The sequence below is a fragment of the Methanothermobacter sp. genome (genome assembly GCF_030055435.1).
Taxonomy (GTDB): domain Archaea; phylum Methanobacteriota; class Methanobacteria; order Methanobacteriales; family Methanothermobacteraceae; genus Methanothermobacter.
In genome coordinates this window covers 217,671-310,183 of sequence record NZ_JASFYG010000003.1, presented here as the reverse complement: position 1 = coordinate 310,183, position 92,513 = coordinate 217,671, and the positions used below count along the sequence as shown (strand labels likewise).

Genomic DNA, 92,513 nt, shown 5'->3' with positions numbered 1-92,513 from the left:
GTGACAGCGGCCATCCCCTTCACCGTTGCAGCCGCTCTCCTTATGGGTAAAATCACAAGGAAAACAGATATAAGTGAGGATACCGCGATAGGTATGCTCTGGTCAGCCGGTATGGCCCTGGGTATACTGTTCGTGAACCTCAGCCCTGGTTATGCCCCGGATCTCTTCAGTTACCTCTTCGGTAACATCCTCATGGTAAGCAGTACCGACCTCTGGACCATGCTCATCCTTGACCTCATCATAATAGCAAGTGCCCTCCTCTTCAACAGGGAATTTGTGGCCCTCTGCTTCGACGAGGAGTACGCAGAGGTTCTTGGTGTGCCCGCTGACACCTTTTACCTTTACCTGCTTTCACTGGTGGCCATAAGTGTAGTTGTGCTCATAAAGGCAGCGGGCATAATACTTGTGATGGCACTGCTCACGGTTCCAGCGGCTGTTGCAAGGGACTTCAGTACGGACATGGGGGACATCATGATTAAGGCCTCAATCACGGGTATATTTACAGCTATGGTGGGCCTATGGGTTTCCTACTGGTTCAATATCTCATCAGGAGCCGTCATAGTACTTATACTCACACTTCTATTTGGCGCGGCCCAGATCCTGAAGTTAATGAGGAGTTCATAAGAACCAGAATCTATGATCCTTTCAAAAAAATACAAATTAGATAAAACCAGGGATTCAAAGCAAGCATATCAAAAAATACATTAAAGAATAGATGAAACCCTAGATTATGAAGTGCGGATCAGACCTCAGGGATACACTGAAATCAGCAATCGGTGACTACCTCAGCATCACACTCATAACCGGGAAGACGTACTACGGTGAGGTCAAGAGGGTTGAAACCGATTATCTGAGCCTTGAACTGAAATTAAGAGGTGGTAAAACAACCACCACTGTCATAATACCCCTTGCACATATTGTGACGATCACCCTTTAGGTCTGAGGATCTCAACACCACCCGCAGTCCCCACGATAACCATATCTGCAAGGCCTGCGAAGATACCATTCTCCACCACACCGGGTATACTGTTGAGCTCCACCTCAAGGCCTGCCGGGTCATCAATGGCACCGAATGAGGCGTCAAGGACAAAGTTGCCGTTATCTGTCACGACGGGGCCGTCCTTCCCCTCAGATGACCTGAGAGATACAGTGGCCCCCATGGACTCGAGCCTCATCATAACTGGTCTGCAGGCTGCAGGGATGACCTCAACAGGGAGGGGAAATGCGCCCAATCTATCAACAAGTTTTGATTCATCCACTATAACTATGAAGCGCCCTGCAGAGGAGTCAACTATCTTCTCAAGTGTGTGGGCAGCCCCACCCCCTTTTATAAGGTTAAGTTGAGGATCCACCTCATCTGCGCCGTCAACAGCAACATCAACGTCGTGTTCTGCAAGACTTGTAACTCCTATACCTGACTCTGCTGCAAGGAACATCGACTGGTAGGATGTGGGTACACCCATAATCTCCAGTTCTTCCTCCCTGATGCGCCTTCCAAGTTCCACTATGAAGTGGCGGGTTGTTGAACCGGTGCCGAGTCCAACGATATCACCATCCCTTATCTCCTCAACCGCCCTGAGGGCGGCCATCCTCTTGAGATCCATTGTAGACTCCCATTCATTTTTTATTCAGGGGTTTCAAAAGAACCCTTCTCAGTTCATGGCCAGCAGGGCACTTTTTTCCAGGTTTTCCAAGATTTTTTACAATCCTGCACCTGTCACCCTCCAGGATACCCTCCGGGAAACATAGATCATGCATGCTGCACTTCAGGTCACATTCAGGGAACTCAAATGAGATCACCGATCCCTCAAATGCTCCTTTTGCGTCTATTAGTGTTTCAACGTTGGATTTTTCAACTTCAATCACCTTCACCTTCTCCCCAAGATGAACCGGGCACTTCTGGTACCTGTCCTTAACGTCAGTTATCCTGTAGAGCCTTCCCTTCTCGAGGGGTCCTATGCATGTTGACCTGAACCTGCAATCCTCACATTCCTCTGCAGGTCCGCAGAAGAGGAACCGTGACCCCTTCCTTGCAAGTTTTTCACCGATAAGAGTTATCAATCATATCACTTCCGTTATCTTTGCAAGCCTTTCAGCGGCCTCGCGGGTTAAACCCCTGTCTCCAAGGATGGTGTACCTTTCCTTTCTGATGGTGTGGGCCACTGTAAGTGCCTCTATGATGTATTCAGGGTCGATACCGAGTTCAGCTGCTGTTGTCGGGGCGTTTATCCTTGCCAGGGCATCCCTTATGAATCTCCAGTCCCCACCGTGGAGGTGCATCATCATTATGGTTCCCACTCCACACTGTTCACCGTGGAGTGCCGGTTCAGGTGCCACCATGTCAAGGGCATGGCTGAACTTGTGCTCCGAGCCACTTGCAGGCCTGCTGCTCCCTGCTATGCTTATTGCTATGCCGCTGCTTATGAGTGACTTCACAGCCAGCCTTGCGCTCTCCTCAAGGCCCTCCTTTATGGCGTCAGCGGAGTTTATAATCATCTTGGCTGTCATGAGTGAAAGTGCTGCTGCTGATTCACTGTACCTCTCATTAAGAAGCCTGTGGGCAAGTTTCCAGTCCATTATGGCTGTGTAATTGGATATTATATCTGCACAGCCTGATGCAAGGAGCCTGAAGGGGGCCTTACTTATTACCTCGGTATCTGCTATCACACCGATGGGGGAGGAGGCCTCAAGGGATGCCGTGCCCTCACCGTTCCTTATGGATGCCCTGGGGGAGGCTATCCCATCATGGGATGCCGCTGTGGGCACACTTATGAAGTGCACGCCCTCAAGCGTGGCGGCCATCTTCGCAACATCGATAACCTTACCCCCACCAACACCAAGCACAAGGGAGGTACCGTTGAGGCCATCCTGGACCTGGGACACCGAGGCCATGGTGGCATCCCCAACCGTGACCTGGTCAACCTCGAATCCAGCATCCTGCAGACTCTCAATAACCGTTTCACCGGCAATTTTAAGGGTTCTGGGGCCTGTCACCACCATAACCCTTCCCTCGAATCTGAGGTCACTGCATATCCTCCCGGTATCCTCTATAACACCGGGCCCTGTGTGTATCTCCCTTGGTAGCTGAATTTTCCTTGGATCCATGTTAACCCTCTGATGGAGTATATTATTTAAGTAGGAGTAATAAAATAATTTTTGATTGGTGTTTATCTCCAGAGGAAAATATACTTTTGCGGAAATCTATCAGAAAAGACCCTAACTGTTATCATGGTGAAAAAATGACAGAGTTCAGTGAATGGTTCCACAATATTTTAGAGGAAGCTGAGATTATAGATCAGAGGTATCCAGTCAAGGGTATGCATGTATGGATGCCCCATGGATTCAGAATAAGGAAAAACACCCTTAAAATCCTGAAGAGGATACTTGACAGGGACCATGAGGAGGTTCTCTTCCCGCTTCTTGTACCTGAGGATGAACTGGCAAAGGAGGCCATACACGTAAAGGGCTTCGAGGATGAGGTCTACTGGGTTACACATGGGGGCCTCAGCAAGCTACAGAGGAAACTGGCCCTCAGACCCACAAGTGAAACCGTCATGTACCCCATGTTCGCACTCTGGGTGAGGTCACACACGGATCTACCCATGAGGTTCTACCAGATAGTTAACACCTTCAGGTATGAGACAAAACATACAAGGCCTCTGATAAGGGTACGTGAGATAACAACCTTCAAGGAGGCCCACACAATACATGCAACCGCCGAGGAGGCAGAGGAACAGGTGGAAAGGGCCATAGATATCTACAGGGAATTCTTCGACTCCCTGGGAATCCCATACCTCATAACAAAGAGGCCCCCCTGGGACAAATTCCCCGGCTCAGACTACACAATGGCCTTTGACACCCTCATGCCAGACGGCAAAACCCTCCAGATAGGAACCGTCCACAACCTCGGGCAGACCTTCGCAAGGACCTTCGAGATAAAATTTGAAAACCCCGAGGGTGAGCATGAGTACGTCCACCAGACCTGCTACGGCTTATCAGACAGGGTCATAGCCTCGGTTATAGCTGTCCACGGGGATGAATCAGGCCTATGTCTACCCCCCGAGGTTGCAGCCCACCAGGTGGTTATAGTGCCTGTTATCTTCAAGAAGGCTGCTGATGAGGTCATGGAGGCCTGCAGGGATCTCAGGGATAGGCTTGAGGATGCAGGTTTCAGGGTGCACCTTGATGACCGTGACCTCCGGGCTGGAAGGAAATACTATGAATGGGAGATGCGCGGCGTCCCCCTGAGGGTTGAGATAGGGCCAAGGGACCTTGAAAATAATTCGGCGGTCATCTCCAGGAGGGACACCGGTGAGAAGATAACAGCAGACCTTGAGAGTATCGAGGACACCCTCAGGGATCTCATGGATGACATCCTCGAAAACCTGAGAAGCAGGGCCTGGGAGAGGATGGAATCAGAGATCCGTGAGGCAGGGACCATAGAGGAGGCCAGGAGTATAATAGAGGAGAAGAGGGGTATAATATCCTTCATGTGGTGCGGTGATGAGGAGTGCGGCATGGATGTTGAGGAGAAGGTCAGGGTTGATATCCTTGGGATACAGGAGGGTGGAAGCGGTAAATGCATGAACTGTGGTAGAGACGCCCCCTACAGGGCATACCTTGCCAGAACCTACTAGATGGGAGATTGGATGAACGCAAGAATCCTTCTTGTCATCAGCCTAATATTCATCTTCGCATTTCTTAGCGGAGGGATAGGCTACATCACACTGGGAGGCCCAGACCTTGCATCGGCCGTCAGGGATGGCAGTGCAGAGGTTATACAGAAAGGTGGTGCCGGTGACGTTCCGAATACTGTGGAAATAAGGAACACAGGAAATAAACCTGTACGGGTTGACAGCGGCACCCTCCTGGCCTCAAATACCTCAGGTGACCTTGTAATTGCCACAGACACCCATGTGAGTCCCGGCTCTGCAGAGGATGTTCCCGCATACTCGGTGGAACCTGAGGAGAGGACCGTGCCGGGGGTTAAACTGGAACCCGCCGGTAAAGCCCCGGCGCTCATGGTGGATGTCCTCTCATCAAACCCTGCAGATCCATCTGAGGCGTTCAACACACAGCTCAAAGTCTGGGTTCTTGCAAGGGGCGATGAACTCAACATATACCGTGGAGAGGTTTACGCCATGGTTAAAAAGAGGGATATGCGGTTCTACCAGCTCAGGGAGAACATCACAGCGGTGAGGTCAGAGCTCATGGATGAGTACGGGCTCACCGAGGAACAGCTCTCAGAGCTTAACATCACCAGCCCGATCCTAAACCAGACAGAAAGTCCATTTAAACTGTTCTCGGTACTTGATGCCCTGAAGAACCAGATCGGAGCAAGACAATGAAGACCTGCGCCATAATACCGGTTTCAAGGTTTGCACATGCAAAGACACGACTATCCCCAACACTTTCACCATCAGAAAGGGAGGGGCTGCTCAGGGCCATGCTGATGGATGTTTCAGAGGCCCTCAGGAGACACGTTGACCGTGTGCTGGTGATCAGTGCAGATGAAGATGTCCTTGAATACGCCTACAGCCTCGGAGTCGATATACTTGAGGAGAGGGGCCGGAAGGATCTTAACGGTGCCCTGGAACAGGCTGCCGAGTTCTGCATACCAGAATTTGAGAGGGTCATGATAACACCCTCAGACATACCCCTCATAGGGAAAACCGATATCACTGAACTCCTCCACAGGGCATCCCACTTCGATGTTGTGATAGCCCCCGCCAAGGGTGGCGGGACCAACACCCTGATATTCAGGCCGGGGTCCATGAGGCTGAGGTTCGGTGATTGCAGCTTCTTCGAGCATGTGAGTGAAGCTGAGAGGAGGGGTCTCAGCGTCTCAGTGTATGACTCATTCTATCTTTCACTGGACGTTAACACAGCAGAGGACCTCGGGGAGATAATACTCCATGGAGAAGGGACCCATGCAAGGGAGTACCTCAAAAAGCTGAGTTTCACTGTGAGGCCCTCAAGGGGCTCTGACAGGCTTGAGGTTTCAAGATCATTCTAGGTGAGACCATGATGGCGCTTTCAATCGCTGGTTTTGATCCATCAGGCGGGGCGGGGATCCTAGCCGATATCAAGACATTCTCCGCCATTGGAGTTTACGGTGCAGGGGTTATAACCGCACTCACTGCCCAGAACGTGAGGAGGGTTTCGGGTGTAATGGCCGTGCCCCCTGAATTTGTTGCCCAGCAGATCGACCTGGTGATGGAGGACCTGGATATGGTGTATGCCAAGACGGGCATGCTCTACAGTGAGGAGATAGTGCTGACCGTTGCAGAGAAGATCAGGGAGTACGACCTGCAGGTTGTGGTGGACCCTGTGATGGTGGCGGCCTCAGGTGGCAGCCTATCTGCAGGTGGTTTTTCTAACGCGCTTAAAGATCATCTGCTCCCTGAGGCACTCATAGCAACACCAAATGTTGCAGAGGCAGAGAGACTCTCCGGGGTCTCCATAAGGACCCTGGATGACGCTGTGAGGGCCGCGAGGGTCCTGGGTGAAATCTGCGACGTGATAATAACAGGTGGTCACCTGGATGGTAATAATGTGCTCTGCATTGACGGTGACGTATCTGTAATTGAGGGTGAACTGGTAGAGAGCAGGAACACCCATGGAAGCGGGTGTTCATTTTCAGCTGCAACCGCTGCATACCTTGAGATGGGCCTTGAACTGGTTGATGCCCTTAAAAAGGCAGGGGACTTTGTAAGGGAGGCTATAAGGTACGGGCACCATGGTACCCTCAACCAGTTCTGGATGTACGGTGAAAAGGTTAGTGCTGAAGACCTGAAAGACTGATGCAGAAGTCATTCCCTACATAAAGCTGTAAAAGTTGCCTATCTTCAGGAAGGCAGAACCCAGCATATTCCAGATACTCGTTACATGCACTTTTTATGGGAAAAGTAAAATTACATCTTCTTCTTCATCAAAGCATTTAATTCGTCCTTCAAAAATTATTACTCTCCAGTAATTACTTAAAGTAATATTATTCTCGTTCCATAAACCAGAAAATTAAGATGCCATGATGGAACCGAATGAGAAGGGTGGGGTGAGAATCAGGAGAGCCTAGATTTAAGCAGCAGATTAATTAAAGCAGCTCATCCCTGAGGTCAATTGTATCCTCAAGGGATGGACCCGTGGATATTATGGTGACCGGAACACCTGTTTCGGATTCTATCTCCTCTATGAAACGTTTCACTTCGGCTGAGAGGTCAGAGTACTCCCTGACACGTTCACATTGAGGGTAAAGTCTGTCGACACAGGTAACAGCTATCTGTGTGGCCCCATTGATCATACAGGATTCCCTGGCCATCTCCATATCAAACAGGCCAATCCTACGTCTTCTCCCTGTGACTGTACCATACTCTTCAAGGCCGAGCTCCTCTGCCTCCTCCTGGCTGATCTCAGTCGGGAAGGGGCCCTCACCGACCCTCGTAATGTATGATTTGAAGACCGCTATGACCTCATCAACCCTTGTGGGTCCAATACCCACATCCGCCGCGGCTGTGCTTGCGGTGGTGTCCTTGCTTGTAACATAGGGGTATGTGCCGTAGTAGAGTGAAAGGCCGAATCCCTGGGATCCCTCCACAAAGACGTCCTCCCCCTCATCAAGGGCCTCGTTGACCTCCAGGGGTACGTCTGTAAGGAAATCCTCCAGTTCCTTGATTTCACGTGCAAGTTTCGCTGTCCTCATGACGCGGTCTGCATTTGCGGGTCCGCATCCTGTCCCAGTGCTCCCTATCTTCTTGGAGAGGTAACTGGATGACTGGTCCTGCTCCTTGTGCTTCTTCTCTATTATGGCGCACCTGTAGTCGACACCTGTCCTCTCTGCCACATTGTACTTTGAAAGGTACTCCATTTCATGGAGGAAGACCTCAGGGTCAACAAGGACCCCGGCACCTATGAGGAGCCTTGCATCCTCATGGAAGAAACCTGAGGGTGTGAGGCGAAGTCCATACTTCTCACCTCTGAATTCAACTGAGTGGCCCGCGTTGGGTCCCACCCCGGCCCTTGCTATTATTGATGGCTTGTCATTGTAACATAGATAGGTTATGCATTTACCTTTACCTTCGTCACCCCATCCTCCTCCAACTAAAACGGTGCACGTCATACTGATTCTCCTTAAAATTTCTGCCTCTCATATATTAAGGGGTATGCAATAAAAGTTTTTCCCAAACTGCCACTGGGTTACTCATGCCTTCTTTCTTATTATTCTCTCAAAGAGCATGGGGGTGAATCTCCTCTGGAGTGCTATTAGTACGTGCTGCTGGAGGGCCTCCTCCATGGTTTCAAGGGTTAATCTGTCCTCACCCTTCCTTATCCTCACGGCCTGGGCTATCTGGGCTATATCCCTTGCATGGGCAAAGGTTGGCTGGAGGCCCTCGCCTCCCTCGGTCATCGGCTTGTAGACCCTTGCAAACCTTTCAAGGACCTCGGGGTCGTATTCCTCCCCCATTGATTCAAGGTTGCGCCTGAAGACTTCCACTATCTCATCCACACTGGGTTTTTCAAGGTGTACATGCAGCGGCGCCCTCCTGAGGTGGGCCTCGTCCATTATTGTTATGTCAAGGTTGGTTGAGAAGGCAGGTATGAAGTGTGTGTGGACGACTATTGGGGACCCCTTAACGTAGATCATGTCCTTCTTGTTCTCCAGTGGGACGATGAGGCGGTTCAGGAGGGCGTTGTGGTCTTCCTTCTGTCTTCCAAGGTCGTCGATGAGAAGAACTCCGCCATTGGCCTTTATTATGGGGGATGTCTCATAGACGCCCTTGTTGGGGTCGAATCTGGTTTCAAGTTTTTCAGTTGTAAGTTCGGACCCTGTGAAGACAAATGGGGCGTATATCTTAACCCACCTTGGGTCCTCTGGTTGTTCAGGGCATGCACGGTGGAAGTCAGGGTCATAGAACTGTATGACCTGTTCACTGAACTCCACATACCTTGGTATGACCAGTGGGGGGAGAAGGTCTGACATCTTGCTTGTTATGAAGGTTTTACCTGTACCCGGCGGCCCGTAGATGAATAATCCCTTACCACCTATCGCGCCCTCGATGAGTGTCTTCTTTGCGCTTTCATTCCCCACGACGTCACTGAAGGCCTTATCTATTACCTCCTGGGGGATCTTTATCGGGAATCTTCCCTCAAGCTGCCTTCCCATTATTTCAAAGTAGCGGTCATAGCTTACAGGTGCCATCCCCATGTAGGGGTTCTCCTTGAGGAGTTTATCTGCCTGTTTCCTTCCCTTTTTCTTGATGGTGTAGGTTACACTGGGGAAGAGAAAGCCCCCACCTGTTGGTGCGCAGAGCTCATCCTTCTCCATCTCCTTGAGGCACTCCTCAAGTATGTCCACATGGAGACCTGTTATCTCATGTATTCTGTTAACCTGTATGCTCCCATAGGTTGCTATGATCTTCAGAAGGAGGTTTTTTATGAAGTTAACTGAGAGGTCTATTTCATCCAGTGTCTTTGGCTGTTTGAGCAACTCAAAGAGTTCCTGCATCTTTTCATCATGGTAGTAATCCATTCAACCACTCCTCACCTAAGAATCTGTCTCTCTCATAATATAATAGGTTGGATAACTTAAGCTTTGGCCATCAGTGAATCTGCTGTGGTACATTATGAGGAGCAGTTATGATTGTACCCTGAAGTTATGTACCGTAGAAGAGGAATGCCTCAAAGGTATTTTTTCTGAAGTTCTCTCACATGTAAATTTCAGTTCATCATATTTCGAAGCCATTGATAACTAGAACTTCCTATCTGGCTCACACACATATGAATTTCAGTTCATCGTCCAGTTCAATGTTTATCATATCCTTGTTGAGGTAGATCTCCTGGAGGATACCGTCTTCCATGTGGAGGACGTATATGTCGGGCTCGATCTTTTCCATGAAATCCTCAAATGTTTTATCTGCGAATTCTGTGAGTTTATCAACCACCGACCCCATCACATTCACCGTGAACTCATATTCGGCTTCAAGGGGATCCACGAATTCAAATACCATGTCCACGTCCAGCCAGCCAGGTTCCTGGAATGCCCTGGAGATGATGATGAAGTAGTCTTTATCAACGGAGATCGAGTCCCTGAGGTAGTCCTTTTTCTTTTCATAGATCCACCACATGAATGATCGGTGTGGTTCATGGTACCTCTCCTTTATGGCCTCCCTTACGAAACGGTCCATTAGTTCAGGGAGTTTTTCCAGGAATACTGCCTCATAGAGTGTATTGAAGACTGTTATGTACTCATCACGGAACCATATCTCCTCTATATGCCGGAGGTACCTCTCCATGATTTCCTGCTTTTTCTCATTATCCAGTTCAGCCAGTCTCAGAAACATCCCAAGCCTCCTTTAATTTTTATGGGACCTCCCCGCCCACTTGTGTGCTGCATAACCCCCATACTAAAGGCGAAAAAGTAAATAATTCCCATATATAAGTTTTTTGGTGGTTCGGGTTACTCATGGAAGCTGAGATGAGGGAAACAGATTAACTGCGTTAAACTTACCTATTACGAAGATGATGGTTCTGTAAAAATTTTTACCCCAAAGTTATATAGTAGGGATAGAAGGTGCCAAGTGATTAAGATGCCAGAAAGAAAACACCGACCCCATATCAGAAAGGAGAAACTGGATAACATCAGAGGGAATATGAAAATTGTATGTGTAAACTGCGGGGCAGAGAACCCTAAAGACAGTAACTTCTGTTCAGGGTGCGGAAGACACCTCAAGAGGAAAATCTGCGTCCGATGCGGTACCGAAAATGCCGATGATGCGGTATACTGCAGAAGATGCGGCATGAAACTTGAGGGTGACGTCCCGGAAGGTTACAGCACACTCCCCTACAGGAACATGGAGGGACTCACAGCACCTGAATTCATATTTATACTCCTATTCTCACCCCTAGCAGGTTTGATAGGATTCCTCATATGGTACGGTGAAAAGCCAAGAAAGGCGCGGCAGTCCCTCTCCATAGCCCTGGTGATGTTCCTCTTTGCCATGATCATATTCCTTTTCTAGGGGCAATCCAAATCATTTTTTTATCCTAAAGGACACCCTCCATTTCAAGGAGCCTCCTCTTAAGATCACTGCCCCCCTGGTAGCCCCCAGGGCTCCCATCGCTTCTTATAACCCTGTGACATGGGATGATAAGTGGAAAGGGGTTGCCTGCCAGTGCCCCTGCCACGCTCCTTGGACCTCCACCTGCAGACTCTGCGACCTCGGCGTAAGAGAGTGTGTAGCCCCTGGGAATATCAGATACAACAAGGAGGACCCTCCTCTGGTATTCTGTGCATACCCCCCAGTCAAGTATCGAGAGGTCAAAGCGGACGTCCTCACCATCAAGGAATCTCCATATGGAAGCTGTGAGTTCCGCCATGAACTCAGATTCCTGGCCGCTGGCGGTACCCTCAAGATTATCCCCCTCAGAGGGAAAGAAGATCCTCTGAACCCTACCATCCTCACATAAAACAGCAACACATGCCAGTGGATGCCTCAGAATATACATACACTTAAATGTTCTGCTGTTAGTAATGTATTAATATGGGGGTGTTCTATGGACAGAAACCTCAAGATATTCATAGCAGCCATTATCGTTCTTTCGGTTATATCACAGTTTTCAGCCTTCAAAAATGACATTGTATCCCTGATAACAGTAATAACAAACCTTGCAGCGTTTCTGGGGCTTATATACGCCAGCATCTACGCCAGAAAGGTCCACCCACACCTCTACCTGACCCTGGTACTTTTATCCACTGCCCAGTTCTTCTCATTCCTGGGTGACCTTACATGGTTCATACTTGAGAGCATACTCCTCCAGAGCCCATTCCCCTCAGCTGCAGACGTATTTTACCTGATATACTATCCCCTATTCGCAGCCGGAATCTTCAGCGTCCCTGTAAGGAGGTATTCCGACCTAAGATCAATCACAGATCTCATGATAATCCTTATAGCATCCCTATCGGCGGCCTGGGTCTTCCTTGTTAAGCCAACAGTTCCTGCAGGAGGGAATCTCCTGGAGGTCGCTGTCTCAACACTCTACACCATCGGTGACCTCATCATAATTTTCATGCTCATGGATCTGATCATAAACAAGCTTGGCAAATTCCGCTCAAAAACACTTCATATATTCCTCATGAGCGTCATCGTTCTTATCATTGCGGATATATCATTTGTCCACCAGAATATAATCGGAGATTTATCTGGAGGTCTTCAGGACCTCCTCTGGCCCCTGAGCTACCTGTTACTCCTGGTTGCGGTGGACGAGTTCTTCAGGGAGGACTGGTCAAAACCAGTCTATGTTGAGAGAAAGCTCTCAATTATCACATACCTCCCCCACATATTCATAGTGCTTTTCTACCTTTTAACAGTATACAGCATCCTTGAAATTGGTGTTTATCACTCTAATGAACTCATCCTATCCCTTGGGGTGATCATAGTACTCTTTGTCTTAAGACAGCACCTCTCCATGAAGGAAAACCTCACCCTTCTAAATGAGGTTGAGAATGAAAGAAAACAGACTGAGAATTACCTTGAAGTTGCAGGCTCCCTCATAATGGTGCTGGATGCCAGGAACCGGGTGAAACTCATAAACAGAAGGGGTCTTGAAATCCTTGAATGTGAACGTGGGGAAGTTGAGGGTAAAAACTGGTTCATGGTCTTCGTACCCCCTGAGGACCGTGAGTGGCGCGAGGAACTCTACAACAGCAAGATCAATTCAGGTGAGTATGGTTACCACCTGACAGGAAATATAATAACCTGTAATGGTAAAAGAAAGATCGTGGCATGGCATGTCAGGTTCCTGAGGGAAAATGGTGAGTTCACCGGGAGCATAATCTCAGGTGAGGATATAACAGAGATTCAGAAGGCCAGAAAAGCCCTTGAGATGAGTGAGAAGAGATACCGGGAGATATTCGAACTGGCACCAAGCCCAATAATCTCACTGGAAGAGGACCTCACCATAAAGGACTGCAACAACAGGGCGGAATCCGTTCTTGGCTACCGGAAGGATGATCTTGAGGGGAGAAACCTCAAGGAAATCATACACCCGGAGGATTCAGAGGAAGATGTTGAGGGAAGCCGGCGCCTCCTCAAAGCCGATGGTGAAATCATATATGCGAACCTCAAGCTTACACATGTTGGAGATGAACTCATCCTCATAGTGGAGGACCAGACCGATATAATCAGGTCCCTCAGGGAGAAGGAGCTACTGCTCCGGGAGATACACCACCGTGTCAAGAACAACCTCCAGATAATCTCAAGCCTCCTCAGCATACAGGAGCGCAAGGTGGAATCAGAGGAACTCTCAAGGGTCCTCAGGGAGAGCCGTGACCGTATAAGGTCCATTGCCCTTGTCCACGAGCACCTCTACCGCTCAACAGACCTCACAAACATAAGGATAAGGGACTACCTCATGAACCTTATCTCAAAGATAAGCCAGGGGCAGGTGGAGAAGGGTTCCATCATGATCGAGACAGATATAGAGGACCTTGAATTCAACCTTGAGACAAGCCTCCCTCTTGGACTCATAGTAAATGAACTCGTCACCAATTCACTGGAACACTCCGGTGCAGAGAACATCAAAGTGGAGTTAAAGGACCTCAATGGATGCTTTGAACTCGTGGTCTCAGATGATGGGAGGGGAGTTAAGTCCCCAGAGGTGCTTGAGGGATCAGGTAATATGGGATGGTACCTTGTAAGGGCCCTTTCAGACCAGCTTGACGCCTACATGAACATTGAAACAGGAGATGGTTTAACCGTCACCCTCAGGTTCAGGGAACTGGGATACACAGAAAGATACTGATACAGTAAAGAAACGATTAAAACTCCACACAGAAAAGAGGTATCATGAAGTTCCGAATAACAGACAGGATCCCATCAGCCACCCCCGACATGTCCACGGCTGATGTCCTCAGAAATGTAGGGGAAAGGTTGGGGAATATGACAGCATAGACTACGTCTACATCCTTGAGGATGGTAAACTTCTGGGTGTCGCATCCATGAGGGAACTCCTCTCCGCCGATGGAAAACTCGGTGACATCATGAAGAGGGATATTATATCCTTACCCCCTGAAGATGACCTGTTTGATATACCCTACCTGGCACTTTCACATGGAATTAAGGCCATACCCGTGGTTGACCATGAGGGTAGATTCATGGGTGTGGTGACCCATGATGAGATCATAAGGATACTGAAGATGGAGGCCGACCGGGACATCCTGCACTTCGGGGGAGTATTCCACAGGGTCATCGACGAGGACCTGGGGGCGCTGAACATGGTGAGGTCAAGGGTACCCTGGCTGGTGGTGGGAGTCATAGGCGGTACCATAACAGCAGCCCTCATAGGTAGCTTTGAGGGCCTCCTATCAGAGTTCATAGCACTGGCATCATTCATACCCATAATGGTTTACATGAGTGACGCCGTCGGAACCCAGTCAGAGGCCCTTATAATACGTAAGATCGCTGTGGACCCCTCAATGAGGCCCCTCCTCTATATCAGAAGGGAGGTTATGGTGGCGGCAGGGATAGGGGCCCTTTCATCTGCCTTCGCTGGTTTGATGGCTGGTCTTACAAGGATGAACCCTTCACTGGGGTTGATCGTCTTCATATCCATGTTTTTCAGTGTTCTTGCAGCTGTCTTCATATCCACCGCATCCCCCCTGGTATTCCGGAGGCTCGGCTTTGACCCGGCGGTTGCAGCCGGACCCCTTGCAACCATCCTCAGTGACTTTACAACAACGCTGATATACCTGAGTGTTGCATCGCCAATACTCTAATAGGAGGACTTTCATGGATCATGAAGAGAGAATTGAAGAACTGGAGTTTGAGATAAAGGAGAAGGATAAAAGGATAAGGGAACTTGAACTGAAGCTCGCTGAGTGCAGGGGACGTGTTGATGAGCTGAGGTCCGAGAAGTCGGAACTGCAGGAGGAGGTCAACAGGCTCCAAGTCATGAAGCTTGATCTTAAGCTCAGGAACATCCAGGAACTCGAGGATGAGAACAACCGCCTCAAGCACAGGATAGAGATAACCAAGGGCCTCCTTGACGATGCCCGGGAAAGGCTCGAGGTTCTTGAGGGCGTTGTGGATGAGTTTCTGAATCAGGGTTTAACCGGGAGGTTGATGGGGAGGGAACCTGAAGGTCTCATCTACTACAGAAAGAGGTTCGGGGACTGAAAAAACTGCATGAGGATTGAAAATCATCCATCCATTAGCCGTATCTCCATTAATTTTTTCATAATTTCAATGAAAAGATGTATATCCACCATTCAACATAATCTAATACACCAGATGTTAGGAGTGATCAATAATGGAACCATATGGTGGAGGAGATGGCCGCGTAAGGTGGGTGACACCGGCGTGGCTCATGGAGAACCTGGAGGATGTTGAAGTAATCGACTGCCAGCCCAACATCCACGACTACATACTTGAGCACATACCAGGAGCAGTGTACCTCAATGAGGGCCTCTTCAGGGAGCCCCGTGGTATTGCACCCGCAATGTACATCCCTAAGGACGCCGCAGAATCGATATTCAGACAGGCAGGTGTTGAAAACAAGCCAACCGTTGTATACACCGCCACCGGCGGAGTCAAGGGATGGGGTGACGGACTTGAGCAGACAATGGTTGCCTACAGCCTTGCAAGGTTCGGACACGAAGAGGTCCTTGTACTGAACGGGGGACTTGCAGAGTGGAAGAAAGCCGGGGGAGAGGTGACAAAGGTCTTCCCTGAGGTAGAGGAATCAGATTTTACTGTTAAAGAGCAGGAGGACTTCTACATAGAGTACCCTGAGTTCAAGAGTATAAAGGACGATGATGACGTCCTGGTACTTGATGCAAGACCCCCTGAGGTCTATGAGGGTCAGGGGCCCTGGATAAAACCCGGGCACATCCCCGGTGCGGTTAACCTCCCATGGGCCAGCCTCATGGACGATGAAAATAAGACACTCCTGAAACCAGAGGAGGAGATAAGGGAACTCGTGGAGTCTGTGGAGGCAACACCCGATAAGAAAATCATCTGCAGCTGTGGAACCGGAAGGGAGGCCACCAACGAGTTTCTGCTTTTCAAGTGGTACCTTGGATACCCTGATGTGAGGATATATGAGGGCTCATTCACCGAGTGGACCCAGATAGAGGACAACCCAACGGTAACGGGCCCCAACCCATACTGAAACCCTCAAATTCCTTTTTTTGTTTTAAGTGAAGTCTGTTTTAAGCTCTGATCCTGCAAAGAGTAGCACCGCCAGGGCAGCGGATACATTGAGTATCATTAGGAACACTCCCCCTGCGATGGTTGACTGGACAGGGAAGAGGAGGTAGGATAGGTTACCGGTTGTGTGGATTATCATGGCAGCCAGTATGCTCCCTGTTGAATTGTAAACCCAGGTGTATATCACCGAGGCAGATATTATAAGGATCATGAAGCTCCAGAAGGGTACCTGTGACTGTATACTGCCCTGTATAAAGAACAGGGGTATGTGCCAGAGTCCCCAGATAATCCCAATTATTATTGCCGCGTAGATGGGGGAGTGCCTCTCCTGGAGCCTTGGAAGTGCATACCCCCTCCACCCGAATTCCTCCTGTAGGGGACCTCCAAGGAAGAATATGTAGAGGAACACCATGGGGACAAGCAGAGGGTTGGAGGTCCAGTAGAGGAAGGGCTGTGGGTCACCCCAGAGGACACCCAGATAAAGTGAAAGAGCCGTGATAGCCGGGAAGAGGAGGAGGATTATGGCCCACCAGATCCTCGGGAAATCACGTTTAATTCCCTTCTTCAGAAATGCGACAAGCTCATCCCGCCCCCCGTACCTGTAGGTCAGGATAACTGCAGCAAGGGTCGGCCCAAAGGCCGCAGGGTTATAGGGGCTTCTGAGAAAGGACTGAATGGGTTCAGGGAATGTGAAGCCATTTGAGATCATTGCAACCGGTATCCAGAGTATCCATGAAAACAGAAAGGTAACCATTAAAAAGTCTGATATACGCTCACTCTTCAATGCAATCTCCTCCTGGACTTAAAATGTCATCCATTAACAGAACAGGGTATCTCAGATCATCCTCAATAACGATACACATTATAGGTTCCACTGATACGGCATTTATAGTTTTTCCGGTTAAAGCAAAGGTTAACCTGAATACAGGTACAATAACCCTTCCACCCACGTTCAGGGCCTCAGCCGAATACGTGAAATCAACAATCTTCATTGACCACCACCACATGAAATTTCTGGAAACCAACAAAGCAATCAATAAATCCGCATAAATCTCACAAGTTCATTATAATTCCCTGAATCCCATAAAAAGGTCCCTGAGTGGCTTCCTAAGGAGAAGCATGGTAAAAACCAGGACAGGTTTCAGTGGCCTGATGCTCATTTCAAGTTCGATTTTTCCGTTTATATCCCCTCTGAGAAAATCCGGGATCGCATTTATTTCAATGTTCCTTAAGGAGGATGTCAGTGCTGAAATGGTCCATAGGTAACCTGTGATGATTGCGGTGTCAGATGCATCACCGGTTCCCACCGAAACTCTTATCTCGAGCCTCCTTATGGTTATGGAGGATATCATGGCCATTAACAGGTCCATTAGGTACCTCCTTGCCCTCCAGGTCCTTCTGAAAATCCTTTTCATGGCTGCAGGCTCCACTGCCTCCCCATCCCCCCTCTTACTTCCCCCATTAAAGCTTCTGGTTAAAATTCTAACCCTCCAGAGAGTGACCCATATTCTGAAGTCGGTTCTCCCCCCATCCCTGACAACCCTCAGGATAACAGTATACTTTGATATGAGGACCAGTAAAAAGGCTGCAAGTGAAAATGAGATGATTATGAGGAGGATCTTCATGGGCTATCTCATTCTTCGCTCTCAGTTTCAGGTTCCCTCTTATCTGAAATCTCCCGTATTATATCTGTAACGGTGGATCCAAGTTCCTGTATGATCCTCCCGGTGCTCCCTGATCTGAGGTCAATCACCCTAACACCCTCCGGGCCCTCAACCCCCTTAAGGAGGACTATCATGGCCACTGGTTCAGCTCCAGCAGCAGCACCTGCACCGCTTCCAGAGCCCCCCTCAGACTCAGAGGATGTTCCCTCACCCATACCGGCACCGAACCCGACACCCATCTTCATGAGTGGTATCAGAACCTTATCCTCTGTCTCGATGGACTCACCCACAAGGTTCTTCACATCCAGGAGCTTGCGGAGCTCCTCAACTGTTGTTTTAATTGGTTCTTCAATTTTCATTTTAAATCACATTACACTGTATGTATGTTCAACCATATCAGCCTTACCTAGATCAAAAAAACTTATATGTGCCCCTTTTAAAAATTATTAATATTGGAGACTGTAAGATGGATACGAAAATCGTTGCTTTAATTGCTGTGCTTCTCATTGAAGGTGTCTCAGCAGGTGTTTACCTCTTCACCCCAACAGGGAGCACATATAACATGGAACTTAAAGAAAATGAAAATTTGAGTGAGAAAAAAACAATACACCCGGTGCGGCCAAAATCATTGCAACCCAGATCGGTCTCAAGTCTGCAAAGCCAGGAATAAATGTCACCATTAAATGCAGGATAAAAAATAAAGGTACAGGACCAGCGAAGAACGTTACGATCGCATCACAGGACTTTGAAAGGTTCTTTGATGTTATAGGCGCAGGAAAAGAGGTGGAGTTCGAGGCAGAGATCTATACCCACCGAGGAAGAGATTAAAATTGAATTCGGAGAAGAAGCCAGACTAACCAGCCCATACTTCATAGGTGGTTTCGGCGTAACCTACACTGATTTAAGGGGAAAACACAGTTTAACTTCCAATCCAGTGGGGATACCCCTCCAGCTCTAATTATTTTGCAAATTCCAGTTCTCTGGAGATATCCCTCCAGATCTATTTATTTGTATACATTCTAAAATCAGGACCAAAATTTATTTTATAAAAAAGAAAGAACCCGTCAATTATATTAAAAGGAAATAATCAATCAGGTTTCTTGACAGGGAGCTGAACCTCTGTTAGAAGCTCCGATTCATCCACCTCCAGTGGACTGTTGAGGTAGACCTCAGTTACTGGGCCTGCAATTTCATAGCCATTTTCAGTGGCATAATCCATTAAAGCATGGATGGCAGGACCCACCTCACTGTATGGCCCCTCATGAAGTGTTGCAAGGACCCTGTGGGCAGGTAAGTTCTTTATCTTAATTTTTTCAGACGGCTCCGATTCACCTGCAATGGAGACCCCTATCTCATAGACTAGTTCATCCTCACTCACATCTTCTGGACTGTTATAGTAGGTCCCGTATACACGTCCCGTCATCTGCAGTCCATTCTCTATGACCCACTCTGCAACCTCAGCTATGTACTGGGGTATACGGTCATAGCTACCAGAACACTCCATGTAGGCAACCCGAACCCCTTCAACCATCTTCTCAGTTATCTTCATAAAAGACCTCCCCTTGAGTTATAGTTATGCATCAAATGATAAAAATTTATCTAAAATGTGTTACCAGTTCACATCCGGACAAGCACCACACCCCCAACAACCATTAACAACCCGATGGCCTTCGCCGCCGTTACCCTCTCACCCAGCAGGAAAGCCGCAACTATGAGGGTGAATATGGGGAAGGCCGCAACCACGGGTACAACTATTGATGCCTCCCCTGATTTGAGTGCATAGTAATAAAAGAGCTGTCCCAGGAGAGCTGCTGATATACCATCCAGTGCCAGGAAGAACCATCCCCTTGGACCCACATCTGAGAGAGCATCCATGCCCCCGCTGAACATCACCCATGAGAGCATGACCACTGTTATGACGGAACTTCTTATTGTAAGTGCTATTCCAGGGTTAACGCCCTCAAGCCCTATCTTGCTGAAAATTGGGGCCAGACCAAACATCAATGCTGCAAAGAGCGCGAATACCAGGTAGTTCAATACATCACCTCTGAGGATATGTAACTCAAAGATATGTTGAATTTTTCCAATAAAATAATTTTAAGGAAAAGTCTTGATGGGTAAAAACAGTACAGAATTACGGAAAAAATCAAAAGGGGATCATGACTTCATTAGAAGTCCATCATCAATATTTATCTGCTCCCCCAACAATATGTTGATGTGTGGTGTGAAAATGATACTTATAGTCGGCGGAGCAGGTTATATCGGTTCACATGTCAATAAGTTCCTCTCAGAGAGGGGATATGAAACCTTCATCCTGGATAACCTTACAAAGGGGCACAGGGAAGCTGTAAGGTGGGGCAAATTCATTGAGGGTGACCTGGGCAACAGAAAACTCCTTGGGAGGATCTTCACTGAATACGATGTTGAGGCAGTGATGCACTTTGCTGCTTTCACAGATGTGGGTGAATCTGTGCAGAAACCAGGAGACTACTACAGAAACAATGTGATGAACACCCTGAACCTCCTTGATTCCATGCTGGAGAATGGTGTCAGCCGGTTCATATTCTCATCAACATGTGCAGTCTACGGCAACCCATCTGAAATCCCGATAACCGAAAAACACCCCCTCAACCCCATAAGCCCCTACGGAAGGTCCAAGCTCATGGTTGAGGAGATACTGAGGGACTACAACGATGCATATGGCCTCAGCTATGTATCACTCCGTTACTTCAACGCAGCAGGCGCCGACCCTGAAGGAGAGATTGGTGAGCTCCACGAGCCTGAAACACACCTCATACCCATAGTACTGGACGCCGCGATGGGTCTGAGGGACTCTGTGAGGATCTTCGGGACAGACTACCCCACACCCGACGGGACATGCATAAGGGACTACATACACGTTATGGACCTTGCAGACGCCCACTGGAGGGCCCTTGAATACCTTGAAGGTGAAAGGAGTGGAGTGTTCAACCTTGGAAACGGGAACGGGTTCTCTGTGAGAGAGGTCATAGAAACCTGTGGAGAGGTTACAGGTGCAAGTATAAATGTTGTGGAGGATGAAAGAAGACCTGGAGACCCACCAGAACTTGTTGGAAGTTCAGAAAGGGCACGTAAAATCCTTGGTTGGAGACCCATTTTCACTGAACTTGAGGAAATCATCAAAACCGCATGGAAGTGGCATAGAACCGCAAAAAAATGATTTTGGTATGTCCATATATACTCAGGTGATGGAGATGAAAATTACTGTAACAGGGGATATAACAGTTGACTGGATCCAGTGGCCTGTCAAGCAGGACGCTGGGGGTTCCATGTTCAACTGGAAAACCCATCTGGGTTTCAAGAGACGGGCACTCGAGGGAGGCGCCCTACTCACTGCCAGGATGCTCAGCAGCCTTACAGATGTCAACCACCCCTCACTATCGTGCAGCCCTGAAAAAACAGATCCTTCAGAGTTCATACACTCGTTTGCAGAGTTAAAACCCACAGGTAACGGTTACCACGTGAAGAGGTTTATGGGCTACACCGGACCCGATGATGGTCTCCCCTCGATGCCATTCAGATTCAGGGACAAGGATACAGATATTGTCGTCATCGATGATGCGGGAAATGGTTTCAGGGAAATGAAGGAAAAATGGCCCTCATCCATAATTGATGGTGACCCAACCACAGTACTCAAAATGTCATCACCCCTATTCAGCGGAAGCCTCTGGGAGCATCTCATTGAAAGGCAGCGTAAAAACATTATCCTCCTAATAAACATGGAGGACCTCAGGGAGTACGGTGCCAATATAAGCAGGAGACTCTCCTGGGAGAGGACAGCAGAGGACTTCATGTGGCAGATGAGGAACAACCCCACACTTAAGGACATACAGGACCTCAGGATTATCGTTCGTGTGGGCTTGGAAGGCGCCATATACTATAACAGGGGTGACGCCAGGTTATTCTACCACCCCCAGATATTTGAGGGTAACCTCGTCGAAAGGGCCCCTGGTAAAATGCAGGGATGTGGATGTGCATTCACAGCAGGATTCACAGCCTCACTGAGCAGAGGACTTGAAATTGATGAATCCGTGAGAAAAGGCATGGCTGCTGCCGCTGAACTCCTTTCTATCGGGTTTTCTGAGGAACCAGACTACCCCGTAGGTGATATATTCCGTTCAGAAGGGGATGATATCGGTGCCGTTGACATACCCCACCACTCAAGGGGCCTCTGGACAATCGCTGACTCACCACCACTATTTGATATAGAGGCTGTGTCAAGGTACATCGTGATAAACGGTTACAGAAGAAGAAAGTGCCCTCTTCCTGTTGCACACTTTGGTAAACTCATAACGGCCGATCGAAGGGAAATTGAGGGTTATCAGAGTATAAGGAATATTCTGATGGAATACATGAAAAATGAGAAGCCTGAAAGACCCCTCTGTATTGGGGTTTTTGGTCCTCCAGGGGCCGGTAAGTCATTTGCTGTGAGCCAGCTGGCTGCAAGTGTGGATCCTGAGAAAATAAAACCCCTGAACTTCAACATATCCCAGTTCAGGGACGAAGATGACCTCATAGACGCTTTCCATCAGATAAGGGATGTGGTTCTTGAGGGTATGGTTCCCCAAGCATTTTTTGATGAATTCGACTCACCCATGGGTGGTAAAAGGCTTGGATGGATCAGGTACTTCCTGGCACCCATGCAGGACGGGGAGTTCAGGGAAGGGGACAGCATGCACCCCCTGGGTAAATCCATACTTGTATTTGCAGGTGGTACAAGCAGCACATTCCAGGAGTTCGAGTCACAGGACCCTGAAATTCTCAGGGAAGCCAAGGTGAGGGACTTCATAAGCAGACTCCGTGGCTATGTGAATATCATCGGTCCCGATCCACAGCACAGGCGAGACAAATTTTTTATGCTGAGGAGGGCAATACTCTTAAGATCCATGTTTGAGAGGAAGACCCCACACCTCTTTGATGGGGACGGCCGCCTCAGGATCGATGATGGGGTGCTGAACGCATTCCTCAGGATCCCAGAGTACAGGCATGGGGTGAGGTCAATGGAGGCCATACTCGAGATGAGCATACTGCAGGACGTTAAGAAGTTCGAGAAGGCTTCCCTTCCATCAGCTGGACAGCTCGACCTTCATGTTGATGGGGAACTCTTTCAGAGGATGGCCATGAAGAACTAGGTGGTAACTTGGAGAGGCGAAGGATTCTCAGACCAGAGGATTACATTGACAAAATCAGGTACCTGAATCTAAGGGCCGAAGAGTACGCAGAGGCAGGAGACGTCAAGAAAACTGCCGATACACTTTTCAAAATGGGAAGGGAATACCATAAACTTCAGAAAACTGATCTTGCCCTTGAGAGTTACAAGAATGCCCTTGAACTCTACAGGGAGGAAGACGACCCACGTGAGGCCGATGTATCATTCTGCATGGGTAAGATTTATGAGAGGAAGGGTAAGCTGAAGAAGGCAGGGTGGTTCTACAACCTTGCAGCGTCAGGCTTCAGAAAGGCTAAGGATCTCAAAAATGAATCAGAGGCCGTTCTACACAGCGCAAGGATTCTTGAAAGGCTCGGCAAGCATGATGAGGCCATTGATGCATATAAACGCTATAATGAGATCTGCCTCAGGAACCAGGAGAAGGTCAAGGTGCTTGTTGCATATGCAAAGATGAAGGAGCTGGAGGAAGAGCTCAAAGATGAGTTCCTCAGGTACAACACCTCGGTGCTCCTCCTCTACCTCTCCATCCTTGTTATTGCAGAGTACACAACAACCTTTATAAGCATGAAGCTGGGCCTTGTGATTCACACAGCGCTTCTCTTCGCCCTCTTTATCCACTCATCACTCTCAAAGAAAAAGATGAAGGTTCTCCTTGCCGCCATGATGATGCTTCCCCTCATAAGGATCGTGGGACTCTCAATGCCCCTCACAGTTGTAAAGCACCTCTACTGGTACATCATAATAGCAGTTCCACTTTTTGCAGCATCAGCAGCCCTCATGAGAACCCAGAACCTCACAAGGTACGACGCCGGATTGAACTTAAGAAAGTTGCGGTGGCAGGTTGCAGTTGCATTCACAGGTTTTCCAATGGGATACATTGAATACCAGATACTCAGACCAGATGCCCTCATCCCTCATCTCTCAGTTCAGAATTTTATTCTGGGCTTTTCTGTTATTCTCATAGGGACTGGGCTTGCTGAGGAACTCCTTTTCAGGGGTATTGTTCAGAGGAACGCCGAAGATGTTATGGGGAAGCTTCCGGGACTCCTGTATGCATCACTCCTATTTACAGCACTTCACGTGGGCTGGAAATCCGTTTACGACCTTATATTTGTGTTCAGCGTTGCAGTGGTCTATGGTCTTGCATTCCAGAGAACAAGGAGTATCGCAGGTATAACGGTATCACACGGGATATCAAATTCCATACTCTTCCTTGTAATGCCATTTCTATGAGTAAAAAAGACCAAAAAATTATATTTTTTAGTATCTGGAAATGAGGTCCCTCAGATAATCAACCAGTTCAGGCCTTATCTCATCATCCCTCATGGCAAATTCAAGGGATGTTTTAAGCCAGTCCACCCTGTTACCTATATCATAGGTTCTGCCCCTGAAGAGACAGCCATAAACTGTTTTAAGTTCCCTCATGGCATCCGTTAGCTGGATTTCACCCCCAAATCCTGGGGGAACATTCTCTATGTGATCAAATATTTCACTCTCAAGGACGTACCTTCCCATTATGGCAAGATTCGATGGAGCCTCACTGATAGGGGGTTTTTCGACCATATCATCTATCCTGTAGATTCCAGCACTGATCTCCTTTCCATCAATGATACCATACCTTTCAACCTTATCTCTTGGAACCTCCTCAACGGCAATGGCAGAGGCACCGTAACTTTCATATATATCCATGAGCTGACGGGTGCATGGGACATCAGACGATGAGGTTATTGTATCACCAAGGAGGACCGCAAAGGCGTCCTCACCATCTATGTGTTTTCTTGCACAGTATATTGCATCCCCTAGACCCTTCTGCTCCTTCTGCCTCACAAAGTATATGTCTGCAAGGTCTGAGATGGCCTCAACCTCGTCAAGGTACTCCTTTTTGTTGTTCTTCCTGAGGAAGTATTCAAGTTCAAAGGACCTGTCAAAGTGGTCCTCGATTGACCTCTTACCTTTACCTGTTATTATGAGGATATCGTCTATGCCTGAAGCCACAGCTTCCTCCACAACGTACTGGATTGTTGGTTTATCAAATACCGGTAACATCTCCTTGGGCTGTGCCTTGGTTGCAGGAAGAAAACGGGTCCCAAGACCAGCTGCTGGTATAACTGCCTTCATGAAAAAACCTCCATTAATTAAAAAAAAGAAAAAAGTTTTTTTAACCACCCGCTGCAAGTGTGCATAGAACCGGAGGTGCTAGCTGTGTTATTGTAACGGTTCCGTCTGCGTTTACTGTGATAAGAAGTTCAACATACACTGACCTTATACCCTTGAGGAACTCAGCACCTTTTGTAGGATCCTGTGTCACGTTAACCTGGTTTGATGTTATGCTGGATAATGGATAGAATACGTGTGAAGCTGTGAGGAGATAAGCATTTGTCTCATCAGATATTTTGTCCTCTGTACCTGCATTGACTGTCATGTTGAGTGTTGCGTTTCCTGTTTTGTTTCCGTGCGGATCAAGCCACATTTTCATGGTGAATGTTGTTCCGGCAGGTAATGATCCATTGTAGCCAAGTTCCTTTGATAGGTCCACTGAGACCTTTCCGCCGGGCTGGGTCCATGAGTCAATGTAGATGTTTGTAAGTGACCCGTCGGCCTTCGATATGTTCTCCACCACTGCCACAGCATGTACCTGGTGGTCAGTAGCGTGGTTGCTCATTGCAAGAAGTGTGTTGCCTGCTGCGGGGGGTGCCACTGTTGGATTCCTGGTCATAAGGACCGCCGCGCCCACTATGACAAGAATAGCCACAATTACCAGTATTAAAGCGTTTCTGTTCATCTTAACCCCCCTTAGACTATTGTTAGAACCCTGTATATTACGATAGCTGCGAATACTATGAGTAGCGGCAGGATTGCCACGTTAGATCCTGATACCATAGCCTTTATTGTTTCGTTTCCTGTTTCATCCGAGCTTAGAATCTCTTTGAGAGCCAGGAAACCTATCAGTGCAATCACTGCTATTATACTGTATGTCATTACATCAGCGGTGGTTACGGTGGTGGTTGTTGTCGTTGTGACTGTAGAAATCATTTCTAACCTCCACTTAATCTCTTTCTTACTGACAACTAATAAAGTTTTCTGTACAGTTAATATCTTAACTCAACTGAAAGTATGACTCAAAATTTTTAATTTTTAAGTTTTCCATAAGCTTATACTCACCGTGGAAGTGTGACCCCAAATCTTTCCTCCAGAAGATCTCTGAATGTCTCAGCATCAATTCCATATAGCTTCAAGGTTTTATGTCGGCTTTTATGACCTGATAATATCTCGGCGTTGGTGTTAAAGGCAGATGAAAATTCCTTTATTAACTCCCTGTTGGCCCTCCCCTTCTCTGGGGGTGCCCTGATCTTAACCTCAATTCTCTTCCTCCATTCATTGTAAGATCTGACCTCGAATCTTCCTGAAGCAGGGGATACTTCAATATCCACCAGAAGATCCTCACCCGCTTCTCTAAGACAGGGCAAAAATAATCACCTCCATTGATTCTGAAGCTGCACTCATAAAGGATTTCTTTTTACTGCCTACTTAAAGAATGATCGCCTCTCCCTCCCCATCATACCGCAAAGTTTAAATAGTAAAACATAGATACTTTGTTCCACTCCCCGTTAAGCACTGATTTTTCCCATGCAGGGGTGGTCGAGCGGTCAAAGGCGCTAGGTTGAGGGCCTAGTGGGGGAGTCCCTTCGCGGGTTCGAATCCCGTCCCCTGCACTCTTATCTCATGATTATCACTTTAAAATTCCATTACATGAAAAAGTGGCAATTGTTGAAAAACAATCAGAACTAATCAGAATCATCATATTCAACTATTATTTCAACAGTGAGGTCCTTGCCCTCCATTAGATCCCTCACTAACCTTCTGTCAAGGTCGCATGCAGCCTTATCAGCCCCTATCATGAGTGTTCTGCCACAGATGTAATTGCTTTTACGGCACACAATATCCGTTGGGTGATCCAGTGTGAGGTCAGGGTGTCCGTAACCACTTATTTCATCAAAACCGTTTTCAGTGCGCAGCACTACCCTCACACGTGATGATTCCCTTGCTATGGCAGACCTCACCTCATCGGGGATTGTCGAAACAGAATCCGATGATGAAACACCTATTATGCAGTCTGCGGTTTTACCTATTTCAGGGTCAGCTGTGACCTCAAGGGTTGTCCTGTGCTCCGCGGTAACGTTGGGGTGACCCTTCGCCCTCAGAGTGTATCTGACCTCAGCCATTCCACCACCATGTGAACGTGAGGTCCCTGCAGGGCCCCACAAAAAAAGTTCAAATGGCAAAATTTACTACTCTGCCTTGGTACCTCCCCATAGGGCTACAAGCCCAACAATAATTTTAAGGGCAGCGTGCCATACCGGGTCCCTGAGAGCCGGGTATGGGATCCCAAGGTAACCCAGTATACCCATAACTACAAGTATTATACCAATTATGTAAAGCAACCATTTTGCCACTGCCATGATATCACCCCCAATACCTGGGTGCCCTGCAGAAACCAGAATATAATTAAAGTATGAAAAAATATAAATTTTACTAAAAATTTCTTGCAATGATAATAACAGATGGATTTATTACTGTGACATTGAATGAGAGCTGTTAATTGATACTATGAATATTAAAATTATTATGGAATTCCCATGAAAGGTACCTACTGTCTTATTATAAGGTGCGGTGGAACTGAAACCATGATTGGAAGCCTCGGTATGATAAGATTTCCTCCAGGCTACTACGTGTATGTTGGATCGGGGTTCGGTTCACTGGAGGCCAGAATAAGAAGGCATCTGAGGGCTGAAAAGAGGATGAGATGGCACATAGACCACCTCTTAAGTGATGCAGAGGTTGTGTCAGTTTTCTATTCTACAGATAAGAGGAGACTTGAATGTGCAGTTTCAGAAAAACTTGAGGGAGATCTCTCTGTGAAGGGTTTCGGATGCTCTGACTGCAGATGCAGGTCACACCTCCACCACTTCGAAACAAGGAAGGAAGCTGAAAAGGCCGTTGAAAAGGCTTTCAGGGAGCTTGGTGCTGAAATGAAAAAATGGGATGAAATTTAGGATCCCAATAGCTTCACTCCAGCCCCCAGCATAAGGGCTCCGAATATGATTTTGAGGGCCGCGTGCCACCCTGGTTCAGATCCAAGGGTGCTCGCCGGGTAAAGTGCCCAGACTCCCATGAGAACTATCACTGCCCCCACCATAAGGTGGAAGAGGCCGAGCTGCACATACCTTTCCATGTCAATCATCTCCTTTGAAGTTTCTAAAGAACTCCTCAAACTCCTCAGGGTCCATGGGTTTAGGTGCCGAGAATTCAGTGTTAAGGTAAACCTCCTCTGCAAGTTTTCTGTAAACCTCTGCCTGTTCAGATTCAGGGAACTTCTCAATAACGGTCTTTGCCTCAATTTCACTCTCCTGGACAAGGGGGCTTCTTGGAACCACCCCAATAACACGTGAACCTATCCTTGAGGCGAATTCAGAGACAATTTCAACCTCATTTCTGATGCCACGGCAGTTACAGATGACACCGCCAAGTTTACCCCTCAGTTTCTTTATGCCCCTTGCAATGTTGTTTGCCGCATAAAGGGACATGTACTCCCCTGAAGTTACTATATAGACCTCATCTGCAAATTCCTCACGTAGTGGCACCGCGAATCCCCCGCAGACCACGTCCCCGAGCACATCGTATATGATGACATCAATCTCCTCCTCGAATACTCCAAGTTTTTCAAGGAGGTTCATTGCAACGATCACACCCCTCCCTGCGCATCCAACACCGGGTTCAGGGCCCCCTGACTCCACACACCTGACACCGCCAAAGCCCTCATGGATAACCTCAGAGGCGTCAGGTTTACGGTTCTCCTTGAGGATATCAAGTACCGCAGGGAGCCTTTCACCGTAGAGTGTCCTCGTTGTATCTGCCTTTGGATCACAGCCTATAACGAGTACCCTGTACTTGGAGGAATAGGCGGCAGCCATATTCGATACAATCGTGGACTTCCCTATACCACCCTTACCATAGATTGCTATCCGCTTCATTGAGACACCGGCTCAGATTTCATCACTTAACAAATGCGCCTATTATATCGCCCCTTGTTATGATACCCACCAGTTCACCGTCCTCAACCACAGGAAGCCTCTTTACATCATGCCGGTCCATGAGTTCCGCCGCATCAGAGATGGATGCATCAGGGTGCACCGTTACAACCCTATCACTCATTATCTCCTCCACAAGCATCATGGCCGCCTTCCTGATACCCTTTGCTATTTCATCGTATTCATGTTTCATCCTAACTGGAAGCTCAAGCAGGTCCAGGGGGGATGGCATGAGGAGGTTCAGGCTGGGTGAATGGACCTCAATCAGCCTCATTATATCACCCTCACTGATAACACCCACGAGTTTACCCTCATCATCAACAACAGGGGCCCCGCTGATCCTGTTCTCCCTCAGTACACGTGCAGCATCATGTATCTTACTGTTCCTATTAACTGTTATTACATCGGTCTGCATGGCATCCTTTACCCTTATCATTAACTCACCCCTCTTTAATATGTGGAGCATCACTTTTAAAAATAACAGTTACTGAGGCATTCCATGAAAATAAGAGGATAGAGCCGTAACCCTGTTCCCAGATTAGAGGAGTACATCAAAGACATTTAATGCACGGAAAGCATACCGGAATCACCAGCACAGTCACGCCCACCAAAGAAATGATTCTGAACCCTGATAACATCAACCCCTTCTAACCCTGCGGTATACAAGGTCCCCCGGGCGGACCCTATCCTCCACTAGGATACCAGCCCTGCCAGATTCAACCCTCTCCACGGGGTCGCCATCAACCTGAAGGGATTCAACACGCTGTATGAGGGCCCCCGTTGTTCTACCCTGTATTATGATCTCATCTCCAACCTCAAGTGGTCTCCACAGTCTCACCTCAGCGGCCCCCACCTTCCTGTAGTAGTTAACAACCTCCCCCACATCCTGCTTCACATAAGTGGATACATTACCACTGCTACAGGTATCTGGCTCAGAGAAGTAAAAACCGGTGCCAAAGCCCCGGTTAAAGACACCCTCGAGTCTCTCAAGCCACCGGGAATCAAAGCTCCAATCACCTGAAAGGTAAGTGTCAATGGCCTCCCGGTAGACTGAGGTAACGGTTGCAACGTAATCCGCTGCCCTTCCACGTCCCTCTATCTTGAGGGCGTCGACACCGGCATCAAGGAGTTCAGGTATATGTTCAACCATACACAGATCCCGGGGACTCAGAATGTAACTCCTTATATCACCGCCAGGGGTCACCTCAAGGTCGAATTCCTCATCCTCAGATACCAGCCTCCACCTCTTCCTGCATGGCTGAAGGCAATCACCGCAGTTGGCGCTTCTACCATAAAGGTATGAGCTGAGGTAGCATCTACCTGATATTGCTGTGCAGAGGGCACCATGGACAAAAACCTCGGTTTCAATGGGTGATTCTGCCGCAATGCTGGCGATTTCACGAAGGGAGAGCTCCCTGGATAGTATGGCCCTGCTGGCGCCCATCTCCCCCAGTATCCTCAGCGTCCTCGTATTTGTGACATTCGCCTGTACACTGACATGGACGTCCAGGCCGCATTCAGATGCAAGCTCCACAGCTGCAAGGTCGGAGGCTATCACCGCATCAGCACCCGCAGAGTAAAGCTCAGGGAATAATTTCTCGAGTTTCTCAATATCAGAGTCCCTGAGGGCCGTGTTTGTGCATACATAGAGTCCTGCATCGTAGCTGTGGGCTATCTCCACTGCCTCAACGACTTCACCGATACTGAAATTACCCGCCCTTGCCCTCATGTTACAGCCCTCAAGGCCCACGTAAACCGCATCAGCACCCGACTTAAGGGCTGCCATCAGGGATGGGAAGTCACCTGCAGGTGATAGAAGCTCAGGCATTTAGATCACGCTGAAGGATTTATTGAAACAGAAAAAGTGAAATCAGACATCATGTCCACGTTAAATCTTTTTATGCTTAACTAGAGGCAGGACCTCAGTGCCTCATATTCCTCTATATCGGAGGGGAGAGGTGTCGGGTAGTCCCCGTCCAGGCAACCCGTGCACAGGAAACCCTTCTTGATACCTATGGATTCAACGAGTGCCTCAATACTCAGGTAACCCAGGGACTCAACCCCTATTATCTTCCTTATCTCCTCAACATCCCTGCTCGATGCTATAAGCTCCTTCTTGGTTGCCATGGCTATACCATAGTAGCAGGGGGACTTTATGGGTGGGCATCCTATACGTAGGTGTATCTCCTCTGCCCCCGCATCCCTGATTATATCGATGAGTGCCCTGGAGGTCGTTCCCCTCACTATGCTGTCATCGATGAGCACTATCCGCTTACCCTCAAGCTCAGACCTTATGGGGTTCATCTTGAGTCTAACCGCTGTTTCGCGTTCCTCCTGTGTGGGCATTATGAACGTGCGGCCAACGTACCTGTTCTTTATGAGCCCCTCACCGTAGGGTATCCCTGAAGCGCGGGAGTAGCCTATGGCCGCCGGGATGGAGGAGTCAGGTACCGGTACAACCACATCGGCATCGGCGGGGTGTTCACGGTAGAGGGCCTCCCCTATACTGAGCCTGACTCTGTAGACGTTCCGGCCGTCTATGACACTGTCGGGTCTTGCAAAGTAGACGTACTCAAACATGCAGTGGGCCCTCCTGGTGTTGGGTGCGTTGGCAACCCAGTAGGACTTGCCCCTGTTGAGGTGCAGTATCTCCCCTGGCTGAACATCCCTCACATGCTCAGCTCCTATAACATCAAAGGCCACGGTTTCAGAGGCAACCATCTGGGTGTTTCCCTTCCTTGCAAATGCCAGGGGCTTTATACCAACAGGGTCCCTTATGACATAGAGGTCCCCATTGAAGAGGACTACGAGGGAGTAGGACCCGACAAGCTGCTCTGAAACCCTCTTTATGGCACCTATCATGTTGGGTTTTTTTCCATATTCCCTGCTCAGAAGGTGACATATCACCTCTGAATCTGTGGTTGATATGAATGAGTGGCCCTCATCCTCCAGTTCATCCCGAAGTTCCATTGAATTTATTATGTCACCGTTGTGGGCTATGGCGATTTTACCTCCCTGGAATTCGCTCCAGAATGGCTGGGAATTCTCAATTCTGGATTCACCAGTGGTTGAATAACGAACATGACCTATACCGACATTCCCCTCGAGTTCATCCAGTTTTTCAGGGCTGAAGACGTCACAGACAAGTCCCATGCCCCTGTGGGTCAGCATGTCGCTTCCGTTGAACGTTGAGATCCCTGCGGATTCCTGTCCCCTGTGCTGGAGGGCATAGAGTGCATAGTAGATCTGGGAGGCCACATTGATGTTTTTATCCTGTGAGTAAATCCCTACAATACCACATTTGTCTCTCACTTCAGATTCTCCCAACAAGAAGGTTTTAAGTTCCCGGGTCTAGGATGATTCATCATCGGTTTCAGTGAAGACCAGAGCCGATTTAACTATTTTAAGCCACTCAACAGCATCCTCCCTTGATGGTGCCGCGATAAAGCCCTGGCCAAGGATTATGCCTTCAGGTTTGATGTGATCAGTTACAAAATAAATCTTCTCAGGGTCATCTGGTTCCTCTCCAAAGGTTTCTCTCCAGAGTTCCCCTATTGAGAAGGTCTCAAGTAGTTCCTTATCTTCAATTTCAGAAAAACGAGTTTTGAGTCGGGAATAATCCTCCTCGAGGGCCTTTGATTTCTCCTCGAGGACCTTTATCTCCTCTTTTAGGGATTCCGCTTCCCTCTCACCATCCTCAACTTTGCTGAGGAGTTTAATATTTTCATCCCTGAGGGTACTGTTTTCGGCTACCAGTTCATTAAGCCTTTCCTGACACTCTTCAAGGCTTTCCTTTATGTTCCTCAGATTTTTCACACTTGAGAGTGTCTGGAGTCCGGCCCTTATGATGGCGTTTTCTATTTCCTCCCTTATGATGTCAGGGTCGAGGTACTCGACGTCATGACCGTAGGGGAGTTTCATCCTCTCAATATGTCCAACGTGACCCTTAAGGGCTTCACGGAATTTATCAGCAAGTTCACGCCCTGTCTGGTCAACATCAGTGGCTATGAGGACAATATCCGCACCCTCAACAGCCCTCATGGCGATTTCAAGGCTTGTTGTTGGCACTATGGATGATATGGTTATATGGTACTTGGCGCCGAGGGATACCTTCTGAAGTGCCCTTGAAACACTCTCAACGTCGGAGGCTCCCTCAACAATTATCCGCACATCAACAGGGCCCTTATTGTCCATTTATTTCAACCTTTGGCCTGTAATTTTTTTATTCTGCCAGCTGTAACGCCTTATACGGCGTGATTTCCCGAAGCCGCATGCTGCACATACCTTCTTACGGACGTGGTATGAGTTCTTACCGCAGCGCCTGCACCTTATATGGAGATTCTTGTTACGCTTACCAAATGATGGAGTACCTTTCATGTTTTAATCCTCCTGAAAATCAGTTAAAACTTGTCAATTTAATATAATATATCCTTCATTTATTCATATATAAATCAAAGCTGTATTCCCGAATTACCCTATGGGGATATATAGACTATGTTATCTCCACGTATAAGGACGGTACCCAGTCTCCTTGTGACCTCTCCGTCCTCCAGTTCCTCTGCATCATTCAGCACGAGGTTCATATGGAGATCAAAGCTTTTTAAAACTCCTCTAAATTCCCTATCACCCTTAAGTTTAATGATCACAGGGGAATTCAGTGAATTGCCCAAAGCATCAAGTGGTCTCTGTACGTTAACTCTCTGTGAACTCACATCTATCACCTATCCTAAATTAAAATATGGTCAGATTATATTTAAATCTAACTAACAAGCCAGAATCTTCCAGTCAGATACTCCATTTTTCTATTTTACTAATATATAAGTTTTCTCACAACGATAATAGGCAGAAATCCTCCCCTTTAAAATAAGATGATAAAGGGTAAACTGGTTTAATGGATTAGAACATAATAAAATACAGTCCTCATGAAATTTCCAGGGTGTGAATGTGAAGATCAAAAAGAGGTACCATATAAAGAAAAAGAGAATGAAGGAGATTCTTAATCAGATAGGGGAGTGCTCCCCTATCATACCCAGAAAGGCCACCTTTGAGATAATAGAGACAGATAAAAACGACATAATCCTCGTCAATGGAGAGCCCCTCCTCATGTTGATGGACGAAAGGGTCGTTCCCACCCTGAGGGGAGCCATCAATATGAAGAAAATAGAGAAGGGCTATGTGGTGGTTGATATGGGGGCCGTGAGGTTCCTTGCAAACGGGGCCGATGTGATGAGTCCGGGTATAGTTGATGCTGACCCTGAAATTGAGAGAGATGACATCGTCATCGTGGTGGACGAAAAACACCGAAAACCCCTCGCAGTGGGAATAAGCCTCATAAGCGGACCTGAAATGATAGAAAATGACTCTGGAAAGGCCATCAAAACCATCCACCATATTGGAGATGCAATATGGAACCTTGAGGTGTGAAGGGTGGTTGAACTCAACCTTGATGCAGGTAACGTAATCTCAGGGGATGTCCACAGGGTGGGTATACTCGCCCTGGGGTCACACCTTGAGAACCACGGCCCGGCACTCCCCATAGACACCGATGCCAAGATAGCATCCTACGTGGCCCTGGAGGCCTCTCTCAGAACAGGGGCGAAGTTCCTGGGGATAATCTACGGTGCAACCGAATTTCCATACGTTAAGCATGGCATCCACATTGAGAGGGATGAACTCCTGGAAGGCGACCTCAAACCGGTTCTGAGAAAGGCCAGGAAACGCCTGAACATCGACGCTGCTGTTATCGTAAATGGTCATGGCGGAAATCAGCTTGAGGACTGCATTGATGATCTCATGGATGAACTTGACATGGAGATCATATGGAATAACAGGATCGTTGAGATTGAGGGTCCCCACGCAGGAAGCGGTGAGGTGTCCGCTGGAATAATACTGGGCATAGCGGACCTCACGAAACTCGGGGAATGCAGACCAGAAATCTATCCTGAAATAGGAATGATAGGCCTCAGAGAGGCCAGGGAGGCCAATAAGGGGATTGATAGAGCCGCAAGAATCTGTGAAAAGGAGGGCATAAACCCTGACCCTGTTCTTGGCCAGAGAATACTTGATGATGCCATCGAGAGTGTCGTATCCGATGTCAGGGAGCTCCTGGATACGCTACCATAAATGGCTTCATATAATTCTTAATGATGATAAATTTAACAAAAACCGGCCGGAGGGTGCTTGAGGAGAGGTACCTCCTGAAGAATGAAAGGGGTAAGGTTGTAGAGACCCCTGAGGAAATGTTAAGGAGGGTTGCCCGGGCAGTTGCATCTGCAGATGAGATTTATGGTTTCAACAGACATAGGGCAGAGGAACTCTTCTATTCGGTTATGCGAAATCTTGAGTTCCTCCCGAATTCACCCACACTCATGAATGCAGGTACGCCGATAAATCAGCTCTCAGCATGTTTCGTTCTCCCTGTTGATGATTCAATTGAGAGCATATTTGAATCCCTCAGGAACATGGCAATAATCCACAAATCAGGTGGGGGCGTTGGATTCTCATTTTCCAGACTCAGACCAGAGGGTGACACCGTTGCATCAACGATGGGTGTGGCTTCAGGTCCCGTATCATTCATGAGGATATTTGACGTTGCAGTTGAGGTTATAAAGCAGGGTGGACGGAGACGCGGGGCAAATATGGGGGTGCTCCATGTCAGCCACCCCGACATATTCAAATTTATAGATGCCAAGACATCAGAGGGTCCCCTCAGAAACTTCAACCTCTCTGTTTCGGTCCCTGACAGGTTCATGGAGGACGGAAAGATTGACCTCATAAACCCCAGAACCGGTGAAACCGTTGACTCAGTTCCCTCCATGGGGATATTCAGGAGGATTGTAAAGGCAGCGTGGAGATCAGGGGACCCCGGCATGATATTCGAGGACAGGATAAACCAGTACAACCCGACACCCTCCCTTGGAAGGATAGAGGCAACTAACCCATGCATATCCCGTGATGCGCTCATAATGACCTCAGAGGGACCAGTTCCAGTAAAGGAACTGGAGGGCAGAGCATTCATGGCGGTTGTCAATGGCTCAGAGTATCTCTCCACTTCAGGTTTCTTTAAAACAGGTTACAGAGAGGTTTTTGAGCTCAGAACCAGGGAAGGTTACAGTTTAAAGTTGACCCATGATCACCCGGTGCTCGTAATGGAAGATAAACCAGTGTGGAAGGCCGCCTCTGACCTTGAAAGGGGTGATATGCTTGTTATGGATTCAGGGAGCAGTTTTAACTCAGGGGAGAGATTCTCCACCTTTCTTTCCCTTAAAAGTAAGGGTTATGAGGATGTATACGACGCAAGTGTTGCAGGTGCAAATGCCTTCACTGCCAACGGTTTCATTGTGCACAACTGCGGTGAGCAGCCCCTCCTCCCCTATGAGTCATGTAACCTCGGCTCAATCAACCTCTCATTAATGGTGTCAGCTTCAGGTGTGAACTGGGAAAGACTCAGAAGAACCGTCCATACGGCGGTGCACTTCCTTGACAACGTCATAGACGTCAACAACTACCCGCTACCAGAGGTCAGGGAGATGACACTCAGGACAAGGAAGATCGGCCTTGGCGTCATGGGATTCGCTGATATGCTCATAAAGCTGGGTGTCCCCTACAATTCAGGGGAGGCCCTTGGGGTGGCTGAGCGGATCATGTCCTTCATAGAGTGTGAAGCGAGGAGAGCCTCATCGAATCTTGCAGATGAAAGGGGATCGTTCCCTGCATTTTCAGGAAGCAGGTGGGATGAAATGGGCTTTGAGGGGATGAGAAACGCCACACTGACAACCATTGCACCCACAGGCTCCCTCAGCATAATAGCAGGTACAAGTAGCGGGATCGAACCCCTATTCGCGGTTTCATTCACAAGAAACATTCTGGGCAGAAAATTCACCGAAACCAATCCCCTTTTTGAAAGAATCGCCAGGGGGCAGCTGAAAAGGGATACACTTGAAATGATAATGTCAAAGGGAAATCTGGAGGGAGTGTCAGGGGTTCCAGATAAAATCAGGAGGCTCTTTGTAACCGCCCATGAGATCGACCCTGTCTTTCATGTTAGGATGCAGGCCGCCTTCCAGCGCCATGTGGATAACGCCGTCTCAAAAACCGTTAATCTGCCGCCTGATGCATCCATAAAGGACGCTGAGAGGGTATTCAGAGCAGCATATGAACTGGGGTGCAAGGGCATCACCATCTACAGGTATGGAAGCAAAATGAATGAGGTTCTGAGGTTTCCTGAATATGCAGGGTCATGCCGGGATATGAGCTGCCCCAATTGAATATTATATGGAGGAGTTCAAGGTGATAAAATGGACACCATATGACCTTGAATCCTCCATTATCTGATCTTTAAATCGTGCCTTATAAATTTATAATATCCATAGATCCTATGGAAGAATCAAAGTAATTATAATATCCATAGATCCTATGGAAGAATCAAAGTAATTATAATATCCATAGATCCTATGGAAGAATCAAAGTCGGCCCCTCTCAATTCCCCTTATAAGTCTGGAGGATTCCCTTACAGCGCCGCTCTTTTTGAAAGCCCCTGCAATCCTCCTCACAGCCTCAAGCATTCTCACGACCGAATCAAGCCAGCTGAAGATGTCACCAGGGTATGTCTGCACATGATACTTTGATAGTAATTGTTTGCTTATATCAGCTGGATCTCTCCCCCTCACCCTCTCATTGATTATGTGTGCCGATAGTTTTCTCTGAATGCATCCACAGAAGGGTCTATCGCTACATTCACATGATAAGAAATCCATCTGGATATTTAATAGGGCCTCCTGAAGCCTGGAATCCAGTTTCACCAGGTTATCCCCGGTTGAAATTATATCCAGTGTTGAGTCAGCAAGCAGCCTTGTTGAGAAATTTGTGCCAAGGACCTGGCTGAGCCTTCTGTGGAGCCTGCTGGAAAGGTAGGCTGACTGAAAGGGTTCAAGTCTGATGACAGTATCAATGACGCTGCCTGAAAGATTGGATCTTATGTACTCTGCCTCATGGGGTCCTATGAATGACCTGGAAACAGCCCGCCCGTATTTTGTCGGGGTCATTTTATCCCCTGATACCATTCCATAGGATTCAAGGATATCAATGGCCTCTTCGGTATCCATAAGCCATCCATTATTTTTATAATCCCCATTGAAGGCGCCTGAGGTTATATCTGCAAGTACATGTTCAAGAACCTTCTCCTCTGTATAGTGAACTTCAACAGGTTCCGGGCCGCTTTCAAGGAGCTCAAGGGCCACAGACTCCTCGGAATCACCATCAAATTCCATCCCAATTTCTGCAAGAACATAGACAGCACCCCGGTCATGATAGGATGGTCTGCCAGCACGTCCAAGCATCTGTGAGAACTCATTGGGGGTGAGCCAGCGGTTACCCATGAGGAGCGTTTCAAATATAACCTGTGATGCCGGAAAGTCCACTCCAGCTGCAAGTGCCGCTGTGGTGACAACTGCGGCGAGTTTCTGGGATGCGAAGGCCTTCTCTATCCGATGCCTTTCAGAGTAGGATAAGCCTGCATGATATGCTGCTGCACTGACCCTATTCCTTGTGAGGTACTCTGCAATGAGCCTGGTTTTCCTGCGGGAATTTGTGAATATTATTGTCTGTCCATGGAACCCCTTCCTTGACTTCAAGGAGAACTCACGTGCTGCAAGCCTCAGTATAATGTTCTTCTTTTCCTCACCGCTCCTTGAGAATATGAGGTGTCTTTCAAGTGGGACGGGCCTTTTATCGTATTCAACCAGCTTTAATCCAAAATCTGATGCTATTTCCGCGGAGTTCTTCACTGTTGCAGAGAGCGCTATGACCTGGGCGTTGGGGAATAACCTTTTTATCCTCCATATCATCCCGTTGAGCCTTGCCCCCCTCTCCTCATCCTCAAGGGTATGTATCTCATCAACAACAACCACACCCACATCGCCGAGGATACCTGCCTTCCCTGACCTGAGGATGTAGTCGATCCCCTCGTAGGTACCAACTATTATATCTGCGTCAGCCACATCGGTATCTGGAATCCGTAGCTCACCCTTTGCCTTTATCCTGCTCATACCAACCTTTATGGCTGTTTTAAGTCCAAGTGCAGAGTATCTCTTCTTGAAGTCCCTGTATTTCTGGTTTGCAAGGGCAACGAGTGGTGTGAGGTAGATGAACCTTTCACCCCTCATTGCCCGGGGGATACCTGCAAGTTCCCCCACAAGGGTCTTTCCACTTGCGGTTGCAGATACAACCATAAGACTAGCGCCCTCAAGGAGACCAGCATCAACTGCAAGGACCTGCACTGGCCTCAGCACCCTGCTACCCTCCCTTCTGAGAATCCGCTTAAATTTCTCAGGAAGCTCAAGGCGATCAATGGGCACCTTCGGGGTTCTGTCTGCTGTTGCCGTTACCATATCATAGAGCGTCAGTTCATGGTTCGCCAACGGGTCGAATCTGGGTGACATCATCTCAAGGACCCTCTCAAGGCTTACACCCCTCCTGATCAGCCTCCTGAAGTTTCTGAAGGCTGATTTATCCATGCCCGCCAGTTTGAGCTCCCTTCTTATTACCTCATCAACGCACCTTGAGCATATGATCTGGCCTTCATGCTTCGTTGATGCCCTTGAGCTCACAAGGGTCACATAGCCCTCATGGAGGCAGTGCTGGCATACCCTTGCATACCTGTACCTGATACCGTGATTCCCTAGTAGTTCTTCAAGTTCCTCATCACGTCCCGTTAGAAACACGGCCTGTTTCCTGAGGAGTTTTATGGCCTCTGAGGGTTTTCTAAGGGTTTCCCTTTCATTTTTCTCCACAGTGAACCTTGCTATTCTGGGGCCAGAGGAGGTTTTTTTGATTTTCAGCTTCCCCCAGTACCCGGGCTTTCTACGGGTGTTGAGGGCGCCCCTGGGACTTCCGGCGGGTATAAAATCAACTGATCTTTTCCTTCGATTCAGGACTATCATTATATCTCTCAAAAAAATTAAGGGTCAGGAGCCTTCCTTCCTCTTCTTGAGGAGTTCAACTGCCAGCTCCCTGAGTTTGAACTTCTGGACCTTCCCGCTTGCGGTGAGCGGGAACTCGTCAACAAAGAAAACGTGTTTCGGGACCTTGTACCTTGCTATCCTCTGGATTGCATAGTCCCTGACATCCTCCTCCAGTATGTCTGCACCGTCCTCCCTGATCACAAAGGCACCGACTATTTCACCGTACTTCTCATCGGGTATCCCCACAACCTGCACGTCCTTTATACCTGGCATTGTGTGGAGGAACTCCTCGATCTCCCTCGGGTAGATGTTCTCGCCGCCCCGGATGATCATGTCCTTTATCCTTCCAACGATTGAGTAGTATCCGTCCTCATCCATCACCGCAAGGTCTCCGCTGTGGAGCCAGCCGTCCTCATCTATGGCCTCAGCTGTCATCTCAGGCATCTTGTAGTAGCCCTTCATGACGTTGTAGCCCCTGCAGCATATCTCGCCGGGTTCGCCGGGGCCCAGCTCCTCGCCTGTTTCAGGGTCCACTATCTTGACCTCGATGTGTGGTAGGGGTGTTCCAACGGTTTCGACACGCTTCTCTATGGGGTCATCCACACTTGTCTGTGTGATTACCGGGGATGCCTCTGTGAGGCCGTAGGCTATGGTGATCTCCTTCATGTTCATGTCATTCATGACGCGCTTCATTGCCTCTATGGGGCAGGGTGACCCCGCCATGATACCTGTTCTGAGGGATGAAAGGTCGAACATGTCAAACATGGGGTGTGTGAACTCTGCTATGAACATGGTTGGCACGCCGTAGAGTGCGGTGCACCTCTCCTTTTCCACCGCTGCAAGTACCAGGAGGGGGTCGAAGAGTTCTATCATGACAAGTGTCCCGCCATGTGTAAGGATGGCCAGCACGCCCAGAACTATTCCAAAGCAGTGGAATAGTGGTACCGGTAGACAGAGACGGTCCTCCTCGGTGAATTTCTGTCTCTCACCGATGTAGTAGCCGTTGTTGAGTATGTTCCTGTGGGTGAGCATTACCCCTTTGGGGAAACCCGTGGTCCCAGAGGTGTACTGCATGTTTATGACATCGGTGTTCTTGAGGGTTGATATCACACTGCGGAGTTCACTGTCAGGGACGTGTTTACCCAGGAGGATCAGTTCATTGGTGTTGTACATCCCCCTGTGCTTCTGGGCCCCTATGTATATGACGCTTCGAAGTTCAGGGAACCTTTCACTCCGGAGGTGGCCCCTTTCCTGTGTTTTGAGTTCAGGTACCAGTTCATAGAGTGTCTGGACGTAGTCAACATCCCTGAAGCCATCTATGATGGCTATTGCCTTCATGTCTGACTGTTTCATGACATATTCAAGTTCATGGCTCTTGTAGGCGGTGTTCACCGTTACAAGAACCGCTCCTATCTTTGCTGTTGCAAAGAGGAATGTCAGCCAGTCCGGTACGTTGGTGGCCCAGATACCCACGTGGTCGCCCCTTTTTATGCCGATGGATAACAGGCCCTTTGCAAGGAGGTTGACCCTCTCATTGAACTCCCGGTAGGTGAACCTTAAATCCCTGTCAGGGTATACTATGAACTCCTTATCAGCGTACCTTTCAACCTGTTTCTCAAAGAATTCCCCTATTGTTTCCTCAGTGAAAACCATAAATCCACCTTTGTATGTTAATCCTCTTCCACAAGATGTTCTTCAAGCTTTGACCTTATATCCGGGGGTATTGGTTTTTTCCTCTGTTCAATGAAATCGTAGTGGACCAGGACAGCCTTACCCTTTGCCTTGAGTTCCCCGTCCTGCCATGCCTCGTGGCCTATGGTGAAGGATGAGTTTCCTATGTGTGTTATGTAGCTTCTTATCTCCACGTCACTCCCATAGTACATCTGTGCAAGGAAGTCGAATTCTGTCCTTACAAGGATGAGTTTCCACTTCTCATAGCTGAGGTCAAGGTCGGGTGTGAACATCCTGAAGATGGGGTTCCTGCCCTTCTCGAACCAGACCGCCAGGACAGTGTTGTTAACGTGTCTGAGACCATCTATATCCCCAAAACGTGGTGTCACCGTGATTCTGAACATCCTATCAGCCGCTAGAATGGTGTGTAGACAACTGCCAGTATCCTTGCATCATTTTTCCCTGCTGCGTGGAGGTGGTGGGGTACAACAGAGTCATAGTATATGCTGTCCCCTTCACCGAGCCTGTACTTCTCCTGTCCATAGATGACCTCTATTTCACCCTCCAGGACGTATATGAACTCCTCCCCCTCATGGGACGATAGTTCGAAGTCGTCGCTGTGGAGTTCAACGTCGATCAGGAACGGCTCCATGTGCCTGTCGCTTTTGCCGGCACCGAGGGAGTGGAAGTTGAGGTTGCTTGTATCTGCCCTCTCCTCATAGCCTGAGAAGTGTATGACCCTCTGGGTTTTTCCCTTCCTGACTATAACAGGTCCATCCTGAACCCTATCATCAAGGAGTGTGCCGAGCCTTACTCCAAGTGTCCTTGAGATCTTTATGAGGGGTGTGAGTGATGGTAGAATGTCTCCTTCCTCTATTTTCTTGATGAGTTCCCTATTAATTCCACTTCTTTCTGCAAGTTCCTCCAGTGTGATGTTCTGGTTATCCCTGAGCTGTTTTATTCTTTCTCCCACAGTGTTTGCTGGCACGTGATCACCTTAATATGGTCATATGTATCTATTTCTAAAATTTCAGTTTAAAAAAATTGCTGTTTAAAAGTGTTCATGAACATAATCTGGCTGTGGATTACTGATCCTGGTTCTGGTCCCTGCTGGCCGGCGCTGTTCTGTTTGTTCTGTTATCAGTATAGAATATGACCTCTGTCTCATTGGTTGTGTTGTTGGTGACGTTCATTATGTGTTTCTTCAGGATTACCGGCTGGAAATCAGGGTTTCCCATGGGTTCTATCTTCTCATCGGAGGGAAGGATGTCTGTGGGGAATTCAACTGCAAAGGATGGTTTTATGAAGATGCATACTGTGGATGAGAAGCCATATGCAACAAGAGCTATCATGAGCACTGCAAAGAGCCTTCCCTTTTTTGTTGAGTTCAATGAAACACCTCTTACTGTTTTTCTCATTTTTCTGATATTTTAATGTTGGCATGGCATTCGGAAAGAAGTTACCGGCATCCTTATATAGTCAGGTTTATTATATGGGTATCAAAAAAAGGAGTGTGATAATGAATGTTAAATTCTGGTGATACAGCCTGGATGCTGATATCAACGGCCCTGGTAATCCTGATGACCATACCAGGCGTTGCAATGTTCTATTCAGGCCTCACAAAACGGGAAAATGTTCTCAATACAATTTTTCTATCGTTTGTATCCTTTGGCGTGGTCAGTCTGCTGTGGTTTCTATTTGGCTATGGCCTTATCTTTGGAGGCGACATTTCAGGGATAATAGGGAGCCAGATCAGCAGCATAAGTCTTACAGCCCTTAACTCAGCGTCAGAGTATGCTCCCACAATTCCAGGGGGCCTTTTTGCAATTTTCCAGATGACATTTGCTGCCATAACCGTTGCCCTGATATCAGGTGCTGTGGTTGAGAGGATCAGATTTTCATCGTGGATCATCTTCATTCCCCTCTGGTTCACATTCGTTTATGTGCCTGTGGCCCACTGGGTATGGGGCGGTGGATTCCTCCAGAACCTCGGTGTCTATGATTTTGCAGGCGGACTGGTTGTGCACCTTACAAGTGGTATTGCTGCACTTGCACTTGCACTGGTCATTGGGCCAAGGTATGACCAGAAACTGATGCCACACCACCTTGGATACTCGGTGATAGGCACCGGTCTTCTATGGTTTGGATGGTTTGGATTCAACGCAGGTTCAGCCCTTTCAGCAGGTAACCTTGCCACAGATGCAATGATTGTAACAAACACCTCTGCTGCCGCAGGTATGCTTGGCTGGATGCTGATGGACAGAATTAAAACCGGAAAACCAACCCTCCTCGGAGCCCTTTCAGGTGCAGTTGCAGGCCTTGCATCAATAACCCCTGCAGCTGGCTTCGTGGATATAGGTGCATCGATTTTCATTGGGTTTCTGGCCGCCGTGATCTGTTACCTTGCTGTGTCCTGGCTCAAGCCCCTCCTCGGGTATGATGACGCCCTGGATGTTTTTGGAATTCACGGAGTTTCAGGTGTTATAGGAACAATAGGGGTGGGCCTCTTTGCAATACCATCACTTAATCCCGCCCTTAGTGGTGGTGGCCTCATAACAGGAAGCACCGCACTGTTCACCAGTCAGGTTATCGGTGTTGTTACTGTGGTCATCTACACCTTCACAGTTACATATATTCTTGCCAGCTTGCTTAAGAAATGGAGAGGGCTTCGTGTTGAAAGGGAGGATGAGATTCAGGGTCTCGACATAAACCTCCATGAGGAAACCGGTTACAGACTGACATAATCAATGATTTAAATAGAGACAAGAGAATATACATAAAAAGCTTTTCACAGAGAGGTGAAGATCAATGAAGAGGATCACAGCCATTATCAGAAGAGAGAAACTTGAGGATGTGAAGGATGCCCTGGAACTGGTTGGAATTCACGGAATGACCGTCTCAGATGTGAGGGGAAGGGGCCAGCAGATGGGTATCCGTGAGAGTTACCGTGGTATGGATTACTGCGTTGACCTGATCCCAAAGGTCCAGATTGAAGTGGTGGTTGACTCAGAGGACCTTGAAAAGGTGATTGAAACAGTAACCGAAAACGCAAGAACAGGAGATATTGGAGACGGTAAAATCTTCATAACTGATGTACTTGATGTTGTGAGGATAAGAACCGGTGAAAGGGGGAAAAAGGCCATATAATGGATCAAAAATCATATAAAACCCCCTTTTTTAAGGATAATGAGAGAAAAGGGGGGAAAGGCTGTCCAGTGACCAATTAATCCAGAATTCAGCCCCCCTGATATTTATTTAACATTTTTCTGTAAGTTACATTCTTATTTGAACTTATTTTAGTTTCACCCACTTTACCTGAAATTTTAACCGAAATCTTTATATATGAGCATCATCTAAGTGATAGTGTCGGAAGTTGATTTCCGCCTTCCGGCATTGAAGTATAAGATTGTGAAAAAACAGAATAATAACAACAACTATATGGAGGATGACTCTGATGGACGCGGTTTTAAACTCCGGTGACACAGCCTGGATGCTGATATCAACGGCCCTCGTGATGCTCATGACGGTTCCAGGCGTGGCACTATTCTATGGGGGTTTAACAAAAAAGGAGAACGTGCTCAACACGATGTTCCTGTCACTGATAGCCTTCGCAGTGACAAGCCTCATATGGGTGCTCTACGGCTATCAGTTTGCATTTGGGGCAGATATAATGGGACTCATAGGAAGTCCAGCGAACCTATTCATGAACGGCATAGGTGTCGATAAACTCGCAGAACTCGCACCCACGATACCAGACTTCCTTTACATAACCTTTCAGCTAACATTTGCTGCAATAACAGTTGCACTCATATCAGGTGCGATAGTGGAAAGAATGAAATTCTCAGCATGGCTGGCATTCGTTGCACTCTGGGTGAGTCTGGTATATGTACCGGTGGCCCACTGGGTATGGGGCGGTGGATTCCTTGCCCAGATGGGTGCCCTTGACTTTGCAGGGGGTACAGTGGTCCACATAAACTCAGGTGTGGCTGCACTCGCACTGGTATACCTCCTTGGTAAGAGGAAGGATACAAGGCTGCTACCACATAACCTTGGGTACTCAGTGATAGGCGCTGCGCTCCTGTGGTTCGGATGGTTCGGCTTCAACGCAGGTTCAGCCCTCACAGCAGGGGGACTGGCAGCATCAGCATTCATTGTGACCAACACTGCTGCAGCAGCAGGTATGCTATCATGGGTGATAATAGACTACCTCAAAACAGGTAAACCCACAGTTCTCGGTGGCATATCAGGTGCAGTCGCAGGGCTCGTGGCAATAACACCAGCGGCGGGCTTTGTGACGGTCCCAGCAGCAATAATCATAGGCCTCGTCACAAGTGCCATATCATACTTCGCAATATCCTACCTCAAACCAAAGGTTGGATACGACGACGCACTTGACGTATTCGGGATACACGGAATGTCAGGTATATGGGGATCAGTGGCAACAGGTATCTTCGCAGCACCATTCATAAATGAACTGGGAACAGGCCTCATCTACGGAAACCCCGGTCAGATGACAGCACAGGTGATAGCAGTTGTCATTGTAGCTATCTACTCCTTCATAGTTACACTGGTGATAGGAAAGCTCCTGGACCTCACAGTGGGCCTCAGGGTAACTGAGAAGGAGGAAATAGAGGGACTTGACACCCACCTCCACGAGGAGACAGGATACAGAATCTAGGGGTGATAGGATGAAAGAGATAGTTGCCATCATAAGACCCGAGAAACTCGAGGAAGTTAAAAATGCCCTTGAAGAGGTAGGGTGCCATGGGATGACAGTGACCGAGGTAAGGGGCCGCGGGAGACAGCTTGGTATAACCGAGAGCTACCGTGGAAGAGACTACAGGATAGACCTCATACCAAAGACAAAGATTGAGATAGTGGTGAATGACGAGGACCTTGATAGGGTCGTTGATACGATAGTGAAAAGCGCCCAGACCGGTGACATAGGCGATGGAAAGATATTCATATCTGGAGTTGAAGAGGTTGTGAGGATAAGAACAGGCGAAAGCGGTGAAAAGGCTGTTTAAAATCACAAATTTTTGTTTTTTTAATATTTTTTTAAATTTTATCTTTATGAACTACTGATTTTTCTCTGATTTGATCAATAACTATTTATAATTTTGATACAATATCCCTAATCAGAAAAAAGAGGAGTTGGGGGTTCTTGAAGGGTCAGATAATGCTCATAACACTCATAATGTCAGTATTCCTTCTTGGATGCGCATCTGCAGATGTAACAAACAACACAACTGTGAACACCACATTAGCAAACCAGTCAGCAGTAGAACCACTTGCAATAGGTGTTAGTTTATCTGTAAACCCCACAAACCTTAACCTAGGGACAATAGAGCCTGATGGGATAGAAAGGGAGTATTATACTGCCACCAATGTAGCCATAAAAACAGGTGGTGGGAGACTGAGAGTTTCTGTAAGTGCCAGCGGCGACCTCATAAGTATCAACAACAGTTCAAACATCATACCCCTCTCAAATCTGAAATACAGTATAAAATATGATAGTCCATATGGGCCAATCCAGGTTCCGAAAAGAAGTTTTACAACCACCTATTATACTATATGGACATACGTGGGCGCTGTTAATGTAGTGATTCCAATTAATTACTACTTAACCGTACCCCTCTACACGGACCCCGGCACATACAGAGTCACCATAACCTACGTGGCAGTTTAAACTAAAAATTAATCAATTGAAGGGGGTTCACCATCCCCTATCCTGCATTCTACCCTCTTCAGGAATCTCACTGATTTCAAGTCCCCTCATGGCTGTGCCAAGGCCCCTTGAAACATCCGCTATGACCTCAGGTTCGTCGTAGTGGGCTGTGGCCTCAACAATGGCCCTCGCATATCCCTCAGGGTTATCTGACTTGAATATACCTGAACCAACAAACACGCCGTCGGCACCAAGCTGCATCATGAGTGCTGCGTCTGCTGGTGTTGCGACACCACCCGCTGCGAAGTTGACCACCGGGAGCTTTCCAAGACGGGCTGTTTCCCTTACAAGTTCAAGGGGAGCCTCAATCTTCCTTGCGAATTCCCAGAGTTCCTCTTCCTCCTTGTTCTGGATCTCCCTGATCTCACTCATCATTATCCTCATGTGCCTCACGGCTTCAACGATGTTACCAGTTCCAGGTTCCCCCTTGGTCCTTATCATTGCCGCGCCCTCATCTATCCTCCTGAGGGCCTCGCCAAGGTTTCTTGCACCACACACAAATGGAACAGTGAACTTCCTCTTATCTATGTGGAAGCGTTCATCTGCAGGGGTTAGAACCTCGCTCTCATCTATCATATCGACCCCCAGGGCCTCAAGGACCTGGGCCTCAACAAAGTGTCCTATCCTGACCTTGGCCATCACGGGTATGGACACTGCGTCCATTATCTCCTGGACCTTGTTGGGATCAGCCATCCTTGCAACTCCTCCAGAGGCCCTTATATCAGCGGGTACCTTCTCAAGGGCCATTACAGCGACTGCCCCTGAGTCCTCTGCAATTGCAGCCTGTTCAGCATTGACAACGTCCATTATAACGCCACCCTTGGTCATCTTTGCAAATCCCTTCTTGAGTACTTCTGTACCATGCAGCATGATCAATCTCCTCCTGTTAGAATAAACAACATATTTATATCTGAAAAACAACTGTTAAATATCTTGCCCGGGTTGCCGCTCCCGAAAATATTTAAGATGATGAATCATAACATAAGCAGAGGATGATGAATTAGCTAAAAGAGCAGGTTTTTCGTGATAAAAATGGTGGCAGGAACATTCACAGGGTCTGTGATTTACTCACATGCTGTACCCGCACTTCTTGGATTCACAGGAATGATACTCATATGTAACGGTATGATGGATGATAAGAGGGACCAGGTGATTGCAGGTCTCGGTTTATTCTTTGCAGCAGGTCTGCTTCCATTCATCATACTGCCCCTGATTCTAGGTATCTGAAACCATTCCATGGGAAGCGATTCCCTTAAATTTTTCCCTCAAGCTTTCTTGTTGCCATAAGAGATGCAAAGTTTCCAGCAGCCTCAGGATCAGAAGCTCTCCTCATATGGACGTAGGCAGCCATGTATGTATCCCCAAGCCCGGTTGGGTCAAGTTCCCTTTCCGCAGTAACAGCCATTATCCTTATGAGGGACCCCTTATGGGATATCAGGGAGCCCCGGGGTCCACAGGTTACTATGACCTCAGCGCAGTGTTCACTGAGTATTCCAAGAGCCCCCATAATGTCACTGGAAACTGTTCGAAGTTCGTTGATGTCAAGAAAAGCTCCGTTCCCTGCCCCCAGGACTCGCGGAATTTCCTTATTGAATTTGAGTCTGACCATCTCTCCAGCAGGGTATCTCAGGTAGCCCTGAAGTCCTGTGTAGAGTCTGTGCATTTTTCCCAGGAACTCCAGCGTCTCCAGTGGTATGTCTGAAGGCAAAAGAGGACCTGCAAGGACGGCGGTCCACTCCTCCCCTGCAATTGTTTCAATATCCCCAATTTCAATGGGGTTACTGGCAAAATTGGACCTCTGAATCCTCCTTGAGGTATCCCCGTTATCATAGATATTCTCAAATTCAACCGTTGAGTCCCTGTAAAGTGGTATTATGTTTGTATTGGACGGGAATTCGCCGAGAAGGTACTTGTCAGCCTCTGACAGGGTTACAAGTGCCGTGTGGTCAACCCCAAGGTGTGAGAGTAGCCGGGAATAGTAGTAAACGGCTCCACCCACCCTGGACTCTGTCCAGTTCCCCCTCACTATACGATCCCTGCTAACAGGACCTATAAGGAGGTACCTTTCTGTGTTCACCCGGGCCTCACCATCCCCTCATGGAGAGCCCTTCCAACAAGAACCTTCCCCACACCCATTGCCTCAAGTTCAGGTATCTCACTGGGTAGAACGCCGCCGCCGGGTATAATCCTCCTGATGAGTGGTCTGAAGAGTTCAAGGAGTTTCCTGTTGAACCCTGAGGATGTGCCAACAGCCCCCAGGTCAAGGAGTATGACATCAGACTCATAGCCAAGGAGGAGGTCCCTGAATTCTTCAAGTTCAAGGTCAATGTTCTCTGAGTGGAGCTTCATGTCCTTAACATCCACGCTCACAACGGTCCTCTCGGGTGGGTAGGTTTTAAGGATGTATTCAAGTTCCTCTGTACTCTCAAGGGTCTCTGTCGCGGCAACAACCCTTGATGCAAACTGGAGCATGAATCGGAATGTCTCCCTGTTTTTTACCCCTGCGTCGAGGGTCACCGGCAGCACATGGTTAACCCTTCCTGTGAGATCAAGATTGGATCCTGTGCCCTCAATGGCGTCAAGGTCGGCTATGTAGATTGACCGCGCCCCGGCTGCCCTCAGGGAGAGTGCTATGTTCACAGGGTCGGGGGATGACGAGAACACCGTCTCGAGGGGCCTGTAATTTTCACGTTCACCGGATTTGCCGGCTACCGCTATACCTCCCCTCAGATCAATAACAGGTATGACTTCAATCATATGGATACCTCTAAGAAGAAGTGAAATATCAGAACTCATTTTGGGTTTGGGGTATTTAAAGTTTTCAGAGAAAAATAAGAAGGGTAAGCCACCATCATCATTTGAAGTTTTAAGAAAGAAAATGGGAACGACTAAACTAATCCATGAACCATTACCATCAAACTTTCCAGGAAAAAACTGAAAATCAGAAGGTAAGCTACCCCTGAACCATTATCAGCTTACCCGTCTTGGGATCCCTGTAAACGGTTCCCATCTCAACGTACCCCTGGCCGGACCCCGAACTGGTCTCGGGAGTGTTGTTGAGTTCCTGGCCCTTCTGAACCTCAACTGCCCTTTTCATTGCCTCCATGGTTTCCTGACGCTCCTGTGGGGTCATGTCAGCAAATACAACATTCTGCATGTTCCATGAGAGTACCAGGAATATGAGGAAACCCACAGACAGGACCAGCATGGCATCAACCAGGTTTGCGCTTCCGGCCATCGGGTCCTCTTCATTTTGATCCGACAGGAGTTTTCGCCGGCGTCTGAGCGGCATTATCCATCACCTCCAGCACTGCCTCGGCCATGGTCTCAAGGTTTGAGAGGTACTCCTCATACCATCTGCGCCTGACCTTTGAGATTACGTAGGCTATACCCCCTGATGCGAGGCCCACGACTGTTGTGTCAAAGGCTATGATGATGGCCTGGGCCAGTGTATTTATATCCCCTGCACCGAGGGCTGCCAGGCCGGGCCCCATGGGTATGAGTGTCCCCATGAGACCAAGGGTTGGTCCGAGCCTTGTCACGATATCCGTCTTCTCGAGGCTCTTTGCAGCCCTGAGCTCCTCGTTCTCTATGAGTTTCCTTGCAAGAGCCTCCCTTGATTTGGGTCCCAGTTCTGAAGTCTCCACAATATTTGTAAGGACCTCCTTCTGGCTCTGCGGTATCTCCATTGAATTTACAACCTCAATTATCCTCTCAGGGGTTCCTGGATTGGAAATTGACTTTATAGCTGATTCCAGTTCCCTGATGTCAGTCCTTATTCTTCCAGAGTACTCTGACATTAGCCCGCCAAGGGTTATTATTGCATAGACCATGAATAACAGGAGCCCCGCTATAACAGGTATTAGGAGACTCTGGGAGACAACGTGTAGTGCGCCGCTCAGTATTTCACTGCCGGGTACTGCAACCATATCATATCACCTCTCCTTATTCTATGAAAGTGCTCTTTCTCTTGTTAAGGTAAATTCCAAGTCCCATGAGCGCCAGTGTCCCCAGCGCAACATATATTATGGTGTTTATGCCTGGAACCGTCAGTGGCGTCATCTTCATGCTCATGGCGCTGTTCACATTTGGAAGCACAATGGCAGCTGTCAGGAAGTAGAGACCGGCAAAAAGCATGAAGTTGCCCAGCAGAACAGGGTAGGGTTTGTTGATTGCTGATGCAACTCCATTGGCGAATACATAGAATAACGCTATGAAGGCTGCCAGAATTATCCCGGAATATTTGCCGATTGTGATTGCTGATACACCGATTATGGGCGATACAAGTATTATGCTGACTATCACCGCCCCGAAGCAGCAGGGACAGGGCGCCACCATTGCAACGCACGCAGTCTTTGCTGTATCCCTCCTGTGTTCCTTCCACTCACGGAGGGTGTGCACACCGGCAAATATGAGGATAGATGCCATTATGATTGTTATCAGTGAACTGTAGGTGTTGAAGAAGCCCTGAATCGAGTTCATGTAGGCATTTGCAAGTGCCGAGAGGCCATATATACCCAGACCGTAACCCGCAGTTATCAAGGCTGCCATCTTCCTTGATAGCCCCGCAAAACCCATTGCCAGTCCAATCTTCACGCCAAATATCAGTAAAACCGATAGGATTCCCGCCTGCCACAGTAGGTTTGCCATGTCCATGTTCCACACCTTCTCTTTTTAACTTTATAATAATTACTATATAAATTAAATTATTACTATTCTGCAGTATTAAAGCATTATTTTAATACCAGATTTCTTATTACTATTAGCCCCCTATGAGTAATAATTCATTCAAACAATTTTTATTAAAATTAAACTAAATCTGATATTTAATGTTTTCTAAAAAATAAATTATGGTGGGCCTACCTCCTTCCAGGTCCAAGGAAGTATCCCACACCCACAAGTACCAGTATGGCCACTATGCCCGCTACTCCATATAACGGGAACTCTGTTCTCTGATTAACCGCTGAAGGTGTCTCTTTCACCTCATAGGATTTCTGCTGACCGGCCTCTTCACCGGCTGAATCCTGTGAAGATGCTGAAACAGCTGCCTGGGAAGCCGCAGCGGTTCTTCCAGCAGAACCATCAGCGGTGGTTCTTCCAGAGGATCCGCCACCCCTGGCTGAAGGGCCTGAAGGACCTGTCGTGGGCCCTGTGGATGGATTCTCACCTGGATTCACATCACCGGATGGTTCAGGTGCAAACACCGACGCCCCTGTTGCCGCGTAGAGGGCTGCAGTGAATTTTTTCCTGAGATCAGAGGACATGTACTGGCTGATCCACTTCATCAGTTCCCTGTCACCGCAGACTGACCCTGAACATGAAACACCATTCTCAGCAACGTAATTTCCAAGGCACTCTGCGATGAATGCAAGCTGCTCACTCCTGGCATTCCACTGGCCCCTGTTTGCCATCTCTGCAAAGTGTGCCAGTATGTCCATGGCAGCGTAGGGGTTCTTTGAATAGGCTGTCTTCAGTCCGAGATTGTATTTATCTGCAACCACAGCGTCATAGTACTCGTCCCAGAAGCCACTGTCAAGGAGTTCAGGCACCGTGTATTCCCATCCCACCAGGTGGGATGTGTACTTTGCTATGGTCCTTGGCCCCTGATACCCCTCATTCATGATTGCCCTGATCCACTCGGGATTCAGGTACCTTGTTCTGTATTCAATGGCTATGAACTGCTTCAGTGACATGACCCTGGGATTGCCTGGGTTTGCATATCTCAGTACGTAGAGTTCCGGGGCCCTTCCATTGTTCATCATCTCGATGGCCATTGAAAGACCGCCGAAGTAGTCGAAGTAGTCGTCGTTATCAACAACCCCATACAGGTTGGTGTTTCTGCTGTGGTAGGCCGTCTGAATACCCCTGAGGAGTTCCTTAAAGGTTTCGGGCATTGAAACGCCCCAGGAACGTTCACTGTATGCATGGCTCATTCTGTTGAAGTAGATGTCTGCAAGTTCGCTTCTGTCGTTCCAGGTCCATGATACCTCTGTACCCTTACTGACACCTGCACCGTAATCACCAACAGGTGGTGCAAAGATCCTTGTTATGGCGATTTCACCTGCATCCGTGGCGTTAAGACCAGCCTGCATGTACCTAAGGGTATCATTGATCCAGTGGAGTGCAATGTAGTTGGTTGTGAGGGGCTCGCTTCCCCTGAAGTTTGTATACTTGGCATACACAAGTGTCTGCAGCACATGGTCAAGTGAGGTTTTAAGTGACGGATAGGACGCGACGATCTCAGTGTATGAAGCGGCAAGGGCAATCCTGTAGGCCCTGTCCATGTTGATGAGGAGCCTCGGGAACAGATCCCTGAAGAGTCCACTTGTTGTTACAATCGGATCCACCCTGGGCCTTTCTGTGAAGTTTGAAAGTCCAGATGCAGATCTTACTGCATTGATATCTGCGAGTAGCTGTGAGAGTGGCGTCGCCTTAAGGTTGGAAGCCGACCCCGTGGATGACCATGTTGGCTCCACACCCATCAGCCTCAGCACAAATGAGACCATGGTACCGTCGTCACGCACCGTCTCAACACACCAGACAACCGCTGCCACCTTCTCAGGGATCCTGTCAAACTGTGCAAGTGCCATGTCAGCCAGGCGTTTACCCAGATTCCATGCTGTCTTTGTTGGCATCAGGTTCTCTGATACCGCATAGAAGTTGCTGCCTGTTGGAAGAGCTGAGGGGTTCCTTACAGGGTCATTTCCTGGTCTTGGTGTTATAAATCCACCGTTCAGTGCATCGAGAAGTGAGTTCATCTCTGAACTGAAGCTCTGACTTATCAGTGCTGCGTACTCACGTGCCCTGTTGAGAAGCTCAATTACCTGTGAATTGTTTGTAAGGTCCGCTGGTGGTGTGCCACCCATGACCTGGAGTACCCAGCTTATGGTGATATTGTTGAGCTCCTCTGCCTGCAGTGCCGTGAGGTTGTCAAAGTTCCATCCCTTCAGAGATGCTATGAGCCTCTGCAGTGAGGGACTTGATGGGCCGCCATCAGAGGATACCATTGCAGCTGCAAGGAGGGCTATCTCCTCATCGGTCCACCTTAACCCGAAGGTATGGAGACCGACAGGCATGAGTGTCTGCTGGAGGACCACAAGGTAATCCTCAACCCTTTCAATGTCCTCTGCAGTGAAGTTATCTGGACTGATACCAATCTCTGCTGCTACATTGAGCTTTATGACCATGTTCCTTATTGAATTGAAGTACTCCTGTTTTAGTGGGCTTGCATCGGGTGTCTTTGTATAATCATCAATGAGGGCTCTGAGTTCTGAGAGGTCCCCGTAGAGCTGTGTTGTCTTCATTGGGGGTGTGAGGTGGTCCACTATAACCGCATAGCCCCTCCTCTTGGACTGTATCCCCTCACCAACACCGTCCATGATGTAGATGTAGACTGAGGGCTTTGTACCGGCACATATCTGTGAGAAGTCAAAGTTGCTGAGTGCGACCTGCTTTCTTGGAAGCCACTCGTATGTTGCATGTCTTCCTATGTGGACCTGGGCATCCGCATTGAACACCGTGTTAACCCATGCATACCAGGCAAGGTACTGGTGTGGTGGTGCCACGACCGTGCTGTGGTAGAGTTTATCAACGTCTGCCTCCCATCCCCTCTGGGGTTCAGGGCCAATGAAAACGTTGCCAAATATTATACCTGGTATGACGATGTACTTTCTGCCGTTTCTCTCCACTGTCATGACATTACCTGGCGGGGCGCCCCATCCATTGAACCCAGGGACTGCCAGGCTCTGGAATTCATTTTTGAAGTTATAGAACATGCTCCACGGCGCATCTGTGCTCTGACCTGTCCTTGCATTGTTGAGAACTGCCTTCAGTGCTTCTGTCATGTTTCTTATTAGAACTGATGCCTGCTGTGACTTCTCAGGGTAGGTATTTGCAAGTGATATCATCTCAGAGGACCACTTATCAAGGGTATTCAGGGCTGCGGTGTATGCGGTGTCACTGGAAACGTAGCTGAGCGCTAGCTTAACCATCTCCTCAATGTAACCCACAGGACCCTCCACGACCTGTTTTCTTGCAATCGGGTTCAGGGTCTGGAACCATGCATAGTATTCCTCTGCATCCCAGAGGATGATTGAGGTTTTATTTGCAAGTTTTTCCAGTTCCCCCGGTGCCCATGTTGCAACGTTTATTCCCCTCTCGGTGAGGAGCTTCACAAGGTCATCTGCACTCTGAGGAAAACCTGAAACATTGTACCCTGAGCTCTGGAGTGCCCTTAGTATTTCAACGAGAGTTTCAGGTACGTTGAGGTAACTGGCACCTATGTTACCCTTACCCGGCGGGTAATTGTAGTAGATGAGTGCTATTCTTTTCTGGGAGTTTGCCAGGTATCTGAGCCTGACCCAGTTGCTGATTCGCTGTACCAGGTAATTCATCTGCTCATCTATCGGCGTGTATGCGACTATCTCAACCCCTGTTATACTGTCAATACTCTTTGCTGGCGCGGCAACGAATATGGGCTCTATTATCCCCTGGGTCTCTGGAATGGCTATCTGGTAGTAGGTGTCACTCCAGAGAAGCCCGTCCTCTGATACTAACCATTCACCCTCTTCCCTCTTTGTTGATATCATTGCCCTGAATACAGGCACATTCATTCTCTCAAGGAGAGCTGCGGTCTGATTCACGAAGCCAGACCCCAGTGTGAATGTTGTGAAACTCACAAGGGCGTCTATCCTGTACCTGTAGGCTGAGGGGTTGGCCTCATACTCCGCTGCTGTGATAACCCTTGATGGGTTTGCAGGGTCATAGACGAAGAACTTGACCATCGCCGAATAGATGTTGAGTGGCTGTGTACCGTTAACACCGGAATACGCCCCGACAACGGGTATCACGTTCATTCCGCTTGCTGTGAGCCTGGCTATTATGCTGTCAAAGTGGGCCATATCCCCTGAAAGGAGAACGCTATCAAGGCCAGCTATTCCAATGGTGGGCCGTGATGCGTTGAGTGGGTATGCTGCAAGGTAATCAGCGAGGCTGGTAAAGACCCTGCCGTCACGGTAGAGCATCTCCGCTGGAATGGTTATAGGTGCTGCAGGTTCCCATTCAGATGGCCAGGTGCCCCCATTCATCACCGTGAAGTTCTTAAGAAGCAGCTTGAACTGGTTTTCATAGTTCACGGTTCCCTTCTTTGCATAGTAGAGACCATAGGTCACCCAGGGTGCAAGCTGCGGGTACGTATTAACATAGGCCTTCAGGCGTGCCTCGTTGGAGTTTTTGAGGTCATAGAGGATAGTGTTCTTTGTATCTGTGTTACCGATAACCGAGGCATCTATACCCTGGAATATGCGTACACCGTTGATCTGTGACATGTTTGTGAGATCCGGGTCACTTTCAAGGACAATGAATATCTTGTTTGGTCTGTTAGATGCAATTTCAGGGTAATCACGCATAACATTCCTGAAGTTACCTGAGTCAAAGAGCCACTCTGCGATAACGATATCCGCAGACTCAATGAGGCTTTTAAGTTCAGAGGGGTTCATCCTTGATATCTGTGTGGTGGTCCTTACCTCAAACCTGACCGTCCATGTTGACTTATTCTGTGGGTTGTATCCTGGCTGTGAGGGGTTTATGAGGTCCATGACCTTCTTTGCCGCATCATTGGTCATCTTGGAACTGGTTGACGAGTGTATGACAAGTACGACAGGATCCCTGATCTCCTGTGTGTTGTTCACTGTTAGGTTTCCGGGATCACCTCCTGCGGTGCTGTTATCTGCAGCTGCCACTGTCTGGCAGAGCATGATCATGAAGAGAACTGCTGTCAGTGTAAAGAGCTGTTTTCTCATGACTTTTCACCTCCTTTTATTTTTTTAAATTTACAGTAACCCCTCTGAGTTATGTCATTAAAATAAATTATTATTACATTATACAGAATACTTTAAAAATAAATTATTACTTAACTTGAAATATTACTTAATTTAAATATCAATCGAGGAAAAGTAATAATCCTGCGGATAAAAAAATAAATAATTGGGGTGTTTATTTTCCTGCTACGCCCCTGAGGAATCCGAAGGCCACAAGTCCAGCAGCCACAAGGACACCCACGATACCATAGACGTACCATGAGGAGTCAGCGCCGCCAGAAGTGGAGGTTGCATTTGTAACCTCATAGGCCTTCTTACCCTCAGTTGTTGCAGGTTCCTCTGAAACTTCAGATGCTGCACTCACATCAGCCGGTGAAGCACTGTAATCAACACCTGGTGTGTAACCTGCATGGCCTGCATTACCATGGGAACCTGAGGGTAAACCACCGGTTGAACCACCTGTGGAGCCACCTGTTGAACCACCAGGTATACCACCCTGGTTTCCGTTCTGACTTCCACCATTGTTCACAGGAATGAGGTCCTCAAGTGTCCTGTTTGCAGGTAGCCCCTTCACATAGGCGATGGGGTTCTGACCACCGGCACCTGAGAGGATCATCTGAAGTTCACTCTCAGTTATGTACCTCTCAGCGTCATAGGTTACGACAGGTCCCGAGATCAGATAACTTGGTGTTTCACCCTTGTAGAGGCTTATGAAACCTGCTATCTGTTTTTCCCTCTTCGCATCGCTGGTGACGCAGTCGCTCACATCAAAGTTCGGCCATTTGAAGTCCAGGACCACTGCCTTACCAACCTTGTTCTTGTTGTCCCAAATAACAAGGATTCCCTCAATGTTACCTCCAGATGCATACTTATCCTCAGGGTCGTTCTCTGATCCAGGAACACGCAGGTTGAAGTAGGTTCCCTGTCCAGGTGAGACCCCGAGGCGGTAGACTATGGCGTCGTCCTTGCAGTAGATGGTGTTACCCAGGTAGATGTAGTTCTCGTTTTCCTTGAGGGGGTAGTTCTTGAATATGTACTCTGTTATCAGGTAACCTGGTGAGACGCCTGGACATGCATGGTCGTGGAAGAGGAATGTCAGTATCTGGTCATATGGTGGGTCGTGTCTCCATGCATTTGCTATGCTCTGTATGTTGAACCAGCCATCCTTTGCAAAGACCTTTGAGACCTTGCTGCTGAGCTGTGTGCTGTTAAGGGTTCTTGGTCCGATGTCATTCACAAATTTACCGTCTGATGCATTGCTTGCAATCAGCTGCCCGGTTGTTGGGTCATAGTAGATGTAGACCGCATCCATTGTCACCCCATCATAGCCCCTGAGGACGAATGTGAACCAGAGTGGTTTCCAGAGAGGTCTGTGAACCGGGAGAAGTGTTGCCCTACTTAACCTTGAACCAAGAACATCAAATACTCCGTCCCAGGCAGCACTCATATCCTGACCGTTAACCCTTGAGTAACCGGCTGATGTGAGCACCACCAGGTCCCTGTCGTCCCTTTCAAGGTTTATACCTTTCTCTGTAAGGAATAACTGCTTTGCAAGGTTGGCTGCGTCAGCACCGATCTTCCTGATCTGCTCGTATGTCAGGTTACCCCATGTGAAGGTTCCGTTTTCACGGGTTGCATTTGGAAGTCCAAGGCTGTCTATGTATGCCATGTCAAGTCCATGGGCTACCTGTGGTGGAATCTGGTAGGTTATGTTGTTGACTTTATCTGTCACGTTGGCACCGTTTTCACTTCCCAGGAGATAGTAGTAGTGGGTCGCATTGAGGCCCTTAAGTTCCCTCACTATTGTCACAAGGGATGTTGGGTCCTGTTTCACCCTGGATATGAGCCATGCGTTGAATTCGAGTTCTGTTTTTTTGCCTGTCTGCTGCTGGAACTGTTTCCTGAGTGCCTCCTTGTCGAACTTCATCACTATGAGGTCACCCTTGAGGGTGTTGGGGTTCCACCTTATGAAACCAACAAGGTTTGTGTCAGCACCTGTAGCCGTGGTGTTGAATCCGCTGTAGGATCCTCCCTTACCTGGTGTGGTGTCAAGGAACATCAGGAGTGCATCGTCATCTGAGTCCCCTGGGACACCCACTGTCACGTAACTTGTTATCTCACCTGGTGATCCAGGGTTGGTGAAGTCCATGACCGGTGGGTAGTACTTTAACAGTGTGAGGCTCATTGCATATCCGCTGATGGTACCGAGGCACATGTGACCATGGAATGATGCGGCCCTGAGGAGATCAGATGGTGCGCCCTGCATCCATGCGTTTGCAAGACTTGCAACCGGGAACGCGTAGTTTCCGTATTTGCTTACCAGAAGGTTCCAGTTTGCCTCAGTCATGTTCTTTAGAAGGTCGATTGTGTAAACTGGTTTTCCGTTGACTGTTTTGATTACAACCGGTGATGTGCTTGCATTCTTGAAGTAAACACCCACCAGTGTGCTGCCCCTCTGTAGTATGAAGAATGTGTCCAGCGGGTCAACAGGTGACTTCCTTATTACAAGCAGGTTCCCCTTACCATAGGTTACACGGCCACCTGCCTGGTTTAGTATCCCCTCAATAACGTCCTCTGTGGTATTGTTTTTGTACTTGACAATACCTGCAGTTGTTATGACGAGGACGTTTCCCTTCGAGAAGTTCAGGATCTGATCTGCCCTCCTGGTGATCTCCCTTCCCAGTTTGTAGGCGTCTGTGGCGTTCATTTTGAGTGAAAGCAGTGCGTAGTATTTGGTATCCAGTGGATTCGCCGGGTTGGTTGATAGGGTGAATTCATGTACTAGGTCCCTGTAGCCCGGTGCCGTTACCTTTATCCGGAATTTAGTGGTGTTTGTGATGTTCTGGTAATTGAAGATGATCTTTGTCATGTTGGCTGCCGGGTCAAAGGTCTTTGTGAAGTTGATCTTTGATCCGTTTGCATCGGTGATACAGTTTATGTCAGGGTTGATGCGGGGGTTGTCGTCTGCGTACTCGTAGGTCACCTTAACCCCCACTTCACATGCTGTGTCTACTGCGCTCACTGAACCCGTCAGTGCGATAGCAACGAGAAGAGCCATGAAAACCATGAAATACTGCCTTCTCATAACATTTTTCACCTCCTTTAATTTCTGTAATGTTTAATAATGTACAGAATGTAGTAGGAGTAATAACATATATAATTATTTTGTTAATACTTTAGAGGCTGATAAAAGGCAAAATGTAATACTTAGTTTCAGTTAAAAAAGAGGGGATTCATGGGAAGGTCCCATGAACTGATTGCTGGAGGGAAATTTATTATCAAACACCATAATGGTGTTATATTTAAAATTGAAAACCAAGCATATTTAATATTTTCTATTTTAATATTCATAATAATTATCGGGTCTGGAGTGCCGGAATGGTAATAAAAGATAAGGCGATCCTTAAAAAAATTCAGATGTTTCTGATTTGATCATAACAGAAACATCACGGGCACTTAAAAACAAGCACTGAGGTATTGTTAACCTTACCTGAAGGCAGAACAATCCCCGCCCTTCTGAATCCAGTAACATCCTCATCAGTCACGGGGGCGTAGAGAATCGCCCTCATTCCTGTGTAAGTCCTGTATATAACCCTGGTATCAGGGTCCACGTACCTGTGTATATTTCTGAAGACCCTCCTCTTTGGTTCTGCAAGGGCAGCCACCATAACAACGTCAAAATCAAGATCCGCCAGTGCGGTCTCATCACCAGTGACCACATCCACATCTCCTGGTTCAAGTTTTTCTATCACTTGGCGGGATATATCAGCTATTTCAGGTTCAATTTCAACAACATGTACGCTCATGCCATATATATGTGCAAGGAGTATCCCTGTGAGGGGTAGTGGCCCGCCCCCAATGAATACAGCGCGCTCCCCCCTCCTGAATCTACCAAGGGCAGCCTCATTTTTGAGGAGCTGGAGGTACCTTGGGTAGAAATAGAACGATTTCAGGGTTTTCCATGGAGAGTCTGAATTTCTAACCTCCTCTGCCTTCTCCAGTTCAAGTTTCATGCCAAGGTTAACATAGAAGGTTCTTATGAGCCTCAGCGCATGGTTCATCTCAGCATCGTCAAGTATGTGCCTGGCTGATTCAAAGTCAATGGATGAATCATGGGCTATCTCCTCGATCTCATCCAGGAGGGGTATGACCCTGGATGTATCCATCCTGTCGAAGTGGTAGTCCATCCCCTCAAGCCTGGATGCTATCCTCTTTATCTTATTCCAGTAGATGTAACAGCTCATGTGGAGTTCTCCATGATGGTAATTAATTAAACAGCAGTCTTTATAAGACTTCACAGCATATATAATATGTGTATGGAATCATGTATTACTATGAGGCATATATATCCTTAAAAATTAATACTGAATGGTGGTTGATATTATTCTGGTTACCATTCCCCAAACAGAAAGTGAAATTGAATCCATAAGAAGATTCCTGTTTGATATGATCAGGCGGGAATTTGGCTACGGGTACATACCCGACTACCACCGGGACATCATTGAATTCAGGGAACACTATCTCAATCCACCGGGAAACACATTCATCTCTGCCTCGCTGGGTGGAAAGGTAATCGGGACCCTGGGACTCCGCGCCTATGACCGTGAATTTGAGGGCCTCAGTTATGATCCAGATACAACAGCAGGTCTCTGGAGGGTCTTCGTGCATGAGGACTACAGGAGACGGGGGATTGCATCACTCCTTGTTGGTATCGCAGAGGCCCATGCAGCCAGAATGGGGTATAGAAGGATGTACCTCCATACGCACAAGCATGTGGGGGGTGCACTTGAATTCTGGCTCTCAATGGGTTACCGGGTGACCCTTGACACCGGGAACGAACTCAACACTGTCCACATGGAAAAACCCCTTAAACCTCCTGAAAGTGCAGATAAAGTCCGCACAATCCACACGCAGAAACCCTTTAAAACCCAAAGAGTACTTCAATACTGATGCCCGGAGTAGATATCAATCTTTTGATCAGGAAAAAGGAGGAGGAGGAGGAACAGGGCATCAGATGACATTTTTTTGAGCGAAAGGATTGTAGATGGATGCCCTGTTGAGCTGACTTACTCTGGTAAGCTAGGAGGAATTCATGCTCATATGATGATTGGCAGAGGATATATAAATACTTTTTGAAAAAAAATTATTACTCATATTTAAATTATCCTGATATTAGTATTAATCAATCAACCCCAATAATTATGGAAATCCTGTAGTCTAATCATTCCCTGTAACCTTCAAGGAAGGACTCTAGTGCCTCATAGGCAGCATCCACTGCCTCTTCAACAATTCGGGGGTCTGCATCTGAGAGTTCGTCGAGATGAAGCTCGGCGGTGATATCAACATCCAGCCTGTCGGTGTATTCAACGCTCACCGTTATCTCAATATCAACTATCTCCTTTGCTGAGACCCTTTCAAGTATAAAATCAGAAATGGTGTTATAAAGGAAACTGGATATCTCATCCAGATCCCTGTCACTGAGTTTTTTAAGGCTCAATTAGTTACCCATCCCTGGATTGATCCCGGCGCCCTTCATGGCTTCCTGGATGTTAACCTGCATCTCCTGCAGTTTTTTCATCACACGTTCTTCCTGTCGCTGGATGGTTTTCTCCCTTAACTGGAGAGTTTCAAGTTTTTCCTCAAGTTCAGCTGTGATTTCACCCTTATCTACCTTTATAAGGATGTTTCCTGAACTCTTAAATACCTCAGCGTCATCTGCAGCCTTTGAGAGTTCATCAAGGGCTTTCTGTGTTTCATTAATCTGCATTTCAACCGTCTGTTTCTGCACAGATATTGCCTGTGCCTGCTGCTGCAGCTGCTGGAACTGGGCCAGCTGGTGCTGTACATTCTGTGGAAGTTCCATACTATCACCTTTCATTAATTCAATCATGAATCCTGTTGATCGGGAGTAACGAGCTCTATCATATCCAATGAGAGCCTCACCCAGCGGAAAGATGAGTTTAGAGCTGCCCTGAATGATGCCGTGTCCCGGGCACTGATTTTTATGGTTATCCTGTCATCCTCAAGGTCCACTGAAACGGAAGACCTATCTGATGGGGAATCCATGAACTCCGGGTTAACTGCCCTGTAAACCACTGAAGCGGATTCAGGGTTCCCCATGGATATGTCAATGGATCCCTGGATTCTCTTAAGACCCAAATCAATCACCGGTCTTAAAGTCCCTTATCAGGAGTTTGAATCCTGCAGGCTCTCCAGTGGCATCAAGAAACTCCATAACCCATGGGTAATCATCACCCTCCCTGAATTCCCAGACGCTCCCGGATGCCTTGGGATCAACTTCAAGGCCCATGAGCCTGCAGACGCCTTTAAGTTCAGGGGGGCATGATCTTACCCCTGCAGCAGGATAATCCCTCTCTGATCCCCTGATGTCAAAGGATGGGTTGAAAAGGATGTATCCCATCTCGTCTCCCCTCTCACCAAGGAACGTTATCCTGGAAGGGTTTCCATGTCTTTCAGATACAAGAGCCACGGGTCCAGATGCCTCAATGAGCACGTCCCTGATACTCATCTTGCCCCTGTTGACATACCTCCAGCCCATTATCCTGGAAAGCCTCTGGGAAAACGATCTTGTTCGCTGGGAAGGCTTCCTGGATGTTGTAAGAAGCATCCTACCGTGCCCTTATGGTCCTCTTAACAGGAGGCACCTCCTTGAAGAGAATCCTGTACCTGCACCTGGGGCACTTATTCTCCATGTACTTCTTGGGGTCGATCAGGGTTCCGCACTGGGCGCAGCGGTACAATCTACTTACCTCCAACTATCCTTTTGATGTTACGGGCTGCTGTCTTACCCATCGGGGTCACAGGCAGGTACGCGCCGCCTGTGAATACAGAGCCACACTTTCTGCACTTCCATATGCCCCTACTCTCCCTTTTAACACCTGGCCTGTCACAGCTGGGGCATACATGCTTCCTCTTCATCTCTTCTTCAATCTTCTTGACAGCTCTTTTAGCTTTACGACCGTAACGTGGACCGAAACGTCCTGTAATACCAACTTTCTTTGTTCTTGCCATTTTATCACTCCAGTAAATATGATGTTATAGGTATCGTAAGGCGAGTATTTAAGATTTGGGGAGTCAGAAAACCATAGTGGTCTCTCTCAAGTATACTTATACATATGGAAGATAGCCACGCTGGAAGAGATAGTCTATGATTCCTCCAGGGATTCAGGGTGCCATTGACTTATCAAGGTACTCGATGAGCTGGGGCACCTTCTCCCTTGCAATGGAAACCGCCCTAAGGACATCATCCCTTGTGAGGGCTCCCTCACCGCCCTTCTGCATGGCGCATATGGAGCCATCCTCTGTCACCCCTATGGACAGCCTTGCGGTGAGTATGTCCTCCTCCTCAAGGCATGGGTCCAGTATTATCTCATCACCAATCTTTGCAAAGGTGCACATGAGGGCTTTCCTGTTGATGGGGAGTGGCTGCCTGTTTTCCCTGTCAACCACAACCTCACCATCCTCAACCTCCGCGACGGGTATCCTTGTATCGAGGAGAGCTGCCACAGTTGCAAGTACCGCCGCATCAAAGAGGTTGCCGTCGTAGTCGATTATGTGGAGGTCCAGGAAGAGCATCCAGACCTTGCTGCCCTCTATTATGCAGAGCTTTTCAAGGTCTATCATCTGACTCTCCCTTATGCAGCGATCAACAACCCTTGAGAGTTCAACCGAACGCTCATCGGGGGGTCCCGGCTCAAAGGTTGGTGATGCCATTGGTAGTAGTTCGGAGTTTGTGAGTATCACTCCCATCTCAGGGGTGTCAGGGAATGGTTCGCCTATCTGTGGCTTTACACCAACTATTATCTGTGTGTTGCCGAGTTTGACCCTTGAGGAACCCTCAGCCTTGGATATCACCCCTGTTTCAATGGATATGTCCCTGAACTCATGGAGTGACCTTCCATCAATTCGCTCCTTGTTATTTATAAGGTCAGTTATGCTTTTTCTTGTAATTTCAGGTATTATATCCATTCTATTCACCATACTTTTTTCTGAGGGCCTCTTTCTGAACCTCATGTATTCTGAGGCAACCATCCATTGCCAGCTCAAGGGCCCTTTCAAATTCATCCTCTGAGAGGTTTCCATCGCTCTGGAGAAGTGTGATTTCACGTGTCCTTGGTAGGATTGCAACCGGCACATCCGCCTGCCCGGCCTTATCCTCCTCCTCAGATAGATCAAGGACAACCTGATCGTTAACCTTACCTGCGGCGCAGGCAACAACCATGTCCCTCATGGGTATACCTGCATCTGCAAGGGCCACCGATGCCGCTGTGATGCCTGCGCACCTTGTACCACCCTCTGCCTCAAGAACCTCTATGAAGACGTCTATGACGGACCTTGGAAACTTTTCAAGTATCAGTGCAGGTCTCAGGGCCTCCGCGGTTATCTTGGAAATTTCGACAGAGCGCCTGTCGGGACCCGGCCTCTTCCTCTCCTCAACAGAGAATGGTGCCATATTGTACCTGCACCTTATAACTGCCCGGTCAGGTCGCTGCAGCTTCCTTATCTGTGCCTCCCTTGGTCCATAAACAGCTACGAGTATCTTGTTACCTCCAAATTCAAGGTAGGATGAACCGTCAGCCCTTTCAAGTATTCCTGCCTCAATTTTCAGGGGCCTGAGTTCATCAAATGCCCTTCCATCCTCCCTGACAAGGGGGGGTGTTTTCAACTGATCCTGTGTGATGATACCAATCACCTCTGTTCCTGGGAATTTTCATCCTTAACTTCTTCATCCCCTGATTCTTCACCCCTCGGATAATTCTTCTTCATCTTCTTTGGTTTTCTCAGGGGTTTCTGTTTCTTCTTCAAGTTCCCCGGCATCCTTAACTGCAGCCTCCAGTTCAGCCACTTCAGACCCATTAACCTCATTCCTGGTTGTGGGTTCCGCGCCGGTAAGTCTGTCCAGCAGTTCCCTGACACGATCTGTGAGTCCTGATGTGTGGGCCTCACGGTCTATCATGAGGATAACCCTCTCGGCTATCCGCTCCATGTCAGGTTCGCCCTTTATCCAGACGACTCCATTCTGACCCACAACTATATCACAGTGGGTCTTCTCCTTGACCATGTTTATCATGGATCCCCTTTTGCCTATGAGCCTTGGGACCTTCGTGGGTGTTATGTATACCAGAATTCCGTCCCTGAACTTTCCAAGCCCCCGGCCTTTCAGGCCTAGTTTAACCTTCTTGACCTCGTCCACATCAACTACTCTTAAAAGGAGCACGTCGCCTATGTCAAAGACGTTCTCAAGTTCCCTTTTCTCCTTGCCAAAAACCTCTGATGCCGGCAGGAGTCCGCTGTAGGGGGAATTTATATCAAGGACCCACATTGAGAACCTTATATCCGTGATTTCACCGATCACCACATCCCCCCTCTTGGGGATGTATTTGCTCTGAAGTGGTATCACGTTTATCTTCTTATTTCTGACAGAAACAAGTCCAACAAATGATGAACATATTTTTTTACCCTCTTTGAAGGTTCCCCTGCCTGGGTAGTAATCATTTTCTGCCAGAACCTGACCTGGAACAACCAGGTCCTTTTCATTTACGATTAACACATTATGCCTCCCTGTTTTTTGAAGGCAAAAAAGGAGAGGAGGGTTTACTTGATAATCCTTGTCTCAACGTTACCGCCGGTGAGTTCATTGATCTTCTGGTAGAAACTATCCTGAAGACCCCCTGGTATCTCAACCACCGCTATCCATGACCCATCACTCTGCCATTCTTCATTCTTTATTTTCCCGAAATTGGATATCACGCCGTAGGCTGGGCCGGCCCTGTCGCCTGGTATCTTTATGGCAACGGTGACCTTCTCGAATTTTATGGGTATCTTGGTCTTTATGGCCTTCAGGACAATATTGACCTGCTCATCAACTGTTTTGAATGGATCAACTTGAACCCTTGCTTCCTCCATTGCCTTTTCAATTCTCTTTGGAGGGTGAGGAAGTCCGTTCTGGGGGTTTATAGCTTCACGTGAAATCTTACTGATGATTTTTTTGCGTTTATCCTCTATCATCTGTCTTCTCTGTTCTGCAGTGAGCTGTATTGTCCCCCTCTGAAGTATTATGGGTGTTACCTCAAGAGGATCTGTTGTTTCAAAGACCTTCCTCATGGCCTCCTCAGATGCCCTATCACCCTTTCTGGCGTCCCTGAAGACCTCCTGGACCGCCAGCACATCCTCCACACTGACCTCTGAATTCTCTCGCCGGAATTCAGCTGCCAGGTCAGGATCCACTAGAATTTCGAATCGCTCGCCATGGGATTCGAGCCGGGCGATAACCGCATCTTCAAGGCTGACCATTTTTTACTCCTCTTCCTCCTTTTCCTTCCTGATCAGGAGTTCCTCAACATGGTCCCTGATCTCATCATCAGGAAGCCTTCTGTACTTCTTATCTGCGGCTTCTATAACAGCTATCTCAACACTTTCAGGTGTTGTTTTACCCTCTGTTGCCTCATAGACCGCATCGAGGGCAAGTTCTATTGCCTGGTTCAGGTTCATGTCATCGGTGTATTTCTTCTCAAATTCCTCCATGGCCGCTGGCCTGCCGGCCCCTATGGCTGTGGCCTTGTACTCTATGAGGGCCCCGCTGGGGTCTGTCTCAAAGAGTCTGCAGCCCTTCCCGTTTACACCACCTATTATGAGGGCTGTTCCGAAGGGCCTGACACCTCCGTGCTGGGTGTACATCTGTTTCATGTCACATATCTTCTTGGCAAGGCTTTCAACCCTTATGGGTTCATTGTAGGTTATCCTGTTTATCTGGGCCTCGAGTCTTGCCTTTTCAATTATGGCCCTTGCATCTGCCACCAGCCCAGATGTTGCGGCCCCTATGTGTTCATCTATCTGGAAAATTTTTTCTATGGATTTCGGCTCAACCAGTTTACTTGTGGGCCTCTTGTCCACTACAAGAACTATTCCTTCCTTTGATTTTACTCCAAGAGAAGTGGTTCCTCTCTTAACTGCTTCTCTTGCATACTCCACCTGGAATAGTCTGCCATCCGGGCTGAATACCGTAATGGCCCTATCATATCCTGCGCTTTGAAGTGGTTGCATTTTTCTAACCTCTCTTTATTGATGGATAAATCTGGTAATCATGAGACATGTGATACAAATCAGTCAGTATTTATCTATCTTGGAAGGTTTAATAAACTTTTGTGTTGCAGAGCGCACCGTCCCTGAGAGTCCCAGTATATGGAATACCACCCTTGCCCCGCTGTGGTGGTGTGCCGCCGTGAGGGCAGCCATAACCTTTCTCTCGTAACCCCTCTGGCACTGAAGCACCCCCCTGATCCTTACTGCATCCAGGAAATCACATCGCCAGAGTTTCATGAGCCATAAACGGAAATTTGATGTCTCACATTCACCGTGGAGTTTGAGGCAGCTGTCCCAAATGAGGGATACGATTTCATCCCTTGAGAACTCCCTCTCGGATATCAGTTCAAAGGCTATGTACCTCTTTGGGTTCCTGAGGGTGGGAGGGAGTATCTTCATCCTCATGTCTTCACCGGGGTTCAGTTCTTGTTATTCATCATCACACGTCTGTTATATTACAGCTCTTCCATCTGGCTCTGTTCAGTCCTTGTTATTCATCATCCACAAGCCTCACACCATCTGCAATCATAAGGGGGCGTTTACGTGAGTATTCGATTATGGAGGATGGTGTTGATGAGAGAGCCCTCCTGGCCTCATGGGTACTCATGCCAAAGCAACCTGCAAGGTTCATGAGGTCACGGGGTGTGCGGAGATCATATATTGATGATGCCCTGCTTGAGAGTAATAGTGGAAAATCGAATTTTCTGTGGAGTTTAAGGATCTCCCTGAAGTGCTCAAGAACCCTCGCCCTTACCTTGAGCCATGAGCCCATGATATCGGTGGTGACAAGTTCAACTGCAACCCTGTTCCTTGCAGCCTCCCTTGCAAGGACATGGTTCATTCCAGCGTCCCTCCTTGAGGAGTAGGGTGCAGAGAGGACATCCACCCGGGGATTCTCACAGGCGGCGCGGTTCACCTTAAGGTCCCCCCCTGAAACGTATACAACCTCGGCCTTCTTCCTGAATCGGTTAACTCTGCGCCTCATATCCTGGGGGTTCGATGCGTTTATCATGACACCGGCTGCCACCTCAAGGCCCCTGATTTCAGGGTTATCCATCAGGAGTTCAATCTCTGGCTGAAGGCTGCTGTAGGCCTCATCAGGGTATACAAGGACAGCCCCATGATAGCCGAGGCGGGAAGCCTCAGAGAGAAGTCTAAGAGTGGAATCATGGTCACCTGCCTGGATGTGGAAGTCAAAGAATTTCATCTGCCTGGAGGACTCACTTATTCGAGCATCCTCCTTGGAGTCAAAGGATTTCATCTGAACCCTGCTGGAATCAGTTATTTAAGCATCTATGGAAGTTAAAGGATTCATCTTGCTATATGACCAGTTATTCAAGTAATTTCCTTATATTCTCAGTTGCAACATCCCTCTTTGCAGGGTATGCCTCCACCTTAATCTTGAGGTGTATTGCATCACCGTGCCTTACAGGTTTCCATATTCCCTCAAGGGCTTCCTGTTTATCCAGGCGGATGAACAGGTTACCGTTTTCATCGAATCGATCCTCGAGTTCATCCATTCTGCCCCTGAAGACCTCAATGAATTTTTCCATGAATTCTCTAAGAGCCCTTCTGTGGTCCACCCTGCCCCTTAAAACTGTGATGGGGTTTCCATGGTAGCCCTCTGCCATTTCTCTTTCAGGTGCTGCGCCGGGTATTATGTTTCTGAGGGCCTCGAGGACCTTTTCCTCGTCCTCGGTACCGTAAACCATTAGGCGGTAGGAGATGTTGTGTATCATTTTCCTCTAAAAATTAATTGAGTGGGGCTTTACCTTACCTTTTCAGCCCCCTTACCTTTGTTTCTCAGGCCCCTGTTCTTCTTACCTTCACTTGTGAGGCCCCTGAAAACACGTCCCCGGTGCTGCTTTTCGCAGATCCAGTTTATTTTGGGGTCATTCTTTATTGCAGGGTGGTTTGGATCAACAAGGATGACCTCATAGAACTTGTATTTTCCGTCCTCCCAGACCCAGTAGGAGTTGAGGACCTCCATGTTTGGGTATTTCCTTGCAACTCTTTCCTCTGCGATCCTCTTTATGCTCTTTGCAGTTGTGATCTTCCTAACACCCATTCTTTTGGGTCTTCTACCTGCCTTGAACCTGGGTTTTCTCTGGCTACCACGCCTTACACGCGTCCTCACAACTATGTATCCAGGTTTTGCCTTGTAACCAAGTGATCTTGCACGGTCTATTCTTGTTGGCCTTTCAATTCTTTTAATTACAGGGTCCCTTCTCCATTTTGGGGCCCTTTCCCACATAAGCTCCCTTACATAGGAGTCCTTTGGATTTTTCCATGCGTCTTTAACATATTTGTACATTGTTTACACCTCTATTCTGTTCGGCTTTACGCCACATCCATGGGATCGTATCCCTTAAAAATAGCGGTTTATGTACTACTACATTTCATGTGGTCACTTAAAAAGTTTACTGTTGGTTCCATGAATGAATCTGTTTATACAGATTTTAGTGTCATTAACCATCTGTGTATGTCTGGATTTAAGTTAGAGTAAGCTGGAATTTGATATCCGGTAAACATGATGCAGATAATTCATGAAATCAGAAAATCATGATATCATCACATATCTTACCGGCTATTGATTTTGGTATAATCTTATATCTAAATGGAGTTAGATATATAATATGATATTTGTTGCGGGGGTTGAATGTGAAATACCTGAAACTTTGCTCTTTGCTAGTCGTGGTTTTTTTGTTTGTTTTGCTTTTTTCTGGAATTTCTGCGGCTGTTTCAAGGAATGAAAGGACCGGAAAAACTTATATGACCATCCAGGAGGCTATAGACGACAGTGAAGTTCAGGATACTATAGTGGTGGACGCTGGAACTTACGAAGAAAACATAGTTATACACAAAGAAAATTTAACTCTGAAAGCAAATGGAACCGTAATAATAGATGGATGGCGTGACAGAGAACCTGTAATAAATATAATTGCCAACGGATCGAAAATAAATGGGTTTACGCTGATCAATGGTACTCATGGGATATATTCATCTGCTGGCTGGTGTAACCTGACAAAGAATGTCATAAGACACAACGATATAGCGATATGGTTAATTGATTCCGATAACAGCGTGATTCAGGAAAATGAAATAACTGATAACACCGGTGGAATAGTCCTAATATCATCAAACAGGAACAATATTTCCAGAAATAATATAAGCAGTGAGGGATCTGGAATTTCTCTTGAATCCTCATCTGAAAACACAATTTCCAGTAACATCATAAGAAACTGTCTCAATGGAATCACAGCTGGGTTCTCACCCTCAAATGTAATCAGAGAAAACCGGATAGAGGACATAACAGAGAATGCTATTTACCTTCTGACCTCCCTCAAAAGTGTTTTAAGGAATAACTCCATCAATAACGCATCTGCAGCCATTAAAATTGGTGGAGGGGACAACTCAGTTGACCATTTTATCCAGAACATAGATACCTCAAATACCGTTGACGGTAAACCAGTCTACTATCTCACTGGAATCTCCAACAGGGTCTATGACGGAATCCCAATGGGCTACCTTGCACTCGTGGGCTGCAGGAACGTAACCATAAAAAATGTTGCCCTCTCAAAATGTGGTAACGGAATAATACTGGCAAATACAAGCAGTTCAAGGATAGAGAACTGCAACATAAGCGATGATGACTATGGTATCTTCCTGCTGCAGTCCACTAAAAACACCATTCAGAGCAACAGGATACACATGGCCAGGTATGATGGTGTTTTCATACACTATTCCAGTAACAACACCATTTCAGGAAATAAAATAAGCTGTAGCAACAGTAGGGGCATACAGGTCACCGGTTCATACAATACAATCTACGGCAACCTTATACTGAACAATTCCGTGGGATTATATATACCATCCTACAGCAGGAGTAACAGGATCTATGGAAACAGCTTCATAGACAATGGTATTCAGGCGGAAAATGAAGGCGGTTTAACCAATGTGTTCAATCTCACGCGGCCCACTGGAGGTAACTACTGGAGCAACTACACCGGGAAGGATGAAAATGGGGATAACTTCGGTGACACACCATATATATTCAGTAATGGATCCGACAGCCTTCCCCTCATCAGAGATCCTCTGCAGAAACTTAAAGTGGTATCCATGGATCCCCCAAATGGTTCCATGAGCATTTCAAGGACAAAAAGCCTTGTAATAACCTTCAGCTCCATTATAATAGCTGGAACTAACTATTCTAGCATAACAGTCAGAAAATCTACAGGTGCTCTGAAATCAATCATAAAAAATATAAGCGGCAACAGACTCACCATAACACCCATTGGGGGCTGGGATCCCGGTTTCAGGTTCACAGTAACAATACCTGTGGGGGCCATAGAAAACATTGCAGGAGTCACCCTTGGAGTGGATTTCACATCAAATTTCACGTCTGCCATTGCAGTAACAGCCATTGATCCCAGAAATGGTGCAACAGGTGTTTTAAGGACCAAAGTAATTGTCATAACATTCAGTAACAGCATACTCGCCGGCCCCACCTACAGATCAATAGCTGTAAGAACATCTACTGGACGACTGAAATCCATCAGTAAGAGAATAATCGGCAACAGGCTCTACATAAAACCAGTTGGAAGCTGGAGTGCCCGTACAAGGTACATCATAACTGTTCCAAGGACTGCAGTTAAGACCGGCAGCGGTAACATGATGGCAGCGGATTTCAAATCAGCATTCACAACAAGATAAAAAAATACTTCTTTTCTATTTTTAATTTAAGAATACTTATCTCTATTATATTTTGCAAAAGGTGATTTTCAAGATCTGATTAATTAAAAAACTAAATACCTTAATTTAAAAAAAGAATTTAATCAGTCCCCAAGGACCTCATAAAGTATCCTCATTGCCTTCACAAAGGGCGGGTTACCTGATGTGAGGAGAACAACACGGAGAACGTCAACAATCTCATCCCTTGTAACACCAAATTCATTTATGGCACTCTGTATCTGCTTTTTAACTGCGCGGTCATCTGAGTTTGCAGCTGTTATCCCGAGGGCTATGAGTTTCTGTGTCTTGTAGTCAAGAACCTTCCCTGTGTAGGCGGCCTCGTTGAGTTTAACAACTGCCTCATAGATGTCAGGATAGTCCTCCTTCACATGGACCATGCCCTTTCCATAGAAAACATCCTCTTTCATACCTTACACCTCCCGCATCTTATCTATGTTCAGCTTGATATTTATAACTAACACCAGCTGAAAAATAAAAGGTGATTATTCACTGTTTTTCCTGAAATTCCGGGGATTTATGTTTTTTATCTGCTTCTGATGTCTCAGATTCTTTACATGTTTTTTCAGATGCCCTTGAGGTGTCAGAGAGCATCTCTGAGATCCCTGCGATTGAACCCAGAATACCTGTGGCCTCCACAGGGAGAAGTATCTTTGTGGCCCTTCCATCGGCAACCTTCTCAAGGGCCTCAAGGTACTTGAGTGCTATTATATCATTCGTCGGGTCCCCCTCGTGCATTGCCCTGAAAATCGAGAGTATGGCCTTGGCCTGACCCTCTGCTATGGCTATCTCCCGGTACTTGTTGGCGTCTGCAACCTTCTTTATGGCCTCTGCCTTACCCTCAGCTTCGAGAATGGCTGCCTGTTTATCACCCTCAGCCCTCTTTATCTCTGACTGCTTGTAACCCTCTGCCTCAAGGATTGCGGCCCTCTTCATACGTTCGGCCTTCATCTGCTTTGACATGGCCTCAACTATGTCTCCCGGTGGCTCTATGCGCTGTATCTCAACACGTACAACCCTGGTACCCCACTTGTCTGTGGCCTCATCTAGGACCTCACGGAGCTGAGTGTTTATCATCTCCCTTGATGTGAGGGTCTGGTCCAGTTCAAGGTCCCCTATTATGTTCCTGAGGTTCGTCTGGGCCAGTTTGGTTATGGCCTGGTAGAAGTCAACCACGTTGTAGACTGCATTGAAGGGGTCAACCACCTCATAGAAGATGACACAGTCCACCACAACGACTGTGTTGTCCTTGGTTATGACCTCCTGTGGTGGTACATCAACCACCTGCTCCCTCATGTCAACCTTCTTTATGGCCTCTATGAAGGGTATTATAACCACAAGGCCGCTTTCGACTGTCCTCTGATATTTACCGAGCCTTTCAACAACACCCTTTTCGTAGGGTCTGAGTATTTTCAGGCTCTTGAACGCCAGTACAAGGAGTACGAGTACAATTATTATTTCAAGAAGCATCTTTCATTCCTCCACTTTTTCAACGACGAGTTTAACTCCCTCAATTGCCTTCACCTTCACAAGGTCACCCTCTTTAAGAGCCGCGTCTGACCTTGCCCTCCAGGTTTCACCGTCGACCCTCACAAGACCAGAGCTTTGGGGTGTGATTGCCTCTGTCACGGTTCCCTCTCTTCCTATGAGTCTATCTGCCGCCGCCTTCTTTGATGGTTCTCCGGTTATGCGCGCGGCGAATGGCCTTGAAATAGCAAGGAGGATAACTGAAACAACGATGAATGTAACAAACTGTGCCGTTGTATCGAATCCAATATATCCAAGTGCCGCTGCTGCCAGTGCCCCGAAGGCGAACCAGAGAAGAAAGAATCCCGCCGTCAGCATTTCGCCTATGAGGCATATGGCGGCTATTATCACCCATGACCCAGGTCCCATGATCCCACCACCAGTTAATAATCTACTCCATGTTTATATTATTTACTGTTACCCAGTGTTATTCAATTATTATAATATTGTCACAGTAATGGATATAATCATTTATAATATAATTTTAAATATAATTATTATATTTATTCACTTAATTGAAATTTCAATAATATTTTTTTATGAAAAAGTATTTATAAGCTGGATCTCATAATATAATTCAACGGAGGTGGAATTATGAGTGAAGATGAACTGAAATTCCTTGTGCTGGGTTACAGGATCAGTGAGGGCAAAACCCAGAGGGAACTTGCAGATGAACTCGGTGTCCCTGTGGACATTGTAATAGCGATGGAGAACGGCACCTACAGGCACCCCACAAGGAGGCTCCTTAGCAGAATCCATGAGCTCACCGGCGAATATGAGGTGAAAAGAAGGTACTTCATAAACATTGGAAAGGGTTACAGGTTGAAGGAGAGGCTTGGATCCCAGTTCAAGTACTTTGTCCGTGGCCTTGATAAAATGAAGTACATAAGCCTGGAAGATCTTGAGAAGATGCCAGAGGCTGAATGTTACAGCACCATAGGCACTGTGGACCTGGACGCATTTGAGGTTCTAAGGGCAGGCAAGATGTCCTGAAAATCCACCTATTTTTTAATATTTGCCATTTTGATCCCTGAAAGCAGAAAAAGTGTCCTGAAACCCCTCAAATTATTTATTTTTGGATTAGTCAACATTATTAAGGTTCGGATTCATATACCTAAACATGAGGTTCATAACACTCATTCTGAAGAATCCGTTCAGAAGCCGTGCAAGGAGTCTACTTGCAATAACAGGTATCGCAATTGGAATTGCAACCATTGTAACCCTCGGCGTGATAACCGAGGGCCTGAAGACATCAACAGAGAACACCCTCAAGGCGGGTGGCGCCGACTTCACGATTGTGGAGTCCAATGTCTCGGACATGTTCTTCAGCAAGATAGATGAGGAATACGTGGATAAGGTGCGGAACGTGAGCGGGGTTGAGGACGCGGTTGGAATACTCATGGCTGTACAGCCCCTTGACGACAACCCCTACTTTGTACTGATAGGTATAGACCCCGCCAAGATAAACATGAGCCAGATAAGGATAACTGATGGCAGGGCCCTCAGGGATCCAGATGCAGATGAGGTCATAATCGGTAAGGTGGCCTCAGAGAACCATGGCAAGGGCGTTGGTGATACAATAAAGATAAAGAACCGTGAGTACCGTATCGTCGGGATATTTGAATCCGGTGACATGCAGCAGGACGGAGGAGCCTTTATTTCACTCAAAAAACTCCAGAAAATAGAGGATAAGGAGGGTAAGGTCACCATGATCTACGTTAAGATGACCAGGAATTCAAGGGTGGAGGACGTCACAGACCGCATCGAGAAACGTTACAGTGACCTCACAACCATAGCCTCACTTGAGGACCTTCAGAGCGTTGACCAGGGCCTGAAGACCATAGACACAGCAACCTGGGCCATATCACTCCTCGCCATAATAATAGGTGGAATTGGAGTTATAAACACCATGATAATGTCTGTATTTGAGAGGACAAGGGAGATTGGAGTGCTGAAGGCAGTCGGCTGGAGGGACCGTAGGATTCTCATCATGATACTCGGGGAATCTGTGGTTCTGACTGTGATCGCAGGTATTGTGGGTTCAGTGCTTGGTGTTGCAGCCATACAGGTGCTCCTTGAGCTTGGAATGAGGGGATTCATAGAGCCAGTGTACAGCCCTGAGATCTTCATGAGGGCCTTTGCAGTCGCCTTCAGCGTAGGTGTTCTCGGCGGACTCTACCCGGCCTACCGGGCATCACGGCTCGCCCCCACAGAGGCACTGAGGTACGAGTAGGTGGTTCCATGAAGGCCATAGAGGTGAGAAACCTTAAGAAGAGCTTTGACGGGGGTAAGATAAGGGCCCTTAATGGTGTTGACCTTGAAGTTGAGATGGGTGAGTTCATCTCAATCATGGGGCCATCAGGTTCAGGTAAATCCACCCTCCTCAACATGATAGGCGCCCTCGATGTCCCTGACTCAGGCACCATCAAAGTTGCTGGAAGGGATCTCTCAGAGGAGAGAGACCTGAGCCGTTTAAGGGCCGAGGAGATAGGCTTCGTGTTCCAGCTGCATAACCTCATACCCAGCCTCACCGCCCTCGAGAACGTTGAGATACCCATGTTTGCTGTGAAGCACGCTAACATGGAGGAGCGTGCAATGGAGCTCCTTGAACAGGTGGGTCTGGGGGATAAGGCTGACCGGAAGCCCACGGAACTCTCTGGTGGTGAACGCCAGAGGGTTGCAATTGCCAGGGCCCTGGCCAATAACCCGTCAATAATCCTTGCAGACGAACCTACGGGGGCACTTGACTCAAAGACAAGCAGAAACATACTCCAGATGCTCCAGAAGCTTCAGGATGAGGAGGGGGTTACCCTTGTTGTTGTCACCCATGAGCCCCATGTGGCCAAAATGGCCTCAAGGACCATAAGAATACTTGATGGTGTGATCGTGGATTGAGGTAAGCGTATCCAAGGCCTCTTAGTCTCTGGAATTTACAGTAGGGTGACCTTAGCTGGACACAGGATGGTACTGGAAAAATAAAGTACCTCTGCTCCAGAAAGCCATTTTTAAGGTGCCGTCAATTATTTTTAGATTTTGATTGCCGTGATATCATCCCAATTACCCTCCAAATCAGAGGTCGATATTGTCAGGATGTCATCATCTGTAACCCAAATTTGATTAATAAGTTCCAACATATTATGATCCATGACTGAAAAACTGACTGTTGCCTGGTGTATAACCGGGGCCGGGGAGAAACTGACTGAAACCTACGAAATAATGAAGGATATCAAAAAGATATATGGGGACCGTATCAAAATCGACGTCTTCATATCCAAGGCAGGTGACCAGGTTGTCAAGTACTATGGACTCTACAGGGACCTTGAGACCAGCTTTGACAGAAAATGGGTTGAGATAAACGCCAATTCACCCTTCCTTGCCGGTCAGGTCCAGCTTGGTAAATATGACTTCATACTTGTGGCTCCCTGCACCTCCAACAGCACAGCCAAGATATCCCTGAGGATAGGGGATACCCTGGTTACAAATGCCGTCATAATGGCCCAGAAGGCATCTGTCCCTGTCTACATCATGCCATCGGATTACAGTGAAGGGAAGGTTATCACGACACTTCCAAACGGTAAGAAACTGGAACTCAAAATAACCCGGGAGGATGTTGAACACGTGAAGAGGATATCAAGGATGGATAAAACAGAGGTTTTCAGTGACCCTGACAAAATCTACAAGATCTTTGAGGAGTGGACCTACCCTAAGGATCAATGAAAATTTAAAGGGTGGATTTAAATTGTTACTCCTGGAGTTCCTGGATGGTCACACCGTAGGTGTAGACCGTCATTCCCTCCTCTTCAGTCTGACTGAAAGGTGCTGTCCCCTTGAAGTAGGCCTTAACCTCACCAGTATCTGCTATATTCATTGTTAGAGGCTCCATGTCGGTCATTGATTCAAAAAATGCCATTGCAGCCTCTATGTCCCCCTTATCTGGACTTTCAAAGGTTATTGATAGTGTACCCTTCTGTTTTTCCTTCATCCGGACCCTGTTCTGGTTTATTTCAAATATGTTTTCGCCCTTATTCTTGTTTCCGCTCTCCTTAACAAAAACCACTGTATCTGACATTTAAACAACCCCCGTACTATTATTGGGTGGGGTGTTTAATATAATTTTGGCCTTCTGTTATGTGGCTCACTAAAACTTGTATCCAATAAGGCGGAGGAACCTCTTTCTCTCGGCGATATCCTCCTCATCCTCTATGCCCTCAGGTCTGCTGCCATCTATGACTCCCAGGATCCCCCTTCCCTGATCTGTCTCGGCGATGATGACTTCAACAGGGTTTGCAGTGGCACAGTAGATGTTAACAACCTCAGGTACATCCTTTATCCTCTGCAGCACGTTTATGGGGAAGGCTTCCCTGAGAAACACGAGAAACGAGTGTCCGGCTCCAATTTCAAGCATGGTCTCTGCTGCAAGTTCCTCAAGTTCCTCATCATTTCCTGCATGCCTCACAAGGCAGTCCCCGGATGCCTCGGCAAATGCCACCCCAAACTTTGCCTGGGGAACCGTGTTCACAATGGCCTCATAGATGTCCTCAACAGTCTTTATGAAGTGGCTCTGCCCGAGTATCAGGTTCAGGTCCTCCCGGGGCTCTATTCTCACCTTTTTTATCTCCATGAAAAGACCTCCCTTCCATATATTTTTTATTATGTGTAACTTAAATCATTAAAGGAGGAGAAATGTATTTAAGTCAGAAGATATTTATCATTAATAATCATTATTATTTTTTTCTGGCACTTATGAGGTGTAACCATGAAAGAGAAAAGTAAGGAGATTGGTTCCCGTATAAGGGAACTGAGGGAACTCTCAGAAATCACGGAAGATGAAATGGCCAGTTACCTGAACATTGACGTGGAAACCTACCGCCGCTATGAGACCGGCGAGGAGGACATCCCGGCAAGCATACTCTTTGAGATAGCCCACAAGATGGGCGTTGACATGGGACTTCTGCTCACAGGTGAGGAGACAAGGATGCACATCTTCACCGTCACCCGCAAGGGCAAAGGGGTGGAGGTTGAGAGGAGGAAACAGTACCGTTATGAGAACCTGGCAGAGAAATTCATACACAAGAAGGCCGAACCATTCATAGTTACAGTGGAGCCCCGGGACGAAAAACCAAAGACCAACAGCCACCCAGGGCAGGAATTCAACTACGTCCTGGAGGGGCGCATAAAGTTCTACATACACGACAATGAGATAATACTGAATGAGGGGGACTCCATATTCTTTGACTCATCATATGAACATGCTATGGAGGCCCTGGACGGTAAAAGGGCTAGATTCCTTGCAATAATAATGTAGAGGTGTGCCAATGACTGCTCTCATACATGAATTCGTTAACCGTGTTGAATTTGACTCCTACGAGGATTTCCGTGATAATTTCCAGATAAAGATACCTGAAAACTTCAACTTTGCATACGACGTCGTTGACCGCTACGCAGAGATTGAACCTGACAAGACAGCCATCTTATGGTGCAACGACAGTGGAGAGGAAAAAAGAATAACCTTCAGTGAACTCAAGGAATTCTCAGATAGGGCAGCCACTTTCTTCACCAGGGAGGGTATAGAGAAGGGTGATACTGTCATGCTGACCCTCAAGGCAAGGTACGACTTCTGGTACTCCCTCCTGGGACTTCACAAGATAGGCGCCATTGCAATACCAGCCACACACATGCTCAAGGAGAAGGACGTCATCTACCGTATAAGGGAAGCAGATATAAAAATGGTTGTCTGCATAGCAGAGGACGGAGTGCCTGATGTATTTGACAGTGCCATTAATGAACTGGGGGCAGACGTCAAAAGGGTCATAGTCGGTGACATAGAAAGGGAAGGATGGATAAACCTAAGGAAGGAACTCAGTAATATCCAGGAGGACTTCCAGGCCCCTGAAGACCGCCCCGGTGGAAGGGATACACTGCTTGTGTACTTCTCATCAGGTACAACAGGCATGCCCAAGATGATAGAGCACGACCACACCTATCCACTCGGCCACATAATAACCGCAAAGTACTGGCAAAACGTCAGGGAAGACGGCCTCCACTACACGGTCGCAGACACAGGCTGGGCCAAGGCCATGTGGGGGCAAATCTACGGACAGTGGATAGCTGGAAGCGCCGTCTTTGTCTACGATTATGATCGCTTTGACCCCGAGAAGATGCTTGAGAAGCTTGAAAAGTATGACATAACAACCTTCTGCGCCCCCCCAACAATCTACAGGTTCCTCATAAAGGAAGACCTCTCACGCTACGACCTATCAGGCATAGAATACGCGGTAACAGCAGGGGAACCCCTTAACCCAGAGGTCTTTGAGAGGTTCAAGGAACACACAGGCCTGGAGCTCATGGAGGGCTTCGGCCAGACAGAGTGCGTTGTGTGCATAGCAAACTTCCCATGGATGGAGCCAAAACCCGGCTCAATGGGCAAACCATCACCAGTCTACCAGGTTGAACTTGTGGACAGGAACGGTGACCCCGTCGATGTGGGTGAAGAGGGTGAGATAGTCATAAAAACAGAGGATGGTAAACCGATAGGACTCTTCAACGGCTACTACAGGAACCCGGAGAAGACATCAGAGGTATGGTACGACGGTTACTACCACACAGGCGATACAGCCTGGATGGACGAGGACGGATACATGTGGTTCGTCGGTAGAACCGACGACATAATAAAGAGTTCAGGTTACCGTATAGGACCCTTTGAGGTTGAAAGCGCCATCATATCCCACCCATCGGTCCTCGAATGTGCAGTTACCGGCTACCCTGACCCCATAAGGGGACAGGTTGTCAAGGCAACCGTGGTGCTTGCAAAAGGATATGAACCATCAGAGGAACTGAAAAAGGAGATACAGGAACACGTGAAAAGGGTGACCGCACCCTACAAGTACCCCAGAATAGTTGAATTTGTTGATGAACTACCAAAGACCATTAGTGGTAAGATAAGGCGTGTTGAGATCAGGCAGCATGACCTTGAAGGAGACGGTGAAAACCAATGAAAAAGGCCTACCCGGTAATAAATAGGGTCGAATGCAAGGCATGCGAACGGTGTATAATCGCATGTCCCAGGAAAGTGCTCTACATGAGCAATAAGATCAACGAGAGGGGCTACCACTACGTTGAGTACCGTGGCGAGGGATGCAATGGCTGCGGGAACTGCTACTACACCTGCCCCGAGATCAATGCAATAGAGGTCCACATAGAGAGGTGTGAAGATGGCGACACAGATGGTTAAGGGTAACACCGCCGTGATAATAGGGGCCATGTATGCAGGCTGCGACTGCTACTTCGGCTACCCAATAACACCAGCAAGCGAGATACTCCACGAGGCCTCAAGGTACTTCCCCATGGTGGGGAGGAAGTTTGTGCAGGCAGAATCAGAGGAGGCAGCCATAAACATGGTCTACGGTGCAGCCGCAGCAGGCCACAGGGTCATGACAGCATCCTCAGGGCCGGGTATAAGTCTCAAACAGGAAGGCATATCCTTCCTTGCAGGTGCAGAACTCCCTGCGGTCATCGTGGATGTCATGAGGGCCGGTCCAGGACTCGGAAACATTGGGCCAGAGCAGGCAGACTACAACCAGCTGGTGAAGGGTGGTGGACATGGAAACTACAGGAACATCGTCCTTGCACCCAACAGTGTACAGGAGATGTGCGACCTCACAATGGATGCCTTTGAACTTGCAGATAAGTACAGAAACCCCGTTATAATACTTGCAGATGCCGTCCTGGGGCAGATGGCAGAGCCCCTCCGCTTCCCTGAAAGGGCCATTGAGCACAGGCCGGACACATCATGGGCCGTCTGCGGTAGCAGGGAAACAATGAAGAACCTCGTAACCTCCATATTCCTGGACTTCGATGAACTCGAGGAGTTCAACTTCTACCTCCAGGAAAAATACGCCAGGGTAGAGGAGAATGAGGTGAGATACGAGGAATACATGGTTGAAGATGCTGACATTGTACTCGTGGCGTATGGTATAAGCAGCAGGGTCGCGAAGAGTGCAGTTGACATGGCAAGGGCAGATGGTATAAAAGTGGGTCTTCTGAGACCCATAACGCTATTCCCATTCCCATCAGAAAGAATCAGGGAACTTGCAGATCGTGGCTGCACTTTCATATCGGTTGAGATGAGCAGCGGCCAGATGAGGGAGGACATAAGGATGGCATCTGGCTGCAGGGACGTTGAACTCGTAAACAGGATGGGTGGAAACCTCATAGAACTGAATGACATTCTCAGGAAGATCAGAGAAATCGCGGGGGAATCCAATGACTAAAAAGGTGATCAGGAAACCAGATTCACTCCACGACGTATTCGAGAGGAAGGGTGGAAGCGCACCCACAGCCACACACTACTGTGCAGGCTGCGGCCATGGAATACTCCACAAACTCATAGGCGAGGCCATTGACGAACTGGGCATACAGGAGCGTTCAGTCATGATAAGCCCGGTTGGCTGTGCAGTGTTCGCCTACTACTACTTTGACTGCGGAAACGTCCAGGTGGCCCACGGAAGGGCCCCTGCAGTTGGGACAGGAATATCACGTGCAGAGGACGATGCCGTTGTAATACTCTACCAGGGTGACGGGGACCTTGCATCCATCGGCCTCAATGAGACGATACAGGCCGCAAACCGTGGCGAGAAAATGGCTGTATTCTTTGTCAACAACACCGTCTACGGTATGACAGGCGGTCAGATGGCACCAACAACCCTCATAGGTGAGGTCACAGTTACCTGTCCCGGTGGAAGGGACCCCCGATACGCAGGCTACCCCCTCCACATGTGTGAACTCCTCGACAACCTCCAGGCCCCGGTTTTCATAGAGCGGGTATCCCTTGCAGACCCAAAGAGCATAAGGAAAGCTAAAAGGGCTGTTAAAAGAGCCCTTGAAATCCAGAGGGACGGGAAGGGCTACGCATTCGTTGAAGTACTATCACCATGCCCCACAAACCTCAGGCAGGACGCCGAGGGTGCCGAAAGGTTCCTGAAGGAGGAAATGGAGAAAGAATTCCCCGTGAAGAACTTCAGGGACCGCTCATCCGAGACAGAACCCCTCATAAGATCAGAGAGCGACTTCTCAAAGGAGAGCCTGGACCGCATATTCCAGATAAAGGAGGACTCGGTACCAGACCCTGTGGATGACCCTGAATTCAAGGAAGTAAGGGTTAAGATTGCGGGTTTCGGTGGCCAGGGAGTCCTCAGTATGGGGCTGACACTGGCACAGGCAGCCTGCAGTGAGGGAAGACACACATCATGGTACCCCGCCTATGGACCCGAACAGAGGGGTGGTACATCCAGCTGCGGAGTGGTTATATCAGGTGAAAGGGTGGGGTCACCGGCTGTTGACACCCCAGACATCCTGGTGGCCTTCAACCAGCCATCCATAGATGAATTTGCAGGTGATGTCAGGGAGGGTGGTGTTGTCCTCTACGACACTGCAACCGCAGATTTCAGGAAAAAGGGTAATATCAGGGCCATAGGTGTGCCGGCACTTGAAATAGCAAAGGAACACGGTACAGTAAGGGCCGCAAACACCGCAATGCTGGGTGTTATGATGGCCCTTGGAATCACAGGCCTCGATGAGGAATCCTTCAGGGAGGCCATAAGGTTCACCTTCTCTGGTAAGGATAAGATCATAGACATCAACCTTAAAATACTGGAAGCAGGGGCAGAATGGGCAAGAAAGAACCTTGAGGGGGAATTTTAATGACATACCGTGGATCAGCCAGGAGATTCCTTGAATCAGCCTCCATAGATGTGGGGGACACCGTTAGGGTAAAGAAACCCGATGTGACCTATGAGGGTATGGTGCTGGACCGTGCAGATGATGCAGATGACAGGCACATCGTCCTGAAACTCAAAAACGGATACAATATTGGAGTTGAAATAAGTGAAGCAAAAATAGAGCTCATCGAGAGGGGTTCAGAACCAAAAATAGAGCTACCCCCTGTTGATGTGAGTGAAGACCCCAACCTGCCAGATGTGTCCATAATATCAACGGGGGGTACCGTTGCGTCAATAATAGACTACCATACCGGTGCAGTGCACCCCGCCTTCACCGCAGACGACCTCCTCAGGGCAAACCCTGAACTCCTGGACATGGCAAACATAAGGGGTAAGGCCGTCCTCAACATCCTCAGTGAGAACATGAACCCCGAATACTGGATTGAAACCGCAAGGGCCGTTTACAGGGAGATAGATGATGGTGCAGACGGCGTTGTTGTTACACATGGAACCGACACCATGCACTACACATCCGCCGCCCTCAGCTTCATGCTCAAAACTCCAGTCCCTATAGTTCTTACAGGCGCCCAGAGGAGTTCAGATAGGCCATCATCGGATGCAAGCCTCAACATACAGTGCTCAGTGAGAGCAGCCACATCTGATATAGCGGAGGTCACTGTATGCATGCATGCAACCATGGATGACCTCACCTGCCACCTCCACAGGGGAGTGAAGGTGAGGAAGATGCACACCTCAAGGAGGGACACCTTCAGGAGCATAGACGCCCTCCCCCTCGCAGAGGTAACACCAGGGGACATCAAAATACTTGGCGCTGACTACAGGAAGAGGGGTTCAGCTGAACTGGAACTCCATGACAGTCTGGAGAAGAGGGTTGCCCTCATAAAGAGTTACCCTGGAATGTCCCCTGACATCATAGAATGGCACCTGGAGAGGGGCTACAGGGGACTTGTCATGGAGGGTACAGGCCTAGGGCACTGCCCCGACACACTGATACCGGTACTCAGAGAGGCTCATGAGAGGGGTGTACCTGTTGCCATGACATCCCAGTGCCTCAATGGAAGAGTTAACATGAACGTCTACAGCACAGGAAGGAGGCTCCTCCAGGCGGGTGTCATACCCTGCGCAGATATGCTTCCGGAGGTCGCCTACGTCAAGATGTGCTGGGTCCTGGGACAGACAGCTGAACCCGAAAGGGTGCGTGAAATGATGATGGATAACATTGCAGGGGAAATCAACGAAAGAACATCAATAGCATACTTCAGGGGTTGATCAGATGAACTGGGATGATATAGGACTCAAAATGGGCCTCGAGATACACCAGCAGCTTGATACAGAGAGTAAACTCTTCTGCCCTTGCAGAACAGAACTTATCGATTCAGAACCTGACCATGCTATAGTGAGGAACCTCAGGCCAACCCAGAGTGAACTCGGGAAATTTGACAGGGCAGCCTTCGAGGAGGCCATGAGGAAGCTCCACTTCCACTACGAGAACTACGATGATGGAACATGTCTGGTTGAGGCAGATGAGGAGCCACCTCATCCCCTCAACAGGGAGGCCCTTGAACTTGCAGTTACAATCGCACTCCTCCTCAACATGAAGGTTGTGGATGAATTCCACACCATGAGAAAACAGGTCATCGATGGCAGCAACACCGGCGGGTTCCAGAGGACAGGACTTGTTGCAACCGACGGCCACCTTGAAACACCACAGGGGACCGTTAAAATAGAGAACCTCTGCCTTGAGGAGGACGCCGCAAGGAGGATCAGGGAGACAGAGGATGGTGTTGTATTCAGACTGGACCGCCTTGGTATACCCCTCGTTGAGATAACCACAGACCCATCCATCAGCGACCCCCAGCAGCTGAGGGACGTCGCATACCAGATAGGCCAGGTGCTCAGGAGCACCCGCGTTAAGAGGGGCCTAGGAACCATAAGACAGGATCTCAACATATCCATACGTGAGGGGGCCAGGGTCGAGGTTAAGGGTGTCCAGGACCTTGACCTCATCCCCGAGATAGTTGAGAGGGAGGTCCGGAGGCAACTGAAACTGGTTGAGATAAGAAACACCCTCAGGGAGAGGGGCGCCTCGGTTGAGGAGGACCTGATTGATGTCTCAGAGGTCTTCAGGGAGACAGAGTCAAAGATAATATCCTCGGCAGAGTCAGTACTCGCTGTTAAACTAAGAGGCTTTAATGGACTGATAGGAACCGAAATACAGCCAGGAAGACGTCTGGGTACAGAGATGGCTGATTATGCAAAGAAGAGGGGCGTTAAGGGGATATTCCACACCGATGAACTCCCCTCCTACGGCATAGCCGCCGAGGAGGTTGAATCCCTCAGGGATGCTGTTGATGCCTCAGAGGATGATGCGGTGGTCCTGGTGGCCCATGATAGGGAGACAGCGGAGAAAGCCCTCAGGGAGGTCATCAAACGTGCCAGGATGGCCATTGAGGGCGTGCCAGAGGAGACCCGGAAGGCCCTCCCCGACGGGAACACCCAGTACCTCAGGCCACTTCCAACCTCAAGCAGGATGTACCTTGAAACAGACATACCGCTCTTCAGCATAGAAGAGGAATTCATTGAGAAGATCCGGGAGAACCTCCCCGAACTTCCATCAGAGAAAAAGGAGAGGCTCATAGAAGAATACGGCCTCAGTGAGGACCTGGCATCCCAGCTCGTTAAGAGGAACCTTGTTGAGGAATTCGAGACCCTCGCAGAGTTCAGGGTTGATGTGACCGTGGTAGCATCACTCCTCGCCTACACCCTCAGGGAACTTGGAAGGGAGGGCCATGATATTGACAGTATCGGCATTGAGGAACTCAGAGACGTCATCAGACTCCTTGAGGAGGGTAAGGTGTCAAAGGATGCCCTCAGGGACATAGTTGCCTGTATGGCCGATGATGGTGTAACAGCGGGGGAGGCTGCAGAGAAACTGGATCTCCTGCTCCTCACAGAGGATGAGGTTGAGGCTGTGATAGATGAGATTATTGAACTCAACCACGAAATGATCCAGGAGAGGGGTATGGGTGCAATGGGGCCCCTGATGGGGCAGGCCATGGGTAGGCTGCGTGGTAGAGCCGATGGTAAGGTTGTAAACAGGATACTGAACTCAAAAATCCGCGAAAGACTCTAAAAACCTCAACTTTTACATTTTTAGTTCAAGACCAGTTACTTTTTTACAGTTATCCGCTTACTACTGAAAGCTCAGCACAGTCTGGTGAGTCATCTACTGAAACCTACAATAAACCTTACTGAAATCTTTATCTCAACCAAAAACCAAGATAAATCTTGAAGGTGGTATGATGACCGATTACGATATAATAGTTATAGGAGCTGGCCCCGCAGGACTAACAGCAGGTATCTACGGTGGAAGGCAGGGAAGCCGCGTCCTGATGCTTGATAAGGGACCTGCAGGTGGACGGGGACTTGAGGTCCCCATGATGGAGAATTACCCTGGCTTTGAGATGATAGCCGGGATGAGTCTTGTCACAAAAATGAAGAAACAGGCCACAAAGGTTGCTGAGCTCAGGGAAATGGAGGAAGTCAAGGAAATAGAAAAGGATGACCTATTCACAGTCAGGACCTCAAGGGACACCTACACAGCCTCCGCACTGATATTTGCAACAGGAAGCAAACACAGACAGCTGGGTGTGCCCGGCGAGAACGATCTCCTTGGAAGGGGGGTTTGTTACTGTGCAACCTGTGACGGCCCACTCTACAAGGGAAGGAAGGTCCTCATGGTTGGTGGAGGAAACAGCGCAGCCCAGGAGGCAGTGTTCCTCAAAAACATAGGATGTGACGTTAGCATAGTCCACAGGAGGGATGAACTGAGGGCTGACAGGTACCTTCAGGATAAGCTGAAGGAAATGGACATCCCTGTGATATGGAACTCTGTGGTAACCGAGATAAGGGGTGATGAAAGGGTTGAGGAGGTCATAATACACAACCGTGTAACAGGCGAGGATGAGACCCTGAAGGTGGATGGGATATTCATATCAATAGGTGAAGAGCCCCTCAATCAGCTCGCAGTTGAACTGGGTGTTGAGGTGGATGATGGTGGCTACATCATAACAGATAAAAGGCAGAGGACAAACATTCCCCTCGTATACGCCGCAGGGGATATCACAGGGGGCCTGAACCAGTGGGTAACGGCATGTGCAGAGGGTGCGATTGCAGCAACCTACGCCTACAGTGAAATACAGAGACTCTAAAAGATCTCCTCATTCAGAGAAATAATCATTATCAATCTTTTTAACAGAATAGGAAGCAACCTCAGTTACACCCACACCATGTTCAATCATATAGTTCGCCATCTGCATACCATCAACGACCACTATCCTGCTATCAATTTTGGAAACATATTCCCTTGCACCAGCAGTGAAATCGGAGGTGGTTATGAATATACCCTTCTTCGCCCTCTTACCCTGCAGTGCACCCACAAATTTCTGGATCTCGGGACGGGACACTGAACTGTTCCACCGCTTTGCCTGTATGTAGATAACGTCAAGACCGAGTCGATCCTCCTTTATTATTCCATCGACTCCACCATCCCCCTGCCTGCCAATGGCACTCCCTGCATCCTCCCTGGAGCCTCCGTAACCCATCCTCACAAGTAGATCCACAACAAGTCGTTCAAAGAACTCAGGTGAGCTGTTCCTGACCATATCAAGGATTTCAGCTGCGAGACCCTTCCTGAGTTCATCATGGGCCCTTTCAAGTCTCTCCTCAGGGGTAAGTCTCTCCCTCCTCGAACTGCTTCTTCTTCGACGCCTTTTACGGATCTTTCTTGGTTTCCCTGATCCCTCGCGAAACTCTGCAAATTCAGGGAACTGCATCAGAAAATCAACGTCAATGACGGATGGATCCTCTTTGAGAACCTCCAGTCCACGCTCTGTGATATTAAAAAATCCCCTTTTCCTTGATTCAAGAAGACCCGCCTTCTTGAGGTATGTCTTGGCCCAGGAAACCCTGCTTTTGAACTTTGGGGAGCCGCTTGGCATGAGTTCGTTTAAATCGTCCGGGGATAGCTGGAACTCCTCTGCAAGTTTTTCTAGGGATTCATTAAAACTCTGCTCTCCCTCACCTGCCAGCCTCAGGAGGGGTAACATTATATCCTGAAAATCAGGGACGGCTATATGCACCCTCCGGTGTCATCTTCCCTCTCTGAGGAAGACATATATCACATAGGCGATTATAAGAACCACTATAACCGGCAGCAGCCAGACAAGAACATAGAATGCCACAACCGCAAGTACAAGTGCAACCAGAATGTAAATTATATCCATGGCCTCCATAATATTTAATTATCCAATGAAATATAAATAGATTTTCAGAATCAGACAGGGAGAATGTTTATGATACTCATCATCAACAATCACGGCCAGTACAACCACAGAATACACAGGACACTCCGGTATCTCCAGATACCATCCAGTCTCGTGCCCAATACGACACCACTGGATGAGATAATCTCAATGGAACCAGATGGCCTCATACTCGGCGGCGGCCCATCAATCGAGAGGGCAGGTAACTGTGTTGAATACATCCAGAAGCTTGATATCCCGATACTGGGTATCTGCCTGGGCCACCAGCTCATAGCCCTTGCATATGGTGGGGAAGTTGCAACCGCTGAGGCAGAGAGTTACGCCCAGATAGAACTGGAGATACTGGACGAGGACGACATATTCAGGGGCCTCGGCCCTCGGATGAGCGTGTGGGCCTCCCACAAGGATGAGGTTAAAAGGCTCCCCGAGGACTTCGATGTGCTTGCAACCTCTAGTATATGTGAGGTGGAGGCCATGAAACACCATGAAAGGCCAGTATATGGTATACAGTTCCACCCTGAGGTCCACCATACACAGGATGGCCACAGGGTCTTTGAGAACTTCCATGAGGTCTGCAAGAACCTCTAAGAAAATTTATTTCATGACAGGAGCTCCCGACATCAGTCGAAGAGTAAGGTTTCAGAAAAAGAGTGACCTTAACATTAAATAGGAGCCACACAAATAATTAAACCAATCATTTTTATCCGGTGATATTAATGCTGAATCCATCTGATTTTATTCAGGAAGCTGTGGAAGAGATAAGAAATACTGTGGGTGATGAAAAGGCCATAATAGCACTCTCAGGAGGAGTTGACAGTTCCGTGGCCTCTGTACTTGCAGGTAAGGCCATAGGTGATAACCTGACAGCGGTCTTCGTTGACCATGGACTCCTCAGGGAGGGTGAGGCAGAATACGTGAAGAAGACCTTCAGTGAGAGGCTTAACTTCCGCTACATTGATGCATCAGACGAGTTCCTAAGGGAACTTGAGGGTGTGACGGACCCTGAGGAGAAACGTAAGATAATCGGAAGGGTCTTCATTGAGGTCTTTGAACGGGTGGCAGAGGAGATAGGTGCAAAGTATCTGGTGCAGGGTACCATAGCCCCCGACTGGATCGAGAGTGAGGGTAAGATAAAATCCCACCACAACGTTGCACTCCCCCATGGACTGGTACTCCAGATAGTGGAACCCATAAGGGAACTGTACAAGGATGAGGTGCGGGAAATTGGCCTTGAACTCGGCCTTCCCCGTGAGATGATCCAGAGGCAGCCATTCCCCGGTCCTGGACTTGCCGTTAGAATCGTGGGTGAAGTAACGAGGGAGAAAATAGATATATGCAGGAGGGCCAACGCCATCGTGGAGGAGGAGGTCCTTGAAAGTGGACTCCATGAGAGCCTCTGGCAGTACTTTGCCGTGCTCACAGACACCATGGTGACCGGTGTCAAGGGTGATGTGAGGGACTTCGGCTACCTAGTGGTCATAAGGATGGTTGAATCCCTTGATGCAATGACCGCAAGTGTCCCTGAACTCCCCTGGGACCTTGTGAAGAGGATATCAAAGCGTATAACCTCTGAGATACCTGAGGTTACACATGTGGCACTTTCTGTGAGTGATAAGCCGCCAAGCACCATTGAATTTGCCTGAATCAGATTTTTGAAATTTTTGGAACATCCTCTTTTATTTTTACTTTCATCCAGGTAAGGTCCCCATATAAAAGTTCCTTTTATCATGTGTTATGATGCGACGCTGCAAGTCATAGATCCGAGATTCCTCTAAAGTGACTGATTATAATATAATCTAATATACATTTAAGAACATATTTCCAGTCATGAGTGAAAAAATCCCCATATTTTCCGCTGCAACTGGAAAGGTTGAGATGGTTGAAAAAATCCAGTTAACCGTTGAGGAGTGGAGGGAGATACTCGAACCCGAGGCCTTCCGTGTTGCAAGGTGCGGAGGCACAGAACCCCCATTCACAGGTAAATACCATGACTTCCATGGTGACGGTATATACCGCTGCGTGTGCTGCGGTACGGATCTTTTCGACTCAGAAACCAAATTTGATTCAGGCACAGGATGGCCAAGCTTCTATGACCCTATATCAGAGTACAATGTGGAGTTCAGGGAGGACCGGAGACTTGGAATGGTACGCTGTGAGGTCCTCTGTGCAAGGTGCGGCGCCCACCTTGGCCACGTCTTTGATGACGGCCCCCAACCAACAGGTAAGAGGTACTGTATGAACTCAGCTGCACTTAAATTCATCCCAAGGAACCAGATACGCTGATGTTTAAATTAAAATCTGGGGGCATTTAATGGCTGAAGACTTCGGAAGGTACTGGGTGGCCGGACTCATAATGGCCGTTGCCGGTGGTATGCTGAACACCCTCACCTACATCCTAGGAACCTGGAGACCTGAACAATACCCTGAGTGGCTGCTGGGAATACTCACAGGTGCAATAGGGGTCATCATGTTCATCCTGGTACCCTGGATCTACGGGCGCCTCGTGGAGTTCATCTACATGAGGTTCATAGCCAGGAACTGAAAAAAAACTGCAGACTACACACCTGATGTCATCCAACCCGCTCAAATACGATAATAACTGAAAAAAACTGCAGACTACACACCTGATGTCATCCAACCCGCTCAAATACGATAATAACTGAAAAAAACTGCAGACTACACACCTGATGTCATCCAACCCGCTCAAATACGATAATAACTGAAAAAAAAT

At 48.0% G+C, this 92,513-nt stretch carries 106 protein-coding genes and 1 tRNA gene; 44 read left to right on the top strand and 63 right to left on the bottom strand.

Annotated elements, in window-relative coordinates; genetic code table 11:
* Positions 1–624 (top strand): iron chelate uptake ABC transporter family permease subunit (locus QFX30_RS05115; protein WP_300489088.1); only part of this gene is annotated, 624 nt, incomplete at its 5' end.
* A 106-nt stretch (positions 625–730) separates the two neighbouring features.
* Positions 731–937, top strand: a complete 207-nt coding sequence (locus QFX30_RS05110) for a hypothetical protein (RefSeq protein ID WP_013295805.1) — start codon at positions 731–733, stop codon at positions 935–937.
* Here QFX30_RS05110 and rpiA read toward each other — a convergent pair.
* Genes rpiA through QFX30_RS05095 form a run of 3 tightly spaced genes read right to left on the bottom strand, consistent with a single transcriptional unit; the run spans position 927 to position 3,105 of the window.
* Positions 927–1,604, bottom strand: a complete 678-nt coding sequence (rpiA, locus tag QFX30_RS05105; protein WP_300489086.1) for a ribose-5-phosphate isomerase RpiA — start codon at positions 1,602–1,604, stop codon at positions 927–929. The genes QFX30_RS05110 and rpiA overlap by 11 nt on opposite strands.
* A gap of 13 nt (positions 1,605–1,617) precedes the next feature.
* Entirely contained in the window at positions 1,618–2,061 is a 444-nt protein-coding gene (locus QFX30_RS05100) for a UPF0179 family protein (RefSeq protein ID WP_300489083.1), read from the bottom strand.
* Positions 2,062–3,105, bottom strand: a complete 1,044-nt coding sequence (locus QFX30_RS05095) for an NAD(P)-dependent glycerol-1-phosphate dehydrogenase (RefSeq protein WP_300489081.1) — start codon at positions 3,103–3,105, stop codon at positions 2,062–2,064.
* A gap of 134 nt (positions 3,106–3,239) precedes the next feature.
* Between QFX30_RS05095 and proS the strand changes: the two genes are divergently transcribed.
* Genes proS through thiD form a run of 4 tightly spaced genes read left to right on the top strand, consistent with a single transcriptional unit; the run spans position 3,240 to position 6,804 of the window.
* Positions 3,240–4,637: a proline--tRNA ligase gene (gene proS / locus QFX30_RS05090; RefSeq protein ID WP_300489078.1), complete on the top strand. Its 1,398-nt coding sequence runs from the start codon at positions 3,240–3,242 to the stop codon at positions 4,635–4,637.
* A 12-nt stretch (positions 4,638–4,649) separates the two neighbouring features.
* Positions 4,650–5,348 (top strand): hypothetical protein, encoded by a 699-nt coding sequence (locus QFX30_RS05085; protein ID WP_300489075.1) that lies wholly within the window; start codon positions 4,650–4,652, stop codon positions 5,346–5,348.
* Positions 5,345–6,016: a 2-phospho-L-lactate guanylyltransferase gene (gene cofC / locus QFX30_RS05080; RefSeq protein WP_300489072.1), complete on the top strand. Its 672-nt coding sequence runs from the start codon at positions 5,345–5,347 to the stop codon at positions 6,014–6,016. Before QFX30_RS05085 ends, cofC begins: the two co-directional genes overlap by 4 nt.
* An 8-nt stretch (positions 6,017–6,024) precedes the next feature.
* Positions 6,025–6,804: a bifunctional hydroxymethylpyrimidine kinase/phosphomethylpyrimidine kinase gene (gene thiD, locus QFX30_RS05075; protein WP_300489070.1), complete on the top strand. Its 780-nt coding sequence runs from the start codon at positions 6,025–6,027 to the stop codon at positions 6,802–6,804.
* 289 nt (positions 6,805–7,093) lie between these two features.
* Here thiD and QFX30_RS05070 read toward each other — a convergent pair whose 3' ends face one another.
* From QFX30_RS05070 to QFX30_RS05060, 3 genes are all read right to left on the bottom strand, one after another.
* A complete protein-coding gene (locus QFX30_RS05070) occupies positions 7,094–8,116 on the bottom strand; it encodes an adenylosuccinate synthetase (RefSeq protein WP_300489067.1) in 1,023 nt (340 codons plus the stop codon).
* A gap of 81 nt (positions 8,117–8,197) precedes the next feature.
* Positions 8,198–9,526, bottom strand: a complete 1,329-nt coding sequence (locus QFX30_RS05065) for an ATP-binding protein (RefSeq protein ID WP_300489065.1) — start codon at positions 9,524–9,526, stop codon at positions 8,198–8,200.
* Between the two features lie 238 nt (positions 9,527–9,764).
* Complete coding sequence (locus QFX30_RS05060) at positions 9,765–10,337, bottom strand: hypothetical protein (protein ID WP_300489062.1); 573 nt, start codon at positions 10,335–10,337, stop codon at positions 9,765–9,767.
* A 246-nt stretch (positions 10,338–10,583) separates the two neighbouring features.
* On the opposite strand from QFX30_RS05060, the gene QFX30_RS05055 reads away from it, so the two are divergent.
* The gene (locus QFX30_RS05055) at positions 10,584–11,015 is read left to right on the top strand and encodes a zinc ribbon domain-containing protein (RefSeq protein ID WP_300489060.1); all 432 of its coding nucleotides are present in this window, start codon (positions 10,584–10,586) and stop codon (positions 11,013–11,015) included.
* Between the two features lie 25 nt (positions 11,016–11,040).
* On the opposite strand, the gene QFX30_RS05050 is transcribed toward QFX30_RS05055, so the two are convergent.
* Complete coding sequence (locus QFX30_RS05050; protein ID WP_300489056.1) at positions 11,041–11,502, bottom strand: methylated-DNA--[protein]-cysteine S-methyltransferase; 462 nt, start codon at positions 11,500–11,502, stop codon at positions 11,041–11,043.
* A 48-nt stretch (positions 11,503–11,550) separates the two neighbouring features.
* On the opposite strand from QFX30_RS05050, the gene QFX30_RS05045 reads away from it, so the two are divergent.
* The 4 genes from QFX30_RS05045 to QFX30_RS05030 all read left to right on the top strand — a co-directional run bounded on the left by QFX30_RS05045 (position 11,551) and on the right by QFX30_RS05030 (position 16,164).
* Positions 11,551–13,797: a sensor histidine kinase gene (locus QFX30_RS05045; protein ID WP_300489053.1), complete on the top strand. Its 2,247-nt coding sequence runs from the start codon at positions 11,551–11,553 to the stop codon at positions 13,795–13,797.
* A 196-nt stretch (positions 13,798–13,993) separates the two neighbouring features.
* The gene (locus tag QFX30_RS05040) at positions 13,994–14,770 is read left to right on the top strand and encodes a magnesium transporter (protein WP_300489050.1); all 777 of its coding nucleotides are present in this window, start codon (positions 13,994–13,996) and stop codon (positions 14,768–14,770) included.
* A gap of 13 nt (positions 14,771–14,783) precedes the next feature.
* On the top strand, positions 14,784–15,170 hold the full coding sequence (locus QFX30_RS05035; RefSeq protein ID WP_300489047.1) for a hypothetical protein: 387 nt from the start codon (positions 14,784–14,786) through the stop codon (positions 15,168–15,170).
* Between the two features lie 133 nt (positions 15,171–15,303).
* Positions 15,304–16,164: a sulfurtransferase gene (locus QFX30_RS05030; protein ID WP_300489045.1), complete on the top strand. Its 861-nt coding sequence runs from the start codon at positions 15,304–15,306 to the stop codon at positions 16,162–16,164.
* Positions 16,165–16,188: 24 nt separating this feature from the next.
* Here QFX30_RS05030 and QFX30_RS05025 read toward each other — a convergent pair whose 3' ends face one another.
* The 4 genes from QFX30_RS05025 to QFX30_RS05010 all read right to left on the bottom strand — a co-directional run bounded on the left by QFX30_RS05025 (position 16,189) and on the right by QFX30_RS05010 (position 18,225).
* Complete coding sequence (locus tag QFX30_RS05025) at positions 16,189–16,986, bottom strand: type II CAAX endopeptidase family protein (RefSeq protein WP_300489042.1); 798 nt, start codon at positions 16,984–16,986, stop codon at positions 16,189–16,191.
* Positions 16,976–17,194: a hypothetical protein gene (locus QFX30_RS05020; protein WP_300489039.1), complete on the bottom strand. Its 219-nt coding sequence runs from the start codon at positions 17,192–17,194 to the stop codon at positions 16,976–16,978. Before QFX30_RS05020 ends, QFX30_RS05025 begins: the two co-directional genes overlap by 11 nt.
* A gap of 72 nt (positions 17,195–17,266) precedes the next feature.
* The gene (locus QFX30_RS05015; RefSeq protein WP_300489036.1) at positions 17,267–17,827 is read right to left on the bottom strand and encodes a DUF2953 domain-containing protein; all 561 of its coding nucleotides are present in this window, start codon (positions 17,825–17,827) and stop codon (positions 17,267–17,269) included.
* Positions 17,828–17,835: 8 nt separating this feature from the next.
* Positions 17,836–18,225, bottom strand: a complete 390-nt coding sequence (locus QFX30_RS05010) for a GerW family sporulation protein (RefSeq protein ID WP_300489033.1) — start codon at positions 18,223–18,225, stop codon at positions 17,836–17,838.
* A 107-nt stretch (positions 18,226–18,332) separates the two neighbouring features.
* Between QFX30_RS05010 and QFX30_RS05005 the strand changes: the two genes are divergently transcribed.
* Complete coding sequence (locus tag QFX30_RS05005; RefSeq protein ID WP_300489031.1) at positions 18,333–18,536, top strand: hypothetical protein; 204 nt, start codon at positions 18,333–18,335, stop codon at positions 18,534–18,536.
* Positions 18,537–18,953: 417 nt separating this feature from the next.
* Here QFX30_RS05005 and QFX30_RS05000 read toward each other — a convergent pair whose 3' ends face one another.
* Together QFX30_RS05000 and QFX30_RS04995 are read right to left on the bottom strand one after the other, a co-directional pair.
* A complete protein-coding gene (locus tag QFX30_RS05000) occupies positions 18,954–19,415 on the bottom strand; it encodes a GyrI-like domain-containing protein (RefSeq protein WP_300489028.1) in 462 nt (153 codons plus the stop codon).
* Positions 19,416–19,483: 68 nt separating this feature from the next.
* On the bottom strand, positions 19,484–19,903 hold the full coding sequence (locus tag QFX30_RS04995) for an EamA family transporter (protein ID WP_300476198.1): 420 nt from the start codon (positions 19,901–19,903) through the stop codon (positions 19,484–19,486).
* Positions 19,904–20,096: 193 nt separating this feature from the next.
* Here QFX30_RS04995 and galE point away from each other — a divergent pair, with 193 nt between their 5' ends.
* From galE to QFX30_RS04980, 3 genes are read left to right on the top strand one after another with little or no spacing between them, the layout of a single operon-like run.
* A complete protein-coding gene (galE, locus tag QFX30_RS04990) occupies positions 20,097–21,065 on the top strand; it encodes a UDP-glucose 4-epimerase GalE (RefSeq protein ID WP_300489025.1) in 969 nt (322 codons plus the stop codon).
* Between the two features lie 28 nt (positions 21,066–21,093).
* Positions 21,094–23,037: a hypothetical protein gene (locus tag QFX30_RS04985; protein ID WP_300489022.1), complete on the top strand. Its 1,944-nt coding sequence runs from the start codon at positions 21,094–21,096 to the stop codon at positions 23,035–23,037.
* Between the two features lie 8 nt (positions 23,038–23,045).
* The gene (locus QFX30_RS04980) at positions 23,046–24,308 is read left to right on the top strand and encodes a CPBP family glutamic-type intramembrane protease (protein ID WP_300489019.1); all 1,263 of its coding nucleotides are present in this window, start codon (positions 23,046–23,048) and stop codon (positions 24,306–24,308) included.
* A gap of 27 nt (positions 24,309–24,335) precedes the next feature.
* Here the strand turns inward: QFX30_RS04980 and galU are convergent, their stop codons facing one another.
* The 4 genes from galU to QFX30_RS04960 form a co-directional block, all read right to left on the bottom strand.
* Positions 24,336–25,193, bottom strand: a complete 858-nt coding sequence (gene galU, locus QFX30_RS04975) for a UTP--glucose-1-phosphate uridylyltransferase GalU (protein ID WP_300489017.1) — start codon at positions 25,191–25,193, stop codon at positions 24,336–24,338.
* A gap of 40 nt (positions 25,194–25,233) precedes the next feature.
* Positions 25,234–25,857: a hypothetical protein gene (locus QFX30_RS04970; RefSeq protein ID WP_300476208.1), complete on the bottom strand. Its 624-nt coding sequence runs from the start codon at positions 25,855–25,857 to the stop codon at positions 25,234–25,236.
* 11 nt (positions 25,858–25,868) lie between these two features.
* Positions 25,869–26,108 carry a hypothetical protein gene (locus QFX30_RS04965; protein WP_013295836.1) on the bottom strand — a complete coding sequence of 80 codons (240 nt, stop codon included), beginning with the start codon at positions 26,106–26,108 and terminating at the stop codon, positions 25,869–25,871.
* A 125-nt stretch (positions 26,109–26,233) separates the two neighbouring features.
* Positions 26,234–26,542: a DUF167 domain-containing protein gene (locus QFX30_RS04960; protein ID WP_300489014.1), complete on the bottom strand. Its 309-nt coding sequence runs from the start codon at positions 26,540–26,542 to the stop codon at positions 26,234–26,236.
* A 162-nt stretch (positions 26,543–26,704) separates the two neighbouring features.
* Here QFX30_RS04960 and QFX30_RS04955 point away from each other — a divergent pair.
* Positions 26,705–26,788, top strand: a tRNA-Leu gene (locus QFX30_RS04955).
* 72 nt (positions 26,789–26,860) lie between these two features.
* Here QFX30_RS04955 and QFX30_RS04950 read toward each other — a convergent pair.
* Positions 26,861–27,298, bottom strand: a complete 438-nt coding sequence (locus QFX30_RS04950) for a DUF371 domain-containing protein (protein ID WP_300489012.1) — start codon at positions 27,296–27,298, stop codon at positions 26,861–26,863.
* A gap of 66 nt (positions 27,299–27,364) precedes the next feature.
* Complete coding sequence (locus QFX30_RS04945) at positions 27,365–27,535, bottom strand: hypothetical protein (RefSeq protein WP_300489009.1); 171 nt, start codon at positions 27,533–27,535, stop codon at positions 27,365–27,367.
* A 177-nt stretch (positions 27,536–27,712) separates the two neighbouring features.
* Here QFX30_RS04945 and QFX30_RS04940 point away from each other — a divergent pair, with 177 nt between their 5' ends.
* On the top strand, positions 27,713–28,129 hold the full coding sequence (locus QFX30_RS04940; RefSeq protein ID WP_300489006.1) for a DUF123 domain-containing protein: 417 nt from the start codon (positions 27,713–27,715) through the stop codon (positions 28,127–28,129).
* On the opposite strand, the gene QFX30_RS04935 is transcribed toward QFX30_RS04940, so the two are convergent.
* The 8 genes from QFX30_RS04935 to QFX30_RS04900 form a co-directional block, all read right to left on the bottom strand.
* Positions 28,126–28,317, bottom strand: coding sequence for a hypothetical protein (locus QFX30_RS04935; protein ID WP_300489003.1), 192 nt, complete (start codon positions 28,315–28,317; stop codon positions 28,126–28,128). The two genes, QFX30_RS04940 and QFX30_RS04935, sit on opposite strands and share 4 nt — an antisense overlap.
* Positions 28,310–29,107 carry a Ni-sirohydrochlorin a,c-diamide reductive cyclase ATP-dependent reductase subunit gene (cfbC, locus tag QFX30_RS04930; protein WP_300489001.1) on the bottom strand — a complete coding sequence of 266 codons (798 nt, stop codon included), beginning with the start codon at positions 29,105–29,107 and terminating at the stop codon, positions 28,310–28,312. The genes QFX30_RS04935 and cfbC overlap by 8 nt, the downstream gene beginning before the upstream one ends.
* A 22-nt stretch (positions 29,108–29,129) precedes the next feature.
* Positions 29,130–29,600 (bottom strand): CBS domain-containing protein, encoded by a 471-nt coding sequence (locus QFX30_RS04925; protein ID WP_300488998.1) that lies wholly within the window; start codon positions 29,598–29,600, stop codon positions 29,130–29,132.
* Between the two features lie 201 nt (positions 29,601–29,801).
* Entirely contained in the window at positions 29,802–30,992 is a 1,191-nt protein-coding gene (locus QFX30_RS04920; protein WP_300488995.1) for a peptidase U32 family protein, read from the bottom strand.
* 80 nt (positions 30,993–31,072) lie between these two features.
* The gene (gene purF, locus QFX30_RS04915; RefSeq protein ID WP_300488992.1) at positions 31,073–32,476 is read right to left on the bottom strand and encodes an amidophosphoribosyltransferase; all 1,404 of its coding nucleotides are present in this window, start codon (positions 32,474–32,476) and stop codon (positions 31,073–31,075) included.
* Positions 32,477–32,515: 39 nt separating this feature from the next.
* Complete coding sequence (locus tag QFX30_RS04910) at positions 32,516–33,358, bottom strand: toprim domain-containing protein (protein WP_300488989.1); 843 nt, start codon at positions 33,356–33,358, stop codon at positions 32,516–32,518.
* Positions 33,359–33,541 carry a 50S ribosomal protein L37e gene (locus QFX30_RS04905; protein ID WP_013295845.1) on the bottom strand — a complete coding sequence of 61 codons (183 nt, stop codon included), beginning with the start codon at positions 33,539–33,541 and terminating at the stop codon, positions 33,359–33,361.
* Positions 33,542–33,639: 98 nt separating this feature from the next.
* Positions 33,640–33,876, bottom strand: coding sequence for an LSm family protein (locus tag QFX30_RS04900; RefSeq protein ID WP_013295846.1), 237 nt, complete (start codon positions 33,874–33,876; stop codon positions 33,640–33,642).
* Between the two features lie 226 nt (positions 33,877–34,102).
* On the opposite strand from QFX30_RS04900, the gene QFX30_RS04895 reads away from it, so the two are divergent.
* The 3 genes from QFX30_RS04895 to QFX30_RS04885 are packed head-to-tail and all read left to right on the top strand — an operon-like array spanning position 34,103 to position 37,431.
* Positions 34,103–34,588, top strand: coding sequence for an RNA-binding protein (locus tag QFX30_RS04895; protein ID WP_300488986.1), 486 nt, complete (start codon positions 34,103–34,105; stop codon positions 34,586–34,588).
* A 3-nt stretch (positions 34,589–34,591) separates the two neighbouring features.
* Positions 34,592–35,287, top strand: coding sequence for a 2-amino-5-formylamino-6-ribosylaminopyrimidin-4(3H)-one 5'-monophosphate deformylase (arfB, locus tag QFX30_RS04890; protein ID WP_300488984.1), 696 nt, complete (start codon positions 34,592–34,594; stop codon positions 35,285–35,287).
* 23 nt (positions 35,288–35,310) lie between these two features.
* Complete coding sequence (locus QFX30_RS04885; RefSeq protein ID WP_300488981.1) at positions 35,311–37,431, top strand: ribonucleotide reductase N-terminal alpha domain-containing protein; 2,121 nt, start codon at positions 35,311–35,313, stop codon at positions 37,429–37,431.
* Between the two features lie 195 nt (positions 37,432–37,626).
* Here the strand turns inward: QFX30_RS04885 and QFX30_RS04880 are convergent, their stop codons facing one another.
* From QFX30_RS04880 to QFX30_RS04860, 5 genes are all read right to left on the bottom strand, one after another.
* A complete protein-coding gene (locus QFX30_RS04880) occupies positions 37,627–40,104 on the bottom strand; it encodes a DEAD/DEAH box helicase (protein ID WP_300488978.1) in 2,478 nt (825 codons plus the stop codon).
* Between the two features lie 24 nt (positions 40,105–40,128).
* The gene (locus QFX30_RS04875) at positions 40,129–41,778 is read right to left on the bottom strand and encodes an AMP-binding protein (RefSeq protein WP_300488975.1); all 1,650 of its coding nucleotides are present in this window, start codon (positions 41,776–41,778) and stop codon (positions 40,129–40,131) included.
* 17 nt (positions 41,779–41,795) lie between these two features.
* Positions 41,796–42,200 carry a thioesterase family protein gene (locus QFX30_RS04870; RefSeq protein ID WP_300488972.1) on the bottom strand — a complete coding sequence of 135 codons (405 nt, stop codon included), beginning with the start codon at positions 42,198–42,200 and terminating at the stop codon, positions 41,796–41,798.
* Between the two features lie 11 nt (positions 42,201–42,211).
* Positions 42,212–42,784 carry an XRE family transcriptional regulator gene (locus QFX30_RS04865; protein ID WP_300488970.1) on the bottom strand — a complete coding sequence of 191 codons (573 nt, stop codon included), beginning with the start codon at positions 42,782–42,784 and terminating at the stop codon, positions 42,212–42,214.
* A 97-nt stretch (positions 42,785–42,881) separates the two neighbouring features.
* On the bottom strand, positions 42,882–43,187 hold the full coding sequence (locus QFX30_RS04860) for a hypothetical protein (RefSeq protein ID WP_300488967.1): 306 nt from the start codon (positions 43,185–43,187) through the stop codon (positions 42,882–42,884).
* Positions 43,188–43,319: 132 nt separating this feature from the next.
* Between QFX30_RS04860 and QFX30_RS04855 the strand changes: the two genes are divergently transcribed.
* From QFX30_RS04855 to QFX30_RS04835, 5 genes are all read left to right on the top strand, one after another.
* Positions 43,320–44,540, top strand: a complete 1,221-nt coding sequence (locus QFX30_RS04855) for an ammonium transporter (RefSeq protein ID WP_300488964.1) — start codon at positions 43,320–43,322, stop codon at positions 44,538–44,540.
* Positions 44,541–44,604: 64 nt separating this feature from the next.
* Positions 44,605–44,943 carry a P-II family nitrogen regulator gene (locus QFX30_RS04850; RefSeq protein WP_300476275.1) on the top strand — a complete coding sequence of 113 codons (339 nt, stop codon included), beginning with the start codon at positions 44,605–44,607 and terminating at the stop codon, positions 44,941–44,943.
* Between the two features lie 307 nt (positions 44,944–45,250).
* Positions 45,251–46,474 (top strand): ammonium transporter, encoded by a 1,224-nt coding sequence (locus QFX30_RS04845; protein ID WP_300488961.1) that lies wholly within the window; start codon positions 45,251–45,253, stop codon positions 46,472–46,474.
* Between the two features lie 10 nt (positions 46,475–46,484).
* Complete coding sequence (locus tag QFX30_RS04840) at positions 46,485–46,823, top strand: P-II family nitrogen regulator (RefSeq protein ID WP_300476280.1); 339 nt, start codon at positions 46,485–46,487, stop codon at positions 46,821–46,823.
* Positions 46,824–46,960: 137 nt separating this feature from the next.
* Entirely contained in the window at positions 46,961–47,485 is a 525-nt protein-coding gene (locus tag QFX30_RS04835; protein ID WP_300488958.1) for a hypothetical protein, read from the top strand.
* Positions 47,486–47,512: 27 nt separating this feature from the next.
* On the opposite strand, the gene pdxS is transcribed toward QFX30_RS04835, so the two are convergent.
* Positions 47,513–48,394, bottom strand: a complete 882-nt coding sequence (gene pdxS / locus QFX30_RS04830; RefSeq protein WP_300488956.1) for a pyridoxal 5'-phosphate synthase lyase subunit PdxS — start codon at positions 48,392–48,394, stop codon at positions 47,513–47,515.
* A gap of 162 nt (positions 48,395–48,556) precedes the next feature.
* Here pdxS and QFX30_RS04825 point away from each other — a divergent pair, with 162 nt between their 5' ends.
* Positions 48,557–48,751, top strand: a complete 195-nt coding sequence (locus QFX30_RS04825) for a hypothetical protein (protein WP_300489137.1) — start codon at positions 48,557–48,559, stop codon at positions 48,749–48,751.
* 25 nt (positions 48,752–48,776) lie between these two features.
* Here the strand turns inward: QFX30_RS04825 and QFX30_RS04820 are convergent, their stop codons facing one another.
* The 8 genes from QFX30_RS04820 to QFX30_RS04785 form a co-directional block, all read right to left on the bottom strand.
* Positions 48,777–49,601, bottom strand: a complete 825-nt coding sequence (locus QFX30_RS04820; protein ID WP_300488953.1) for a PfkB family carbohydrate kinase — start codon at positions 49,599–49,601, stop codon at positions 48,777–48,779.
* Positions 49,598–50,281 carry a HisA/HisF family protein gene (locus QFX30_RS04815; protein WP_300488951.1) on the bottom strand — a complete coding sequence of 228 codons (684 nt, stop codon included), beginning with the start codon at positions 50,279–50,281 and terminating at the stop codon, positions 49,598–49,600. The genes QFX30_RS04820 and QFX30_RS04815 overlap by 4 nt, the downstream gene beginning before the upstream one ends.
* 196 nt (positions 50,282–50,477) lie before the next feature.
* Positions 50,478–50,816, bottom strand: a complete 339-nt coding sequence (locus tag QFX30_RS04810; RefSeq protein WP_300488949.1) for a DUF2149 domain-containing protein — start codon at positions 50,814–50,816, stop codon at positions 50,478–50,480.
* Positions 50,773–51,453: a MotA/TolQ/ExbB proton channel family protein gene (locus QFX30_RS04805; protein WP_300488946.1), complete on the bottom strand. Its 681-nt coding sequence runs from the start codon at positions 51,451–51,453 to the stop codon at positions 50,773–50,775. Before QFX30_RS04805 ends, QFX30_RS04810 begins: the two co-directional genes overlap by 44 nt.
* A gap of 16 nt (positions 51,454–51,469) precedes the next feature.
* Entirely contained in the window at positions 51,470–52,180 is a 711-nt protein-coding gene (locus QFX30_RS04800) for a DUF2162 domain-containing protein (RefSeq protein WP_300488943.1), read from the bottom strand.
* 203 nt (positions 52,181–52,383) lie between these two features.
* The gene (locus tag QFX30_RS04795; protein ID WP_300488940.1) at positions 52,384–57,324 is read right to left on the bottom strand and encodes a cobaltochelatase subunit CobN; all 4,941 of its coding nucleotides are present in this window, start codon (positions 57,322–57,324) and stop codon (positions 52,384–52,386) included.
* 193 nt (positions 57,325–57,517) lie between these two features.
* On the bottom strand, positions 57,518–60,427 hold the full coding sequence (locus QFX30_RS04790; protein WP_300488937.1) for an FmdE family protein: 2,910 nt from the start codon (positions 60,425–60,427) through the stop codon (positions 57,518–57,520).
* A 361-nt stretch (positions 60,428–60,788) separates the two neighbouring features.
* Positions 60,789–61,586, bottom strand: coding sequence for a nicotianamine synthase family protein (locus tag QFX30_RS04785; protein WP_300488934.1), 798 nt, complete (start codon positions 61,584–61,586; stop codon positions 60,789–60,791).
* A gap of 124 nt (positions 61,587–61,710) precedes the next feature.
* Here QFX30_RS04785 and QFX30_RS04780 point away from each other — a divergent pair, with 124 nt between their 5' ends.
* Positions 61,711–62,292, top strand: coding sequence for a GNAT family N-acetyltransferase (locus tag QFX30_RS04780; protein WP_300488931.1), 582 nt, complete (start codon positions 61,711–61,713; stop codon positions 62,290–62,292).
* A 271-nt stretch (positions 62,293–62,563) separates the two neighbouring features.
* Here QFX30_RS04780 and QFX30_RS04775 read toward each other — a convergent pair whose 3' ends face one another.
* The 15 genes from QFX30_RS04775 to QFX30_RS04705 form a co-directional block, all read right to left on the bottom strand.
* A complete protein-coding gene (locus QFX30_RS04775) occupies positions 62,564–62,839 on the bottom strand; it encodes a DUF3194 domain-containing protein (RefSeq protein WP_300488928.1) in 276 nt (91 codons plus the stop codon).
* Positions 62,840–63,205 (bottom strand): prefoldin subunit beta, encoded by a 366-nt coding sequence (locus QFX30_RS04770; protein ID WP_147671820.1) that lies wholly within the window; start codon positions 63,203–63,205, stop codon positions 62,840–62,842.
* A 23-nt stretch (positions 63,206–63,228) separates the two neighbouring features.
* Positions 63,229–63,510: a KEOPS complex subunit Pcc1 gene (locus QFX30_RS04765; RefSeq protein WP_300488926.1), complete on the bottom strand. Its 282-nt coding sequence runs from the start codon at positions 63,508–63,510 to the stop codon at positions 63,229–63,231.
* A complete protein-coding gene (locus QFX30_RS04760) occupies positions 63,503–63,970 on the bottom strand; it encodes a ribosomal biosynthesis protein (protein ID WP_300488923.1) in 468 nt (155 codons plus the stop codon). The genes QFX30_RS04765 and QFX30_RS04760 overlap by 8 nt, the downstream gene beginning before the upstream one ends.
* A gap of 1 nt (position 63,971) precedes the next feature.
* A complete protein-coding gene (locus QFX30_RS04755; RefSeq protein WP_048901205.1) occupies positions 63,972–64,103 on the bottom strand; it encodes a DNA-directed RNA polymerase subunit P in 132 nt (43 codons plus the stop codon).
* A 1-nt stretch (position 64,104) separates the two neighbouring features.
* Positions 64,105–64,374, bottom strand: coding sequence for a 50S ribosomal protein L37Ae (gene rpl37A / locus QFX30_RS04750; protein ID WP_300488920.1), 270 nt, complete (start codon positions 64,372–64,374; stop codon positions 64,105–64,107).
* A gap of 153 nt (positions 64,375–64,527) precedes the next feature.
* Positions 64,528–65,343 (bottom strand): exosome complex protein Rrp42, encoded by an 816-nt coding sequence (gene rrp42 / locus QFX30_RS04745; protein WP_300489134.1) that lies wholly within the window; start codon positions 65,341–65,343, stop codon positions 64,528–64,530.
* On the bottom strand, positions 65,333–66,028 hold the full coding sequence (gene rrp41 / locus QFX30_RS04740) for an exosome complex exonuclease Rrp41 (protein ID WP_300488917.1): 696 nt from the start codon (positions 66,026–66,028) through the stop codon (positions 65,333–65,335). Before rrp41 ends, rrp42 begins: the two co-directional genes overlap by 11 nt.
* Positions 66,029–66,103: 75 nt before the next feature.
* Positions 66,104–66,913 carry an exosome complex RNA-binding protein Rrp4 gene (rrp4, locus tag QFX30_RS04735; RefSeq protein WP_300488914.1) on the bottom strand — a complete coding sequence of 270 codons (810 nt, stop codon included), beginning with the start codon at positions 66,911–66,913 and terminating at the stop codon, positions 66,104–66,106.
* A 44-nt stretch (positions 66,914–66,957) separates the two neighbouring features.
* Positions 66,958–67,656 (bottom strand): ribosome assembly factor SBDS, encoded by a 699-nt coding sequence (locus QFX30_RS04730; RefSeq protein WP_300488911.1) that lies wholly within the window; start codon positions 67,654–67,656, stop codon positions 66,958–66,960.
* A 3-nt stretch (positions 67,657–67,659) separates the two neighbouring features.
* Positions 67,660–68,406 (bottom strand): archaeal proteasome endopeptidase complex subunit alpha, encoded by a 747-nt coding sequence (psmA, locus tag QFX30_RS04725; RefSeq protein WP_013295890.1) that lies wholly within the window; start codon positions 68,404–68,406, stop codon positions 67,660–67,662.
* A gap of 63 nt (positions 68,407–68,469) precedes the next feature.
* Positions 68,470–68,844 (bottom strand): ribonuclease P protein component 2, encoded by a 375-nt coding sequence (rnp2, locus tag QFX30_RS04720; protein ID WP_367186132.1) that lies wholly within the window; start codon positions 68,842–68,844, stop codon positions 68,470–68,472.
* A 91-nt stretch (positions 68,845–68,935) separates the two neighbouring features.
* Positions 68,936–69,706 (bottom strand): ribonuclease P protein component 3, encoded by a 771-nt coding sequence (rnp3, locus tag QFX30_RS04715; protein ID WP_367186130.1) that lies wholly within the window; start codon positions 69,704–69,706, stop codon positions 68,936–68,938.
* Between the two features lie 70 nt (positions 69,707–69,776).
* Positions 69,777–70,184 carry an RNA-binding protein gene (locus QFX30_RS04710; protein ID WP_300488906.1) on the bottom strand — a complete coding sequence of 136 codons (408 nt, stop codon included), beginning with the start codon at positions 70,182–70,184 and terminating at the stop codon, positions 69,777–69,779.
* Positions 70,185–70,213: 29 nt separating this feature from the next.
* Positions 70,214–70,759, bottom strand: a complete 546-nt coding sequence (locus QFX30_RS04705; protein WP_300488903.1) for a 50S ribosomal protein L15e — start codon at positions 70,757–70,759, stop codon at positions 70,214–70,216.
* 389 nt (positions 70,760–71,148) lie between these two features.
* Here QFX30_RS04705 and QFX30_RS04700 point away from each other — a divergent pair, with 389 nt between their 5' ends.
* Entirely contained in the window at positions 71,149–73,158 is a 2,010-nt protein-coding gene (locus QFX30_RS04700; RefSeq protein ID WP_300488900.1) for a NosD domain-containing protein, read from the top strand.
* A 122-nt stretch (positions 73,159–73,280) separates the two neighbouring features.
* Here the strand turns inward: QFX30_RS04700 and QFX30_RS04695 are convergent, their stop codons facing one another.
* The 3 genes from QFX30_RS04695 to QFX30_RS04685 all read right to left on the bottom strand — a co-directional run bounded on the left by QFX30_RS04695 (position 73,281) and on the right by QFX30_RS04685 (position 75,090).
* On the bottom strand, positions 73,281–73,604 hold the full coding sequence (locus tag QFX30_RS04695; protein WP_013295896.1) for a carboxymuconolactone decarboxylase family protein: 324 nt from the start codon (positions 73,602–73,604) through the stop codon (positions 73,281–73,283).
* 79 nt (positions 73,605–73,683) lie between these two features.
* Complete coding sequence (locus tag QFX30_RS04690; RefSeq protein ID WP_300488897.1) at positions 73,684–74,664, bottom strand: SPFH domain-containing protein; 981 nt, start codon at positions 74,662–74,664, stop codon at positions 73,684–73,686.
* A gap of 3 nt (positions 74,665–74,667) precedes the next feature.
* On the bottom strand, positions 74,668–75,090 hold the full coding sequence (locus QFX30_RS04685; protein ID WP_300488894.1) for an NfeD family protein: 423 nt from the start codon (positions 75,088–75,090) through the stop codon (positions 74,668–74,670).
* A gap of 225 nt (positions 75,091–75,315) precedes the next feature.
* Here QFX30_RS04685 and QFX30_RS04680 point away from each other — a divergent pair, with 225 nt between their 5' ends.
* The 4 genes from QFX30_RS04680 to afpA all read left to right on the top strand — a co-directional run bounded on the left by QFX30_RS04680 (position 75,316) and on the right by afpA (position 78,438).
* Complete coding sequence (locus tag QFX30_RS04680) at positions 75,316–75,714, top strand: helix-turn-helix transcriptional regulator (protein WP_300488891.1); 399 nt, start codon at positions 75,316–75,318, stop codon at positions 75,712–75,714.
* A 127-nt stretch (positions 75,715–75,841) separates the two neighbouring features.
* On the top strand, positions 75,842–76,954 hold the full coding sequence (locus QFX30_RS04675; protein WP_300488887.1) for an ABC transporter permease: 1,113 nt from the start codon (positions 75,842–75,844) through the stop codon (positions 76,952–76,954).
* An 8-nt stretch (positions 76,955–76,962) separates the two neighbouring features.
* A complete protein-coding gene (locus QFX30_RS04670) occupies positions 76,963–77,616 on the top strand; it encodes an ABC transporter ATP-binding protein (protein WP_300488884.1) in 654 nt (217 codons plus the stop codon).
* Positions 77,617–77,865: 249 nt separating this feature from the next.
* Positions 77,866–78,438, top strand: a complete 573-nt coding sequence (afpA, locus tag QFX30_RS04665) for an archaeoflavoprotein AfpA (protein WP_300488881.1) — start codon at positions 77,866–77,868, stop codon at positions 78,436–78,438.
* Between the two features lie 25 nt (positions 78,439–78,463).
* Here the strand turns inward: afpA and QFX30_RS04660 are convergent, their stop codons facing one another.
* The gene (locus tag QFX30_RS04660; RefSeq protein WP_013295903.1) at positions 78,464–78,790 is read right to left on the bottom strand and encodes a hypothetical protein; all 327 of its coding nucleotides are present in this window, start codon (positions 78,788–78,790) and stop codon (positions 78,464–78,466) included.
* Positions 78,791–78,859: 69 nt separating this feature from the next.
* Complete coding sequence (locus QFX30_RS04655; RefSeq protein WP_300488876.1) at positions 78,860–79,342, bottom strand: adenosine-specific kinase; 483 nt, start codon at positions 79,340–79,342, stop codon at positions 78,860–78,862.
* Positions 79,343–79,477: 135 nt separating this feature from the next.
* On the opposite strand from QFX30_RS04655, the gene QFX30_RS04650 reads away from it, so the two are divergent.
* The 8 genes from QFX30_RS04650 to trxB all read left to right on the top strand — a co-directional run bounded on the left by QFX30_RS04650 (position 79,478) and on the right by trxB (position 88,669).
* Positions 79,478–80,026 carry an XRE family transcriptional regulator gene (locus QFX30_RS04650; RefSeq protein WP_300488873.1) on the top strand — a complete coding sequence of 183 codons (549 nt, stop codon included), beginning with the start codon at positions 79,478–79,480 and terminating at the stop codon, positions 80,024–80,026.
* Between the two features lie 10 nt (positions 80,027–80,036).
* The gene (locus QFX30_RS04645; RefSeq protein ID WP_300488871.1) at positions 80,037–81,716 is read left to right on the top strand and encodes an AMP-binding protein; all 1,680 of its coding nucleotides are present in this window, start codon (positions 80,037–80,039) and stop codon (positions 81,714–81,716) included.
* Positions 81,713–81,952, top strand: a complete 240-nt coding sequence (gene vorC / locus QFX30_RS04640) for a 3-methyl-2-oxobutanoate dehydrogenase subunit VorC (protein ID WP_013295907.1) — start codon at positions 81,713–81,715, stop codon at positions 81,950–81,952. The genes QFX30_RS04645 and vorC overlap by 4 nt, the downstream gene beginning before the upstream one ends.
* On the top strand, positions 81,933–82,991 hold the full coding sequence (gene vorB, locus QFX30_RS04635; protein WP_300488867.1) for a 3-methyl-2-oxobutanoate dehydrogenase subunit VorB: 1,059 nt from the start codon (positions 81,933–81,935) through the stop codon (positions 82,989–82,991). The genes vorC and vorB overlap by 20 nt, the downstream gene beginning before the upstream one ends.
* On the top strand, positions 82,984–84,420 hold the full coding sequence (locus QFX30_RS04630; protein ID WP_300488863.1) for a 2-oxoacid:acceptor oxidoreductase family protein: 1,437 nt from the start codon (positions 82,984–82,986) through the stop codon (positions 84,418–84,420). Before vorB ends, QFX30_RS04630 begins: the two co-directional genes overlap by 8 nt.
* Complete coding sequence (gene gatD, locus QFX30_RS04625; RefSeq protein WP_300488860.1) at positions 84,420–85,727, top strand: Glu-tRNA(Gln) amidotransferase subunit GatD; 1,308 nt, start codon at positions 84,420–84,422, stop codon at positions 85,725–85,727. The genes QFX30_RS04630 and gatD overlap by 1 nt, the downstream gene beginning before the upstream one ends.
* Positions 85,728–85,731: 4 nt before the next feature.
* Positions 85,732–87,591: a Glu-tRNA(Gln) amidotransferase subunit GatE gene (gene gatE, locus QFX30_RS04620; protein WP_300488857.1), complete on the top strand. Its 1,860-nt coding sequence runs from the start codon at positions 85,732–85,734 to the stop codon at positions 87,589–87,591.
* A 169-nt stretch (positions 87,592–87,760) separates the two neighbouring features.
* Positions 87,761–88,669 carry a thioredoxin-disulfide reductase gene (gene trxB, locus QFX30_RS04615; RefSeq protein ID WP_300488855.1) on the top strand — a complete coding sequence of 303 codons (909 nt, stop codon included), beginning with the start codon at positions 87,761–87,763 and terminating at the stop codon, positions 88,667–88,669.
* 9 nt (positions 88,670–88,678) lie between these two features.
* Here trxB and QFX30_RS04610 read toward each other — a convergent pair whose 3' ends face one another.
* Together QFX30_RS04610 and QFX30_RS04605 are read right to left on the bottom strand one after the other, a co-directional pair.
* Positions 88,679–89,566: a restriction endonuclease gene (locus QFX30_RS04610; RefSeq protein ID WP_300488853.1), complete on the bottom strand. Its 888-nt coding sequence runs from the start codon at positions 89,564–89,566 to the stop codon at positions 88,679–88,681.
* A gap of 42 nt (positions 89,567–89,608) precedes the next feature.
* Positions 89,609–89,752, bottom strand: a complete 144-nt coding sequence (locus QFX30_RS04605) for a hypothetical protein (RefSeq protein ID WP_013295915.1) — start codon at positions 89,750–89,752, stop codon at positions 89,609–89,611.
* A 60-nt stretch (positions 89,753–89,812) separates the two neighbouring features.
* Between QFX30_RS04605 and QFX30_RS04600 the strand changes: the two genes are divergently transcribed.
* From QFX30_RS04600 to QFX30_RS04585, 4 genes are all read left to right on the top strand, one after another.
* Positions 89,813–90,370, top strand: coding sequence for a GMP synthase subunit A (locus tag QFX30_RS04600; protein WP_300488851.1), 558 nt, complete (start codon positions 89,813–89,815; stop codon positions 90,368–90,370).
* Between the two features lie 128 nt (positions 90,371–90,498).
* The gene (gene guaA, locus QFX30_RS04595; protein ID WP_300488848.1) at positions 90,499–91,425 is read left to right on the top strand and encodes a glutamine-hydrolyzing GMP synthase; all 927 of its coding nucleotides are present in this window, start codon (positions 90,499–90,501) and stop codon (positions 91,423–91,425) included.
* A 232-nt stretch (positions 91,426–91,657) separates the two neighbouring features.
* On the top strand, positions 91,658–92,065 hold the full coding sequence (msrB, locus tag QFX30_RS04590) for a peptide-methionine (R)-S-oxide reductase MsrB (protein ID WP_367186131.1): 408 nt from the start codon (positions 91,658–91,660) through the stop codon (positions 92,063–92,065).
* A 28-nt stretch (positions 92,066–92,093) separates the two neighbouring features.
* On the top strand, positions 92,094–92,324 hold the full coding sequence (locus tag QFX30_RS04585) for a hypothetical protein (RefSeq protein WP_300476416.1): 231 nt from the start codon (positions 92,094–92,096) through the stop codon (positions 92,322–92,324).
* The last annotated feature ends 189 nt before the right edge of the window (positions 92,325–92,513 follow it).

Excerpts from the sequence above, each read along its gene's own strand:
- QFX30_RS05110 (WP_013295805.1), top strand. The coding sequence starts at position 731 with ATGAAGTGCGGATCAGACCTCAGGGATACACTGAAATCAGCAATCGGT.
- rpiA (WP_300489086.1), bottom strand. The coding sequence starts at position 1,604 with ATGGATCTCAAGAGGATGGCCGCCCTCAGGGCGGTTGAGGAGATAAGG.
- QFX30_RS05095 (WP_300489081.1), bottom strand. The coding sequence starts at position 3,105 with ATGGATCCAAGGAAAATTCAGCTACCAAGGGAGATACACACAGGGCCC.
- proS (WP_300489078.1), top strand. The coding sequence starts at position 3,240 with ATGACAGAGTTCAGTGAATGGTTCCACAATATTTTAGAGGAAGCTGAG.
- QFX30_RS05085 (WP_300489075.1), top strand. The coding sequence starts at position 4,650 with ATGAACGCAAGAATCCTTCTTGTCATCAGCCTAATATTCATCTTCGCA.
- cofC (WP_300489072.1), top strand. The coding sequence starts at position 5,345 with ATGAAGACCTGCGCCATAATACCGGTTTCAAGGTTTGCACATGCAAAG.
- thiD (WP_300489070.1), top strand. The coding sequence starts at position 6,025 with ATGATGGCGCTTTCAATCGCTGGTTTTGATCCATCAGGCGGGGCGGGG.
- QFX30_RS05070 (WP_300489067.1), bottom strand. The coding sequence starts at position 8,116 with ATGACGTGCACCGTTTTAGTTGGAGGAGGATGGGGTGACGAAGGTAAA.
- QFX30_RS05065 (WP_300489065.1), bottom strand. The coding sequence starts at position 9,526 with ATGGATTACTACCATGATGAAAAGATGCAGGAACTCTTTGAGTTGCTC.
- QFX30_RS05060 (WP_300489062.1), bottom strand. The coding sequence starts at position 10,337 with ATGTTTCTGAGACTGGCTGAACTGGATAATGAGAAAAAGCAGGAAATC.
- QFX30_RS05055 (WP_300489060.1), top strand. The coding sequence starts at position 10,584 with ATGCCAGAAAGAAAACACCGACCCCATATCAGAAAGGAGAAACTGGAT.
- QFX30_RS05050 (WP_300489056.1), bottom strand. The coding sequence starts at position 11,502 with ATGTATATTCTGAGGCATCCACTGGCATGTGTTGCTGTTTTATGTGAG.
- QFX30_RS05045 (WP_300489053.1), top strand. The coding sequence starts at position 11,551 with ATGGACAGAAACCTCAAGATATTCATAGCAGCCATTATCGTTCTTTCG.
- QFX30_RS05040 (WP_300489050.1), top strand. The coding sequence starts at position 13,994 with ATGAGGGAACTCCTCTCCGCCGATGGAAAACTCGGTGACATCATGAAG.
- QFX30_RS05035 (WP_300489047.1), top strand. The coding sequence starts at position 14,784 with ATGGATCATGAAGAGAGAATTGAAGAACTGGAGTTTGAGATAAAGGAG.
- QFX30_RS05030 (WP_300489045.1), top strand. The coding sequence starts at position 15,304 with ATGGAACCATATGGTGGAGGAGATGGCCGCGTAAGGTGGGTGACACCG.
- QFX30_RS05020 (WP_300489039.1), bottom strand. The coding sequence starts at position 17,194 with ATGAAGATTGTTGATTTCACGTATTCGGCTGAGGCCCTGAACGTGGGT.
- QFX30_RS05015 (WP_300489036.1), bottom strand. The coding sequence starts at position 17,827 with ATGAAGATCCTCCTCATAATCATCTCATTTTCACTTGCAGCCTTTTTA.
- QFX30_RS05010 (WP_300489033.1), bottom strand. The coding sequence starts at position 18,225 with ATGAAAATTGAAGAACCAATTAAAACAACAGTTGAGGAGCTCCGCAAG.
- QFX30_RS05005 (WP_300489031.1), top strand. The coding sequence starts at position 18,333 with ATGGATACGAAAATCGTTGCTTTAATTGCTGTGCTTCTCATTGAAGGT.
- QFX30_RS05000 (WP_300489028.1), bottom strand. The coding sequence starts at position 19,415 with ATGAAGATAACTGAGAAGATGGTTGAAGGGGTTCGGGTTGCCTACATG.
- galE (WP_300489025.1), top strand. The coding sequence starts at position 20,097 with ATGATACTTATAGTCGGCGGAGCAGGTTATATCGGTTCACATGTCAAT.
- QFX30_RS04985 (WP_300489022.1), top strand. The coding sequence starts at position 21,094 with ATGGAGATGAAAATTACTGTAACAGGGGATATAACAGTTGACTGGATC.
- galU (WP_300489017.1), bottom strand. The coding sequence starts at position 25,193 with ATGAAGGCAGTTATACCAGCAGCTGGTCTTGGGACCCGTTTTCTTCCT.
- QFX30_RS04970 (WP_300476208.1), bottom strand. The coding sequence starts at position 25,857 with ATGAACAGAAACGCTTTAATACTGGTAATTGTGGCTATTCTTGTCATA.
- QFX30_RS04965 (WP_013295836.1), bottom strand. The coding sequence starts at position 26,108 with ATGATTTCTACAGTCACAACGACAACAACCACCACCGTAACCACCGCT.
- QFX30_RS04950 (WP_300489012.1), bottom strand. The coding sequence starts at position 27,298 with ATGGCTGAGGTCAGATACACTCTGAGGGCGAAGGGTCACCCCAACGTT.
- QFX30_RS04945 (WP_300489009.1), bottom strand. The coding sequence starts at position 27,535 with ATGGCAGTGGCAAAATGGTTGCTTTACATAATTGGTATAATACTTGTA.
- QFX30_RS04940 (WP_300489006.1), top strand. The coding sequence starts at position 27,713 with ATGAAAGGTACCTACTGTCTTATTATAAGGTGCGGTGGAACTGAAACC.
- QFX30_RS04935 (WP_300489003.1), bottom strand. The coding sequence starts at position 28,317 with ATGATTGACATGGAAAGGTATGTGCAGCTCGGCCTCTTCCACCTTATG.
- cfbC (WP_300489001.1), bottom strand. The coding sequence starts at position 29,107 with ATGAAGCGGATAGCAATCTATGGTAAGGGTGGTATAGGGAAGTCCACG.
- QFX30_RS04925 (WP_300488998.1), bottom strand. The coding sequence starts at position 29,600 with ATGATAAGGGTAAAGGATGCCATGCAGACCGATGTAATAACAGTTAAT.
- QFX30_RS04920 (WP_300488995.1), bottom strand. The coding sequence starts at position 30,992 with ATGCCTGAGCTTCTATCACCTGCAGGTGACTTCCCATCCCTGATGGCA.
- QFX30_RS04910 (WP_300488989.1), bottom strand. The coding sequence starts at position 33,358 with ATGGACAATAAGGGCCCTGTTGATGTGCGGATAATTGTTGAGGGAGCC.
- QFX30_RS04905 (WP_013295845.1), bottom strand. The coding sequence starts at position 33,541 with ATGAAAGGTACTCCATCATTTGGTAAGCGTAACAAGAATCTCCATATA.
- QFX30_RS04885 (WP_300488981.1), top strand. The coding sequence starts at position 35,311 with ATGATAAATTTAACAAAAACCGGCCGGAGGGTGCTTGAGGAGAGGTAC.
- QFX30_RS04880 (WP_300488978.1), bottom strand. The coding sequence starts at position 40,104 with ATGATAGTCCTGAATCGAAGGAAAAGATCAGTTGATTTTATACCCGCC.
- QFX30_RS04875 (WP_300488975.1), bottom strand. The coding sequence starts at position 41,778 with ATGGTTTTCACTGAGGAAACAATAGGGGAATTCTTTGAGAAACAGGTT.
- QFX30_RS04870 (WP_300488972.1), bottom strand. The coding sequence starts at position 42,200 with ATGTTCAGAATCACGGTGACACCACGTTTTGGGGATATAGATGGTCTC.
- QFX30_RS04855 (WP_300488964.1), top strand. The coding sequence starts at position 43,320 with ATGTTAAATTCTGGTGATACAGCCTGGATGCTGATATCAACGGCCCTG.
- QFX30_RS04850 (WP_300476275.1), top strand. The coding sequence starts at position 44,605 with ATGAAGAGGATCACAGCCATTATCAGAAGAGAGAAACTTGAGGATGTG.
- QFX30_RS04845 (WP_300488961.1), top strand. The coding sequence starts at position 45,251 with ATGGACGCGGTTTTAAACTCCGGTGACACAGCCTGGATGCTGATATCA.
- QFX30_RS04840 (WP_300476280.1), top strand. The coding sequence starts at position 46,485 with ATGAAAGAGATAGTTGCCATCATAAGACCCGAGAAACTCGAGGAAGTT.
- pdxS (WP_300488956.1), bottom strand. The coding sequence starts at position 48,394 with ATGCTGCATGGTACAGAAGTACTCAAGAAGGGATTTGCAAAGATGACC.
- QFX30_RS04825 (WP_300489137.1), top strand. The coding sequence starts at position 48,557 with ATGGTGGCAGGAACATTCACAGGGTCTGTGATTTACTCACATGCTGTA.
- QFX30_RS04815 (WP_300488951.1), bottom strand. The coding sequence starts at position 50,281 with ATGATTGAAGTCATACCTGTTATTGATCTGAGGGGAGGTATAGCGGTA.
- QFX30_RS04810 (WP_300488949.1), bottom strand. The coding sequence starts at position 50,816 with ATGCCGCTCAGACGCCGGCGAAAACTCCTGTCGGATCAAAATGAAGAG.
- QFX30_RS04805 (WP_300488946.1), bottom strand. The coding sequence starts at position 51,453 with ATGGTTGCAGTACCCGGCAGTGAAATACTGAGCGGCGCACTACACGTT.
- QFX30_RS04800 (WP_300488943.1), bottom strand. The coding sequence starts at position 52,180 with ATGGACATGGCAAACCTACTGTGGCAGGCGGGAATCCTATCGGTTTTA.
- QFX30_RS04795 (WP_300488940.1), bottom strand. The coding sequence starts at position 57,324 with ATGAGAAAACAGCTCTTTACACTGACAGCAGTTCTCTTCATGATCATG.
- QFX30_RS04790 (WP_300488937.1), bottom strand. The coding sequence starts at position 60,427 with ATGAGAAGGCAGTATTTCATGGTTTTCATGGCTCTTCTCGTTGCTATC.
- QFX30_RS04785 (WP_300488934.1), bottom strand. The coding sequence starts at position 61,586 with ATGAGCTGTTACATCTACTGGAATAAGATAAAGAGGATAGCATCCAGG.
- QFX30_RS04780 (WP_300488931.1), top strand. The coding sequence starts at position 61,711 with ATGGTGGTTGATATTATTCTGGTTACCATTCCCCAAACAGAAAGTGAA.
- QFX30_RS04770 (WP_147671820.1), bottom strand. The coding sequence starts at position 63,205 with ATGGAACTTCCACAGAATGTACAGCACCAGCTGGCCCAGTTCCAGCAG.
- QFX30_RS04760 (WP_300488923.1), bottom strand. The coding sequence starts at position 63,970 with ATGCTTCTTACAACATCCAGGAAGCCTTCCCAGCGAACAAGATCGTTT.
- rpl37A (WP_300488920.1), bottom strand. The coding sequence starts at position 64,374 with ATGGCAAGAACAAAGAAAGTTGGTATTACAGGACGTTTCGGTCCACGT.
- rrp42 (WP_300489134.1), bottom strand. The coding sequence starts at position 65,343 with ATGGTGAATAGAATGGATATAATACCTGAAATTACAAGAAAAAGCATA.
- QFX30_RS04730 (WP_300488911.1), bottom strand. The coding sequence starts at position 67,656 with ATGGTCAGCCTTGAAGATGCGGTTATCGCCCGGCTCGAATCCCATGGC.
- psmA (WP_013295890.1), bottom strand. The coding sequence starts at position 68,406 with ATGCAACCACTTCAAAGCGCAGGATATGATAGGGCCATTACGGTATTC.
- rnp2 (WP_367186132.1), bottom strand. The coding sequence starts at position 68,844 with ATGAAGATACTCCCTCCCACCCTCAGGAACCCAAAGAGGTACATAGCC.
- rnp3 (WP_367186130.1), bottom strand. The coding sequence starts at position 69,706 with ATGAAATCCTTTGACTCCAAGGAGGATGCTCGAATAAGTGAGTCCTCC.
- QFX30_RS04710 (WP_300488906.1), bottom strand. The coding sequence starts at position 70,184 with ATGATACACAACATCTCCTACCGCCTAATGGTTTACGGTACCGAGGAC.
- QFX30_RS04705 (WP_300488903.1), bottom strand. The coding sequence starts at position 70,759 with ATGTACAAATATGTTAAAGACGCATGGAAAAATCCAAAGGACTCCTAT.
- QFX30_RS04695 (WP_013295896.1), bottom strand. The coding sequence starts at position 73,604 with ATGAAAGAGGATGTTTTCTATGGAAAGGGCATGGTCCATGTGAAGGAG.
- QFX30_RS04690 (WP_300488897.1), bottom strand. The coding sequence starts at position 74,664 with ATGCTTCTTGAAATAATAATTGTACTCGTACTCCTTGTACTGGCGTTC.
- QFX30_RS04685 (WP_300488894.1), bottom strand. The coding sequence starts at position 75,090 with ATGGGACCTGGGTCATGGGTGATAATAGCCGCCATATGCCTCATAGGC.
- QFX30_RS04680 (WP_300488891.1), top strand. The coding sequence starts at position 75,316 with ATGAGTGAAGATGAACTGAAATTCCTTGTGCTGGGTTACAGGATCAGT.
- QFX30_RS04675 (WP_300488887.1), top strand. The coding sequence starts at position 75,842 with ATGAGGTTCATAACACTCATTCTGAAGAATCCGTTCAGAAGCCGTGCA.
- QFX30_RS04670 (WP_300488884.1), top strand. The coding sequence starts at position 76,963 with ATGAAGGCCATAGAGGTGAGAAACCTTAAGAAGAGCTTTGACGGGGGT.
- afpA (WP_300488881.1), top strand. The coding sequence starts at position 77,866 with ATGACTGAAAAACTGACTGTTGCCTGGTGTATAACCGGGGCCGGGGAG.
- QFX30_RS04660 (WP_013295903.1), bottom strand. The coding sequence starts at position 78,790 with ATGTCAGATACAGTGGTTTTTGTTAAGGAGAGCGGAAACAAGAATAAG.
- QFX30_RS04655 (WP_300488876.1), bottom strand. The coding sequence starts at position 79,342 with ATGGAGATAAAAAAGGTGAGAATAGAGCCCCGGGAGGACCTGAACCTG.
- QFX30_RS04650 (WP_300488873.1), top strand. The coding sequence starts at position 79,478 with ATGAAAGAGAAAAGTAAGGAGATTGGTTCCCGTATAAGGGAACTGAGG.
- QFX30_RS04645 (WP_300488871.1), top strand. The coding sequence starts at position 80,037 with ATGACTGCTCTCATACATGAATTCGTTAACCGTGTTGAATTTGACTCC.
- vorC (WP_013295907.1), top strand. The coding sequence starts at position 81,713 with ATGAAAAAGGCCTACCCGGTAATAAATAGGGTCGAATGCAAGGCATGC.
- vorB (WP_300488867.1), top strand. The coding sequence starts at position 81,933 with ATGGCGACACAGATGGTTAAGGGTAACACCGCCGTGATAATAGGGGCC.
- QFX30_RS04630 (WP_300488863.1), top strand. The coding sequence starts at position 82,984 with ATGACTAAAAAGGTGATCAGGAAACCAGATTCACTCCACGACGTATTC.
- gatD (WP_300488860.1), top strand. The coding sequence starts at position 84,420 with ATGACATACCGTGGATCAGCCAGGAGATTCCTTGAATCAGCCTCCATA.
- gatE (WP_300488857.1), top strand. The coding sequence starts at position 85,732 with ATGAACTGGGATGATATAGGACTCAAAATGGGCCTCGAGATACACCAG.
- trxB (WP_300488855.1), top strand. The coding sequence starts at position 87,761 with ATGACCGATTACGATATAATAGTTATAGGAGCTGGCCCCGCAGGACTA.
- QFX30_RS04610 (WP_300488853.1), bottom strand. The coding sequence starts at position 89,566 with ATGTTACCCCTCCTGAGGCTGGCAGGTGAGGGAGAGCAGAGTTTTAAT.
- QFX30_RS04605 (WP_013295915.1), bottom strand. The coding sequence starts at position 89,752 with ATGGAGGCCATGGATATAATTTACATTCTGGTTGCACTTGTACTTGCG.
- QFX30_RS04600 (WP_300488851.1), top strand. The coding sequence starts at position 89,813 with ATGATACTCATCATCAACAATCACGGCCAGTACAACCACAGAATACAC.
- guaA (WP_300488848.1), top strand. The coding sequence starts at position 90,499 with ATGCTGAATCCATCTGATTTTATTCAGGAAGCTGTGGAAGAGATAAGA.
- msrB (WP_367186131.1), top strand. The coding sequence starts at position 91,658 with ATGGTTGAAAAAATCCAGTTAACCGTTGAGGAGTGGAGGGAGATACTC.
- QFX30_RS04585 (WP_300476416.1), top strand. The coding sequence starts at position 92,094 with ATGGCTGAAGACTTCGGAAGGTACTGGGTGGCCGGACTCATAATGGCC.